Genomic DNA, 111,323 nt, shown 5'->3' with positions numbered 1-111,323 from the left:
GAAAGCTTCGGAATCTTTTATTTCTATGTTCCTTTAATGCTTGTAAGCACAACAAGGCTTGCAAGGAAGTTTATGAGCGAATAGTGAATAAAGGAAAGAGTAAGAAGCTTGCATTGATTGCTGTAGCTAACAAACTACTCAAACAGTCTTTTGCTATTGCAAAATCTGGAAGACCATATGATGAAACTTACGTTTCAATATTGCCTAGATAAATAGAAGATAGATCGAATAAAAAAAGCTCAAAGAATCAAGTTATTGAATCTATGAGCCTGGAATAGTATTGTCTCAGATTAAGGAAGAATTTACTTGTTTTTTACCTCAGTTCTTTGTTATGCGCTTTACTTTTTAAATACGATGGTATTCGGATAAAAATTATTCCAAGCCCAATCATAAACAATTGTACTAGGAATCATACCTCCTTTTTTGTCCTCTGCCCAAGCAGTTAATCCTGAAGAATCAAAATGTACATAAACTTCTTCATTCTTTTGCTTGTAAATTAAAGGTGAATTCCCTTCAAATAGCGTTTCTAGTGGAAAGAATATAGCTAAACTACCTAGGTCTATGCCTAATCCCAAGTTTTGAATTTGGTGTTCGGAGTTATTTGGACGTTTCTTCCCTGGCATCCAAGTATTGTAATATCGTTTTTGAAGTACCTCTTCCGGAAAAGCCGCATTAGAGGTATCTTTATTAATAGCTACTTTAGTAGTAGGATACTTTGCCTTCCAAAAGCCCCATGTGCTCTGAATTGATGCGACTGGGGATAAATGCTTACCCTTTAACTTCCCTTCAATAGCTTTACCTGATAGTTGATTCCATACTGACTTTGTTTCCCTGTCGATTATCAACAAATTATTGTCTTTAAGTCCTCTGCCAAAATCAAAACCTGATTTAGTTCCATTAATTTTACCATTGAAAACTCGTGCAGAACCTACAAGAGGACAGTAAGTTAATAGAAAGTTATCATCACCTATAACAAGATTAGCCACTTCAAAACCTGATAAATACTTAATTGGAACAGCAATGTGAGAATTCGCTAATGATATACCAAGAACTAATTCATTACTGTCTAATTCTTCATTCCCAGAATCCGTTAACTCTAAATTATCTAGTCCTTTGTCAATTGGCATATTAAAAACGAAAGGTTGTCCGCTAGGTCTATCCTGAGCGAATAAACGTACGTAGTCACCTTCTGCTTTTGAAGTATCATTGTTAGTTTTATTTTGTTTACATGATGCAAATGCTACCACAAAAAGCATCATTAAAAAAATCAGTTTCAATTTTTTCACTGTAGTCATTATTTTATTGCGCATAACACATATATATGTGTAATTTTTCACCAAGATACAAAAACGGCAAAAATCCTAGGAGCCTTTAATAATAAAGGATGTAGAACAGATATTAGTAGTAGGTATTTTGTATATCATTATTTATATTTACAATGTTTTGATATACAAGATGTATTATAAAATTATGGAGTATAGATTCAAAGCAATTTGTTAAAACACACGCTATTTTCCATTTTCTCATAAGGCGGGTAGTTAGGTATAATTGTATACCCATTCTTTTTATAAAGAGCAATAGCTTCGGGTTGGCGAAGTCCAGTTTCTAGCACACTAGAGTAATAGTTCAATTCTTTGGCCCATAGCTCTAGTTCATTTAAAACTTTAGAGGCTATACTTTTTCCACGATGGCTTGGTAGAATAAACATCCGTTTTACTTCAATGGTAGTTTCATTAAAAGGTTTGAAAGCGCCACAGCCTACAGGTAGGTTATCTATGTAGTAAACCACACAATATTTGAGGTGTACGATACCATTAAACTGAGCGTAAAACGCATTATCATCACCATCACGCTCTGCTAAATCTGCATCAAGCAAAGTAACCATAGATTTAAAATTACTATCGGTACTTGTGGTTCTTTTTAGTTGCTCCATATTTTGGTCTAAAATTTAGACTTTAATAGTATAACCAGTAGCAGCATTGCCTGTATTGTCGAAGTAAAAATCGATTCTACCTAAATTTACTCCAAAACAACCTACTTGGTTTACCAAAACTTCACGGCCAGTGGCATTAGTAACCACTGTTGGTTTTTCTAAAAATGTATGTGTGTGACCGCCAATAATTAAATCGGTGTATTTGGTTTTCTTGGCTAGTTTTAAATCGTCTGGTTTTTCAGGAAAATCATATTCGTATCCTAAATGGGAAAGGCAAATAACCAAGTCGCATTTTTCTACCTCTTTTAACTTGGTTTCCATATCTGTCGCCATTTCGAAAGGGTCAAGGTATAGGGTTTCTTTATAGAGCTTTTTTGTGACCAATCCGTCTAATTGAATACCTAAACCATAAACGCCAATTTTCAAACTATTTCGTTCATATATCTTATAGGGTTGTGTAAAACCATTTAAATCTGTATTAGTAAAATCATAGTTAGCACTTAAGAAATTAAATTTAGCGTAAGGCATTTGGGCTAAGAGTCCGTCAACGCCATTGTCAAAATCATGATTACCAATAGTGGTCGCATCATAATTGAGCATACTCATCAATTTAAATTCGAGTTCACCACCATAAAAATTGAAATACGGAGTACCCTGAAAAATATCACCGGCATCGAAGAGTAGGGTATGGGGGTTTTCTTTTCGAATACTATCAACCAAACCAGCTCTTCTAGCCAAACCTCCTAAACCAGGGAAATCGGCATGATCATTTGGGAAAGCATCTATATGACTGTGTACATCATTGGTGTGTAAAATGGTAATATGCTTCTTTGTCTGCGTGCTACACGAATTAAGACTTAATCCGCCAAGAGTTAATAAACTTGAAGAAGCTGCGGTATTTCGTATAAATTTTCTTCTTTCCATATTACTTTAGTTGATAATATCTTAGGTCTACTTTAGGTGATAGCGTATCTACTTTAGAAAAGAAATCTATCATTGCATTTCGTATTTTATAATCGGTCTCTGTTTTAGAAACCGCCTCTTTAAAAAAGTCCATATTATCGCCACCGGTCACCAAATAATCTGAAGTAGCTACAAAATAGGTTCTATTCATATTTATCGGCTTGCCGCCGATAGTAAAAGTGTTTACGGTATTGTCTTTATTTAAGATTAATTGAATACCGGCTACAGGGTGTGCTCGCTTTGCCTTTATAAGATATTCAACCATTTTTAAAAGAGACTCCGCTTTTAACTCTACCACCACGACTGAATTTTCAAAAGGCATAACCTCGTAGGCGGTTCTTGCGGTAACATTTCCTTTAGATATGATAGAACGTATACCACCGTGGTTAAGTAATACAAAGTCAATCGAATTTCCTGTTCGTTTTTGAAATATAGTATTCGTTTCACTCATGACAATATCGGCCATAAGGTTGCCCGCCGTTGTATTGAATTTACCATCTGTTTTTGAGATCGTAAATGGAGCGTACGCTATGGTACTATCAAGAACCTGTTCTACCCGATTATGATAAGGAGTAATAAAATCTTGAATACTATCGACAAGAATATTACTGCTATCGATGGCTATTTGCCTACCAGTCAATTCGGTAAGGTGTTTTGTTTCCTTCTTACAGGATCCTAAAACTAATAATGTTATAAATATAACAAAATGTTTTATTTTTAAAATACCAAAGTGTTTTAACTTCGCCATAGAGTTGCAGGGATATTATTTACATTTGTGTAAATGTAAAAATACATGTTTTTAAAAGGAATTAAGGACAAGTTTAAACGAAAATCTGGCCGTAAGTCATTGAATAAATTGGTGGCAACGCCAGTTCCTGTAACGCGTGAGAGTAAGGGCATACGTTCATTAGGTTGTATTGTTGATTTGGATAAATTCGAAAAGTCAGATCTGTTTTATCAGTTTCAAGACGAATTTTCGTTGCAACCAAATGCAGTAAAGATTATAGGATATAAGCGTTTTTATGATAAGAATTCGCCCTATGCAACACCTGTATTTTCAGATAAGGATTTAGGGTGGAACGGTGAAATAGAAAATAGTTATGCTCTTGAATTTTTAGGCAGAGAATACGACCTATTAGTAAACTATTACGACGAGGATAGTCTTTTGTTAAATTTAATGTCAGCAAAGACCAAAGCCCGTATAAAAGTAGGTTTTAAAGAAGTTGATCCTGCTTATAACGATTTAATATTAGATACGCCGTTAAAGGACTTTCAGTTGTTTAAAAAAGAATTGAAGAAGTACTTAGGCATTTTTAAAGAGATTTAATTATGAAAGAATTACAGGGTGCAGGAGTTGCGTTAATTACGCCTTTTAAAGAAGACGGTTCGGTAGATGTTCTTGCCCTTAAAAAGGTGGTATCCCATAATATAGAAGGTGGCATCGATTATTTGGTAGTGCTAGGTACAACTGCAGAATCTGTAACGCTTACAAAAGCTGAAAAACTATTGGTAATGCGTACGGTTGAGGAAGCGAATGCAGATGTTTTGCCATTGGTAATAGGCGTAGGGGGTAATAATACGTTGGGTCTTGTAGAGGAATTACAGACGTTAGATTTATCTGCCTATACCGCAATTTTATCAGTATCTCCTTATTATAATAGACCTACACAAGAAGGGATTTTTCAGCACTTTAAAGCACTTTCGCTAGTATCGCCATTACCTATCATAGTATATAATGTACCAGGCCGAACAGGTAGTAATATGCTACCTGAAACAGTAGTACGTTTGGCAAAGAGTTTCGAGAATATTGTTGCAGTTAAAGAAGCATGTGGTGATATGCAACAGGTTTTAGAGCTTATTTCTAAAAGGCCAGAGGGTTTTTTAATTCTCTCTGGTGATGACATTACTGCATTACCAACCATAGTTGCTGGTGGTGACGGCGTAATTTCGGTAATAGGCCAAGGATTGCCCGTAGAATTTTCTAAAATGGTTCATGAAGGATTAAATGGAAATACCGATGAGGCCTACAAGTATCATTATAAGTTGCAAGAAGGTATGAAGCTTATTTTCGAGGAAGGCAACCCAGCAGGTATTAAAGTTATATTTGAATATTTAGGTATAGCCAAGCCTTTTGTTCGACTTCCACTTATGTCTGCGACCGATTCATTGAAACATAGAATTGTTTCATTTATGGAATCGGTGATTCGTATACCTGCATAAATTTCGTTAAAACTTCCCCAAAAGGTAGTTTTGTGCCGCATAAAGCCTGTATTTTTATTGGTTTAAAATGTTTTTTAAATCCATTGATAATCACTAATTTTGCAAAATGTTTTTTAAAATGAGGCGAATATTCCCGATTCTATTGATTGCCATTGCTTTACAATCTTGTAGCGAGTACCAAAAGGTGCTTAAGAACGATGATGTAAAAGCTAAATATGATTTGGCTGAAAAATACTATGAAGAAGGAGATTTCAAAAGGGCTAACCGTTTGTATGAGCAGATAGCACCGAAATATGTTGGTAAGCCACAAGGTGAACGTGTAATGTTCTTTTTATCCAATAGTTATTTTAACCGTGGCGATTTTAATATGGCCGGCTATCAATTTGAACGTTTCATAAAATCGTATCCTAAAAGTGATAAGGTTGTTGAAGCATCATTCTTAGGGGCAAAAAGTTATTATGAGTTATCACCTGAATATTCTTTAGATCAGACTGAAACAGATAAAGCGCTATTGAAGTTGCAAAACTTCATAAATACGTATTCTGAATCTGAATATTTTGTAGAAGCAAATGCGATGGCGCAAGAGCTTACTGCTAAGAAAGAAGAGAAAGCTTTTCGAATAGTGAAGCAATACAATAAGTTAGGTGAGTTTAACTACGATATGCTTAAATCTGCTGTTGCCGCAAGTGATAACTTTGTTTCGGATAATCCTGGTTCAAAATATAGGGAAGACGCAATGTTCATTAAATTAGAGGCTTTGACTCATATGGCTATGAACAGTTTTGAGAGCTTAAAAGAAGAGCGTTTAAAATCAGCAAAAGCTGCCTACAACACACTTAAGAAGCAATTTCCAGAATCAAAATTCGATAAAGAGGCTAATACTATTATCGAGAAAATAAATAAAGAATTACAACGTTTGGAACCACAGACCGTTGAATCAAAATAAATAATTTAATTATGAATATGAACGATTTAAAAAACTCAAAAGCAGCGGTATCTACTGTTACTATTAACCGTAACGAGTTCGATAAGCCAACTGGAAATATTTACGAGGCTATTTCAATTACTGCAAAACGTGCTGTTCAGATTAATTCTGAAATTAAAAAAGAACTTTTAGAGAAATTAGAAGAGTTTGCTACCTATAGCGATAGTTTAGAGGAAGTTTTTGAAAATAAAGAGCAGATTGAAGTTTCTAAATTTTACGAAAAATTACCTAAGCCTCATGCTATGGCGGTAGAGGAGTGGTTGATGGATAAAATCTACCATAGAAATACAGAAAAAGACGCTTAAGAAATATGTTGAACGGCAAAAACATTCTTTTAGGAATTACCGGAGGAATTGCTGCTTATAAAACAACATTCTTAGTTCGTTTATTTATAAAAGCTGGCGCTAACGTTAAGGTTATACTTACCGATAGCGCCAGCTCTTTTGTTTCGCCACTTACCTTGGCTACTTTGTCTAAGAACGCTGTAGTTACAGATTTTGTAAAATCTGAAGGGAATACTGTAGAATGGAATAATCATGTAGAATTAGGTCTGTGGGCAGATCTTATGATTATTGCCCCAGCTACAGCTAATACGATGTCTAAAATGGCATTGGGTACATGTGATAATCTATTATTGGCCACGTACTTATCTGCGAAGTGTCCGGTATTTGTTGCTCCTGCAATGGATTTAGATATGTATAAGCACCCGAGTACAAAAAGCTCAATGGATGCGCTCATGTCATTTGGTAATGTGGTTATACCTGCAACCAGTGGTGAGCTCGCGAGCGGCCTACATGGTGAGGGTAGAATGGCCGAGCCAGAGGCTATTGTTGATTTTATTAAAAATCATCTTTCCCAAGGATTGCCTTTGACAGGAAAAAAAGTATTGATTACGGCAGGGCCAACCTATGAAGCTATTGATCCTGTACGTTTTATAGGAAATCACTCCTCAGGGTTAATGGGGTTTGAGCTTGCTAGAACAGCTGCTAATTTAGGTGCCGAAGTTTATTTGGTAACAGGCCCTACACATTTATCGATAGCGCATGATAATATTCATGTGGTAAAAGTTGTTTCTGCCGAAGATATGTATCACAGCGCACAGATGTATTATGACAATTCAGACATCGTAATTTGTGCTGCAGCAGTAGCCGACTATAGGCCTAAGTCTGTAGCTGAGCAGAAAATTAAAAAGTCTGACGAAAACTTTACTATAGAATTGGTCAAGAATAAAGATATTCTAAAAACGTTCGGTGAACACAAGAAAAATCAATACTTGGTTGGTTTTGCCCTAGAGACCGAAAATGAGGTAGAGAATGCATTGGGTAAGCTTAAGCGTAAGAATTTAGATGCAATAGTATTGAATTCAATGAGAGATAAAGGTGCAGGTTTTGGTGGTGCTACCAATAAAATTACTTTTATAGATACCAATTCTACCATAACTACGTTTGAACTAAAGACCAAGGCAGACGTTGCCGTGGACATCTTTAATGAAATTATTAAAAGACGTTATGCGTAAGATTTTTTTTCTACTACTGTTGTGTCTAGTAAGTTTAACCGCTAAGGCACAAGAATTAACCTGTACCGTTACGGTTAATTCTGACCAGTTATCGCAAGGCGATCTTCAGGTATTTAAGACATTAGAGCGTTCGTTGAATGATTTTGTGAACAAGTCAAAATGGACGAACCGGGTTTATAAAGAAAATGAACGTATAAATGCTCAAATGTTCATTACGATTACGGAATATGAATCGAACCGATTTAAAGGCAATATTCAAATACAATCTTCAAGACCTGTATACAATACATCATATTCTACACCTGTTTTTAATTATAAAGACAATCAGTTTAGTTTTCAATACATAGAATTTCAGCCGTTAATATTCAACGATAATCAGTTCGAATCTAATTTGGTAAGTGTACTGTCTTACTATGCGTATATTATGCTAGGTCTTGATGCAGATACCTTTTCTTTAGAAGGTGGTACTGATTTTTATAGAAAGGCACAGAATATTGTGACTATGGCGCAAGGAAGTAATTTTGCTGGATGGAGCCAATCTGCAGACTCTAATAGAAGTAGGTTTGAGTTGGTAGATAATCTGTTATCAAACACGTATAGAGAATATCGTATTGCAATGTATAATTACCATAGAAAAGGGTTAGATATAATGTCTGATAATAATAGTACCGGAAAACAGGTAATAGCGGGTACCATGAATCTTTTTCAAACGATGATTAATAGAAGACCTAATGCGTTTTTGATTTCTACTTTCTTTGATGCTAAATCTGAAGAGATTCAAAATATTTTTTCTGACGGACCAAAGGTAGATATTGTTAAGTTGAAGGAAACCTTAAATAAAATCGCCCCTCTTTACGCTACTACTTGGAACGATATTAAATATTGAACCTTTTTTCAAAACGGAATATAGATTACCTTTGTTAATCTAAAATTCTGAAACGTGCTTTCAACCCTTTCCATTACTAATTATGCATTAATTGATAGTCTTGAAGTAGACTTCGATAAAGGTTTTACCGTAATTACAGGTGAGACAGGTGCAGGTAAATCAATACTACTTGGTGGTTTATCTCTTGTGCTTGGTAAACGGGCAGATTTATCTTCTTTACGAGTTAAAGATGAGAAATGTATTATTGAAGGTATTTTCAAAATTGATACTTACGGACTTCAGAATTTTTTTGAAGAGAATGATTTAGATTATGACGTTAGTACAGTCATTAGAAGAGAGATTTTGCCTAGTGGTAAGTCACGAGCTTTTATAAATGATACTCCGGTAACTTTAGATGTGCTTACTAAACTTGGTGAAAATTTAATTGATATTCACTCTCAGCATCAGACCATGCAGCTTACCGAAAATGACTTTCAATTGAAATTGGTCGATGCATTGGCCGACAATCAGAAAAGACTATTAACATACGCCAAAGGATTAAAGACGTACCGTAAGGCACAAAAAGAGCTTCAGGGTTTAATTGATGTACAGAGCACGGCCAATAAAGAACAAGATTATAATTCATTTTTGTTGACTGAGCTAGAGAAAGCACCTTTGAAAATTGGTGTTGTCGAAGAGCTAGAGGAAGATTACGAGCAATTAAACAATGTGGAGTTAATCATGGAGCAATTGTCTAAAGGAGATCAATTGTTTAATGATGAGCAAATTGGTGTATTGTCTTTGGTAACCGAAATGAGGCAATCCCTTTCGAAATTAGTTGATTTTGGAACTAACTATAAAGAGTTGTGTCAACGTGTGCAATCAGTATGTATAGAATTAGACGATGTAAGCTCAGAATTACAACGGTTACAAGAGGGTGTTGAGGCAGATCCCAAAAGGCTTGAAGAAGTAAATGGAAAATTACAGCTTCTTTATAACTTGTTGAAAAAGCATAATGTAAGTGAGATTTCAGAGTTGATTACCATAAAAAATGACCTCGCTGATAAAGTATTTGAGACGGCTCATTTAGATGAAAAAATTTCATTGAAGACCCTCGAGTTACAGGATATGGAATCTGCATTAGAGGAACAGTCTGTTGTATTGCGTGAAAAACGAAATGCTGTTATACCAAAATTAAAATCGAAGTTAGAAGCAGATTTGGCGCTATTGGGAATGCCAAGCGCATCTTTTGAAATTTCTTTAAGTGCAACCGATACCTTCACGGCAACAGGAATGGACGAGCTTTCTTTTCTTTTTACAGCGAATAGAGGCGGTAGTTATGGTGAGTTGAAAAAAGTTGCATCTGGAGGAGAATTATCTAGAATAATGTTGGTTATAAAGGCGATTCTTGCTAAATATGAAAAACTACCCACAATAATGTTTGATGAAATCGATACAGGGGTATCTGGAGAAATTTCAAACAGAATGGCAGATATCATGAAAGATATGAGTGCTGATTTACAAGTGTTTTCAATAACACACTTACCACAAGTCGCTTCAAAAGGAAATAATCATTTTAAAGTGTTTAAAACTGAAGGAGCTGAACGCACAATGACCAACATGAAAAAATTGAACACTGATGAAAGGGTTGTCGAATTGGCGCATATGTTAGGTGGTAAAGACCTGTCAGACTCGGCATTGGCTCATGCAAGGCAATTATTGAGCCCATCATTAAAAGTTTGATTTAGTTTCATTTATCTTGACTGTTGCAATTTTTTGTTTTGTAATGGTTTAGAGGGCCCTAGACTTTATGTATTGGATAAGGGTATTTACTGCACACTTCAATTCGGTTTTAACATATTTTAGATATCTTTGAATTATAACTTTAACTATACAATCAACTATCATGGGATATAACTTATTAAAAGGAAAAAGGGGAATTATTTTTGGAGCACTAGATGAGAATTCTATTGCATGGAAAACAGCACAAACTGTACACGATGAAGGTGGTACTTTTGTTTTGACAAACGCCCCAATTGCAATGAGAATGGGTCAGATTGATGAGTTGGCTAAAAAAACAGGTTCTCAGATTATTCCAGCAGATGCTACAAGTGTTGAAGATTTAGATAATTTAGTAGCTAAGGCAGTTGAGATTTTAGGAGGTAAGATTGATTTTGTATTGCATTCTATCGGTATGTCTGTAAATGTTCGTAAAGGGCGCGCTTACACCGATGAAAAATATGATTTCACTTTAAAAGGATGGGATGTTTCAGCCCTTTCTTTTCACAAGGTAATGCAATCATTATATAAGGCCGATGCCATGAATGAGTGGGGTAGTATTGTTGCATTGACCTATATGGCTGCACAACGAACGTTCCCAGACTATAATGATATGGCAGATAACAAAGCATATTTAGAATCTATTGCACGTAGTTTTGGTTATTTCTTCGGAAAAGAAAAGAAAGTTAGAGTGAATACGATTTCACAATCACCTACCGCAACTACTGCTGGGCAAGGTGTTAAAGGTTTTGGTGGCTTTATTAGTTATGCGGAAAAAATGTCTCCACTAGGAAATGCAACGGCCCAAGATTGTGCTGAATATACGGTGACATTGTTCTCAGACTACACTAAAAAGGTAACCATGCAGAATTTGTTTCATGATGGTGGTTTCTCTAATACAGGTGTTAGTCAAGAAGTTATAGAGAAATTTTAATCAGGTTTTCAATCATCTAATCTTTTTGGAACCTATTTATTAGAGGAAAGTAATAATGGACTTATCGTTTTCTTTTATCATTCCCGTATACAATAGACCCAACGAAATTAAGGAGCTGTTGAACAGTCTGCGGTTACAAACCTATGAGAAAACTTTTGAGGTGGTCATTGTCGAAGATGGCTCTACTATCTCGTCAGAAGAAGTTATAGGTGAGTATCTAGATTCGGTTTCCATATCTTATTTTAAAAAACCAAATTCAGGCCCAGGAGATTCCCGTAATTACGGTATGGGTAGAGCTAAGGGTAATTATTTTATTGTACTGGACTCTGATTGTATTCTTCCACCTGCGTACTTAAAAGTAGTAGAGGAGAGTTTAAAAGAAGATTTTGTACACTGCTATGGTGGTCCAGATGCGGCACACGAATCTTTTACAGTGGTTCAAAAAGCGATTAATTATGCCATGACCTCATTTTTGACCACTGGTGGAATTCGTGGAGGTAAAAAAGCGGTAGATAAATTTCAGCCCAGAAGCTTTAATATGGGTATTTCAAAAGAAGCTTTTGAAAATGTGGGCGGTTATGGAAATATTCATCCAGGGGAAGACCCAGACCTCACCATACGCATCTGGAACAAAGGATATAGAACCAAATTGATTTCAGCAGCCTTTGTGTTTCATAAAAGACGTATAGATTGGAACAAGTTTTATATACAGGTAAATAAGTTTGGTATGGTAAGGCCTATTTTAAATTTATGGCATCCAGCTACTAAAAAAATAACCTATTGGTTTCCTACAGTATTCTGTATAGGTCTATTAATTTCTATCTTATTGGCCTTAGTCGGTTTTAAAATTTTATTGTATTTCTATGCAATTTATTTTTTAGTTTTATTCATAGATGCGCTACGTGTAACTGGAAATTTGAATGTTGCCTTCTTGTCCTTAATGGCAACAGTGATACAATTTTTCGGATATGGATACGGATTTTTAAAATCAACCCTGTATATTAATTTAAGTAATAAAAAACCAGAGGAAATTTTTCCTAAATTATTTTTTAGAGTTAATTGATGGTACGGCTAATAGAATGGATACGAACAGGATTGAAAAAAAGAAAGGTGAAAGTCTTTCTTCTATTTCTATTGTGCGCATCACTTGCTTGGTTTATTAATAAACTTTCACAAACCTACACGAGCAATACCACCTTTACTATAACGTATACAAATATTCCATCAGAATTTTTGTTGGCAAATACACCTAAGAAAGAACTTCAAGTGCGACTAAAAGCAGCTGGATTTCAATTTTTAGGATATCACTTGAAGCCAAAAGAGATTCAATTAGATGTGAGTAAAGTAATGCATAAAGACGATAGTTATTACTTAACATCAGATCAGATTAGAATACAGTTAGAAGCTCAACTTAATAATTACAGTACGTTAACCGATTTCGATAGTGATGTTATTTATTTCGATTTCACCTCGTTGAAAACCAAGAAAGTTCCTGTTAGAGCAAATGTAGAATTGACATTCGCCGCAAATCATATTTTAGAGGGACAAATACTTTCACAGCCTGATTCTATTCAAATATCAGGTCCTAAAAGTCAGATAGACACCATTAATGTTATAGAAACTGAGCTACTTAAAATTGATGATTTAAATAATTCATTTTCAAACGAGGTTGCTTTGAAGTTGCCTAAGCAATTGAATGGAACTACATTCTCGAATAATTTTGTTCGTATTATTGGTAATGTGGTTAAATTTTCTGAGCTAGTTATTGAAGTACCAGTAACGGTGATAAATTTACCGCCAGATGTAAAGGTGAGAACCTTTCCTGAAATTGTAGAAGTACGTTGCCAAGGAACATTAGAGCGTTTAAAAGAATTAGAGGCTAAAGATTTTGAGGTTGTAGCAGATTATTCATATGTCTCTTCAGAAACAGGGAATCGTTTATCGGTTAGACTAACACAATACCCTAAGACCTTGAACAATGCAATGATAGACACTAATGAGATTGAATTTATTTTAAGAAGGGAATGATTGTAGTAGGGTTAACAGGCGGAATAGGAAGTGGTAAATCTACCATAGCAGCAATGTTTCGTGAGCTTGGTGTGCCCGTGTATAATTCAGATGAGCGAGCTAAGCACTTAATGAATACTTCTAAAAAAATAAGGAAACAGCTAGTTGAACTTTTAGGTAAAAAAACATATCTAGATGATAAATTGAATAGGACCTTTATCGCAAAAAAGGTTTTCAATGATACTGATTTATTAGAGCAGCTTAATCATATAGTACATCCTATAGTGCGAAAAGACTTTATTAAATGGGCAAAAAAGCAAAATAGCCCATACGTGATTCAAGAAACAGCTTTGTTATTTGAAAATAATGCCCAAAAATTATATGATGCTGTAATTCTTATAACCGCACCGAAAGAATTAAGAATAGCGAGAGTTTTATCGCGAGATGAATCTACAAAAGAGCAGATTGTCGCCAGAATGAATAATCAACTTGATGATGAAAATAAGTTAGAATTAGCCGATTTTGTCATAGAAAATATTGACCTAAAAAGTACAGCGTTAAAAGTTTTGAACATACATGAGCGCATCCTTGCTGAATGTTAGTAGTTTGGCAATTTTAACATTTTTGTTAAGGTTAGGTTAAACGTACTATTGTCTAACTGTTAAATCTTTAATTTTATCCACTAATGAACAAAAAGTTATTTGTGCTCTTAGTAGTTTTAATGAGCCTTTCACTTATTGGTCTGATTTTCGTTCAAAGCTTCTGGATTAAAAAGTCTATTGAAAGCAGTGAAGAGCAATTCTCTAGTAGTGTTTCTGAAGCGTTGAACAGTGTCACCAATAAAATTTCTGAAAGAGAAACTAAGAACTACTTCGATAGATATTTAAATGCTAAAGATAGTATAGGTGAACTTAAAGGTGCACAGCTAACAAATTTTTTCTTTATTGATAGGGATGTCAACTCTAACGAAATTTTACTGTATGAACACGGTATTTTGGAAGAAGATTATGGTATTTCGTCCACGTTCTTTGATAGTACTGATGGTGCAGATACAACCATTATTAAAAATTTTACCAGCAAACGAACAACCTCTATTTTTAAGGAGGATTTTGATTTAGAAGGAAATGCTTTTCGTTTAAACCCGATTCAACGTATTGAAAAAATCGGAGGACTTAATAAAATGGAAAAGGCCGCCATGGAAGAGATGTTTATGGTGCACGCTAAACGAACAGCTATTCACATGAGGGTTTCTAAGCAGGAAATTGAATTGTTATTGCAGCGTGAATTGGAGAATAGAGGTGTTGACATCGCTTTTGAGTATGGTATTTATAGCAATGGTTTACCAACAAAGGTAAAATCGTCTAAATTCAAATATGCTGAAACTAATATTTATAAATCTCCCATGTTTGTAGATTTTGAGGGAGTTTCGAATTTCGATTTGTTAATATCGTTTCCTAAGAAAAAACGTTTCTTGGTTCAGTCAATACTGGGTTTAGCAATGCTTTCTTTACTATTTACTATAATTATTGTGGTGGCATATTCTGGTGCAATTTATCAATTGATTCGTCAGAAACAGATATCTGAAATAAAAACAGATTTCATTAACAACATGACTCATGAATTTAAAACACCAATAGCGACTATAAACTTAGCGGTTGAAGCTATTAAAAACCCAAAAATTATTGGGGATCAAGAAAAGGTGTTGCGGTACTTGCAGATGATACGTGATGAGAATAAAAGAATGCATGCCCAAGTAGAAAATGTATTACGGATATCTAAGTTAGAGAGAAATCAACTTGATATCAGTAAGGATAGGGTTAATGTACACGAAATAATAGAAGACGCTATTACCCATGTAGAGCTAATTGTAGATGATAGAGGAGGTTATATACATACACATTTAGATGCTGAACGATCAGAAATATTGGCCAACGAAATGCATTTTACCAATGTATTAGTAAACATTCTCGATAATGCCATTAAATATTCTGAAGAAGCACCGAAAATAGATGTGTTTACAGAAAAAGCAAAGAATAATATCATAATTAAGGTTCAAGACCAAGGTACCGGTATGAGCAAAGCTGTTGTCAAGAAAGTTTTTGAAAAATTCTATAGAGAACACACAGGAGATATACACAACGTTAAGGGGCATGGTTTAGGATTGTCCTACGTTAAAAAAATAGTCGAAGATCACCAAGGTGAAGTATACGCCGAAAGTGAAAAAGGAAAAGGAAGTACATTTTACATAAAACTGCCGTTAATATAAATATTATGGAAACAATAAATAAGAAGATACTTTTAGTTGAGGACGATCCGAATTTTGGTATCGTATTGAAAGATTATTTGTCAATGAATGACTTCGATGTCACATTGGCTAAAAATGGAATGGAAGGTTTTGAAAAGTTCAAAAAAGATAATTTTGATATCTGTATTTTGGATGTAATGATGCCTTATAAAGACGGTTTTACCTTGGCAAAAGAGATTCGTGAAAAGAACGAGAACGTTCCTATTGTTTTTCTAACGGCAAAGACGATGAAGGAAGATGTTCTAAAAGGATATAAAGCTGGTGCAGATGATTATCTGAATAAGCCTTTTGATTCTGAAGTATTGTTGATGAAATTGAAAGCTATTCTTCAAAGAAAGGCTTCTAATGGTCTAGCTGATAGTAAGAAATTTGAGTTTACAATCGGTGGCTTCCACTTAAATTCTAAACTAAGATTCTTAAAATATAAGGATACTGAATCCATTAAATTATCTCCGAAAGAGAATGAATTGCTTCGTTTATTAGCATTGCATGAGAACGACTTAATGCCACGTGAATTAGCATTGACCAAGATTTGGAGAGATGATAATTACTTTACTTCACGTAGTATGGATGTTTATATCGCCAAATTACGTAAGTATTTAAAAGTTGATGATACGGTTGAAATATTAAATATTCACGGAGAAGGTTTCCGTTTGGTTATCAAGACTGAAGGTGAATAAAATTCAATAAAATTTATATTAAAAAAAGCATCCCATTTGGGATGCTTTTCGGTTTTAAAGCTTTTTAGTTATTTCGGTTACAATTTCGCTGGGTGTTTGGTCAATTGAAATGGTAAGTGCCTCGGTAGGCACTTCTAAGGTGTCAAATTGAGATTGTAAGAGACCTTTTGGCATATAGTGATTCTTACGTTCATTCAAACGCTTGTTGATTAGTTCAAAGCTTCCGTTTAAATAAATGATTTTATATTGACCTTCTAAATTATGTCCCAAAATAGTCCTATACTTTTCTTTAAGCGCTGAACAAACAATTACTGCGCCAGTTGAGATGTTATTTAGAGCAACCTCATTAAGACGCTCTAACCAACCTTGACGATCATCATCATTCAAAGGTTTTCCTTCACTCATTTTCTTGACATTTGCCTCTGGATGAAAACTATCTCCATCAAAGAAAGGAATATTCAACTTGTCAGCCAATAGTTGACCAATAGTTGATTTTCCACTACCAGAAACTCCCATGACAAATAAAATTTGTGATTCAACCATTCTTTAGTTTTAAAACTTCAGTATTTATTTCGTTTAATATATGGTTCTGTTCATAATCATAATCAAACCATATGGTATTTTCATTTTTAAGAAACCATGTAAGTTGTCTTTTAGCAAATCTTCTGGTATATTTCTTAATTTCTGAAATAGCGAATTCTAATGTCCACTGGTCATCAAAGAAATTGAAAAGTTCTTTGTAGCCAACTGTTTGCAATGCATTATAATTTCTATATGGTAATACCTCTTTGGCTTCTTCAAGAAGGCCTGCCGTTAACATTAAATCAACTCTATGGTTAATACGGTCATAGATTATTGCTCTATCTGCTTTAATGCCTACAGTTATTACTCTAAAGCCTCTTTCTGCTTTTGGTTTGTCTATAAATGAAGAATAAGGCTTTCCACTACCAATAGTTACTTCAAGAGCTCTAATTACACGTTGCGGATTATGAATATCTACCTTATTAAAATATACAGGGTCTAACCTTTCTAATTTTTGCTGTAAATATTTAATACCATGCTCCTTGAGTTCAAAATTCAATGCTTCTCTAACATCAGCCTTAATTGTTGGAAAGTAATTTAATCCGTCGGTAACGGCGTTGACATAAAGTCCGCTACCACCTACCATAATTACAACTTCATTTGTTTTAAATAGGTAAGATAATTTTTCAATAGCATCACGCTCAAAATCTCCAACCGAATAGGGTTCGCTTATATTTTTATGTTGAATAAAATGATGCTTAGCTTGGTTTAACTCTTCATTTGTTGGAACCGCTGTACCAATATTCATTTCTTTAAAAAACTGCCTAGAATCCGCAGAAATTATTTCAGTATCGTAATACTGAGCCAACAAAATAGCCAGTTTAGTTTTGCCAATAGCGGTAGGACCTACAACAGAAATAAGAATTTTATTCATTCAAAAGTGCTCCGCAGTTATAACAATGGGTTGCATCATCTCTATGACCTTCTTTACTACACGTAGGGCAACTTTGGGTGTTGACGTGAACATACCTTCCTGGCTCTCCATCATTAGATTTGTCTTTGTTTTGTCTGCCAAATTCAGCAGTTACTATTCCCGTTGGCACTGCTATAATACCATACCCCAATAACATAATAACTGTTGCAATAAATTGCCCTTGAGGTGTAATTGGGGCAATATCACCATAACCAACTGTTGTAAGGGTAACTATGGTCCAATAGATACTAGTAGGAATACTAGTAAACCCTGCTTCATCACCTTCTACCCAATACATTAAGGTGCCCAATATTACCGATGCAATTAACACAGAAAAAAGGAATACGATTATTTTAGCACGACTTGCTTTCAATGCACTTTTTAAATGTGAGGCTTCGCCTAAAAACTGAACCAATTTTAAAATCCGAAATACCCTTAGTAATCTCAATGCACGAACTGCCAAAAATACTTGGGATCCAACAAAAATATAGGATAAGTATAAGGGTATTGTAGAGAGAAAGTCGATTATTCCATAAAAACTAAAAATATAATTTTTAGGCTTTTTGATACAAACAATTCGGGCAATATATTCGATGGTAAAGAAAATGGTAACAATCCACTCTAGAGTCAATAAAACGTAATGATACTCAGCATCGATACTTTTTACACTTTCAAGCATTATGAGAATTACACTGAAAATGATAATGAAAAATAAAATTAAATCGAACAATTTACCCATGGGGGTATCTGCTTCATAAATAATTTCATGAAGTTTATTTTTCCAAGGTGATAATTTGTCTTCCTCTTTCAAATTAAACGTTTAATTCTACAATTTTATGTACTCTTTTTTTTCTGAGATAAGATTCTATTAGAAAATTAGCGTCTCGCGTACCATTCATAGGGGTGATTAAAGTTTCCAAGATATGAATATTATTTATTTGATAGTTAAGGTCGTAAAAACCAAAACCTACAAGCGAGCCATTTTTAATTAAAATTGCACTTTGTTCGCCAATCTCACGCCCTTTATCAAGCAATATGATATTTGCATCTTTACGAATACTATTCTTTAATATTGCGGCAACTACACGTTCGTTATAATCCTTTTGATCTTCCTTGCTAATACAGGCACCTTTACAAGTACCATTTTCATATCCAGAACAATTGTTTCGAGCTTCACTTATACCATTAACTTTTTCACATAGCTCTAACTCTTTAGTGATTTTATATAAGTAATTTTTAGCACTGAATACTCCATTGAACAGGGCTAAAGGTTCTTTACATTCACGATAAGCTTTAATTTCTAAAACAAAGTATCCGTTTTCATTTTCAGTTTTACACAACGTATGACTAAACATTCTCTTTCTAGGAATACTGCTATATTTAGGCTTAAGTTTTAATAGCTCTTCGTGTTCTTTAAGAATTGCTACAAGTTCATTGCCTGTTAGCTCATAAGTTACTTTTTTAGTATCCTTGGCTAGTTTTCTAGATTTGTCGCCGCTTTTAGTAAAGAGTTGGTTTACCTTTTTCTTGATATCTGTGCTTTTACTAAGGTAAATGATATCACCATCTTTATTATGCATATAAAAGATACCTGTTTTATTAGGTAGTTCTCTAACAATATCTAATTGTTTTTCAGAAAGTTCGCCTTGGGTTTCTTTTCTAATAGTATCCTTTATGATTATTTTTTCAGAATCTTTTGCCAGCAAAAGCTTGAATAACTTTATTGTTGCTAATGCGTCTCCATTTGCTCTATGGCGATCACTTACAGGTATGCCTAATGACCTAACTAACTTGCCGAGGCTATATGAATCAGCATCAGGTAATAATAGTTTTGAAAGGTCAACGGTGCATAGGGTCTTTCGTTCAAAATTATAGCCCAAACGTCTAAATTCTGTCCGTAATATCCGGTAATCGAATTGGGCATTGTGAGCAACTAAAACGGTGTCTTCAGTAATTTCAATAATTCGTTTGGCTACCTCGTAAAATTTAGGTGCGGTTTGTAACATTTTACTGTTAATACCGGTAAGTTTAACAACAAAGGGTTGAATTTCCTTTTCAGGATTTACTAAACTGATAAATTTGTCAACTACCTTTTGACCATCAAACTTATGAATAGCAATTTCGGTGATACCTTCTTCATTAAATTTTCCGCCTGTGGTTTCAATATCTAAAATCGCGTACATCTAGTAAAATCTGATTTATTTAAGTAGTAGAAATCGTTTGGGTTATTTTCGCGTTCCAAAGATACTACTTCCAATACGTACCATAGTGCTTCCTTCTTCTAGGGCAATTTTATAATCTCCACTCATACCCATAGATAGTATAGTGAAATTTGGATAGGTGTTTTCTAATTTAGTGTATAATGATTTAAGGCTCTTAAATTCTCTTCGTACCTGATTCATGTCATCAGTAAATGTGGCCATACCCATTAAACCAACAATTTTCACATGTTTATATGCCTTAAATTCTTCATTCTCTACTAAAGCAAGTAATTCATCTTCATCAAAACCAAACTTTGTATCTTCTTCTGCTATGTGCACTTGTAAAAGACATGAGATGGTTCTATTGTATTTCTCAGCCTGTTTATTTATTTCAGCCAATAATCTAGGACTATCAACACCATGTACTAAAGAAACATATTCAGCCATGTATTTGACCTTATTTCGTTGTAGATGACCTATCATATGCCATTCGATATCTTTCGGCATATTTTCCCATTTTTCTGTCATTTCTTGAACCCTATTTTCTCCAAATATGCGTTGGCCTTCATCATAAACTTGTTGAAGGTCTGATATAGGTTTAGTCTTTGAAACGGCAACTAAGGTTACAGATTCGGGCAGGGTACTTAAAATGGAGGAAAGATTTTCCTTTATGGACATAGTATATTCTGTTATGTAAAAATTTTAATTTTCGAATTGACTTGATACTTTTTCTGCTTTTCTACTTTCGGAATAATTATAAAATCCTTCTCCGGATTTAACACCTTTTTTTCCAGCCATAACCATATTGACCAAAAGGGGTGAAGGTGCATATTTTGCATTTTTAAATCCGTCATGCATTACATTTAAAATAGAAAGACAAACATCTAGACCTATGAAATCTGCCAATTGTAATGGTCCCATGGGGTGAGCCATGCCCAGTTTCATTACGGTATCTATTTCTTGAACACCGGCAACCCCATGATGTAAGGTTTCTATCGCCTCATTAATCATAGGCATTAATATTCTATTTGCAACAAAACCTGGGTAATCGTTAACCTCGGTAGGAGTTTTTCCTAATTTTTTAGAAAGCTCCATTATCGTTTTGGTCGTAGCGTCTGATGTGCTGTAACCACGTATAATTTCAACTAAGGTCATTATAGGCACTGGGTTCATGAAATGCATACCGATGACCTTATCCGGTCTGTTGGTGGACGCTGCTATTTGCGTTATAGAAATTGATGACGTATTGGAGGCTAAAATTGTATTTGAATCACATATGGCGTCCAAATCTTTAAAAATACTCAGTTTAATAGCTAAATTTTCAGTGGCAGCTTCAATCACTAAACCTGTACCAGAAATACCCGATTTTAAATCAGTAAACTGTGTAATGTTCGAAAGTGTATTATCCCTATCTAAGCTTGAAATTTTCTCCTTAGACAACATCCGATTCAAATTATTGGCAATGGTGGCAACTCCCTTATCAAGTGCATCTTGAGAAACATCAATTAAATGTACTTGAAATCCGTTTTGGGCGAAGACATGGGCAATACCATTACCCATAGTACCAGAACCTATTACACCAATTTTTTTCATATTTTCTTTGGATTAAATGCAGCAATAATTTGTAAAGCTACTTTAAGGGCTTGAGTACCTTGTGTTAAACTGACAATTGGTGTTGTATTATTGTTTATGGCGTCTGCAAACGATTCAAGCTCATCTAAAATAGCGTTATTAGTTTCAATCGACGGATTTTCAAAGTAAATCTGTTTTTTGATTCCTTCGGCATTTTGTAGAATCATATCAAAATCACCAGGTTCTTTTGGTGCATCTTTCATTTTAACGACTTCTACTTTCTTCTCAAGAAAATCAACAGAGATATAAGCATCTTTTTGAAAAAAACGAGATTTCCTCATATTTTTCAATGAAATTCTGCTAGCCGTTAAATTCGCAACACAACCATTTTCAAATTCTAACCTAGCGTTTGCAATATCTGGCGATTGGCTAATTACCGATACACCACTTGCATTTATTTGTTTTACTTCAGAATTTACAACACTTAAAATTGCATCGATATCATGAATCATTAAATCCAAAACCACAGGCACATCGGTACCTCTTGGATTAAACTCAGCTAAACGATGACTTTCAATGAACATGGGCTGTTTTATGGCATTTTTTACTGCGGTAAATGCAGGATTGAATCGTTCCACATGTCCAACCTGACCTTTTACACCATATTTAGTCTCTAAGGCTAATAGTGAATTGGCTTCTTCTAGAGTATGGGTAATCGGTTTTTCAATGAAAATATGCTTTCCTTTTTCAATAGATTTTTTCGCACATTCATAATGAGAAAGAGTAGGGGTTACAATGTCTATAACATCTACAGCATCTATTAAATCATCAAGATTTTTAAAATAGGTGTACCCGAAATCGGCGCTTACCTTTTCTCCATTAGAGTTATCTGCATCATGGAACCCAATTAGTTCATACTTTTTAGATTCATTTAGAAGTCTAAGGTGGATTTTACCAAGATGACCAGCTCCTAAAACACCAACTTTTAGCATTTGTTTCGTTTTGTTCAAAAATACACATAGTTAGGTAGTTTTATCCTATGGACTATTTCAATTTTATCATTTATTGACTTAAGTTTTAAACAGGTTCTTCTGTTGTTAGAAGATCTTTGCTAACTTTGAAAGTCAAACCAACTACCATTGAAAGATACCTTTAAGCATAGAGGCATGCGCAACCATTTAGCGCAATTATTAGAAGAAAAAGGAATAACCGATAAAAAGGTACTCGATGCCGTTCGTGAAATTCCGCGGCATTTATTTATGGATAGTAGCTTTGAGGGCCATGCTTACCAAAATAAAGCATTTCCTATAGCTGCTAATCAAACAATATCGCATCCATTTACTGTTGCTTTTCAAACTGAATTGCTGCAATTAAAAGAAGGGCAAAAAGTTTTGGAGATAGGTACAGGTAGTGGTTACCAGACTGCTATTCTTTTAAAGTTAAAAGTTAAAGTCTATACTATTGAAAGACAACTTGAGCTGTTTAAGAAAACCAATTTATTTTTTAAGAAAATGGGCTATCGACCTAAGAAACTGATTTTTGGAGACGGTTATAAGGGCTTGCCAGAGCAGGCGCCATTTGATCGTATCATTGTTACGGCAGGCGCTCCTGAAGTACCAAAAGCATTGCTTTCACAGTTAAAAGTAGGGGGTAGGTTAGTAATTCCTATAGGGTTTGAAGAACAAATTATGACCTTGTTTGTACGAACTACTGAAAAGGAATTTTCGAAGTCTGAATATGGGTCGTTTCGATTTGTACCTTTATTAGAGAATAAGAACTAACTAGTTATTAAAATTCTTTTTTACACGTGCGAGGTCACGCTTATTGTCACGATCTTTAATGGAATCTCTTTTATCATAAAGTTTTTTACCTTTTGCCAGAGCTATTTGCATTTTAGCAAGACCTCTATCATTTAAGAATACACGAAGAGGAACAATAGTTAAACCAGAAGTTTTCACCTCTTTACTCAATTTTTTAAGCTCTCTTTTTTGTAGAAGTAATTTTCGCTCAGCTTTTGGTTTGTGGTTAAAGTGAGATGCATGTGAGTATTCGTCAATCTGCATATTAATTACGAAAAGCTCATCTCTATCATTAAATTCACAAAAACTCTCAGTAATAGATGCACGACCTTCTCTAATGGCCTTAATTTCTGTACCCGCTAAAACTATGCCGGCCGTAAATTTATCCATCAGCTCATATTCGAAATGAGCTTTTTTATTCCTTATGTTGATCGTGTTTTGCATTGATGACAAAAGTAAGAACAATTGAATGAATGTCTTAACCTTTTTAAACTATTTGAAAATGGTATTAGAGGTTTTGAAAGAATAGAATGTTAATCTGGACAGTTGCAGTTGAAAATAAGTTTATTTACCGTAGGTCTTCCGTTTACAATCTGTACTATAAATAAAATTCCATTTTCGCTATCATCGATATCAGAATAACGTTCTTCATCAATCAATTTGTTTACAAACTCTGGCGTAGTATTGCTATGCCCAACTATTAAAACATTTTTATTTAGATTGTTGGTTTTAAATTGTGTGATGTCTAGAGAGCTTGGGTCGTAATACTGTACATCAATATTTTTCTTTACCGATGTTGGGGCTGCAGTCATAGAAGTTCTATTATAGTCTGTAGAATATATGGCGTCTAAATCAACATCTGCAAGAATTTCTGCCCAATGCATGGCTCTACCTAATCCTTTTTGATTAAGTTCAGGGTCAGAATCATCAGGATTGCTTCTAACCTTTTCTGCATGTCTAATTAAGTAAAATGTTGAAACGGATGTTTGATCTTGCGAAGTATCTATAACAACCTCATCTTTACAAGAAAGACTGATTAATAGGCATGTAAAAAGAAGAAATTTTATGGCTTTCATGAAAATTTGTTTGATGTATTAATTTAATAACTAAAATTACTTCAAAATAGTACTATAAATAGTCTATTTTTTGTTTTTTTGCATATGAAAAATTTTTGTGGGGCACTTCTTATTGGTTTTGTAGTTCTAGGTCTTAAGGCTCAAGAAGTTGTACTGCCTAGTGATTTTAGGCAGCTAAATCTTACAGAGTATAATGGGAGTCTCATAAACCCTGCATATAGTTTAGATCGCAATAATCCATCATCTGTTGCTTTATGGGCAAGATGGCAATGGCAAGCATACGATGCCGACCCAACTTCATTATTCTTAAATTACACTACGCGATTAAATGAAGTTTCTGCTGCAGGTGCAGGTTTTTTTCAGCATAATACTGGTATTTTTTTAAATACAGGGGCAGTTTTAAACTATGCATATAACATTGAGTTAAGTGAAAAGGTGTTTTTAGGTGTCGGACTTAATTTATTTGCATTTCAACAAAAGCTTGCTGATGAACGTTTTTTTGTTCCAAACCCCATTCAAACTTCAATTACGAATGATTTTATTGTGCAAATGGCGCCTGGTATAAATTTGAGCATAGATAGATTTAACATTGGTTTGGTTTCAGAAAATTTATTTGATTATAACTTCAGTAAAAACGAACGAAATTCTAGTCCCGATGAACGTATGTTTTTAGCATTGGCTAGTTATGATTTTCCACTTTCAATCCTAAGTACAGATAATAGTTCCATTTTAAGACCATCAATATATTATAAGACCATTCCTGGATTGGATAATCAAGTTGGTTTAACATCATTACTAACTACTAATAAATATTGGGCCCAAGCGGGTTACAATAGTTTTTATGGATTTTCAGGAGGATTAGGTGGACGTTTTTTTAAACGATTATCTATAGGAGCATTGATTGAAGTGGGTACTAGTGCTGACATAAAAGGGCAGGATCCTTCTTTTGAATTTGTAACCTCATACAAGTTAGGAACAATAGAGACGCCTGAAGAAAAGCTTGAAGAACAATTAATAGCGGAAGAGGAAAAAAGAAAAGAAGAAAGCTTAATTGTTAAACCAGACCTAGAGGAAGGTGTAGTATCTCAAGAATTAACTAAAGAAGAAGAAATGGCCATTAAACGTGAGGCCAAAAAACAAGAACGTTTAGCGCTTATAGAATCTAACAGGATAAATGATTCTATAGTTGAAGCATCAAGACAAACAGACCTTGCTGTAAAAGAGTCTAAAAGAGATATTAGAAGAAAACGAGATTCTATTACTAATGCAAAAGCAGAGCAAGCTTTGGCGGCTTCTAGAGCTTTACAGCAACAAAGAAAACAAGATTCAATAGCTATAGTAATTAGGAAGGAAGAAGAAGCAGTTGCACTTGTTCAAAAACAAAGACAAGACTCTATTGCTCAGAGTGAGGTGCTATTGGCTGAAGCTGAGAAGCAGAAAGCAGAATTTGCTGCAAGAAATGAGATTGTTAAGCCTAAAGCTGGGGAAAAGTATGAAGAGGTTACTAAAGAAGGGTCTTTATCACCAGGGTATTATTTGATAGCCAATGTCTTTGGAACGAAAAAGTACTTAGATGCATTTTTGGTGGATATGAAGAAAAAAGGTATTGAAGCAAAATCTTTTTATAGAGAATTGAATAAATACAATTATGTATACCTTGCTAAATACAATTCTATAAAAGAAGCTAGAGAGGCCAGAGATTCTAACCTAGGTGGAAAATACAAAGAGAAGATTTGGATATTTAGAGTAACTGGTGAGTAATAATAGATTAATCACAATTATTTCATTAATCTATTATAGTTAAATAGATAGGCGTAAGTTTATTTGAGTTCTCTTTTAATAAGAACATCTAAATAGGTAACCGTATTTAAAAGATATTTTCGGTCTTTTGTTAGGGTAGCCATGGCAATAGAACCTTGTATTATTGTAAATAATTGTTTTGAGAATTGTAATGGCGTGACCGGAAGTTTAAACTCACCATTATTGATACCGCTTTCGAAAATCAAGGCGATTTTACCTTCAATCTCTTTTATAGTTTCTTTAGCCGCTGCGGCTAACAATCTATTGTTATGTTGGGCATCTATGCCAACATTTAAAATAGGGCAGCCACCCATGGTCAATGTGAATATGTCGTATTTCTTATAAAACTCAATAAGATTTTCAATCTTTTTCATCGCTTTTCCTTCTACGGACAAATGTTCATCAATAGCTGTTAATAGGAGATTGCGATTATATTCGAAAGCAGATAAAGCAAGAGCCTCTTTATTTTCAAAATTACCATAAAGCGCACCCTTGGTTAAATTGGTCGCTTCTGTTAAATCGCTCATGCTTGTGCCTACGTAGCCGTGCTTATTGAAAACAGGTGCAACAGTCTCAATAATATAAGCGGTAGTTCTTTCGGCTTTAGTTGACATTTTGCGACTGTTTTATGCGAATATAAAAAATCTATACTGTATGGTATATATTGTTGATAAAAAAAAGCGTCCTTATTAAAAATAAGAACGCTTTTTTACATTTTTAAGTGATTAAACCATGATATCTTCTTGATTTCTAAAAACCAAAGCATTGTCAAAGGCATCTAGCAATACAACACTATCAGCTTTTATCTCGCCACTTAAAAGTGATTTAGACATATTATTCAAAACTTCTTTTTGTATTGTTCGTTTTACGGGTCTTGCCCCAAATTGAGGGTCAAAACCTTTTTCGGCCAAATAAGCTATAGCTTCTTCGGTAGCCTCTAAGGTAATCTGTTGCTTCATCAACATTTTCTTTAGCGATTCTAATTGAAGTCTTACGATTTCCTTAATATTCTTTTTGGTTAAGGGAGTAAACATAACAATGTCATCAATTCTATTGATAAATTCTGGGCGTACAGTATTCTTCAATAAACCAAGAACTTCTTCTCTTGCAGTTTCAGTAGCACTAGGGATATCTTTTGAGTTTTCAAATGTATCCTGTATAATTTGGCTACCCATGTTGCTCGTCATAATAATGATGGTATTCTTAAAGTCCGCAACTCTACCTTTATTATCAGTCAGTCTACCTTCGTCTAGAACCTGCAACAAAATATTGAATGTGTCAGGATGCGCCTTTTCTATTTCGTCTAAGAGTACCACAGAATATGGTCTTCTTCTCACGGCTTCAGTCAATTGACCACCCTCATCGTAACCAATGTATCCTGGAGGAGCACCAACCAATCTGCTCACTGCATGTCTCTCTTGATATTCGCTCATATCTATACGTGTCATGGCGTTTTCATCATCAAAAAGATAGGATGCAAGCGTTTTTGCTAGTTCAGTTTTACCAACTCCGGTAGTACCAAGAAACAAGAAGGAGCCTATTGGTTTTTTTGCATCCTGTAATCCGGCTCGACTTCTTCGAATAGCGTCAGAAACTGCTTGAATAGCTTCTTCCTGACCAACCACCCGTCTGTGCAATACTTCCTCAAGTTTCAACAATTTCTCCCGCTCACTTTGTAACATTTTATTCACAGGAATTCCTGTCCATTTTGCTACTACCTCTGCAATGTCCTCGCTAGTAACTTCTTCTTTAATTAGGGTTCCAGAGTGTTGCTGTGCTGCTAAATCATCTTGTAATTTTGTCAGATTTTCCTGCGCCTCTTTAATTTTTCCATATCTAATTTCAGCTACCTTACCATAGTCGCCATTACGTTCAGCCCTTTCTGCTTCTGCTTTAAAATTTTCAATATCTAACTTAGTTTGTTGAATATTATCTACAACTGTTTTTTCACTTTCCCATTGAGCGTAAATCTCATTACGCTCTTCTTTCACATTAGCTAGATCTAAGTTTAAGATTTTAAGTTTTTGCTTATCATCTTCCCTTTTAATTGCTTCAATTTCAATTTCCAATTGCATTATCTTTCGGTCAAGAACGTCTAACTCCTCTGGTTTGGAGTTGATTTCCATTCTAAGTTTAGATGCAGCCTCATCCATTAGGTCAATTGCCTTATCGGGTAAAAACCTATTTGTAATATACCGTTGAGATAACTCTACAGCAGCAATTACAGCTTCATCTTTGATGCGTACCTTGTGATGAGCTTCATACTTTTCTTTAATACCTCTTAGAATAGATATTGCACTTTCGGTATCTGGTTGGTCAACTATAACTTTTTGGAATCTTCTTTCCAATGCCTTATCCTTCTCAAAATACTTTTGGTATTCATCTAAAGTTGTAGCCCCAATAGATCTTAATTCTCCTCTAGCTAATGCTGGTTTTAGAATATTAGCGGCATCCATAGCACCTTGACCACCACCGGCACCAATTAACGTATGAATTTCGTCAATAAACAGAATGATGTTGCCATCTGCACTAACAACCTCTTTAATTACGGATTTTAATCTTTCCTCAAATTCACCCTTGTATTTAGCGCCAGCAATTAGAGCACCCATATCTAAAGAGTAAATAACTTTATCTTTAAGGTTCTCGGGTATATCGCCTTGAATAATTCTATGGGCAAGACCTTCAACGATTGCAGTTTTACCTACACCTGGTTCACCAACTAAAATTGGATTATTTTTAGTTCTTCTTGATAATATCTGAAGTATTCTTCTTATTTCTTCATCGCGACCAATTACGGGGTCCAATTTACCGCTATCGGCTAGTTCATTTAGATTTTTCGCATATTTCTGTAGAGAATTGTACGTTTCTTCAGCACTTTGTGAAGTAACCTTATCTCCTTTTCGCAATTCTTCTATAGCTGCTTTAAGATGTTTTTCTGTGACCCCTTGGTCTTTTAATATTTGAGCTATTTTGCTTTTAGATTTTAATACAGCCAAGAATAAATGCTCTAGAGAAACAAACTCATCACCCATATCTTTGGCAATTATGCTAGCTTCATTGAGAGTTTTGCCCGCTTCTCTTGAAAATTGCAATTCACCACCTTCCACTTTTGGAAAACTAGTAAGTTCCTTTTCCAATATTTGTTGTACCAGATTAAAATTGACGCCTAATTTTTTAAGTAAAAAAGGCATTACATTTTCTTCTACTTCGGTAAGTGCTTTAAAAACATGTTCATTTTCTATTTGTTGATGACCCATTTCTTGGGCAATCAACTGGGCTTTTTGAATTGCCTCCTGTGATTTTATAGTGAAATTATTTATATTCATTTTCTCTAGTTTTAGTTATTTGTAATACTTTTGAAAGGTAATGTTCAAGAATCTTACCAAATACAATGGCAAGACAAAATGACTTGAATTAGAGCGAATTGAATGACAATTAGTCAGATAGCGGTTTGCTTAATGGCAATATTAAATTAATGAATTTATGGGAATATTTAGTGGAATATTTGGAGAATCTAAGGACGGTGATGGAAAGGATGTTTCTGAAATTCCGTGGAAGCCTTTAATTACAATAGCACAGTTAGAGGAGATTAAGAACCAATCAAGCGCAAGGCCTCAGGTTATTTTTAAACATTCTACTTCTTGTGGTATTAGTAGAATGGTACTAAATATGTTTAAAAGTAGCTATGGATTAGACGAAGGTCAGATGGATTTCTATTTTTTAGATTTACTGGCTAATAGAAATGTTTCACATGAAGTGGCCTCGTTATTTGGGGTGGTTCACCAATCGCCCCAATTATTGATAATTAAAAACGGGGTAGTGGTAGTACATGATTCTCACGGATCAATTTCGGATATTAAATTAGAACAGTACGTATAAAAAAAGCCCCGTTTTTACGGGGCTTTTTGTTAGTTGAAACTTTGATTATTCAAAATATTCTTAAGGTTGTTCTTTAAATCTTCTCCGGCATCATATACCATCTGTTCATTGCTGGGGAATGGAACCCTTGCTAATTGTAGAAGAGAAACCAAATCATTATCTAGAGCTCTTTTATCGCCATTATAGTTGGCATAAATATGCTCAAATACAAATTGACTCGATAATGGATATTGATTTATTTTCTGTTGTTTTTTTAAATCTATAAAATTTACCACTCCTGTAACTTGAGCACTCTTAAATTGAGTGAACTGATAGAAATCACATTTTACAGTTTTAAACTTGTCAACTTTTATGCTATTTCCTAAACTATCGGAAACTACATTGCCATTTTGGTCCTCAACAAAACTATAGCCATCCTTAATCTGACACTCTTTACTTATCTGCTTCTCGCTAATTTGTTCAGGAGAAATGTTGATGTCTTGAAAAGAAACCTCCATTTGGTAATCATAGATTTGATTTTGAATTCTATTGGTATGGTATTCTGTCCAATGATTATTTAATCCATAGGTATTCAAATTTAATAGTTCATCCTCTAATCTTCTTGGGATTACCTTATCGGTGTTGTTGGTCATTTCTACAATAACATAATCTAAACCTTTCTGGTATGCTTCATCAATTTTAGCAACAACGTTTTTATAATTAGGGTTTAGCTCCTGTAAATATTTTAAATCACTAAAAGCAATTCTATAATCAGTTTTATAATTAGCATTGTCTAATAAAGTCGTTGCCTTGTTATAAAGGAATTCAGATAAATTTAGCTTGGCGGCAATTAATTCGTCGTCATAATTCTTAAAGTTGAATTGTGCCTTTCTATTTTCATCTTGAATATATAAAGGTAACAACGGCCGAATACTTTCTTGAACCAATTTAAGTCGGTCGTAAGTATTGAAAATTTCTTCGAAATTTGCAGGGTTACCATCTTTTTTAAGAAATTTAATATGCTGAAGCTCCCTTTCGGTATGCTTACGATAACCTTCTTCAAGAAGTACAATGTACGTCTGATTGCTTTTTTTTGTCTTATTTTCTGCAATATTTACAACAGCTTTGTTAATAGCAGCCATGTAATTACCAGAATTTAGAGCCTCCTGTGTTTTCTTAACCCCGCTACATGATAGTAGTAGGCCTATAAAACCAACTAGTAGAAATTTTTTCATGTCTAATATTTTTAGAATTTAATTAAGCTATTTCAACAGCCGTGCCATAAAAGGCTTTTATCATAACGTATAGGGTTAAGGAATAGTATATTTTCGGTAAGATGCACAATTGATTACTGAAAAATTTTCATGAATAGGGTTGTAGTTATTAACTTATTTTAATAAATAAGTTATGTGTTTGTTCATTTTTTTATTTCATTAAGTACTCTTATTTGTATTTTTGCATCTTATTTAAAAGAAATAGCAACATGCAACGCGACACCACGATTTTTAATCTTATTGAAGAAGAGAGACAACGTCAGATTAACGGAATTGAATTAATCGCTTCTGAAAATTTTACAAGTCCGCAGGTAATGGAAGCGCAGGGTTCTGTACTTACCAATAAATATGCTGAAGGCTACCCAGGTAAGCGTTATTATGGTGGTTGCGAAGTGGTTGATAAAGTTGAACAATTGGCTATTGATAGAGCTAAGGAACTTTTCGGTGCTGCCTATGCAAATGTTCAGCCGCATTCTGGTTCGCAAGCTAATGCTGCGGTGTATCATGCATGTTTACAGCCTGGAGATAAGATCTTAGGTTTTGATTTGTCTCATGGTGGACACTTAACTCATGGTTCTCCGGTAAATTTTTCTGGAAGATTATATAATCCTGTGTTTTATGGTGTAGACCAAGAAACAGGTAGATTAGATTATGATAAGATTCAAGAAATAGCGACTAATGAACAGCCTAAGTTGATAATTGCCGGGGCCTCTGCATATTCGCGAGATATGGATTTTGAACGTTTTCGTAAAATTGCCGATAGTGTAAATGCTATTCTACTTGCTGACATTTCTCACCCAGCAGGTTTAATTGCAAAAGGCCTAATGAACAATCCAATTCCTCATTGTCATATTGTAACAACAACAACACATAAAACATTAAGAGGCCCGAGAGGTGGTTTAATATTGATGGGGACTGATTTCGAGAACCCATTTGGTATTAAATTGAAAAATGGAAATCTAAGAAAAATGTCAGCTTTATTAGATTTAGCTGTTTTTCCAGGAAATCAAGGAGGTCCTTTAGAGCATGTTATAGCAGGTAAGGCAATTGCTTTTGGTGAAGCGTTAACAGACTCTTACGGCTCATATATATTACAAGTGAAAAAGAATGCTGATGCTATGGCAAAAGCATTTGTAAAAAGAGGATATGATATTATATCTGGCGGTACTGATAATCATATGATGCTTATTGACCTAAGAAATAAAGATATTTCAGGTAAAGATGCTGAGAAAGCATTGGTGCTTGCTGATATTACTGCAAATAAGAATATGGTGCCTTTTGATGATAAATCTCCGTTTGTAACTTCGGGCATACGTTTTGGAACCGCTGCTATTACTACTAGAGGACTGGTTGAAAGTGATATGGAAAAAGTAGTTGAGTTTATTGATCAGGTTATAACTAACCCAGAAAATGACATTGTTATCTCCGAAGTGAAGGGTAAAGTGAATGAAATGATGAATACTAGGCCAATTTTTAACGCCTAGTATTTATTTAAGGTTTTATTCAGATAAAAATTCTAGATTACCTGTAACGTAGGTATTTCTTTGTACATCAAAAATAGAAGCTTCATCTTCTTTGTCTAAGTAAATGCCCCAATATTCACTGTAAGATTTCGGAAGTATATTCGACTGATTATCGTCAAACTCAAGGTTATCTATACTATCCTCAAATATGGGAATAAAAATTTCATAAGGTTTTTGCGTAAGACCCTTTGTTAAGAAGATATAGTTGCAAGCAATTTGCTTTAATATGTCATTGAATTGTGATGCTATACTATTATCGTAAATACGTTTTATTACAATGCTGGTATCATTCAAGAATATGGTGAGCTCTTCGATATCAATATTACAGTTATTTCTCGAATTTAAGATTTCTAAATTACACAGTAGTGGCGAACCATTTTTACTACTTGTGCCCCATCTACCAGTATTGAAATTAGTGAATAATTCTAACAATTCTATATTGCAGTTCACTTCTAATACTAGGTGTACGGAATTGAGCGTGCAGCTTTTGCGTTTTAATTTTATGTTAGAAAAATAATGAAACTCTAACGATTTTAGAAATTCATCTATTCCAGTAATCTCTTTAGTGTAGTCTAAATTTATTAATGATTTTTTAATAAAATCGTCGATATTAAAATGCATGCAAGGCTGGTATTAAAAATTTTCTTTTGATAAAGATACTTTTAACCATATTTATTTCACCTTAGGAAAACCTTATAAATTTGGAGGATATTATTATAAAACAATAGAAATATTTTTAACTAACTGATATTCAATTAATTATAATATTAGTAGGTTTTAAAGGAATCCACGGGTTTTAGCCTCATTAATTAGGGCTAAATCATTTCCATTTTTAATATCGAAAAGTGCTTTTAGTTGTCTTTTTCTTGCCTCAACAGTTGTGTTGGCTGAGCCTATTAATGGTGCAATGTCTCTAGTATGAATACCTTGTGAAAGATGATACAGAATCTTTTGATCTTGCTCATCAATAACAATATCACTAGCCATTCTACGTCTAATAGCAGCTAAGGCACTTGCGGTATAGTACGGAGATTTGTTCATGATGGTTTCTACCATGGTTTTTAGAGACATTTCATCTATCTCAGATTTAACCATATATCCATCAGGATTTACTGTTTTAAAAATATTATTAATTCTATAATTATCGCTGTAAGAAGACATGAAAACAACCTTAGAGTTAGGTACTTCATTTCTAGCAACAATACCTAAATCGATACCTGTTCTTGGGTCTTTAGATTCTGGTGAAAATAACTGAATATCTAAAAGAATGATGTCATAAGGTATGGCTCGCTTTGATAGTTCAATCTTACTTTTACCTTTTTCAAAACTTTTGGCTATTTCAACTTTCACGTTAAAATCAGTAAAATCAGAATCCTCAAGAATATATTTATATCCCAAAGTGGTCATTTCATGATCATCTACCGCTAAAATTCGTACAGTATTCATTTCTATATTTAGATTCTATTGTAATTTACTAAACGTATTTAAGATGCGTATTATTATCAGAAGAATTAATCAAATTCTTTTTAACCGGTATTTGTAACGAAATTGTTGTGCCTTTACCTTCTACTGATTCTACGTGATACGTACCATTCAGTTTGTTTATCCTAGAAGTTATGTTTCTGATACCGATACCTTTTTTTCCTTTATTTATATTAAAACCACGACCATTATCATTCATTATTACGTTAAAGACGTCGTCAGTTCTGTAGAATGTAATCTCGAAAATAGTACAATTCGCGTGTTTTATGGCATTTTGAAATGTCTCTTGAATAATACGATACACATTAATTTTGATAGTACCTTCTAAACTATCCCAGCTTTCGTCTTCATTGTAATTAAATATGGTTTTAATATTTTTATTTCCGCCAGATAATAATGATTCGATTGAGTCAGTGAAATTATTGATTTTTTGATATGCACTGTGGCTTAACTCATGCGAAATGGATCGTATTTCGTGTTCTATTTCTTGTAAAGAACCAAGGGCCTTTGACTTTTCTTGAATAGCTTCCTCTGTAGCTCTTTTATTTAGGCCGGTCAAAACCATACGTGCGCCTAACATTTTACCTAAAACACCGTCGTGCAGTTCTTCTGATATTCTTTTCTGTTCTAAACGTTTAACCTCTTCAACTTTTTGTTTTTGCATCAACATTAAATTGAAAATTTCTTGATTATTGGCTTGCTGTTGTTGGTCAAAACGAAGCTTTTGATTTTTAGCGCGTTGATTAATAATAATATAGATAGAGAGCCCCAATAAAAAGAAACCGGCTGCGATACCAATCCAAATTTGTTTTTGTTTAGAGAGTATTTCTTTCTCGCCCTCTAGTTCTACATTTTCAGCGATAAATTCATCAGTTTCAAAACGAATACGTGCAAATTTATCTTGTAATTTTCGTTCTTCTTTTTGAAGACTGTCACTAAGTTTAATATATTTTTGAAAGTACTTAGCTGCTTCTTTTTTCTCTAATTTCGCTAAAAATTCCCAAGCCATAAGTAATCTTTCATTATTTTGACTTTTTTCAGATAGCTCTTCAGCTATTTCTGCATTGCCAATTGCGGTCAATGTATCGTTGGCATATGCTTTGTATTCAGCATAGCTTAAATATGATGACGCCAAGCTAGCGGTCATGTTTTCTCTGCTTTTTATTTCTATAGCATCTAAAAGTAGCTTATTGACTCCTAAAGTATCATTATCGTGCAATTTGCTTGATGCCAAATTGCTCAAAGCTTTGGCATAGAGATCTGGGTTTTTTAATTCTAAACTATCCGTTTCTAAAACAGTCTTAAAATTTTGTATTGCTTTTTTGTATTGTTTATTTTCTCTAAAGACCACACCAATATTATTTATAATCGTTGCTTCTAGTTTTTTGTCATAAGGTTCTTGTTTTAAATAATATAACGCTTGGTTGTAATAGGTTTGAGATTTCTCAACTTCACCCAAACCGCCTAAAGTGATACCTAGAACATTATAACTAAGATATAGATAGAAATTATCATTTAAGGGTTTAAAGCGTTCAATTGCCTTGGTTATGGTAGTTTCGCTACCCACATAATCTTTAATGTCTGTTTGTATTTTGGCCATGTTCCAATACATTCTACCAGAAAGTTGTTTCTCATTAATGGTCTCAAATACTTTTTGTGCTTCCGAATAGGAAGAGTAGGCACTATCCTTTACTGAATATCTATTAAAAAAAAGTGCTAAATCCCAATACCTATTTCCTATTGATAACGAATCGTTTTCTTTTAGGTTCAGGGAAATCGCTTGTTTATTGATTTTTCGAAATAAAGCACTATCAGCCGTTGCGTATAAATTTTCTGAAAGGGTTGAAAAATATTGTGCTTTTAAGGAGTCGGAGGGGCTATTTAATGCAAATTGATAGGCTTTATTTAAAACCGATAATTTTTGTAACTCTGTAGATTGGGGGTTTTTACTCTCTTTGATATATATACGAATACTATCAGTTGAAATTGCAATAGATGAATCAACTTGTGTAGGTTCAGTATCTGAACAACTACAGCATAATTGTACTAGAATTAAAAATGAAAAATATCGTTTAATCAAAAAATTATTTTTTTAAATTTCATAAAAACCAAGATATAAAAAAAGCCTTCAACATGATAGTTAAAGGCCTTTTTTATATAAGATTAATTTAATCTAGCTTATTAGCGTTTTCCCATGTCTTGGTGGTACATCAGAAGAACAATCATCACAAGCTAAGGCTTTAGAGATATCATTCATGAAATCAAACTCACTAGCAGTGTTTTCTATTACGAAAGTTGCCATACCTAATGCCATTACTGCTACTGCTAAAATACTTGTTACTTTTTTCATATTCTGTGTGTTTTAGGGGTTTTTGGTTTATTATACTGCCAAAGTACTATGGTTACATGAGTAGATAAAGGAAATAGTTATCCCTTAAGTAAGTGACTTAGTTCTGCTAGTATATGAACCAATTGTGAGAGAATTCTTTAATTTTGTGAAGAAAATGTATTCTTTGAGAGGATATTTTTAAGACTATCCATGTTTTCTCGGTATGTTTTTGAAAATGGAATGTGTTCATTTACCATTTTTAAAGCACATATCGATTTGCCGAAATTTATTCTAGAGACATAAGTAGTATTTACAATATAACTTTGGTGTATACGCATAAAATTGCCAGGTAGCGCATTTTCAAAAGTCTTTAGAGTTTTAAAGGCATTTGTAATTGTACCGTCTTTCATATAGAATTCGGTAGTATTATTATCTGCCTTCAAGTATAGAATATCATTGGTATTCAGGTATTGGAAGTCGTTGTACGATTTTAAGCAAAGCGTAACAGGTGCTTTTTCTTTTGGCATTCTTTTTTTAAGCTTTAATAATGACTTACGTATATCGAACTCATTGTAAGGCTGAAGCCAGTAATCAAAAAAACCATTTTTAATAGCATCATAGGCATAATCTTTAGTAGAAGCGATGCCAATTAATATAGGAAGTTGGTTCGTGTATTGATGAATCTCCATCACCATTAGAAAAATGGCTGAATAGTCATTATTAAGATTTATAAAAACAATATCTGGAGTGTATTTCAGAATATCGTTTAAACCATCAGAAGGATTGGTCGTTGTGTTTATGCAATCAAAGTCACCATATTCATCCAAAAAAGCATGTAACTGCAAATTTGAAACTGCATCAGAATCAATTATGGTGTACGTATAATCCAAAAGATATAGTGTCTACTACGAATTTAGATATAGAGCAAACAACTCACGTCAAGAATGTCCTTATAAAAACGGAGGAGTTTGTTATAAAATGCCTATTCACGGGCCATTTGAAGGAAAAGTCTGTCAAATAACAACTCGAAATTGGCATTATTCTTTTTCTATAGCTTGAAAGGCACCTAAATCGGGGGCAGGTATTCTTTGTGTTCCTAGGATATCTAGAGGGCTATAATTAGCAGCATCTAAATCTCCCTTATCGATAATATCTGAGTCTAAACCAATTCTAAAATCATTCTTTGTTGTTAGAAAATAATCTACTTCGCCATTCAATATGATGTCAGAATATAATTCTGATTTTGTAAAATCATATAGATTATTCAATGGTGAAGACGAATCGTTTTGTGAGTATTTAATAAAACAGTTTAAAAAATTAAAATTGAAGCTATTCTGATTATCTGATATTAAGCTTATCTCATTTTGGCGCTTACCATCAATAATACAATTCTTGAAGTCAGCTTTAACAAGGTCAAAACCAATTTCTTGGCTGTCATTCTTTATTTCTAATGCGGTATTATACCTAAACCCACTATTCCAATAGTTTGCAATCGTTGAGTGTATAAAAGTATAATTACCCCCATTTTCTATCAATAAGGATGAGCTACCTGCACCACCTAAAACTAGATTTGAAGCCTCTAATTTGGCATTTTTTGCCCATAAATTATATCTAGTATTATTATAAATCTGGCTATTTTCAATGATTAACGTAGATTCAATGTCGTTTGATAATCCTTCAACAAATAAACCTATTTCCCCATTTTTAATGGTTAGATGGTTAATAGCGTTATTTGTACTTCCGGCAGTAATCCATAAAGCTCCCCACTGGCCTGGGGTTTCTGCAAATTCAGGCTCAAGTCGGTCACCTTCAAAAATGACCTCACCTTCTAATGCTACACTATCTTTACTTAATGTACCATTTACTATTAATTTAGCGCCATCTTTCACATATATACCTGAATTTTTATGAAAGTGAATTCGTGCTCCAGCTTCAATTATCAATTCTTTTTCATCAGGTATTATTGCATAACCGTATATAACAAAGGGTTTATTATTGGTAAAGTATAGCTCTTCATCTTTAAGTTCGAAACCAGATATATCGATAGGGTTTCCTGCTTCATCCCTATATAGATTTATGGTTTCAGATTCAATTTCAGAATTATCTTTTGGGTAAAGGAAAATAGCATCTTTGGCCAGCGTAACCAACTCTACCGATTGCTGAAATGGCTCTTTGTCAAATTGAATAGCATCGGTATATAGTAGTTCTTTTATAGAACCATCAATGATACTTATGGTTGTTTCAATTAAAATAAATAGACTGTCCTGGGCATAAATTGGAATATCATTAAATTGTTTACCGGCAACACCATCAACATTTAGTCTATAAAAGCTTTCAGGGCCATTTTTAAGGGATATATTGGGGATTATGATATCATCTTTGGTGTCATTAAATACTTTAAGTGTATAGGTGCTACTACCTATACTAGCGAACACAGTGTCTAAATAAACCGTGTCTTTTGAAAAAGACAAATTACCATTGCTAGGTGCGTATTCGAAATCTTTTCTACACGAAGTACTCCATAAGATACAGAGTAGAATTGAGAAGGCGATTAGTATTCGATTTCGCACGTATAGGTTGTTTAAATAAAATCAATTAAAGAAATATTTCTTTGATTTCTTCTGGTATTCGAACTGGTCTATAGCTTTCGCTATTAAGAAGAACCCATTCGGTACTAGCGTGCACTAATAGTTTTTTTGAAATACCATGATGCATTTCAACAATTCTAACTGATTTTGCCCCAGAACTTGATTCAATAAAAGTACTTATTATGATTGGGTCATTTAGTACTGCTGCATTTTTATATTCTATATGATGACTAAGAACAACCCAAATTACTTCCTCTTGCATTTGCGAAGAAGCTTTAGCTTGCCAATGTTCTTTAGAAATATCTTGAATCCATTGTACGTAACGTACATTATTAACATGGTTTAAATCATCAAGATCGTCTGCAGAAACTATAATTTCTTTCTTAAATCCGTTCATTTTATTTTTTCTGGATTTGTACTTCAAACATTTTATTCCAAAATTTTCCTGTCACAAAAAATGTCTGACTCTTTTTATTATAGGCAATACCGTTTAAAACGTAATTTAACTCATCCCAATTTTCTGTTTTGGTAATTAAATTGCTTAATCCACTGAAATTAATAACTCCTTCAATTGCCCCAGTTTTACTGTCAATTATCATTGCACTTGGCTTTTGGTACACATTAGCATATAATTTTCCATCTACAAATTCAAGTTCATTTGCCGAATTAAATACAGAAGAGTTGGTAACGGTTTCAATGTAACCTTCCTCCATCATGGTATCCGGATTTAAAAACCATATTTTTTCAGTGCCATCACTTTTAAATATTTTTTTACCGTCATTAGTTAATCCCCATCCTTCACGACTTTTACCATATTGAAAGTTATCTAATTTTTTAAAGGTATCTAAGTCATAAATAAAGCCCAATCCGCTTTTCCACGTAAGCTGGTAAATTCTATTGTTTAGAATGGTAATACCTTCGCCAAAATAGCTTTTGTCTAAATCTATCTGTTTGTATACCTCCCCGGTTTTATAATTTAATTTTCTTAAAAAGGATTGTCCATTTTTTCCAGTGCTTTCATATAATGTATCATTATGAAATTCTAAACCTTGTGTATAGGCTTCAGTATCATGAGGATATTCATTAATAATCTTGTAGGTATATATTTCTGGAGCTTTCTCTGATAAAACCTTTAGGTTCTTGTTAATTTCAACTGTTTCGCCTTCAAACGTAATTTTAGCAGTTAAAACTTTATTGCCCAATGTTGGTACGTTAATAATTAGTTTATTATTGTTTAGTGGAATTTCTACACCATCTATACTATAAATTACACGTTCAATCTCTTTTTGTTTTTTATTATTGATGCTAATACCTACTTCTTTATTTTGATTTACCTGCTTTGCATTTTCAGCTAAATTTATTTCAAAGAGGGAGGAAGCTTTTTGATTTCCACTACCACAAGCAATGAAAAGACTGGGAATTAGAACAATACAAATTAATTTAACTATTCTCATTAAGAAAAAGGTATTTAAGATTATGTGTTGATTATTAACAAGAAGTATTCATGGTTCTTGACAGGCAATTTAATTCATAAAAATTAGAAAGTAAAAGGATTGGGAAAGATTTAAAAGATTGTATATTTGCAACTGGCAAGTCCTACACGACCAGCTCCTGTAGAATCCCCCAGGGCGGGAACGCAGCAAGGGTATATGGTCGTAGCGGTGCGATGTAGGTAGCTTGCCTTTTTTTGTGCCTTAAATTGAAATTATCTAAATAAAGGTAACACATTCATAACCAATTCAATGTATAGTTTAGCATCGCTTATTTTTCTTTAAAATGAAAACAAAAGTAGTTCTAATTACAGGTGGGTCTTCGGGTATTGGAAAAGCAATAGGCTTACATCTTAAAGAAAAAGGGTATAAAGTTTATGGTACTACACGTAGTACCTTGAAATATCCTTCATTTTCAGACTTTCCACTTTTAGAAATGGATGTTCGTAATGTAGAGACCATAAAATCTTGTGTAGCCTCATTGCTTGAAAAAGAATCTCGAATAGATGTTCTTGTGAACAATGCTGGTATTGGCATTACTGGGCCAATGGAAGAAACTCCACATGAAGAAGTACTTAAAGCATTTGCTACTAATTTTAATGGACCATTAAGTGTAATAAACGAAGTATTGCCTATCATGCGAAAGCAAAAAGAAGGGTTGATAATTAATATTACTTCTATAGCCGGTTATATGGGATTACCTTATAGAGGAATTTATTCAGCTTCGAAAGCTGCCCTTGAATTAGTGACAGAGAGTTATCGGATGGAAACCAAAACATTTGGTGTAAAGTTCACTACGTTGGCACCTGGTGATTTTGCAACGAATATTGCGTCTGGTAGGTATCACACTCCAGTTTATGAGAATTCTCCTTATAAGAAAATGTACAAAAACACGCTAGATGCTATTGATTCAGATGTTGACGGTGGAGGAGACCCAATAGAAGTAGGTAAAAAAATAGCAAAGATTATTGAAACTAAAAACCCAAAACCTCACTATCAGGTTGGTTCTTTCATTCAGAAATTTTCGTTAACACTTAAGAGTATATTGCCAGGTCTCTGGTTTGAAAAGATGTTAGAAAATCACAGTTCTTAATACATATTGCATTTAAAAAAATGCAAATCTTAGTTTTATCAATTGTAATAGATATTAGAGAAGCCATCTACGATAATACCATTATCTGTGATTATCGCTTTATTCATTGGGTATAATACAAGTTTCTCTGTTAATTCTTTAAAATTATTGCTTTGATACTGCAGAGAAGTATCTACTTGAAGGGTTTTTAGTATTACTTTCCAATCATTGTAATCGGTCTTTATATTAATACCGATTAGTTCATGGTCTGGTCTTTTTTCTTTTAATTCAGCTACCCTTTTAAAAATTTCTTGATACTGCTTCTTGTTAGAACCTGACCAAAAGTAAAATAGTACTTTTTTACCTTTCGCAATCTCGTTCAATGTTTTGTTTTCATTGTCAAATGATACAACAGTTAAGTTCGGTATCATTTTAGAAGGCTGAAGATTTGCGATACCTAGATAAAGGTTTTCTATTTCTTCAATATGCATATTGTTTTTAGAAACATTCTTAAACTCTTTTAAGAAAATTTCTGTGTTTTCTTGTGCGTCTTTTCTCTTGAGTAAATAATCGAAGGCAACATTTCTAAATAAATTGTCCCTCAATTCTTTGTCGATTACCAAACTATCAATTAAATGTAATTTATGCTTATTAAAATGCAAATGTTTGCCAGTACCTGAGTTTCCATCGTTACAATCATTTACACAAGACATGTATGATAAATTTCCAAAATGGGCCTTCATAAAATCATAGTATGGTCTTAAGTAGGTAAGGTGCTGATTATTATAATTTAACTCACTTCGGTAAGAATAAAAATTCTTTGGTAAATCATGTAAATTTTCTTCTGTAGTTTTTCTCTTATGTTGAAAAGGATATATCTCTTTATATCGGTTATACGTATAGTCAATACTGCCTTTTAATAATTCATAACCACCATCAGACATTGTGGTTTCTGATTTCATTTCATTTAAATGACTGAGCTTATCGTCTCTAAGCGATTTTATTTTATCTAAAAAATAATTTGGTTCTAACTCATAATATTCAGTATACATGGCAGAATCTTCCTCTTCGGCAGCTAAAAATAATTCTAGTAAAAAATTATTTATTTCCTCGTTACTTCCAGAAAAAACTAACGACTCATCAAAATAGCTGGTATTAAGCCTAACCATTAAACTATCTCCTTTTTCTAAATAAACATATTGATATTCTGGAGATAAATTAAAATGATAAAGACCATTTTCAATAGTAGGTAAATCGAACTTAAATCTGTTTTTCTCATCAAGTTGTGCAGAATCAATTTTTTGTCTGCCTTTCATCAAGATAACTTGAGTACTTGTAGGATTAACAATTTCACCGGCAAAAAGCACCGTATCTGAATCTTTTTTGGCCGTTGAGCAACCTACTATGAGTACTATGAATGTTGAGAGTAGAATTCTTGTCATATAGAATTAGAGACTGGATACCTTTCAAAAATAACAAACCTTATCACCAGTTGTTGTTAATAGCTAGTTAAATGTTATAGAGCATACTCTTAAAAATCATTGTGTGAAATTGATGGCAAACAAGGCAGTAAAAGCTAATAAATTCAGTATTTTTGCACGGATTTTTAAAATTTTGTTACTATGTTATCTGTATCTAATCTATCTGTTCAATTTGGAAAAAGAATTTTATTCGATGAAGTGAATGTTGCTTTCACACAGGGCAATTGTTATGGTATTATTGGTGCCAATGGTGCTGGTAAATCTACGTTCTTGAAAATACTTGCTGGTCAAATAGACCCAACTTCTGGTCATGTTCATTTAGAGCCGGGTAAAAGGATGTCCATATTAGAGCAAAATCATAATTCTGCAGATACTTTTACCGTACTTGAAACGGTAGTAATGGGTAATAAACCTCTTTATGAGATTAAAAAGGAAATAGATGCCCTTTATGCAGATTATGACGATAAGAATGCAGATAGAATAGGGGAGTTGCAAGTAAAATTCGAAGAAATGAATGGTTGGAATGCAGATAGTAGTGCTGCAGCCTTGCTTTCTAATCTTGGTATTAGTGCAGACTTGCATTTTACACTTATGTCTGAAGTTGATTCTAAATTAAAAGTACGTGTGCTACTAGCTCAAGCGTTATTCGGTAACCCTGATGTTTTGATTATGGATGAACCTACCAACGATTTGGATTATGAAACAATAAGTTGGTTAGAAAACTTCTTAGCAGATTATGAAAACACGGTTATTGTTGTAAGTCATGACCGTCACTTTTTAGATACCGTATGTACAGATATAGGTGACATCGACTTTGGCAAACTGAATCTATATTCTGGTAATTATACGTTTTGGTATGAAAGTAGCCAGTTGGCTGCCCGCCAACGCGCACAACAGAATAAGAAGTCAGAAGAGAAAGCAAAAGAATTGCAAGAGTTTATTGCACGTTTTAGTGCTAACGTTGCAAAAAGTAAGCAGGCAACTTCTCGTAAAAAAATGCTTTCTAAATTAAAGGTTGATGATATTAAACCTTCTAGCCGTAGATATCCTGCAATTATCTTCGACAGAGATCGTGAGGCAGGTGATCAGATATTAAATGTAGAGGGACTTTCTGCTTCGACTGATGATGGAGAGGTTCTTTTTGATAATGTTAATATCAATTTAGCTAAAGGAGATAAAATCGCTATGATTTCTAGAGATTCTAGAGCGACTTCAGCTTTTTATGAAATCATCAACGGTAATAGAAAAGCTGATAAAGGTACTTTTCAATGGGGTGTAACCACAACACAATCTTATTTACCTGCAGATAACTCTGATTTCTTTACCGATAATATCAACTTGGTAGACTGGTTGCGTCAATATGCAAAAACAGAAGAAGAGCGAGAAGAGGTATACATTAGAGGATTTTTAGGTAAAATGCTTTTTAGTGGCGAAGAGGCACTTAAAAAGTGTACGGTACTTTCCGGAGGCGAAAAAGTTCGATGTATGTTAAGTAGAATGATGTTAATGCGTGCGAACGTTTTAATGTTAGATGAGCCAACGAACCATTTAGACCTTGAAAGTATTACAGCATTCAACAATTCTCTTAAGAATTTTAAAGGAACTTTACTGCTAACAACACATGATCACGAGTTTGCACAGACGGTGGCAAATAGAATCATAGAATTAACTCCTAAAGGCAACATTGACAGGTATTCAACGTTTGATGAGTATATGTCTGACAAGACATTAAAAGAGCAGCGTAATAAGATGTACGCTGAAAAAGCATAGAATAGATTAACCCAAATCGATGTTTTATGAAAACCTACAATATTGTGGCCTATTTTATTATGGCCCTTAGTTTCGTTGCATGCGAAAAATCATCAGAAGAAAGTACTGAAGAAATCGCTATTGAAGCACCTACAAATTATACCGTCTTTTTAAGTAGTAGTAATAATTTGAACGCAGTTGTTCTTGGTACACCGAATGATGAATTAATTGTGAAAAATTCAGTTGCCTCTTTCTCCGAGATTCCTTCTGAATATGTAAAATTTCGTGATTCAGATGAAATCAGCTTTTATTATACCAGTAACTGTCAAGCTAACATAGAATTATATAATGCTGCGAATTATACAACTAACTCGTTTCAAGTTTTTCAGGATTTAGACCCATGTGCAATAGAAGTTACTGCAATTACCCATACGGCAGAGTTAATTTTTATAGCGTACGAAAGAGAGCTTCTGGGGAAAGATATGCAAAATGTAGTAAGGATTATCTCATTAAATAACAGTGGCGAAAACCATATAGATATTTCACTAGATAAAAAGCCGGTCGACTTGATTACTTCTTCAAACAGATTATTTGTTCTAACCTTAAATGAATTTGTTACAGATGAGTATCATCTTTCGGTATTTGATTTAAATACTACTCAACAAATTGTAGAGTTAGATTTAGGGTATAATGCCTTAAAGCTATTTAAGAATAATTCTGAACAAGTATTAATAAGCTACCCAGAATTGCATACTACTTTAGACCCAATTTCTTTAGATAAAACATATACTACTTATAGCGAAAATACAGCGCCAGATTTTATAACCACTAAAGATTCATTTTTAGATTCTAGTGGTAAAATGTATTTTCAAAAGGCAATGCTAAATACTGAGATAGATATGGTTCCGGCTATTTATGACTTCCAAACAAATAATACAGTTGTTTATTTATTTGAGAATTTTCTAACCGAATCTGATATAAATGTAAAATATAGAATTGCTACTACAACCTCTATTGGTTACGATGAGCAAAATAATTATATGCTCATTGGTTATCAAAAGAAAGGCGAAGTGAACAAAGGTGGAATCTTAAGAATAACACCTGCGCCAGATTTCAAAATAATCGACAATATAGATTTAGATGGGGTTCCACAGACTATTTTCGTGAATTGATAGAATAAAGTTGTTTAACTATTAAAATACTTACTGTTCCAAATAGCCGGATTAAAGTTTTTGCCTAATGCAAAGCCGTAAAATATTACCACTGAAGCAATACACTTGAACATAAAGAAATTAATAATCCAGAACTCTGTTGTAGAATTAGATTTAGAAAAGAGGCCATCAGGTATTAAAAGTGTAACTAAGAAACTAAGCAATAAGACTAAGATAGTTAAGTTTACCATGCCTTTAAATGGCCACATAATTATTTTTCTTAATGGATGTAGATCATTTCCCCACTGGTGAATTAGGTAGTGGTATCCATTCCCGATTGGGGCAAAAAGTAAAGGGTCATCTTTATCTTCTAGCTTAAAAAGCTTAGATGGTGCTATTATTTTAAAACCTTTTATTTTTAAATCATGTTCTTTTTCTAAGGCTTTAACTTTTGATAATGCCTCGACTGGTATATCTCCTTTAAAATATTTAGAATCTAAAAAACGTAGGCGGTAATCAATACAAATTTTTTTAATGTCGTTTATATGATATATTCTAGAACTCTCTAATAAATCAAAATTAAAGCTGTTGTTTGGTGTACCATTGCTCATGGTGATGTTTTCTGCGATACGTTCTAACTCATTATCTAAGTTTCATAAAATGGTATAGACCTCTTTAAGTCTATCCTTTTCTGAAATATCACTCGATAATTTCGCCTTCGCTAGTTTTTTTTCAATGTTTGTTTTAGGTAGAAACATGTTCTTTTTTTTAGCAATACACTCAAAGTTAGCTATTTAAAGAATTTGATTAATTCTTGTTTAACTTAATTAAAAGTTAATAAAATGTTAAAATTTATTTATTAACTAATCCAGTATAGTTGTATATTACTTCAAATTGTATCTTGACGATGAAATCGAACCGTTTGTCGATTATTAGAACATTTACCCCTTTAGAAATTACTATATGAAAAAATGGACATCCCTCGTGTTCCTGTGTGCCCTGTTTTTAGGGGTTTTATCTAATGCACAGAATAATAAAGTAACCCAAATAAAGAATACAGTTTCACAATTTTCAACATCAGAAAAATCGATAATAGAAAGAACTGCGTCATTTGAAAGTCATTCCACTCTTATGAGGGTATTGAAAGCAGCAAATTTAGATAAGGTTCTGGGTTATAATGGTGAGTTTACTGTTTTTGCACCATCAAACCTTGCGTTCGAGAAGCTTTCAAAAATTACAATTGATAAGCTAAACGACCCAAAGAACAAGAAAGCATTAAGAGATATCCTAGCCTATCATATAATTGCAGACAAACTTTCTGCCTCCACCATTTTAAAGGCGATGTGCCGAGGTAATGGTACAGCGAAGTTCACTACTATACAAGGGGACAAGATAACTGCAACGATGAACGGTATTGACATCGTATTAACTGACAAATCTGGTAACCGAGCTGTTATTGTTACTGCAGATTCAAACCAATCTAATGGTGTAATCCATGAAATTGACACTGTTTTTATGCCTGTAACAATTTTTTAACTACCGCAGAGAAGCCCCGAGTTGAGTTTCGTATGTCGTTTGTAACTTAGACATTATCTTTTCTATTTGCTTTTCTGTCAACGTGCTTTTATCATCTTGTAAGGTGAAACTAACAGCATATGATTTTTTACCTTCAGTCAGGTTTTTACCTTCATACACATCAAAAAGTGTCATATCCTTCAAGAACTTACGTTCTGCGCTATAGGCCAAATTAAACAGTTCTCTATAAGTAGATTTTTCGTCCAATAATAATGCAAAATCCCTTTTTACTTCAGGGTATTTCGGAATCTCTTTAAATAGGATTGGAGTGTTCTTAAGTTGTTTCAAAATTACATCCCAATTGAAATCGGCATATAAAATATCTTGTTTAATATCGAATTTTTTCAGGATTGATTTTTTTATCAGTCCGAAAGACACCAAATTGTTTTTTTGATAAGTAAAGCTCAAACCTTCTGAAAACAGGGTGGAAGTAGTAGGTTCACTTTTTAAGTTATCTAAACCTAATCGAATTAGAATTGTTTTTACTATTGATTTTAGCTCAAAGAAATTAGTCGTTACCGCTTTATTTGTCCAACTATCTTGAATAGTATCACCTGATAATAAAATGCTTAAGTATTTAGGTTCTATTCTTTTACCATCTTTAGCATGATATGTTTTTCCGAATTCAAATAATTTAAGATTCGCTCTTTTTCTATTTATATTATAACTCGCTGTTTCTAAAGCAGAAAACAATGAAGCTCTACGCAATACAGATAAATCTCCACTTAATGGATTTATAATTTCAATCGATTTATTCTCGTCTTCTTCAGATCCTAAAAGTTTACTATAATCAGGATTCGTAAGACTATTGGTTAATATTTCATAGTAGCCTTTCGCTGCTAGAATATTTCCAATAGTTGATTGAATTTTATGGTCTTCAGTAGCTGCAGTTGTAGATACAGAAGCATTTAATTTTTCGCTAAAGGCAATATTGTTGTACCCATAAACTCGCAAAATTTCTTCAATTACATCGACTTGTCTTTGCACATCAACACGATAAGAAGGCACTTCAAGGCCCATACCCGCTTCAGTTACATTTTTAACTTTAATATCTAGTGAAGTCAATATCGATTTAATAGTATCTTGAGGAATCTCTTGACCGATGAGCTTATTTATCTTCTCAAAACCTAAAAACACTTCAAAATTTGATGTTTTATTTGGGTACAGGTCTATAATATCTGAAGTAATTTCACCGCCAGCAATCTCTTTAATCAATAAGGCAGCACGTTTTAGGCTATACTCAACATTTTCAATATCGATACCACGCTCAAACCTAAAAGAGGCATCGGTGTTCAACGCATGTCTTTTGGCTGATTTTCTTATCGAAACCGGATTAAAATAAGCGCTTTCTAAAAATATTGAAGTAGTCTCCTCTGTCACTCCTGAGCTAAGCCCGCCAAATACTCCTGCTAAACACAAAGGTTTTTCGGTATCACAAATCATTAAATCATCTTCATGCAATGTTCTTTCAACACCATCTAGAGTTACAAACTTTGTTCCTTTTGGTAATGTTTGAACAACAATTTTATTTCCTTTTATTTTAGCTGCATCGAATGCATGTAAAGGTTGACCTAATTCGTGTAACACATAATTAGTGGCATCAACAACATTGTTCTTTGGAGTTATACCAATTGCTTTAAGCCTATTTTTAAGCCAGGTAGGAGAGGGTTGTATGATTAAATCACTAAGTGTTACACCACAATAACGAGGTGCCAAAGCAGTATTTATAACGTCTACATCTATTTTTAACGAACGGTCATTAATGTTAAAATGACTGGTTGAAGGAGTAATCAACTCCTTTGAAATTTCTTTTTGTTTTAGTCCGGCTTTTAAATCTCTTGCCACACCAAAATGACTCATGGCATCTGCTCTGTTAGGAGTAAGTCCAATTTCAAAAACTTCATCCTCTTCAATATCAAAAATCTCAGCACAAGGTGTACCTACAGCTAAATCGTTGTCTAACACCATTATTCCATCATGGCTGCTTCCAAGACCAAGTTCATCTTCTGCGCAAATCATTCCATGGCTTTCTTCACCTCGAATTTTACCTTTTTTAATCTTCCAAGCTTCGCCTTCTGCCGTATAAAGCGTGGTACCAATTGTGGCAACAGGAACTTTTTGACCTGCTGCTACGTTTTTAGCTCCACAAACAATCTGAAGCGGAGTACCAGAACCTATATCTACTGTGGTAACATTCAATTTATCAGCGTTGGTATGTTTTTCACAAGTTAAAACATGCCCAACAACAATTCCTTTCAATCCGCCTTTTACAGATTCAAATTTTTCAACACCTTCTACTTCTAATCCTAAATCAGTTAATAGTTCACCTGTTTTTTTGGAATCCCAATCTATTTGTATGAACTGTTTTAACCAGTTATATGATATTTTCATTCAAATCTTTTATAGGGCGCAAAGATAAAACAATGCCTGTATACATTCAATAAGCTACGATGTGTTTATTTAAATTTTTAATTGTAATATTTAAATCGTTTATTGAAAATTAAACTCTAAATGAATATGAGATTAGGTATTGCAGTACTAACCATTTTTATGCTTATAGTTGGTTGTAAAGAAAAAAATCAAAATTCAAATTTGAAAGAAGGTATATGGCGTGTTGAACTTGATGTGATGGATAATCAGGTATTACCTTTTAATCTCAAGGTTAATAAAGAGGTTAATGGTATCTATACCATGCAAATTATAAATGCAGAAGAAGTTATAGTGATTGATGAAATAGTGATTCATGGAGATTCGATTATACTACAAACACCCGTATTTGAAGGGTATTTGGCAGGTACGTTTACCGATACAGAAATAAAAGGACAGTTTATAAAGGAAAGTTTAGATAGAATTGTACCCTTTACAGCAATTTATGGAATTGAAGAAAGATTTGATTCTGAAACTAAAATTGCGAACAAAGATGTATCAGGAATATGGGAAACCTATTTTAGTCCAGATTCTGATGAAGAATATGTAGGTAAGGGAATTTTTCTTCAAGAAGATAACCGTGTAACAGGAACATTTAGAACAACTACCGGTGATTATCGCTATTTAGATGGTGTTATGGATGGTGATTCGTTGAAATTATCTGCATTCGACGGCGCACACGCTTTTTTATTCACGGCAAAAGTTACAGATTCAAGTATGATCGGAATTTTTTATTCAGGCAATCATTTTAAAGAACCATTTGTGTCGACTAGAAATGATGGATACGAATTGCCAGATCCTGATTCATTAACATTTATAAATGAAGGTTACGATAAGTTAGCCTTTATATTCCCAGATTCTGATGGAAATATGGTTTCGTTAGATGATGATGAATATCAAAACAAAGTAGTAATTGTTCAGTTAATGGGTACTTGGTGTCCTAATTGTTTAGATGAAAGTAATTTTCTGGTGGATTATTTGAAAGATAATGAGAATCTAAAAGTCATTGGTTTGGCATTTGAATCTGCAAAAACAGAAGAAAAGGCATTTAAAGGAATTGAACGTTTAAAAGATAGAACAGGACTTTCATATCCAATTTTATTAGCCCAATTTGGTTCAGTGGATAAAGTAGAAGCACAGCAAAAACTTCCGATGTTAAACCATATTTTATCGTATCCTACCACCATATTTATTGATAAAAAAGGTGAGGTGAGAAAAATTCATACCGGCTTTAACGGTCCGGCGACAGGTGATAAATTTGTTGAGTTTAAAAAGAATTTTAATCAGGTGGTTACAGAATTATTAAATGAAAAATAAGCATCTTAAATTATAGTAGACTTTCCTAAACCAATGTTTTCATCATTCATAGTAAAGGTGCCATCCAATTCCATAATATTATCTGCGATAAAATCACCAACGTAATTAGTTCCATATTTAGAACTTCCTAAAATATCTGGGGTAACTATTTTTTTTGCAAATGATTTTAAGACTGCGGCTACAACGGCATCAGATTCTTCATTCATTTTAAAATGTTGCAATAGCATGGCCATGCTCAATATAGAAGCTACAGGATTCGCAATATTTTTCCCTTTTGCATCTGGGTAAGAACCATGTATAGGTTCAAACATCGCATGCTCAAGACCGACAGAAGCAGATGGGAGTAATCCTATAGAGCCAGCAATTACACTGCCTTGGTCAGATAGGATATCACCGAACATATTGTCTGTTAAAATAACATCGAATTGAGAAGGGTTTAAAATCATCTGTACGGCTGCATTATCTATGAAAAGGCATTCCAATACAACGTCTGGATAACTCTCTGAAATGGATCGTACAACACGTCGCCATAGTCGTGATGTTTCAAGAACATTTGCTTTGTCAACTAGCGTAACCTTCTTTTTTCTAGAACGGGCCGACTTAAAAGCTAAATGCGTAATTCTGCTTATTTCCGCTTCAGTATATGTACATGTATCGGTAGCGGAGCTTTGGTCTTCACTAATAGATTTATCACCATAATATATACCACCAGACAATTCTCTGAAAATCACCAAATCTGTATTTTGAACACTAGCTTTAGGTAAAGGAGATTGCTTTACTAATGATGGAAAGACTTTTACGGGCCTAATATTAGCAAATAGCCCTAGCTCTTTTCGTAATCTTAATAATCCTTGTTCAGGCCAAACCTTAGCCTTAGGGTTGTCATCATATTCAGGTAATCCTAAAGCACCAAAAAGTGTTGCGTCAGCTTTTTTGCAAAGATCTAAGGTTTCTTTAGGAAGGGGGTTTCCGGTTTTTTTAATTGCTGAAGCGCCAATTAAGCCTTTTTTGAAGGTAAAACTATGACCAAAAGTTTCTTCCACAGAACGAAGGCACTTAATAGATTGTGCAACAACTTCTGGGCCGATTCCGTCTCCTTCTAAAACAGCAATGTTTAAATGCATAATTTAATTAGCTAATACTTTGTATATCGATTTTCGATGCTTCAATAATTTGGTGAATATCATCATCCTTCACTTCTTTTCTAGAATCCGCATACTTTAAAAATTCCTCATAAACCAAATCTAATTGAGTTTTGGTAAGTTCATAACCAACAATTTTAGCACGGTAGGCTAATGCAGCTCTTCCGCTTCGTGCTGTCAATACAATAGATGATTCGGTCACACCAACATCAGCTGGATCAATAATTTCGTATGTTTCTCTATTTTTTATAACACCATCTTGATGTATGCCTGAACTATGTGCGAAGGCATTTGCGCCAACAATTGCTTTATTGGGCTGTACCACCATGCCCATTTTACGAGATACCATTAAACTAGTATCATAAAGTAATTTGCTATTAATGGTTGTATCTAGGTTTAAGTTTGGGTGTTGGCGTAAAATCATAACCACTTCTTCAAGAGAAGTATTTCCTGCACGTTCGCCAATTCCATTTATAGTACATTCTATTTGTCTTGCACCATTTAAAACACCTGCAATAGAATTTGCTGTTGCTAATCCTAAATCATTGTGGCAATGACATGAAAGTATAGCTTTATCAATTCCTTTTACATTTTCACGTAAATACTTCATTTTTGCTCCGTACTCATCTGGTAGGCAGTATCCTGTAGTATCTGGAATATTTAATACTGTAGCCCCAGCCTTAATGACCGCCTCGCATACACGAGCCAAAAACTCATTATCTGTACGGCCAGCATCCTCAGCGTAAAATTCAACATCTTCCACAAAGGTTTTAGCATAACTAACTGCAGCAACTGCTCGTTCAATTATGGCATCTCTGTTAGAATTGAATTTATACTTTATATGAGAGTCAGAAGTACCAATACCTGTATGTATTCTAGGCATCTTAGCAAATTTCAAAGCTTCAGCAGCAACTTCTATATCTTTACGTACCGCACGGGTTAAACCACATACAGTTGCATTTTTAACAAGTTTAGCAATGGCTTCGACAGATTTAAAATCACCCGGACTAGAAACAGGGAAACCAGCTTCAATGATATTTACACCCAGCAGATCTAGACGTTCAGCAATTACTAATTTTTGTTCCATGTCTAATTTACATCCAGGAACTTGCTCTCCGTCTCTTAAGGTCGTATCAAATATTTGTACTATATCACTCATTATATTTGCGTAGTTTTACTCGTCAAACGAATATATTACCTAATTAACACTATTCATAAATTTCGTAGTGCCATTTACAACGTTAAGACACTTTTTTAGGTATATATAACATTGATTTACAATTATTTAAACTCTTTTTTTTACGATGACAAATACGCATAAAGATGCTTTATTCGTTTTGGTTAAATCACTATCGAAATCTGAGAAACGGCAATTTAAGCTTTATGTTGGCAGATTAGGGGTGAATACCGATGCTAAATTTTTAGCCCTTTTCAATTTATTGGATAAAATTAAGCATTATGATGAGAAAATAATACTAGAAAGTGGGATAGTTAAGAAAGCTCAACTTTCTAATCTAAAAGCACACCTATATAAACAGATTTTAGTGAGTTTACGTCTTAACCCTGTAAACCAAAATATTCGTGTTCAAATTAGGGAACAATTAGATTTTGCAACAATTCTTTATCAGAAAGGTTTGTATAAGCAAAGTTTGAAAATTCTTGATAAGGTAAAAGCTACCGCCATTGAGAATGAAGAGAAGAATATAGCCTATGAAATTGTTGAGCTAGAGAAGATAATTGAAACACAATATATTACACGTAGTATACCCGATCGCGCAAATGAACTTGCATTGCAGGCAAAAGAGCTTTCAGGCCATAATGTAATGACGAGTAAGCTATCTAATCTATCTTTGCAGCTCTATGGAATGATGCTTAAAGTAGGTTACGTTCGTAGCGATGAAGATTATCAAAAAGTTAAAACTTACTTCAATGACCATTTGCCACTCTACAACATTGAAGATTTAGGCTTCCGTGAAAAACTATGGTTATATAAAGCATATTTGTGGTACAGTTTTCTAACCCAAGACTTTCTGTCTTGTTATAAATATGCCAGTAAATGGGTAGACCTTTTTTATGAACATAAGGATATGATATACCTTAATCCTGTGTTCTTTTTAAAAGGAAATCATTACCTATTGGAATCTTTATTCTATGTGCAATATAGTTCTCAATTTAAGGAAGTATTAGAGCGATTAGAAAATACTATTAAGGAGAAAGAGTTTCCTAGTAACGACAATATCAATTCTTTGGTCTTTATGTATATCAATGCAAATAAACTGAATTTGCATTTTCTAGAAGGAACTTTTGAAAAGGGATTGTATTTGGTGAAAATCATCGAATACGGTATAAATAAACATCGCGATAGAATTGATATACACCACGTTATGGTGCTATACTATAAGATAGCATGTCTTTATTTTGGCATAGGCGATAATAAAACATGTATTCAATATCTAAAGAAAATTATAGAGAATAAGAATTTGAAAATGCGCGAAGACTTGATGTGTTTTGCACGCGTTTTAAGTCTTGTAGCCCATTATGAGGCAGGTATGGACTATCACTTAGAAGTTCAATTGAAAAGCACCTATAAGTTTCTTTTGAAAATGAACGATATGCATGCTGTGCAAAAAGAAATGATTAAGTTTTTAAGAAGTCTTGGAGGAATTTATCCAAATCAATTAAAGGCGGAGTTTCAAAAGTTGTATACTGAATTGAAGAAATATGAAGATCATCCTTATGAGAAAAGAGCATTTTTGTATTTAGATATTATTTCTTGGTTAGAGAGTCATTTACAAAACAAACCAGTATCTCAGATTATGAGGGAAAAAGCTTTAGCAAAATCACGTTAGAGAAAGCTCTTTTTAATGAAAAACAATCATTTTCAACATTTATTAGAAATCAATTTGGCTATGCTTTTTATAGCCACATCTGGTGCATTAGGTAGATATGTACAGCTACCTGTAACGGTAACCATAGGCACAAGAGCTATTCTAGCTTTTATAGTTTTGTTTATATTTTGTAAATGGAAAGGTTTTTCATTTAAAATTTACAAAAATGATGTTCTGGCAATTTTAGTTAGCGGTGTATTAATGGGTATACATTGGATTACTTATTTCTATGCCTTAAAACTATCAAATGTGGCTATTGGAATGTTATCCATTTTTACATATCCTGTTATTACAGCCTTCCTAGAACCAATACTTTTAAAGACTAAGTTTCAACTTGTTCATTTACTTCTTGCTTTTTTAGTACTTGCTGGCATGTATTTTTTAAGCCCGTCATTAGATTTGGAAAATACATATACTATTGCAATAGGATTTGGAGTCTTTTCGGCCTTAGCCTATGCGTTACGGAATATTCTCTTAAAACGAAAAGTTGCAAAGTATAATGGGTCTATACTAATGGCATATCAGACAGCCATTGTAGGCGTTATGTTATTACCATTTTTATTTACCATAGAACCTGTTCAAATATTAAGTCAATGGCAAGCATTGGTGGCCTTGGCAGTGTTAACTACTGCTATTGGGCATACCCTATTTTTAATGACTTTTAAACATTTCAATATTACTACAGTTAGTATATTGAGTAGTGTTCAGCCAGTTTATGGTATTTTGATAGGAACAATATTTCTTTCTGAAATACCAAAAGGAACGACAATTTTAGGAGGAATTCTAATTTTGAGTTCGGTAGTTATAGAAAGTGTTCGCTCGAAAAAACAGCCTAAATTATCTTAGTTATTAATCACCTGTGTACTTGAACCAAATTGCGAAATAATGTTACTACCAAATTTCGTGAACTGTTCATTTTTGGCCATTTCACGAACCTTTACAGGGTCGAAATCGCCATTAAAATATAAAAATGAACCTGTTTGGTTGTCATTATTGTAAATCAATATTTCCTTAACGGAATTCTTTTTCTCGCGAACAGAAACCACATTTCGTTTTAATTCGTCATTTTTTCTAAAAACTTCAATGAATGAATTTCCGGTTATATCATTCATCTGTTGGTTCAGAAATTGAGTTCTACTAGCAGTTGCACTTGGAAACTGCATGTATCTTAAATCTTTAGTAGTACCAACCAAAGCCTGCATTTCAGGTGAAATCTCACTTATCATATTTAGCATAAATTGGGGTACCCTCACAGCAGTAACTTGATTGTCATTTTTATGAGCATTATAAAATGTATCGATAGAATTGTAACTGCTACAAGAGCTAAATACTAGTAAAAGGGATAAGGCAATAATATATCGGATCATGGTCATAGTGTTTTATGTGTTTAAAATAAGAAAATTAAAGACATGCGTTCCAGATAGGGTCATTTGGTAAAGGAGCAATAATCTCAAGCAATTCTTTTTTTACAGGGTGCATCAATTTTAATTTACGGGCATGTAAATGAATACTGCCATTTTCGTTGCTTCTATTGAATCCGTATTTGAGATCACCCTTAATAGGGCAGCCTATTGCGGTTAATTGAGAGCGTATTTGATGATGTCTACCAGTCTCTAGGTCTATTTCTAAAAGGTAATAATTATCAAGTTTCTTAATTAGTTTGTAGCTTAAGATAGCTTGTTTACTTTCGTTTACTTCTTTATTATTTGCGTAAGACTTATTTTGTTTGGTATTGCGCTTCATCCAATGTACAAGTCTTTTCTCTGGCTCATTGGGTCTATTTTTTACAACGGCCCAGTACGTTTTTTTAGCATCTTTTTCGGCAAACATTTTATTTAATCTAGGCAATGCTTTAGAGGTCTTTGCAAATACTACAATACCAGAGGTAGGGCGGTCTAGACGATGTACAACTCCTAAATAGACATTGCCTGGTTTGTTGTATTTCTTCTTTAAATAAGACTTAACAGTATCGCTAAGTGGTTCATCACCGGTTTTGTCGCCCTGTACTATATCTCCCGGCCTTTTATTGATGACTATCAAATGATTGTCCTCAAAAAGTACCTGTAAATTATCTACTGTAGAATGCTCTTTATTTGACAATATATATTCGGGTTATTTGATTGTTGAATAAATTGAATATTTCTAGAATGCTAACTTTTTTCCTCTTCCTATTTGTAAAAGAAGAATAAAAACTCCATTTGTTACCGCTACATCAGCAATATTAAAAATTCCTGTTTGAAAGAAACCTAATCTAATTTGAAAAAAATCTGTTACAGAACCATGTACTATCCGGTCTATTAGATTTCCTATACCACCACCAATAATCAATGCGAAGCCTTTAGGCAATATTAGATTCAAATTGGGTTTTGTTAAATTCTAAATAATAGTACAAGTAATACTAGCAATGGTAATCCTTGTAAAAATAATCGTTTTACAATAGGCGGGAAGTGCTGGCCAAAGCCTAACATTGCGCCAGTATTTTCTACATTGGTTAACATAAAATGTTCCCCAATTACAGAAATATATTCTCTAAGCTCAACTTTTATTCGTGTTAATTCTTTCGAAACTTGGTCACAACCTACGGTTAGTAAAATAATTATTAAAATCCAAAATTTAGAAAAGTTTCTAGTGCCTTTCATGAATTTAGTGATTAGTACTGCTCTTCATCATTAGGAAAATCTTGACTCTTTACATCACTTACGTAATTTGAAATAGCATTTCCCATTTCCTCATATAAGTTCATGTATCTACGTAAAAAACGTGGGTTAAATTCATGAGTCATCCCTAAAAGGTCATGAACCACTAATACTTGGCCATCAGCATGTTTTCCGCCACCGATACCAATTGTTGGTATGGTTAGACTTTCAGAAACTTTTTTAGTCAATTCTGCAGGTATTTTTTCTAATACCAAACCAAAACAGCCTAATTTCTCAAGTAATAGGGCATCTTCCATCAATTGTTTAGCTTCTTCATCTTCTTTCGCCCTAACCGTATATGTTCCGAATTTATAAATAGACTGTGGTGTTAATCCTAAATGACCCATCACTGGTATACCTGCAGCTAAAATTCTTTTAACCGATTCTTTTATTTCTGCACCACCTTCTAACTTTACTGCATGTGCACCACTTTCTTTCATAATTCGAATAGCAGAGCGCAAGGCTTCTTTGGGGTCACTTTGGTAACTTCCGAAAGGTAAGTCAACCACAACCAATGCACGTTCTACCGCTCTTATGACAGAAGAGGCATGGTATATCATTTGGTCTAAAGTGATTGGCAATGTCGTTTCATGACCTGCCATTACATTACTCGCAGAATCACCTACTAAGATGACATCTACTTTAGCAGCATCTACAATTTTGGCCATAGAGTAGTCGTATGAAGTAAGCATAGAGATTTTTTCTCCGTTCTTCTTCATATCTACCAATGATTTTACCGTAACTCTTTTATATTCTTTTTTAGCTGTAGACATAGTTGTTTTTTCGTTTAAGCGCCATAAAAGTAAGGAGTTTTAATGAGATTATAGATGAAATACCTATAACGGTTTAAGCTAGTTTATGATCAAATTATATTAAATTACGTATGTTTTAAAAACTATTACCATGAAACTACCATTGTTTTTCATTTTTGGATTAATGAATTTGGTTGCTTTAGCTCAGACTGAAGAGGAAATACAGGTGAAGCAAAACATCATTGAATTTTTTGATGCATTTCATGCAAAAGATTCTATTGCCATGAAGAAAACGGTTTACCCATCAATACTACTACAAACAATTGGAGTTAACAATGAAGGGAAATCTGTTTTAAAAACTGAAAATTTTAATGACCTAGTGAAATCTATTATTAGTATACCCGATTCTACAAACTTTCAAGAACGAATAAAGAGTTATTCTATTCAAACTGATGGAAATATGGCAAATGCCTGGACACCCTACGAATTTTGGATTAACAACGAATTCCATCATTGCGGAGTAAACTCCTTTCAACTTTTTAGGGAAGAAAATAAATGGAAAATAATTTACTTAATTGATACCCGTAGAAAAAGTGATTGTTCAGCTTTATCAGAATAGAATTTCACTTATTTTATTTCCACGCTCTTGTTGTAGTACTATCGGCAGTTGGAAAATCTTCTGGTATTTCTTGGGTTACAGCACCTGTAGCTGCCCATTCAGCCCCACGTTGCAATGTGGTTATAAATCCTGCACACTCCATCGAATAATCAAAATGCCCTAAGGTTGAATGAAAGACACGGCCTTTACCATAGTTGATGGCCATTAGTTGTGCAACATTTTGACCTAGACCTTTAATTGTTGGGTCCCATGGCGGTGCATTCTTCTCTACATCTGCAAAGGCGGTTGCCAAAATTGTTGCATTTTCAAAAGGACCTCTCATGCGCTCATACAATTCATCTGGTGTATGCAACCATTTGCTCGGTAAACCTTTCATAATTGGGTGTTCTGGTGCTCTTGTAGTTAATTGAAATTCATATTCAGGACCGTGAGAACCACAAACTCCTTCGGTAGCATCTTTTACAATTTCACCAGCTTCGTTATAATAAACATAAGGGCCTGATTTTTCGTCGCGACCACCCCATGCTCCTAAGCCAATCATTTTATTGAATTCTTCCCATTCTCCCCATGCATTATTAGCAGCATGAATGACAACTAAACCACCACCATTAGCCATATAAGATTCAAAATCTTTTCTAGTTTTTTCTGGCCAAAGAGTAGATTCAGCCCCTAAATTTGAAATAATGACATCGTAATCATTAAAGTCAAAGGAAAAATTAGAAGTTTTTATTGGGCTGTCAGATATGTTATAGGTTTTATCTTTTAATGGATACGTCTCTATAAAAGAGGTGTAGGACTCTGGTCTTGTTTGATTATACTTAATACCCAACCATACAGAATCCATTCGATGAATATCAACTGTGAAGAGATTTGTTTCTTCTAAATAATCTTTCATCATCATAGTCGTCTTAGGCCAAACGTAATGATTATTTTGACCATCGATAATCAATGCTTTAAGCTTAGTTGGTGGTTGTTCTACAACTTCCTTTTTTTTCTCTCCACAAGAAATTAGTACTAAACAAAATATTGAAAATGCCATTAGTTTTTTCATGAGGATAATTTTATAGTTGAAAAGGATTAAATCAATTCTTGACTTTAAATGTACATGAAGTAAATAAGATGGCAAAACCTTTACTGCTTGATAATTCATCAATGAATAATCACAAAACTTTTTGCGGATGATTATAGTTGGATATAAATTAGCAACTTATTTAATAATGAAAACTATGAAAGTATTAGGAATAGGGTCAAGAATTTTACATGCAGATTTCGGCAAGGGTGTGGTTACCAATGTGTCTTCAATTCAATATTGGGTTACTTTTATGGATAAAGGTTTAGAAACTATTGAAATAGATGCTGATTTTGAGGTTATAGAAGCAATAAACAATGAGGTTGATACGGTTAGTTTTTTTGATGTAGAAAGTTCTTTGGTTGCAATTCTTCAAAAATGGAGCGATGCTACACAACGAGTTGCAATTGCTGATAAGTGGAAAGGTGGTAATCTTGTTTTAGAACCAGGTGAAGCTGGAATAAGTAATAAGGAAATTCCTATTAATACTTTTTTTCATAAAATAGTGATGGTAAGAGACCGTATTCGAGTTATGGAACAAAAAATAAATGCTAGTAAGAATTTAGATGACCAAGAAAAGGTTGATTTACAACAGTATATAACTCGAATTTATGGCAGCTTAACAACCTTTAATGTACTTTTTAAAAATAAAAGTGACCATTTTGTAGGGGAGAAGAGTTAGATGTAAATAAATGGCTAAGGGTTAAAAAAAGCTATGTTATTTTTGAACCCGAAGAGATTTTATCACTTCGTATTGTTTATTTACAATAGATTGGTTAAAACCATGAGCAGCATCTGAAACCAGAAAATACTCTTTTCTAGGAGCCTTTATTCTTTCAAAATAAGGTTTGTTTAGGTTCTTAGAAGTTAGAATATCATGCGAACCTTGTATGAAGTAAATTGGTAAATGAAAAACCATACCGGTTTTTTCAAAGTTGATGTCATTTACCATCGACTTAACGCCGATGTTTTTATCACCAACCAAATTTAAAAATGAATAATCATCACCGTTATATCTATCATTATTGTCTTTAATGTTATCATAAAGTGGGGCTATTTTCCACCATGAAGTAGGGGCGGGAGTTGAATTTTCTTTCTCAAATTGCTTCACAATACGTAACAGCTGACCATAATTTTTAGCCTTATTATATGGTGGTGGTCCTAAGGTTTCTAATTTTTCAATGGCTATTGGTTCTTTTCTATCACTTGCCATTTTATAAACCGCTATATAAGCATTCGTTATACTGTTAGAAAAATTCACAAACTGTGCATGACCTACATAGGCATGAAATAAATCTGGTTGTTTTAAAACCATTTTAGTTGCCAAAATAGAACCCCAAGAAGTGCCAACAATAATTACTTTTCTTTTATTTAAATATTTAAGAAGGTATTTAGTAAGATCAATACCATCGTTGGTCATTTCTTCAACACTTAAAGGATTGCTTACATAAAACTCATCAGTTATTTCTTTTGGAACGTTATTGCCAAAGGTTTTTCCAGCTCCCCTTTGATCCCAGTGAACTAATGTGAACTCCTTAGTCCAACTACCATATATATCATCTTTATACTGACTCATGGTACTACCGGGTCCGCCATGAATAAAAAGAATGACAGGGTTTGTAATATCCTCACCTTTAATGGTAATCCATTGTTCAATATCACCTATAGGCAAAAAACGTTCTTCCAAGATTTTGCTTTGGCCAAATGACATAAATATGGTCAAAATAAAATATATAAAAAAAAGAGGGTTAGCCTTCATGTGTCTAAAATGGATTCTATTACCTAATTCGATGAATGAATAATTTACAAAGATATTTATCTATTTTAATTCAGTTGGCAACTTAAGCTATGTTAACATGAGTTTGTATAATTGACAAACTTATAACAACCTATCAGCATCTTAATTTAACTAACAAATGATGTAAGATTGAAAGCTTGTTATTAAAGAATTAAATTCAGAAATAGTTACGATTTGTTTAATGTCTTCTTTGATTATACCTTCTTTTAACCTTAATAATTTTATATTTAAAATCATCATAAAATAAACTAGCTAATAAAATTAAAGAAGCAATAGTCAATGTGTTCAGTTTTAAGTTAAGACGTGAATAAAGTAGTCCTCCAATAATTCCCCCGAGAAAAAAGAAACAAATTATATATATACGTAATTTAATAGTCTCTTTTATTTTTTCAGTTTTAAGATAAGATTTATGAAATAATAATTGAGATAGTTCAATTCCTAAATCTGTAAATAGTCCTGTTAAATGAGTTGTTCTGACAACTGCATTTGAAATTTTTGTAACGAAAGAGTTTTGTAGTCCCATTGCATAAAGAAGTAAACAAATAATTACATCAGGATATTTTATTAAAGCAGGACTCCCCAAAAAACCAACAGAAGCTAGAATGAAACATTCTATTAGTGTAGGTAAAACAAATACGTTTAGTTTTTTGTTTTTTCTAAAGGTCTCTATTAAAAAGCTTGAGGAAAAAGAACCAAAGAGAAATGAAAAAATATAGAGTAAATAAATTGTTCCATTCCAAAACTCAAAATTAGCAACATCACTTATGAATAATGCAAAGTGACCAGTTACATTAGTTGTTAATTGAGAAAACGCTAAAAACCCTGTAATATTTACAATACCAGCCACAAAAGACAAAACAGTGGCAATTTTCAGGTTGTGTTTTAAAGTCCTGCTTTTGCCTTGATGTCTAAACATATATTTTTTAGTTTGAACAATGTTTAAATGTAGACTAATGACCTGGTTTAGCCAAGGAATGCAAGATGATTACTTTTTATCAAAACTAATATAACCTTTGTGGAAAATCATAGTAAGAATAAAGCTGATTTCAATAATAACATTTATCTCGGTTCCTTTTTAAAAGCTATTTTTAACTAGGGAAAGCTAGTTTTTTTAGACAATTAATAGATTATTCTTAATATTTTTTTAAGGTAAAATGATTGAAAATTAGTACATTCTAAATTACATTTATAACCTTAATAAAATCTATAAACATGGCACTAAAAAAACAAATAAAAGACAAAGGCTCAAATACTTTAGTAACCTTTACAATTGGAGAAAATGAAGCCCCAAGCTCATCAAATGTTTTGTTGTTGGGTGATTTTAATAATTGGCAAAGTAATGACCGTACTTTTCAAATGGAAAAGAAAGGTAATACATATGTGAAAAGTATAAAGCTTGAAAATGGAAAACGGTATGAGTTTCGTTATTTAAGTGATGATAAAGGATGGTTTAATGACCACGCAGCTGATGATTATGTGCCTTCACCTTATTCAGGTATTCAAAATAGTGTTGTCGATTTAAGCGTAATACCACAAAAAGAGAAGCCGATTAAGAAAACTGTAACGAAAACAGTTAAGAAAACAGCTTCAAAAGCCGCTACGAAAACTATTCAGAAGGCTAAAAAGGACGATTTAAAAAAGATTGAAGGAATTGGCCCTAAAATCGCCTCTATTTTAACTGAAAAAGGAATTGGAACTTTTGAAAAACTAAGTAAAGCATCTGTGAAGGTATTGGAGGGTATTCTTAAAGAAGCTGGTCCTCGTTATGCAATGCATAAACCAGGGTCTTGGCCAAAACAGGCTAAATTAGCCAGTACAGGTAAATGGGATGAATTAAAAAAACTGCAAGATAAATTAGATGGGGGTAAGTAATTACCTAAAGGGGTAAAAACTGGAAGTATCAAATTATATAAACCCATTAACCTACTATTATTTTATATGTAGGATATTCTTTTATGGAATTGTATTAGAGCTATTGAAAATTTTAATGGGTAAAAATTATACTATAATTCTCGGTAATTTAAGTCAAACTATGTTTTAAAGTATGTAGTTTTTAATTCACCAAATAAAAAACAGTATTAGTTAATTACGCAGATATTACATTGATAGCTTAGAACATACCCCATTATTTATTATCATAATTTTAGAATTGGAAATGTGACATATCAGGGTTGAATAAAATTATAGGTTATTATACAGCCTCTTTTTTCTCTGAAAGATATTTCCAGTATCTTTTTGGTACATGTTGTACATGCAGCTTTGTATTAATTCGAGATTTTATTGTCGTACTTTGAAAGTAATTGTTCCAAAGGTCTTGGTATTTATATTCGGTATCAGTAAAAACAGCGCTTTTTTCAATTCGATTAGTGTGAATATCAGTTAGGTCTAAAGAAATAATTTCGATACTTCGCAAATCATAAAATAAACCATACTTGCGCTTTACGTCATAAATAATCCATTGTTGGTCCGCATAACGGTTTCTAAAATGTTTAGATATTAAAGGCAGAACATCAAAATCTGGTTCAATATTTGAAAAATAAACTTCGTCTTTGGTTAATTGAAAGCGAACAAAAGCTTCCATACGGTGTTTTTCTCTACCTACTTTATGAGCTAGTTGATTAATTTTTAAAATACAATCATCTCCAAAGTCGGTTTCGCCATTATATTTACTTCCCATTAATTTTTGAATATAATGGTAGAGTAGGGCTTCTATATTATTCTGTTCGCTTAAGAAAGCGAAGTAAACATTTTTTATAGCAGTATTACTTTTATTACGTATACCGTTCCAAACCCGTTGTGCTTTTTCAACATTAGTAAAGATTATTTCTGTTTCGGTAAATAGACCACTTTGTATTTGTCCTTGCCGTTGAATATCGGCATGAGTTATTTTTTGTTCGAATCCGATAAAAACGGCAGTTAGAAAACCATTAAAACTACCATCATAAATTAAGGTTTTTGTAGTATTCATTAGAATAGTTTTAGAAGTTGAATAATAAGGCGCTGACAAAAAATTTAAGTTGTTTTTTAAGTTTGCTTTTAAACATAACAACTTGATAGCCTATAGCTAAAATTTGAACCTGACTTCGTTCTAAAATAGAACTATAACTATTATATTTAGGTGCATGTAGAGCAGTATTTAGGTTTTCCATGAGATTAATTTTTAATAAAGTATAACTTTAGTTAAATAATGATAATTGATTGATATAGTTATTTTTAAATTTACCATTCTGTGATTGTAATATCATCCCTTTTATTTTTGCTGCATCTAAGTCCCTTCTTTCCCATTCGTTAGAATTACAAATGATAAAATACTTAGCTCTATTAAGAGCAACACCCATTTTCTTTAAATGGTCCCAACTTAAGTTTCTATATTTTCTACTATTTATAATTTTATGAACAGAGCCCATACCAATGCCTGGTATGCGGGCTAACATGCGACTATCTGCTTTATTTATATCTATAGGGAAATAATTTAAGTTTCGTAAGGCCCACATTAATTTTGGGTCAATATCCATTTCAAGATTTGGATTGTCGGCATCTAATATTTCATTGACACTAAAACCATAGAAGCGGAGAAGCCAATCGGTCTGGTATAATCTATTTTCACGTAACATTGGAACCTCGGAGCCTAAAGATGGTAATCGGCTATCTGTAGAAATAGGAACATAACCAGAATAGTATACTCGCTTCATGTTATAATTCTTGTAAAAATGGGTGGCAGAATACATAATGTCTTTATCACTTTCCCCGGTTGCACCTATAATCATTTGGGTGCTTTGACCTGCAGGAGCGTATTTAGCAGTGCTTCGTATTATTTTTCGTTCTTCATTATATCGTATTATTTCATTTTTAACCTTAAGCATTGGTTTTATGAAATCTTCATGTTTTTTATCTGGAGCCAATAATTTAAGGCCGGAGATTGTGGGGATTTCTATATTGACAGATAATCGGTCTGCATATAATCCGGCCTCATACATTAATTCATCACTGGCACCAGGTATAGATTTTAAATGAATGTATCCGTTAAAATTCTCTTCTTCACGCAGTTTCTTTGCAACAGCAATTAAACGCTCCATTGTATAATCTGCACTCTTAAAAATTCCAGAACTCAAAAAAAGCCCTTCTATATAATTTCTTCTATAAAAATTTATGGTTAAATCTACAACCTCTTGAATTTTAAAAGCGGCTCTTTTTATATCATTGCTTTTGCGGGTTACACAATATGCACTATCAAATATGCAATGATTGGTTAGTAGAATTTTTAAAAGTGAAACACAACGGCCATCTTCAGTATAGGTATGACATATGCCATTACCGGTATCACCTAGACCACTATCCTTGTTTTTGCGATTACTACCGCTACTCGAGCACGATACATCGTACTTGGCTGCATCTGCCAAAATGTTTAGTTTTTCTTTAATTCGATTAAAATCCATAGAAATTTGTAATTAATCCAAAAATATGGATATATTCCTAATTATGGAAATAATCCAAATTATATTTTGGAAATAATCCATAATGACTATATTTGATGAAGATTGAGATATGGATTATCTCTTTAGAATATTTCGAGGCCATGGAAAACGAACTGACTTTAAAACGATTTATAGATTTACGGAGAGAACTGGGATATACACAAGCAGATTTTGCGGCACTTATAGGTGTCTCTAATACAACTGCTGACATAGAACGAGGGCGAACTAAACTTTCTGGTAAAGTGGTCTTAGAATTATTAAAACAGTTTAAAATTAATCCGCTTTGGCTTTTTGGAGAAAGTGAAGAACAGTATTTAGAAACTTCGAGAACTAGTGTAATCCCAAAAGTTGTTACGGTTGATTCTGCCAATAGAGACAACATGGTTCTGGTTAATGCAAAAGCTGCTGCAGGGTACCCTCAAAATATTTCAGATACGAGTTGGTATCAGCAATTGCCTGCATTTGATTTACCCATTCCAGAATTCAGAAATGCGACTTATCGTGGATTTCAGGTAGAAGGTGATAGTATGTTGCCTAATCTACACCCTGGTGAATGGGTGTTGGCAAGAGCAATTGAGCATGTCGATTACATAAGTGCTAATAAAATGTATGTAGTTGTTTTACAAGATTCCATCATGGTTAAGAAAATTGAGAAGCGACCTAATTCAAATGACGTTACTTTAATTTCTTTAAATGAAACTTATCCGCCTTATGATATTAAACCTTTTCAAATACAGGAAATTTGGGAAGTTAGTAGTAAAATTACGTTTAATGTAGACGCAACTACAGATAGCGGTTTACTTCGACAATTACAAGAGTCTATGGATGAGTTAAAGAATCAATTACAGCATGTTAAGAAAGTTAATTAAAGTATTACTTAAGGTATTTTTTAATATATAACCCACTATCTTTTAGCTTGAATCCTAGGCTTTTATAAAGTGCAATTGCTGCAGTTCTATGGTGCCCACTAAACAAGAGTACGTCGTTCAAATTTTCTTTTTCAGCCTGTTCTAAAAGCTTTTCCATTAGCTTTCTTCCTATTCCCTTTCCACGATAATCAGTTGAAACAACCACATCTTCTATCATGCCTTTGTGGCCCGAAATTACTTTATATTTTGCCATCATTGCTATTCCTGCTAAAATATCACCATCCATGCAGATAACCACATCGGTTGTGTTGTGATCAGATAAAATCGTCGTCAAATTTAACTGAGTTAAATCGGCATTAAGTTGTTTGTATAGTTCAGTTAGTTGAGTTTGTAGATGTATTGTTAATTCTTTCTCTTTAATTAGTTCAATAATCATAAGCAGTATATCTGGTTTGGTTAAAATTACTTCATTTCGTTCGTTTAACGTAAAAAATAGATGCTTTCTAAAATGATTATATTAAAGGAATGAAATTTTAAACACCAATAAAAAACCTAGTATTAGCAATTGTATTAGTTATGTCTTTCAATAAAAATAGGCAATCAGAGAGGAGTATGTTGTTAATTGGTTTTACTTCAGCGCCACCATTTATTATTGAAAACCGTGAAAATTTGGAAGGTTTAAGTGTATGGTTATGGAAACGTGTTGCGAATGATTTAAACAAATACCGATGGAATTTTCTGCGATGCTAGATTCTATTTATTATTGAAGTATTGATTTAAGTATTGATACATTAACATCTACTAAACAGTTTAGTGAATAAATTTAATTTACACATTCATTTACGCATCAAACGTTACAATTGCCATATTGGAAGTATCTTCATTTATTAGCGGTTTTTTTATTTTGAATTTCTCGGAGGCTTAATGATTTTATTATTTATTATTTTTCTATTTGGTATTTCAGGATGGATGTTTGAACGTAAGATGAATCCAGAATTATTTCGACTTGGCAAAAGAGGTTTATGGGATGGTGTTTGGGGGTCTGCCGTAACATTAACGACTGTGGGTTATGGAGATAAAGCGCCGGTTGCAAAATTAGGAAAAGCAACTGCGCTTATACTGATGTTTGGTGGACTTTTGTTTATATCAGGATTAACGGCGAGTATAGCGTCTAGTTTAACCTTAAATCAACTAACAAACAATCCTGATGGTTTTAATGAGTTTAAAGATAGGGCATTGGGTGCTATTGATAAATCTGGAACTGAAAATTATTTATTAAAACATTTTTTTAAAAATATTAAAACATATTCAAATGTTAGTCTTGGATTAGAAGAATTAGATAAAGGTGAAATTGAGGCGTTTCTTTACGATGACCAATTTTAAAATATGCCATACAGAAAGACTCAGCTTTCAAAAAGATTGCGTTATTGCCTGTAAAGTTCGATATTCAATTTTATGCATTCTGACTACCAAAAACCTAAATAAATCTTGAACAACTTATATCTCAAAGAATTCTTGAGATTATAGAAACGGAAGAGTGGAATATTGTTTTAAATGAATAAGGCTGGCTGAGTTTTAACCTTTGCGTCTTTCTAGTAAAACCATCATCATTAATCCTAGAATGATGATGTCATCATCGTTTTCATTCATTTTTTTTAATTCACTAACCTTAAAACGACGCCCAACCAAAGATTTTTCTTTTGCAAGTCTAACCACGGTTTCATTGTTGCCGTTAATTACAATATAGGCAGGGTTTAGAAAGAGTCCGGTAAACAAATTAATTAAAGGTATTTGCCCAACTAGGCCATCTAGAACTTTAACCCAAGCATTTTCTTCTCGTATTGTGTACTTTAATTGCTTGTTCTTATCGAAAATCTCATAGTGTGCTTTCCATAATGAAGCCCAACCTTTACGGCCTATTTTGCCGAATTCTTGCCCCGTTGGGTCTGAAAACGAATAACATGCTGAGAAATCAATCCAACGATCTGCTTTAATATTATAAAGTAGCTTTGTTTTGCTTTCATTTTCATAAACACCAACATCTTCTTTAAACTTAAAAAGCTTTTGTTTTACATAGGCCACTGTTTTTTTATCAGCATCAACAGCCGTAAAGTCATTGGATAACGTACCTATGTGAAAAGTAAAATCTAATGGAAATTTATAGTCTTGCATGAATGGTTAGTTTGATTGTTGTTTGTATAACTCGATGTTCATTTATTTTTTTTTAATAATGAATGTCAAGCTTGAACCAATATCTGAAATAGAAAATGATAAGGATTTTATTCTAAGTTAATTTCGGAAATTTTGACAAAAAGAAGAGAAGCTATGTTATTAATTAGATGCTTTCACTTCTCCCATAGAAATTGACATTGGTCCAAATTTGTGATTAGTTGGTAAGAAAGCACCACTTTCAGTTTCTATCCAGTCCTCCCAACTAGCTTCTAAACCACCAATAGGTATGATTTTTGTCCATAACTTAAAACTCTTCGGCATGCCACTAGGTTCTATAATCCACAAATAGGAATCTCCAGGCGTATCACCACCTTGTGTGTAAGTAACCAAAAGAGCTTCCGAACCGTCTTCCATATCTACTAAATAGCGTTCTACACCTCGGTCAAAAACTTTATAAGGTGCAACAAGCCAAAAAGAATCATTATTAAAGTAACTCTGTGCATCTTCAATAAGGTTTTGGCTAGTTTCATAGGAAACAGTTTCATTATTAACATATGCCTTGCTTGAGTGTGGGGTTATTAAATCTAGTTCAACAACATTGTCTTTCCATGAAACCTTTACAATAGCTTTTTCTCTATTCCATTTATAGGAGTGATTTCCTCTAAAAGACCACTCAATAATCTTTGTGTTATTAAAGTTTTTATAGCTTAAGGCATCAAGCATTCTATATGCTAAAGCATCAGCTTCTGGTCCTGATTCACCAGTCGGTAATGGCTTGTTATAGAGGTAATACAGTATGCCAAAACCTATGGCTATGAACAAAATTAAAAACACTAAAATCTTAAATAATTTCTTTAACATAAGGTATTTAAATATTTCATTTACAAATTACTAGTCTAAAATGTGAAAAAGTAAATTTAAAAGTTTAGACTCATCTAAAACCCAACAGCAGCATCATCACCACGCTTATCTGCACCACCTTCCAATTTACCGTTTGATAAAACCCGAATTGCATCAACCTTACCTATTATGGGAGTTCGTTCTTCATTGATGAGATAGCCCTTAGATTTTAAATCTTCGATTAATGTTGGTGAAAATCCGTCCGGTTCAAAGATGACCATATCGGGCAACCATTGGTGATGAAAACGCGGAGCATTTACCGCGTCTTGCATACTCATTTTAAATTCATATCCATTTAAAATGGTTTGTGCTACAGCGGTAATAATAGTGGATCCCCCTGGTGTACCAACAACCATCCAAAGTTTGCCATCGCGCTCAACAATAGTAGGTGTCATACTACTTAGCATTCTTTTTTCAGCTTCAATACTATTTGCTTCTGCACCAACAAGGCCGAACATATTAGGCACACCAGCTTTGGAACTGAAATCATCCATTTCATTGTTTAAAAAGAAACCAAGTTCATCAGAATATAGTTTAGAGCCAAAATTGCCATTTAAGGTCGTGGTTACTGAAACTGCATTTCCATCTGCATCAACAATAGAGTAGTGGGTTGTTTCCATGCTTTCTAGAATTGCTACCTCACCGTGAGAAACATCCTCTGACTTTGTAGCTTTCTCAAATGAAAAATCAGACATTCTTGTTTTCATGTAGTTATCTTCAAGTAATATATCTAAAGGAATTTCAACAAAATCAGGATCACCTAAATAGAAATTTCTGTCAGCATAAGCACGTCGTGAAGCTTCTGTAAATAATTGAATGGTTTTCTCGGAATTATGCCCGAATGAGCCGATATCATAAGGCTCAATCATTTTAAAAATCTGATTCATGGTAGCGCCACCGCTACTTGGCGGACCCATAGAAATGATGTTTAAATCTCTATATTTAAATGTAATTGGTTTTCTCCAAACAGCTTGGTAACTCGCTAAGTCTTCTTCGGTTACAAATCCACCATTTGCCTGTATAAAATTTGCAAGTTTTTGAGCCACTTCACCTTTGTAAAATCCATCTCTTCCCTTTTCAGCTATCGTTCGCAGTGTTTGTGCGAGTTTAGGGTATTTAATAAGATCCCCCTCTTTATAAACTGAAGCAAATTTTGTACTATCACCATTCACTTTAATGAAAACTTCTCTATAATTATCAAGTATTTCGGCTTGCTTAGCCGTAACTATTACTCCATTTTCTGCCATAGCAATTACAGGCTCGAAAATATCTTTTAAAGGTAGTTTTCCAAATTTTTTATGTACTTCTATTATTCCGGCGACCGAACCAGGTACGCCAACAGACGTAGCCCCTAATGTGCTCATATTAGGTATTACATTGCCTAAAGAATCTAAATACATATCTCTATGGGCCGATTTTGGTGCTTTTTCCCTAAAATCTAAAGAACCTATTTCACCATTTGCATTTCTGTAAACCATGAATCCGCCACCGCTAATATTCCCTGCTCTTGGGTATGCTACAGCAAGTGCTAATTGTGTGCCAACCATAGCATCAAAGGCATTTCCTCCTTTTTGCATGATATCACTACCTATTTTTGAGGCTTCTTCACGTGCAGAAACGACCATGGCTTTCTCGGTAACAGTACCTGTTGGACTTACCGGGTTTTCTTTACAGCTAATGAAACATATTAGTGTTGCAAACACTAAAGCTATTTTTACTTGGTTCATAAATACTTAATTTAATGGTTTAGTTAATTAATCTTAATAACTTGCTTTATAGTAGTATAGTTTATTTTTTTTCTAAAAGTGAAATGAATTTTTGCTTCGAAAATAAAATTAATTGTTCGAAGAATTCTGTGAATTCTTCTTCAAAGGCATCATAATGCTCTTCTAGGTCTAAAATAGCAAAATTCATTTTAGACTTATTTTTAGTTCTGCGATTCATGCCATTAAGCACACGAGCAATACCTTCCATTTTAGAGTAATTGTAAATCCAATTATCGGTAATCATATAAGGCATCATTCTTCTTACACCATCAGGTAGAATTTCATAATTGTCTTCTAAAAGATCGTAGAAGCTATCTACAAAAACATCCAAAGGTGTATCTGAATATTTAGACCAATTTTTTGCTAAATAGTGGTCATAATAAATATCTACAATTACCCTACTGTAATGACTATAATTTGCGTGTAGTCGTTTGCTACTAATCTTGGGTATTTCGTGGGTGTCGGTATATGTGTCAATAAAACGATGCAGTTTTATTCCTTTTTGAACATTTTTTGGTAAATGGTCAAATTTATTACCACGAATACTGTCGGCGATAAAATTGCCTATTGTAATTTCTTTATCATTAAAAGATAGATATATATGCGCTAAAAAGTTCATTCGCCTAATTTATACTTCGTAAATCGAATTTACAAAGAAGGACCATAGTGGTAAGTACTAACCCTTTATATTTGCAAAAACTTATTAAGAATATATGACACTAATAAAATCTATTTCAGGAATACGAGGAACAATTGGCGGAAAGCCAGGGGATAATCTTACCCCTATAGATGCAGTTAAGTTTGCAGCATCTTATGGTATTTGGCTAAAGGACTATTCTAAAAAGGATAAATTAAAAGTGGTTATAGGCCGTGATGCAAGATTATCTGGAGAAATGATTCAGAATCTTGTGGTATCTACCTTGGTAGGTTTGGGTATCGATGTTATTGATTTAGATCTTTCTACCACACCAACAGTAGAAATAGCAGTGCCTATGGAGAAAGCTGATGGTGGTATAATATTGACAGCGAGTCATAATCCAAAACAATGGAATGCCCTTAAGTTATTAAACGAAAAAGGAGAATTCTTAGATGCGGCGCAAGGTGCAAAAATCTTAGAGATTGCAGAAAAGGAAGATTTTGATTTTTCTGATGTTGACGATTTAGGAGAAATTACTAGGAACGATAGCTATATTGATATTCATATTGATGAAGTTTTAAACCTTTCATTGGTTGATGCTGAAGTAGTGAAAAAAGCTAAATTCAAAGTTGTTGTAGATGGTGTTAACTCCACTGGAGGAATCGCTATTCCTAAACTGTTAAAAGAATTTGGAGTAGAAGTGGTGGAATTGTATTGTAAACCAACAGGACATTTTCCTCATAACCCAGAACCCTTAAAAGAACATTTAACCGATATAAGTAAATTGGTGGTAAAAGAGAAAGCTGATTTCGGAATTGTAGTTGATCCAGATGTTGACCGTTTAGCTTTTATATGTAATGATGGTGAGATGTTCGGCGAAGAATACACCTTGGTAGCTTGTGCAGACTATGTACTTGGTAAAACTAAAGGTAATACGGTTTCTAACCTTTCTTCTTCACGTGCATTACGTGATATTACTCAAAAACATGGTGGTACGTACGAAGCTGCGGCAGTTGGTGAAGTAAATGTGGTGACTACAATGAAAGCTAATAAGGCTATAATTGGTGGTGAGGGTAACGGAGGTATCATTTACCCAGAAAGTCATTATGGTCGTGATTCTTTAGTAGGTACAGCATTATTTTTAATGTTGATGGCAGAAAAAGGTGGTACGGTTGCAGAACTTAGAGCAAGTTACCCTAGTTACTTTATGAGTAAGAAGAAAATTGAATTGACACCAGGTTTAGATGTAGACGGTATTTTGAAATCAATGGCTGAAAAATATGCCAAAGAGGAATTGTCTACCATTGATGGTGTAAAAATAGATTTTGCTGAGAATTGGGTTCATCTTCGAAAGTCGAACACAGAACCAATCATTAGAATATATACCGAAGCTAAGAGCCAAACTGAGGCAGATGGTTTAGCTAATAGGATAATTGGAGAGATTAAGGAGATTGCAGGTATCTAAGGTAATTTATTCTCTAAATAGGTTGTTCTAACAATTTTAGAAGTTTTGTGCACCCCTGTATGGTTCCATCCAGGGGGCATAAAAACATAGGATAATTTGTTTTTTAATCCAGGAGCTTGGGCAATATCCTTAGCCAGAGCAATTACTTCACCGAAGTAAACATCGAAAAAATTTCCGCTATTTACTTTTCGTGTAATACCATATTCCGGTTTAATTTCTGTTTGTTCTTCTTGGTAGGTGTGAAATACTCTATCCCATATATTTAATAAATTACAGAAATTAGTATCTAAATAAAGTGGATTTTTAGCGTGGTGTACTCTGTGGTGAGAGGGTGTAAGCATTATTTTATTCAAAAATCCAAACCGTGCATCCTTAATCATATTTTCTCCTACATGAATAAATGCACCATAAGTACCATCAATAAACATTATTAAAAAGAGCATTATAGGTTCTACGCCTAAAAGTAGGCATACTGTTGTCCTAATAATATCTGCATATGGTGCTTCTAGAAAAAAGTGTGCATACGTCACAGATAAATTCATGTCCTCGGGAGCATGATGTGTAGAATGCAAGCACCAAAACAACCGAACTTTGTGGCCTAGATAATGATAAATAAAATGGCCTAGCTCCCAAACTATATAGCCGTAAATAAACCAATACCAATTAGATTCTGTATTAATTAGCGCATAAGGTTCTAGCCAGCCAATTAATAGCGTGACCATTGCAATGGCAATAAATCGACCAACAAATCTATTGAAAACATAAATTAAGAAGTTAACCTTGTAAACTTTTGTTTGTGGTTTTTTATAGGCTAAACCAAGTATAAGTTCTAATAATACCAATAAAGGAATAAGAGGATAAATTAGACTTTTGATTCCATCATAGGTCCTAAAAGCACTATAATCTCCACTTTTAATTATCTCCCATGCCTGCGAAATACCTAAGAAACCAAAAACTTCATTATAAATAGTATCTAAAACCTCCATGCCCTATGTATTTGCCTAATTAAATGTAGAAATGAATTCTAAAAATACAGAAATAGATGCAATTTGGTGTTTAGGGATACATATTGAATTTACCTTCAGGTTTTAGCGAAAGCAGCAGGTTTTTTATTTCTGTGTTTCCAACGTTTATGTGTCCATAAATAGTATTCAGGCTTTTCTCGTATTTGTGCTTCTGTCAATTGTAGGAACTTATTCGTTATTTCGTTTTCTTTAGTTTCTTTTCCATTTAGGGCTATAGGTATAAGCTCTGCTTTATAATGACCTCGTTTTACCTTACTAACTTTCAAGAAAACTGTTGCAAGGCCTGTTTTGCGAGCCAAGGCTTCACCACCATTAAATATGGGAACTTTTATACCCATAAAGTTGGTCCAGTAGTGTGCTCTATGTGCTTGTGGTGATTGGTCGCTCACCATGCCGTAGGTAGCGCGAACATTATTTCTAAAATTTTGAATGACTGTCTTTGCTGTTTGACCTTGCGTAATTAAGGTAGTATTCCATCGAGCTCTGGTTTTTCTAATGAATTTATCAAAATAAGAATTGTTCACTTGTTGGTAAACGGCGTACCCTTTAGAGTTGACATAATTATTGATGCTTACATTCCATTCCCAATTGGCATAATGTGCACAAAGAATTATAATACTTCGTTCTTTTTCAATTTCAAGTAAAACTTCAGGATTAACAACTCGGTATTTTTTAGCTACGGCCTTCTTACTAAGGTTCATGGTTTTTACCATTTCTAAAAAGGTATCGCAAAGATGTTTATAAAACTCTTTTTCAATCCTATTTATTTCTTCCTCCGGCTTGTTTGGGAATACCAAATTTAGGTTGTTTTGAACAACTTTACGTCGATATCCAAACACATGGTAAACGAAGAAAAAAGCAATATCAGAAAAGCCGTAAAATAATCGATGTGGCAAAATGGAAATAACCCATAAAAATGGGTAGATTAAAACAAAGGCCAATAGTTGCATTCTCAAATAAATTATGGTCAAATATAGTTATATTTGACGCCAAATAAATGGTAGATAATGTACAACATTGATATAGCGACGATAGCAATAATTGCGGCAAACGTATTGGTTTCATTAAAAGGGTTTAACGATACCTCTTTTTTTGAGCGCTATAAATTCAGCATTGGGGCTATAAAAGCAGGGCAGAAAGAACGCATGGTAACTTCTGGTTTTTTACATGTAGATATTTCACATTTATTATTTAACATGCTTACACTTTATTTCTTTGCAGGTGTGGTAATTAATTGGTTTGGTCCTATTCAATTTTTTATTATTTATGCGGTAAGTCTTCTGGCGGGTAGTTTATTGGCGCTAAGCTTTCATAAAAACGAGCCCTACTATTCTGCAGTTGGTGCAAGTGGTGCGGTTACAGGTATTTTGTATGCGGCAATACTTTTGCAACCAACGATGCAACTAGGTATAATGTTCATTCCTATTCCCGTGCCAGCGTATGTAGTTGGTATAGGGTATTTGCTTTATTCTATCTACGGAATGAAAAAACGTTTGGGCAATATTGGTCATACAGCACATTTCGGTGGTGCAATTGGGGGCTACGCTTGTACGTTATTGTTTATGCCAAGCTTGTTACACACTGAAACTCTAATGGTTGGCTTGTTGGCGCTCCCAATTATCTTGCTTTTTGCTCTTGAGAAGATGGGTAAGATTTAAGAGATTTTACATTTTATGTGTTCCGTTTGATTATTTGAACTAATAATGGGTGCATTTCATCGGATTTCCCTATATAAATACAACAATCGGGTACTACCAGTCGTTATTGAAAAAACCCGAATTAAAAATGAATTCAACATTATCTATTAGAAAAATATGGCTAATAGCCATATCTGCTACTTTTTTAGTAGCAAGTTGTAGTGATGAAACTACAATTTTTGAAAACCCCGAAGATAATTTAGTAAAGGAAACCAATCAGTTAAAATTGGACAATAGTGTGAGTTTCGACCGTGCTGGTGTTCTAGATATTTATGAGGATCCTATTTCAAGTGCAAAAAGATACAATGCGACTGGTAAGGCAGAACAAGCTGGAGATTACCCGCTTACTTTGGTAGCACAAATTGCACCTCCTACATTTGAAAATGGAGAAAATTTAGCAGCTACTCATGTAGCATTAAATGGTGATTATGGCTACGTATCCTATAATACTATTGGACAGGATTATGTAGGTGCTGTCGATGTTATCGATATTAGTGATCCTAATAATCCAAGAGTTACATCTAGAGTATATTTTACAAATGCAGACCTAAATTCAATAGCTTATGATGCAGGTTATGTTTATGTAGCTGGTGGTGTAGATTCTGAAAAATCTGTAACTGCTACCTCGAATTCAGTAGTGGCTAAAATAGCAGTAAGTGGGGGTAGACTAAATACCTCTGACATTACTTTCGGATTTCAAGAAGGTTTTAATGCTACAGATGTTAGTATTATGAACAATAATGTAATCGCAACAAGTGGTCAAGACGGTTTCGTTGTTATTTATGATAAGAATGACATGAGTATTTTGAATGAGGCTGCCTTTGCCGATTTACGTTCTGTAGCTTATAATGGAAGTGAAATAGCTGTTTTAGATGCAGCCCAAGGTGTTAGTTTTCTAGATCAAAGTCTTAATGTGACTAGAAGTATAAATATTGAATCTGATTTTGGAATCGATGCTAAGCGTACCTTAGATTTTTCTAATAATAACATTGTTGTTGCAGAAGGTTCTAAAGGGGCCGGTATATATAATGCAACTTCTGGTAGCTTTATTGAGTATTTACCTATTCTTTTAAGTCCAGATAACGCTGAACAAGGTGATATTGTAACGAATGGTGTTGCGGTGAATGAGGATGTTTTACTAATGGCAAACGGAGCAGGTGGACTTAGTCTTAATGAAAATAAAAGCGATAATACTGTAGGTTTTGGCGTTATAGCCCTTACCGGTTCTATAAATTATGTAGCATCTAAAGGAGATTATATTTTTGCCGCTTCAGGTAAATCAGGATTTCAAATCATTAAGTTGAACAGACCTACCCAGAGTTTGGTAAGTAGTTGTGAAAATTTGGCTTCATTCAATGGTAATTCAAGATATACAGTTCCAGCTGGTGAAGATCAAGCCTATTCGGGATCAAAACGTTTCAATTCATTAACTGTTGATGGTACTCTATTGCTTTGTGGTTCATGGACAGTTAGAGATGATATTACTATTAATGAGAATGCTGTTTTTGAAATGAACGGAACCATTGTGGTTGGTAGAACAAATAGATCGCGAGATATAGTGGTAAAAGCCGGAGCTACGCTTCGTATCGAAGGTAGTGTGTCAATTTATGGCGATTTAATACTTGAAGATGGTGCTACTGTAGAATTCTTGGGAGAAAGTACCATAGCTGTAGTTTGGGGTAGTGTTGTCAGAGCGGGAAGTGCTACTGTAACAGGTACGTTTAATGATTATTTCAGTAAGTTTTAATAGAATAAACTATAAATAAAAAAGCCCCAAGGTGAAAACCTTGGGGCTTTTGCTTTTTAAATGAGGGTGCTAATTTAAAAGTTCAGCAACTTTTTCTTCAAGTGCCGGACCTCTTAAGTTTTTAGCGACTATTACTCCGTTTTCATCTAATAAGAATGCTGCAGGAATCGCCACTACATTATAAAGTTTAGCGATTTGATCGTCGAAATAAGCTATGTTAGAAATATGGTTCCATTCTAAGCCATCTTCTTCAATTGCTTTTTTCCAAGCTTCATCTGTTCTATCTAAAGAAACACCTAAAACGTTTAATCCCTTGTCATGGTATTTATTATATACCGCTACAATGTTAGGGTTTTCAGCTCTACATGGTCTGCACCATCCTGCCCAAAAATCAATTAAAGTTACTTTTCCCATTACATCTTTTAAAGCTATTACTTCTCCTTCGGGGTTTGGTCCTGAAAAATCAGGAGCTACTGCGCCGATACTTGAGTTTTTTTCAGCTTCTTCAGATTTTTTCAGTTTTTCAATACCCTCTAATATTTTTTTACCAGATGGTGAATTTTTAATTTCCTCAGACATGGTATCGTAAATACCTTCAATTTCAGATAAAGAAACTGCTTTTGTTGCAATTGCTCTATCTAGAACAAGTGCTGATATTAGTGCTTTTGGGTTAGCTTTTACATAGTCCAACTCAAAATTCTTATACTCTTCTTGTAATTCTTTGAACTCATCTTGCAAGGCTAATGCAGCTTCACCTGTGGCAGCTTGCATATCTTGTTGTATAGATTGAGCCTGCATTGAAATTTCTCTTGATTGCTCCATATAATCAGCAAAAGCATCATTTTGAAAGGTCCCGCTTATCTCAGCAAAGCCCATGCTATCTCTTTCAGCATTGAATTGAATATCTCCGTTTTCTAATATCACAGCAGTATAGCCTGGCAATTGTTCAACAAAAAGATAATGTAGTTCAGGTATATCAGCTTTTCCGGTAAATTTAAAATCACCATTGGTAGTTATTGCTGTGTCAACCTCTATAGGTTGATTGTTTTCACTTATTTTTTTAAGGAATACTTTTGTGCCATCAGGTATTTCACCTCTTAATTTTCCATTTAGGGTGAAGCCTTCTGGATTGGTGTTGCAACTGAACATTAAAATTCCAGTTAGTAAAATTACAATGCTATTTTTCATAAAATTCACTTAGTTTAAGTTGCAAATGTACTTATATATGAGATATAAAAAAAGACCCCTAACGCAATGGTCAGAGGTCTTTAAATTAGTTTTAATCTAGTAATTAGAACTGGTAACGAATACCAAGCCCTATATCAAAATCGAAATTATCTGAAAATCCGTCATAACCAACAACGCCTAATTCAGGTCTAAAATCCAATGAAAGAATTAAAGGAATGTCAAAATTATATTCGATTCCTATATCACCAGCGGCAAAAACAAATAAGCCGCCATCGTTATTTCTGTTTGGATTATTAGGGAAATCTACACTGCCTAAGCCACCTCCAACACCATAGTACCATTGAAAATCACCTTCAATAGGTCTTACCCATTGGTATAGGCCTGCAATTTTAAAAGCATTGAAATTTCTGCTATCTCGCCATCCTAAGTCAAATTCTAACCTATTACTTTGGCTAAGTGATTTTTGGTAACTGATTTCAGCGCCAAATCCGTCACTATCCCCTAAACGTAATCCTAATGCATGATCAGCTATTTCCTGCGCTGATAGAGAGCAGGTAGCCATAAATAATAATAATGAAATACCTTTTAAAATCTTCATATAGTTCATAATTTTTGTGATGAAAAATGAGCTTATTTGTAATGTAGCTCACACAATAAAACTTAATTTAGCGATTAAAATTGTGCTACTTTGAAAAATAATTTACTGTCAAAATTACAACAAGATTTAGAAGGGGATTTACAATATGATGATTTGATAAAGGGACTCTACGCTACAGACGCTTCCGTTTATCGAAAAATACCCGTTGGTGTGGCTTTTCCTAAAACAGTATCTGATATAAAAAAAATTGTTCTATTTGCTAAAGAGCACAAACTAGGACTAATACCAAGAACGGCTGGCACTTCATTAGCAGGACAATGTGTTGGCGATGGTTTGGTAGTTGATGTTTCTAAGCACTTTACTGAAATTGTAAGTTTAGATGAAGTAAAGAAACAAGTAACCGTGCAGCCAGGTGTTATTAGAGATGAATTAAATCAATATTTAAAACCTTTCGGATTGTTTTTTGGTCCTAATACATCAACTTCAAATAGATGTATGATTGGAGGTATGGTGGGTAACAACTCTTCTGGTACTACATCAATACAATACGGAGTAACAAGAGATAAAGTAATTTCCCTAAAAACAATTTTGGCAGATGGCAGTGAGGCCGAGTTCGGGCGTGTTTCCGAAGCACAATTCTATCAAAAACAGCAGAGTAATACATTTGAAGCATCACTTTATAATAGTATTCATAAAGAATTAATTAATAAAGAGATAGCTGAAGAAATTATCAATAATTTTCCAAAGCCAGAAATTCATAGAAGAAATACAGGTTATGCGGTTGATGAATTGTTGAAGGCTGATGTATTTGGTGGGCAACAACCATATTTTAACATGGCTGAATTGCTGTGTGGTAGTGAAGGGACTTTGGCATTCACCACAGAAATCACCATACAATTAGATGAGTTGCCACCTTCTTATTCGGCAATGGTAGTAACACATTATACTTCGTTAGAAGATTGCTTGATGGATGTCGTTCCTGTAATGAAACATCCTTTGCAATTGTGTGAAATGATGGATAAGGTAATTCTAGATTGCACCAAAAATAATAGGGCGCAAATGGCAAATCGGTTTTTCGTAGAAGGCGATCCAGAGGCTTTACTAATGTTACAGATTAACGCACATACCGAGGAGGAATTAGAAAAGGCAATTGCTTCATTAATAAAAACAGTCGAAGATTCAGGTTTAAGCTATGCGAATGCAACTTTGGTTGGTGATAACATTGCCAAAGCAATTGAGCTGCGTAAAGCAGGATTAGGACTTTTGGGTAATATTGTTGGAGACATGAAAGCGGTGGCATGTATAGAGGATACTGCTGTGGCATTGACAGATTTAAAGGAGTTTATCGGTGAGTTCACCTTAATTATGAAAGGGTATGACCAAAAGGCAGTGTATTATGCGCATGCTGGTGCTGGTGAATTACATTTGAGGCCTATACTTAATCTAAAAAAATCTTCAGATGTTGCTTTATTTAGAAACATCACCACAGATGTGGCTAAACTCACAAAAAAATATAGAGGCTCTTTTAGTGGTGAGCATGGTGATGGTATTGTTCGGGCAGAGTTTATTCCATTAATGATAGGGGATAAAAACTATGAACTTCTAAGAAGGATTAAATCTTACTTTGATCCGCAAGGTATTTTCAATCCAGGTAAAATCGTAGATGCTTACCCGATGGATAAATCGTTTCGATATGAAGTTGACCGTGTAGAGCCTGAGATTAAAACACTTTTAGATTTTTCTGATAGTGAAGGAATTTTAAAAGCCGCTGAAAAGTGTAATGGTAGTGGCGATTGTAGAAAAACACACCATATGAGTGGTGGTATGTGCCCGAGTTACCATGCCACAAAAAACGAAAAAGATACCACACGTGGTCGAGCTAATGCATTACGAGAATTTTTAACGAACCCAAAAAGCATCTCTAAAAATGGGTTTGATAGTCCAGAAATAAAGGAGGCATTTGATTTATGCCTAAGCTGTAAAGCGTGTGCTAGTGAATGCCCTAGTAATGTAGATATATCAACCTTAAAAGCTGAATTTTTATATCAATACCAAGAAACAAATGGGTATCCATTACGAGGTAAATTGTTTGCTTATAACACCAAGCTAAATAGATTAGGCAGTAAAGTTGCTGGTTTAACTAACGCGGTTTATGAGTCTAAATTATTGGGAGGTTTGCTTAAGAAAACAAGCGGAGTAGCTAAAGAAAGGAGCTTACCAAAAGTTTACAGTTTTAATTTTAATAAGTATCTTCAACGTATTGTTGGTCAAAATACTACGACAAAAAATAAAGTTATTCTATTTATTGATGAATTTACTAGGTACTTAGATGTAGAAGTTGGTAAAGATGCAATAGAACTACTAGTTCGTTTGGGATATGATGTGGAATTATATTTCGCTGAAAGTGGACGAACATTTCTTTCTAAAGGATTTTTAAAACAAGCACAAAAATTGGCCGTAAAAAATACAAAGGAGTTAAAGAAATTTGCCGACTTAGGATTGCCAATTTTAGGTTTAGAGCCTTCAGCGATACTTTCGTTTAGGGATGAATACAAACGTATGACAGCCGATAAAGAGATAGCTCAAAAAATTGCAGACCATTCATTCTTAATTGAAGAGTTTTTGGCAAAAGAAATTTCAGATGGACGATTGAAGGTTACCGATTTTACTGAGGAGGCTAAGGATGTTAAAATTCATAATCACTGCCATCAAAAAGCATTAAGTAACCAAAAAGTAACTTTCGATGTTTTAAATCTTCCTATAAATTATAAAGTAACCATAATTTCGTCTGGGTGCTGTGGTATGGCTGGTTCTTTTGGTTATGAAGAAGAGCATTATGAAACGAGTATGAAAATCGGCGGATTAAAACTCTTTCCTGCAGTTAACAAATCTGCACTAGGTACAATCATCGCAGCAAACGGTACCAGTTGCAGACATCAAATATTCGACGGTACAAAAAGAATGGCAAAACATCCAGTAAGTATTTTGAAAGAGGCTTTGGTTAATTAAAAATCTCCTTCGGCCTCATTTTGTTCTTCTTTAGATTTTCGATGAGTAAGAGTAGTTATGAGCTCATTGATATCCATTGATTTAAGTTCTTCATCCATGTAAAATGAAGTGAGTTTATCATTCTCGTAACGGTATATTTTCCAACGCTTAAAGGAGTATTCTAATGCGGTCATGTGTTCTACCCAATCCCCTGAATTTAAATATAGGCATTCCCCTTTAGCAGTTTCTATAATCCGTTTGTTTGGGAAATGACTATGACCACATACCACATGATTATAATGTTGATTAATCGCCATTTTGGCTACATTCTGTTCGAATAATGAAATTTGTTCTGAATCTCGTTCACCAAGTGCACTTTCTAGATGTGAAAATGGGCTATTCTTCTTTCCTATTAATCTAAGTGAATTGGTTTTCAGCTTAGAGAGCTTGAGTAGTGAGTCAAATCCGAAACTTCCGAATTTTAATAACCAATGAGAAAGGTGAAATGAGAAATCAAAAATATCTCCATGAAAAAATAAAGTATTCTTTCCGTTTAGTTTTAAGGTAAGGCGATTAGAAACTTTTATTGCCCCCATATAAAGACCATCTATCTTTCGAAAAGTTTCATCGTGGTTACCAGTAATAAAATGGACTTCAGTGCCTTTAGACGCTAAGGAAAAAACTTTTTTAATAACCTTTAGGTGAGAGGGAGGAAAATAGTTGTTACGCATCTTCTTAGTATCTAAGATGTCACCATTTAAAATTAAAATTTTAGGGTCAATACTAGATAAATATGTAAGTAGTTCTTCTGCATGACAGGCATAAGAGCCTAAATGAACATCAGAAAGGACTGCTATTTCAAGACGGCGTTTTTTCAAAGGCGTTATTTTGATGACAAAATTAAATCTAACAAAAGATTAATCACTTATAACTTAGGTCAATAATCCATCAACATTAGGTTAATTAATTATTATCATAATTGTTTGAACGTTATCATCATATTAAGCAGTTTTAAAATTTTTCTTTCATGCATTTAACATTTACCTTTGAATTTTGCGATTAAGTAAGTATTGCAAGCAGTATCAACTAATTTAGAAAGTACATATTATGGCCGGTAATACCTTTGGAACCATATTTAGGGTAAGCACTTTTGGAGAATCACACGGAAAAGCAATAGGCGGAGTTATTGATGGGTGTCCGTCTGGAATTGAATTGGATTTAGAAGCTATTCAATACGATCTAGATCGTCGTAAACCAGGCCAATCTGCCATAGTTACGCAACGAAAGGAGCCTGATGAAGTGGAGTTTTTCTCCGGAATTTTTGAAGGTAAAACAACTGGCACTCCTATTGGTTTCGCCATACATAATACTAATCAAAAATCTAAGGATTACGGTCATATTAAGGATTCTTATAGACCATCTCATGCCGATTATGTTTATGATAAGAAGTATGGTTTTAGAGATTATCGTGGTGGTGGTAGAAGCTCAGCAAGAGAAACAGCTAGTAGGGTAGTGGCTGGTGCCATTGCAAAGCAGTTTTTAAAAGGTATCGAAATACAAGCCTATGTATCTCAAGTTGGAGATATGAAGCTAGATAAAGACTATAAGGATTTAGATTTAAGCTTAACGGAATCAAATGCAGTACGGTGTCCTGACCCAGAAATGGCGATGAAGATGGAGGAATATATTAAGTCTATCAAAAAAGCAGGTGATACCATAGGCGGAATTATTACGTGTGTCGCTAAAAATGTACCGATTGGTTTAGGAGAGCCTGTATTCGACAAACTTCATGCAGAACTGGGTAAAGCAATGCTATCCATAAATGCCGTCAAGGGTTTTGAATATGGCAGTGGCTTTGAAGGAGTGAAAATGAAAGGCAGCGACCATAATGACCAATTTAATAGCGATGGTTCTACCATAACCAACTATAGCGGAGGTATACAAGGTGGTATAAGTAATGGAATGGATATCTATTTTAATGTTGCTTTCAAACCAGTTGCCACTGTAATACAAGGCTATGAAACAATAGATAAAGAAGGTAATAAAGTTCAAGCCCAAGGTAAGGGTAGGCATGACCCATGTGTTGTACCAAGAGCTGTGCCTATTGTAGAAGCAATGACTGCTATGGTTTTGGCAGATTACGCCTTATTGAATAGAACTATTAAATTATAGGTTTCCTTTTTAGCACTTTTCCTATCAAAATACTATCTTACTTCCCTAAACCAAATTATATATGAGGAAGCTAGAGTTGCATTGGCAAATTCTATTGGGAATGTTGGCGGGTGTTATATTCGCCTTTGCTATGGTTCAATTAGAATGGGGACCTAAATTTATTTCTGATTGGATAAAGCCTTTTGGAAACATTTTCATTAATTCTCTAAAACTCATTGCCGTTCCTTTGATATTAGCCTCTTTAATAAAGGGTGTATCTGATTTAAAGGATATTTCAAAACTTTCTAAAATGGGTGGGCGAACTATAGCTATCTATATCCTTACTACTGTTATAGCAGTTACTATTGGTTTGGGAGTGGTTAATATTGTAAAGCCAGGTGCTTCAATAAGTGAAGAAACAAGAACAGAATTAGTAGAAAACTATAAAGGCGATGCCGAAGCAATAAAATCTAAAGCAGATAAACAAAAAGAGTCCGGTCCTTTACAGGCGTTGGAAGATTTGGTGCCTAGTAATATTTTTCAAGCAGCTTCTGATAATGGAAATATGCTGCAGGTTATTTTCTTTGCTATATTTTTTGGTATTGGTCTAATTCTCATACCGGAAGAACAATCCTCCCCGGTAAAGAAATTTTTTGATGGTTTTAATGAAGTTATTCTAAAACTCATTGACCTTATAATGTTAGCGGCTCCTTTTGGTGTTTTTGCTTTATTAGCTGCATTGGTGGTAGAATCTCCTAGTTTAGATTTATTTAAAGCGTTGGCATGGTATGCTTTCTGCGTAGTTCTTGGCTTGACTTTAATGTTAGGTGTTTATCTGCTATTGGTTTGGGTAGTTACAAAAACCTCTCCAAGTACATTTATGAAGGGAATGTCACCTGCTCAATTATTGGCTTTTTCAACAAGTTCGAGTGCGGCTACTTTACCTGTAACTATGGAAAGGGTAGAAGAGCATTTAGGAGTAGATGAAGAAGTAACAAGTTTTGTGCTTCCTATTGGTGCTACAATCAATATGGATGGTACCAGCTTATACCAAGCGGTAGCAGCGGTTTTTATAGCACAAGCTTTTGGAATGGATTTAAGTTTATCTGCTCAATTAGGGATAATTGTAACGGCAACTTTAGCATCTATTGGTAGTGCTGCAGTACCAGGTGCTGGAATGGTTATGTTGGTAATAGTTTTGGCACAGGCAGGAATACCGGAAGCAGGTTTGGCGCTTATATTTGCGGTTGATAGACCATTAGATATGTGTCGTACTGTAATTAATGTCTCAGGTGACGCAACAGTTTCTATGATGGTGGCAAAATCGGTTGGTAAATTAGGGAAACCCAAAGTAAAAAATTGGGATGATAATTACGATAAAACTGCTAAGTAGTGAATAGAAATTTGGGGAGTTTAAAGATTACTTATGCAAATTTATAACAATCAATACTACATCACCTTTCCCTTATAGGCTTGTAAAAAAGTCTTTTGTACTGATTGGATTTTCTAAAGAAATTTTTCCTTTAGTTTAGGTGTAGGAATCATGCAGGATTCTTTTTTCCCGTACCATTTATAGCGATTCTTCGCTACAATATCGTATACGATATTTCTAAAAGACTCTGGTAACCATAGTAAAATAGAGGAAAGTGTTCGTAGTCCTTTTAGATTTTTTCCAATTTCTAGCGCAGCGGTAGATTTTGTATAATAAGCCACGTTGGGCTCTATAAGAATGATGGAATCAATATCTTCTGTATCTATATTTCTTTCAGCCAGTAACTTTCTACCAGTTTCACTTTGTAAAGCTGCAAAGCGAAACATATCAATATGATCTCTTTTTATGATAAACTGTACTGCACCATTGCAAAGATTGCAAACGCCATCAAAAAGGATTATTTTCTTATAGTTTTCCACGGATTAAAGATACAATGGGTATGAATTAAAACGTGCAACTTTATAATGTATTTAAGAAAGTAGTCAAATCGGTATTCTTATCGAGATTTAGTTTCTTTTTCAACCGATATTTGGATTTTAAAATACTATTAGGCAAGACATTCAATGTGGCGGCAATCTCTTTAGCGGTGAGATTCATTCGCAGAAATGCTGCCGACCGAATTTCCTTTTCCGTAATATCGGCATAAATGGCCTTTAATTTGTTATCAAAATCATAATGTTCAACAGCAAAATAATTTTTAAAGATTTCCCAATCTTTATCTTCAGCATGTTGTTTTTTAAATAACAGGAACCCAACCTAGCGATACAGAGTTACACGGAAATCTAAGAATGCGAATGAAAATTGCAGGGGGGTATTTGGACATAAATGAAAACGATATTGATGATGAACCATCATGGAATAGGTCAGAGGATAATTTTGTTGATGTTCAAAATGATAAAACTCATACTATAAACGATGATAACATCCTTAAGCCTTACCGCCCAAATATGGCTGTTGATTTTATAGAATATTATGGACAACTATATGATTATATTGGCTTTGGAAATAGTGCTAATTTGGGGAATAAATCGGGTAATGTAAAACTTGAAGATTTACTTTTGAACGAAGAGCAAAAATTCAAGTTAGACTTTAATGCCAGTATAACTGCTCATTTTAAAGTTGTAAGAATACAATAGTAAAAAATGCAGCTGGCCGCTCAGGTTGGATTCAATAACTTGATCCCGGCTGCCTTTTTTCACAATAACGAATATCGTTTTTTATATTTCATAGAATCAGAAATTGCCAAAATAATCAAATCAACACCTTTGAACCTTTAAAGAGTATTCCACGTCATTAGATGGCACTTTGCAAAGTCGCTTACTTCGCTTTATATGGCCGTCTTACTCTTTTAATATCGTATACGATTTAATTCAACTATCTGATAATCAATTTATGATGTGTTATTTCATTCGTTCAACCAACTCTAACTGGTCCACACTGACATTTGTGGTGAACATTCCATAATTTACTGTTGCCTTGCCTTTTTCAAGCTTGTCGATACTACCAACAGCTTTACCATCTGTCATACGAACCCTGTCTCCGATATTAAAAACAGGTCTTGGTTTGTTCTTTTCTTTATGAATAGCTTTTTTCTTTTCGACCTTCTTCTTTTCTCGAATAACTTCTACTTCTTTTTGTACTTCTTCGGCAACTTGTACTTTTTTGACACGTTCGGCTTTCGCTTGGTTGGCCGTTTTCTTTTTACGCTTGCTATTCTCCGTTTCTACGATGCGTAATAGCTCAGAAACCAAAGGGCGTTTCTTATTGTCTTGAAAATATTTGTCTGCCGCTGTGTTTACTTTGTTCCCTAATTGAATCATGCGTTGGTCGTGGTCGTACAATTCTTGATAGTTCTCTAGTTTTGACTTGACCTTGGCATTCAATTTTTCTAATCGCTCGTTTTCTTCACGGGCTTTGTTTTCCTCTTCTTTCAATCTAGAGCCAGTTTCAGCCATTTTGCTACGCTCTTTTTGTAATTTAGCTATGGTAGCATCAAAACGTACTTTACCACGCTCAATCTTCTTCTTAGCCTTATTTATAAGCGAGTAGGGTATACCATTTTTCTGGGCAACCTCAAATGTAAACGAACTACCGGCTTGCCCTAAAATTAATTGAAAGGTAGGTTCAAGGGTTTTTCCATCAAAAAGCATATTTGCATTAGTCACATGAGGTAACTCATTGGCAAGCGCTTTTAGATTCGCATAGTGGGTCGTGATTACGCCAAAAGAACCACGTTCATAGAATACTTCTAAAAACGCTTCGGCCAATGCACCCCCCAGTTCGGGATCACTACCGGTACCAAACTCATCAATTAAGAATAAAGTTTGATTATCACATCGTTTCAAAAATTGGTTCATGTTCTTCAAGCGATAACTATATGTACTTAAATGATTTTCAATACTTTGGTTGTCGCCAATATCCGTTAATATCCTTTTGAAAAAACATACTTCGCTACGTTCGTGAACGGGAATCAAAAGCCCACTTTGCAGCATGACCTGTAGTAAACCTATGGTTTTTAGCGTAATACTTTTACCTCCTGCATTTGGTCCGGAAATAACAATAATGCGATTTTCATTGTGTAGTTCTATAGTCTGGGGAAATGTCTTTTCACCTTTGCGTTTATTATTTAAAAAAAGCAATGGATGAAATGCATCTCGAAGATATAAGCGATTATTGGTGTTTATTCTGGGTAATAAAGCATCTATATCTTCCGCGTATTTAGCTTTTGCCGCAGTTACATCTACTTGGGTTAAATATTCCTGATAATCTCTTAAAAGGGTTCTAAAGGGTCTAATTTGGCTTGTGAGTTGCTTGAGAATGCGTTGAACTTCTTCCTTCTCATCAAATTCTAGATTATTGAGTTCGCGACTATATTTCAAGGCCGCTTCTGGTTCGATATATACAATGCTACCGGTTTTGGAGGTGCCCATTACAGCTCCTTTCACTTTTTTACGGTGCATTGCTTTAACCGCTAAAACCCTTCTATTTTCTACGACGGACTCTCGAATTTCGTCCAAATAGTCGGATGCTTGGTACGTATTTAGAGCCGAGGCAAAACTTTGTGTGATTTTGCCACGTACCTGATTTATTTGTCTTCGGATGCTAAACAGTGAATCAGAAGCATTGTCTTTAACCTCTCCGAAACGATCAATTACGTTATGGATTAAATCTGGTATTTGCGTATTGGGTTCTAATCTAAAAACGAAATCATTGAAAAGCGGATAATAATCTTTGAATTTTTTAAAGAACTTATGGTGCAGGGCTAACGTAGTACAAATACTTGCAATGCGTTTAAACCCTTGTAATTCTAAAGTGGTGTTCTCTATTTTTAGAAGTCTAAGGTCTGAATTAATACTATCGAAACCATGGTTGGGAATACGATTTTCACTAATTAGCGAAGAAAGGTATTCTGCTGTTTTCCCTAGTTCTAATTTAATAACTTCATCTGTAGTAAATGGCGCAATTTCTAATGCAGCTTCTTTACCCAATTCAGTATGGCAGCGAGCAGATACTTGCTTTAATACAGATGGAAATTCAAGGTCTTGTAATGTTTTCGAATGTATGTTCGCCACGTTTTATTTTAATAAGCGGCAAAGGTACGGATTGGCTGCGATATGTGGAAAACGAGATTGCCGACTATATATCATTGCAATGTCATAAAAAGATATTTCTATTTGCAATAGAAACAATTATTTTCCAAAGTAGGTTTAGTATGAACAAATAGTATAGTAATTGGTAGTTTTGTGATGTTCAACGTAAAGCATCGTTATTATGACCACATACATTCATCCTAGCTGGAAGCAACATTTACAGGAAGAATTTGATAAGCCATATTTTAAGAAACTAACTGAGTTTGTAAACCAAGAATATGCACAGCATACGTGTTACCCAAAATATTCAAATATTTTTTCAGCTTTTAACCATAGCCCTTTTGATAAAACAAAGGTGGTCATAATAGGACAGGACCCATACCATGGTCCTAACCAAGCGAATGGATTATGTTTTTCGGTTAAAGATGGTATAAAACATCCACCTTCATTGGTGAATATTTTTAAAGAAATTGAAATAGATTTAGGAGCGATTTATCCTGAAAGTGGAAATTTACAAAGATGGGCTGACCAAGGTGTACTATTGCTAAATGCTACACTTACTGTTAGAGAGCATGAGCCAGGAAGTCATCAAAAAAAAGGATGGGAAAAATTCACAGATGTAGTAATATCAAAATTGTCAGATGAAAGGTCTGATATTGTGTTTATGCTTTGGGGAGGTTTCGCTAAGAAAAAGACCAAATTAATAGATTCCAATAAGCATCATATTCTAACATCAGGGCATCCGTCTCCTTTAAGCGCTAACCGCGGGTATTGGTTTGGAAACAAACATTTTTCAATATGTAATAATATATTGAATGATTTAGGCAATAAATCTCTTATTTGGTAAGTTATTTATTTAGATTTTTCTAAATTTAAGAAAGATTTTTTTTTGGAAATTAATATACACTCATACTAACAAAAAACAAATGAGCAATTTAGGTAGATTGAATTCGATATTATTAGTAGATGACGATGAAGCAAGTAATTTTTTGCATTCAATTTTCATTAATAAATTAGACTTAGATGTAGAAATTAATTCTGCACTCAACGGTCAAGAAGCTCTTGATTTTATTTTAGGTAAAGGACAAAGCGAATTAGAATTACCGTGTATGGTTATGCTCGATTTGAGAATGCCGATTATGGACGGCTGGCAATTCATGAAATCGTACGAAGAGTTGGTTCCAAAAAAATTAAAAGAACAAATCACGATAGTTTTAGTTACAATCAGTGATAATCAAGAAGATAAGGATAGAGCGGTAACTAATGAATTCATTGCCGATTTCTCTCAAAAGCCTTTATCTGATGATACGTTCAAGCAATTGATTCAAAAACATTTTAGTTTAGCTACCACTTAAAATTAATATAAAATTTTTGATAGGGGGATAGATTTGTCAATTAAATCTAGCGCCTTCAAGGTGTCTTGAATTTTTATCAAGGTGCTTTCTGATAGTTGCTTCTGACTCCATTCGGTTATTTGTAACCATTCTTGAATATCCTCTAGTTTTTGTTGATAGCGATTTGATAAGGTGGAGTCAATTCGAGGTATTTGTTTAAATTCTACGGTATATATATTTATAATTTCTTGAATATGTTTAACCAAACTCTTATTTTTTGATAGAAATTCATCGGTTCCTACCAAAACGAAACATGGCCAAGGAGTAGGACAATTACCTAAATGTCTAAAAATTCCGCTATCCACCAGTGGTTTGGTTGTAAAACGTTCCCACATAAAATAGTCAGCTTGAGAAGTGGTTAGACTTTCTACTGCACCGCTAAGGTTGTTTACTAAATTGAATTTCAACTTTTCCGTTTCCCAGCCCATTTGTTTGGCCTGTACGTAAGCCATAAGGTGGCTTCCACTACCAAAACGACTTATGGCAGCTATAGTATCCTTTAATTCTTCAAGCGACTTATAATTGCTATTGGCATCTACATGAATACCCCAAAGCAGGGGAGAGGCAATATATTCCTGTATAATTTTAACCTTGTTTCCCTCGGTAATACTTTTTACAATTCCTTCAGTAAGAATAATCGCTAAATCGGTTTCTTGATTTGTTAATAGCTCACACATTCTACCGGTTCCTTCAGGTATATCTGTCCAAGTTAAATCAATGCCTCTTTCTTCAAAAGCACCTTCTTCGATGGCTAAATGCCAAGGTAAATTGAAATGTTCGGGGACCCCTATAATTTTAACGGTTTTCATTTAGTATTTTTAATGTTTTATATGTGGCATATTGATATCGAATCAGAGTGGTTTCCTTATTGAATTTTAAGATGCTATTTGATTAATTAAAATCTAACACTCTTTTTTTAATGGTCTTTCGGTAAAAATAAGAAGTACAACACTAAGATTGTTCTAAATGTATGTTAAGCCAACCGTTCTAGGCAGAACTTAATTAGTTCGTCGACTGACTTTGCAGGATTAGTAGAAAATTCACCGGTTGATCTATTGGCTAAAATGCAATTCATCGAAACCGCCTCATGACCTAATAACTGAGATAGGGCATATATACCTGAAGTTTCCATCTCTAAATTGGTTAAAGAGAGTCCTTCATAGCTAAAAGATGATAGTTTTTCCATCAGTTCCATTTGACTTGGTTTTAGTCTCAGTTGGCGCTGTTGTGGTCCGTAGAAGCCTGTATTTGTTACGGTGAATCCTAATCGTATACGATTATTTTTAAAGACATCTCCTAGTTTTTTTGAATAATTAAGCACATATGGCCTTGCTTTGTTCTTATCCCAAGAGGTATATGCAATAAAGGCATCTTCAATTTGAACATGACTAATATTCTCGTGCTCATAGAAATGCAATAGACCGTCGAAACCCATGGCATACTCACTCATTAAAAACGAATCTACTGGAATATCATTTTGTATTGCGCCACTCGTACCAATTCGAACAATTTTTAGAGAGGTATGATTCTTTTTTAATGTTCTGGTTTTGAAATCAATATTTACCAGGGCATCAAGTTCATTTAAAACGATATCGATATTATCTGTACCAATGCCAGTAGAAATAACCGAAATTCTTTTCCCGTTTTTATGTCCGGTATGGGTCACAAATTCTCGTTTTCCTTTTTTTACTTCAACACTGTCAAAATGACCAGAAACCTGGCTAACCCTATCGGGGTCACCTACGGTGATTATAGTAGTAGCTAAATCTTCTGGGAGTAAATTAAGATGATATATACTTCCATCTTCATTTATGATAAGCTCTGCAGGCCTTAATTGCATGCTATAGCTTTAAAATTCTGTTAGAATCGGTGTTGTAAAGAAAATTGTATTTTAATGCACCTCCTAAATACACGTCATTATCTTGAATACAGGAATAATAACTTGTTTTGCCTTCTAATATTTCTTTTCCTTTTTTAGACAAACGAACAGGGTTTAAGCTTGTTATTAAAGGTTTTAGGCGGGTTATTGCTCTATCGTATTGTGTGTCAGCAAAACCTAAGTTTCCTTGATTTTTAAGGATAACCTGCATGAACTCTGACTTTGACTTAGGCTTTTCGTTAAGAGCTAAACGTAATATGGTGTTTTCCATTTCATTTAATCCGTTAGCAATACTTGGAAACCTTTTTAAGTGTGTCTTAACGGCATCACCTAAATAATCGAACTGATAATCTTTAAAGTCAGTTAAATTCTCTAAACGTATAGGATTATTGCTGCAGTATAATTGCCAAACATAATCAGCATATTCCGCATCGTCTTGTGTTAATTCTTTTTTATTATTGTATAAATTCAATAGTTGCTCATCGGTAAGCTCATTCAGACTATACATTTTATCTGAATCATCTTCCTTTCCACTACAAACAAGGGAAATTTGAGCGTACTTACGATGCGTTAATAACCAACTGATTACCGCAAGCATATTAACTTGACAAAAAAGGTCGTACTCAAACCATAATATAATATGGTCTTGCTGCTTATGGCTACACAAGGATCTATATTCTTTTAAGGTCTTTTCAATAAACCAAGATTTTGAAACTTTATAGTTTTTATGAAGGAATTCGAATCTTGCTTTCCAAAATGTTTCCGTCCCAACGGTGGGTAAAGTCTTTCCTTCACATAGCATTTCGTTCCATGTGATTACATCGCCATCGAGGTTTAATTTTTGGAGACGTTGGGTAAAATTATCCCCATTGGTAATGTGTAAAAGAGAACTCATACCAGCTTGATTTAGTTTGATTGGATTAAAAATAACACTTATAACAACGTTAAAAAATAATTTAACAGAAAACAAGTAGAAGTTTACATTTAAAGGATATAAATACCTTATCCACCTACACGTTTGACTTTAAAGCCTTTATCTTTTAAAATAGTCATAATTTTATCACGATAATCTCCTTGAATGATAATTTTATCATCCTTAAAACTCCCGCCAACACTAAGTTTTGTCTTGATTTCTTTTGCCAACTTTTTAAAATCTTCATTAGCACCCGTGTATCCTTCTAAAATGGTAATGGGTTTTCCCTTACGTTTTTCATACTTACAAATTATAGGGTCCTCTTGTAACCAGATTTTATTTTCATTCTCCTTTTCGGATAGAACATCTTGCGGTTCATGATCCGGAAAAAGATTTTTTAGTTGATCTTGTAAGTCCATCACCTATTTTTTTATCAATCCTAATTCAATCAAACGCTCATGTAAAAATTCACCTGCAGTAATATCGGTATACAGCTTAGGATGCTCTTCATCAATACAATTATCTAAACAATTGAGAGGCATTTCGCTAACTGGGTGCATAAAAAATGGAACAGAATATCTAGAAGTTCCCCAAAGTTCTCTTGGCGGGTTAACTACTTGATGTATTGTAGATAATAACTTGTTATTGGTTAAACGTGAAAGCATATCGCCTACGTTAATCATTAATTGATCAGGCCTGGCAATTGCATCTACCCATTCACCTTCATGATTTTTCACTTGAAGTCCCTTGCCATGAGCACCCATTAATAAGGTAATCAGATTAATATCGCCATGAGCTGCCGCCCTAACGGCATTTTTAGGTTCTGATGTAATAGGTGGGTAGTGTATAGGGCGTAAGATTGAATTGCCATTTTTAATGAAATCATCAAAATAGAATTCATCTAATTTTAAATGTAATGCCAGTGCACGTAAAACGTATTTTGCAGTTTTCTCTAACATCTTATACGTCTCTTTACCAACTGCATTAAATTTTGGAAGCTCTTTAACGATAACATTAGCTGGGTATTCTTTTTCTAATGCGTCATTATCCTCTACATACTGTCCGAAATGCCAAAATTCTTTTAAATCCCCTTCTTTTCTTCCTTTGGCATGTTCTTTTCCAAATGAAGTATATCCACGTTGACCACCAATACCTTCTATTTGGTAGCCATCTTTTATATCTTCAGGTAAATTGAAAAATTCTTTTATTTCTGCATACAATGAATCAACCAATTGATCTGATAGAAAATGTCCGCCTAAAGCAACGAAACCGATTTCTTCAAAGGCCTTACCAATTTCATTAATAAACTTTTGTTTTCTCCTTGGATCTTCCGAAAGAAAATCTGACAAATCAACACTAGGTACTAAGCTCATGTTTTTATGGGATTTATGTAAAATTAATAATTATTGTGGATTTATAAGCAGTGTTATAAATGATACTTGATGAACGCATTTTTGTTACATTTATATTTTATTTGCAAAATATACAGTCTTTATGAATTATAAACCTTTTCAAGTAGCTGACGATATTAAGGTAAAGCTTTTTAAATCAATGCTTAAGCCACGAATGATAGAGGAGAAGATGTTAATTCTTTTACGTCAGGGTAAAGTCTCTAAATGGTTTAGTGGTATTGGGCAAGAAGCTATTTCGGTAGGGGTTACTAGCGCATTGAATAGTGATGAGTATATTTTGCCAATGCATAGAAATTTAGGGGTGTTTACCACAAGAGAAATACCATTATACCGACTTTTTACACAATGGCAAGGTAAGGCTAGCGGTTTCACTCAAGGTCGTGACCGAAGTTTTCATTTTGGTACCCAAGAATTTAAAATAATAGGAATGATTTCTCATCTTGGACCACAATTAGGTGTAGCTGATGGTATTGCTCTTGCTCATAAATTACGAAATGAAAAAAGAGTAACCGCTGTATTTACAGGTGAAGGTGCAACCAGTGAAGGTGACTTTCATGAAGCACTAAATGTTGCTGCTGTATGGGAATTACCTGTTTTGTTTTGTATTGAAAATAATGGATATGGATTATCGACACCTACCAACGAGCAATTTAGATGTGAAAACCTAGCCGATAAAGGAATTGGCTACGGTATGGAATCTCATATTATCGATGGTAATAACATTTTAGAAGTATATATCAAAGTATCGGAATTGGTTGAGGATATGAGAATTAATCCACGACCAGTTTTACTGGAATTTAAAACTTTTCGTATGCGTGGGCATGAAGAAGCTAGTGGTACAAAATATGTTCCGCAAGATCTTTTAGATACGTGGGCTGAGAAAGATCCGTTAGAGAACTTCACCTCTTTTTTAAAGAAAGAAAAAATACTAACAGATGATATTATAGATAGCATTAGAGCTGAATTTCAAGCCGAAATCGATGAACATTTACAAAGAGCATACGCTGAAGAATCGATAACTCCTAATGAAAGTAAAGAATTAAGTGAGGTATACCAAAAATTTGAATTTAAAGATATTACACCTAGTATACATACCAAAAACATACGTTTAATTGATGCGATTTCTGATGGATTAAGAGCATCGATGAAAAAGTTCGACAACCTTGTTATCATGGGGCAAGATGTTGCTGAATATGGAGGTGTGTTTAAAATAACAGATGGCTTTGTTGAAGATTTTGGAAAGGAACGTGTACGAAATACTCCAATTTGTGAATCGGCAATAGTATCAGCTGCTATGGGGTTGTCAATTAATGGTATAAAAGCGGTAATGGAAATGCAATTTGCCGACTTTGCTAGTACCGGCTTCAATCCTATTGTAAATTATTTAGCCAAGAGTTTTTATCGATGGGGAGAAAAGGCTGATGTTGTTATACGTATGCCCTGTGGAGGGGGAGTAGCGGCTGGTCCGTTTCATTCTCAAACCAATGAAGCATGGTTTACCAAGACACCAGGACTTAAAGTTGTTTATCCTGCATTTCCTTACGATGCTAAAGGTTTATTGGCAACAGCGATTGAGGACCCAAACCCTGTACTATTTTTTGAACATAAAGGCTTATATAGAAGTATGTATCAAGAAGTGCCGGTTAATTATTATACGTTACCCTTTGGTAAGGCTAGTCTTCTTAGAGAAGGTTCTTCGATTACCATAGTTACCTATGGTGCAGGAGTGCATTGGGCTTTAGAGTGTTTAGATAATAATATGGAAATTCAGGCCGACTTATTAGACCTAAGAACCTTGCAGCCTTTAGATATTAATGCTATTTATGATTCCGTTAAAAAAACGGGTAAACTTATCATACTACAAGAAGATAGTTTATTTGGAGGTATTGCAAGCGATATTTCAGCTTTAGTAATGGAGAATTGTTTTGAGTATTTAGATGGACCAATACGAAGAGTTGGTAGTTTGGAGACTCCAATTCCATTTGACGCAAAATTAGAACAACAATATCTTGCCAAATCTAGATTTGAATCTGCTTTATTAGAACTCATTGCTTATTAAGCATATACGTTAACATTATTCTTAAAAGAGCCAAAGTGTCATATACTTTAGGTGGATATTTGCGTTATATGTTGGATTATAATGGATAGTAATCCATCCAAAAAGTAAGAATTAACGTATATAGAATCAAACCTAATAAATTTACTTATGAAAAAAATGATTTGGCTATTTAGTATTGTTCTTTTAGTATCCTCTTGCTCTGTATCAAAAGATGCACGTGGAAAAAGAAACTTATTAAGCGGAACTTGGACATTGAACAATGTTGCTTTTGAAGGCAATACTGGAAACGTAAAAGCAGTCTTATTTAACGACGTAGAAGATATATGTCTTGAAGGCAGCGAGTGGTTCTTTCGTGACAATAACAGTACTGGTAGATATACTATTAATCAGTCAACCCTTTGTACTGGTGGAGACCGTTACATTAGATGGTCTGTTGTAGAGCGTGAAGAAAATTACACTAGTCAGTTACAGTTTAAATTTATTAATGAAAAAAATCAGGATATTTCTGGTGGAGCGGGCTACCGTTTAAATATTGAAACTTTAACTGAATATGCAATGATTTTGAAATCTAACGTTATGGTAGACGGTACTGCGGTAAACGTAGTATATGAGTTTACTAAAAAATAATAACCTACTTTAAAATTAAATTTAAGTTTATGAAAACAATGATAATACGTAAAACTAGTTACATAATCGCTCTTGCTATGGTAATGAGCTGTAGTACGGTTAAAAACGCAAATAAAACTCAAAAAGGTGCTGTTATAGGTGCTGCAGGTGGTGCAGTAATCGGTGGTGTTTTGGGTAATAATGTTGGTAGTGGTAATAATACTGCTCTTGGCGCAATTTTAGGTGCTGCCATTGGTGGTGCTGCAGGTGGTTATATCGGTAATAGAATGGACCGACAAGCGGAACGTATCGAAGAAGAGATTCCGGGTGCAGAAGTAAAAAGAGTTGGTGAAGGTATTAATGTAACTTTTAATGAAGAAGCAGGTGTTTACTTCGCAACTAATAAATCGAACATTCAAGGTACTTCGGCTACTACATTAGATAAGTTAGCAGGTATTTTCAAAGAATACCCTAATTCTAATGTTTTGGTTGAAGGACATACTGATAGTGCAGGTGCTGATGAATATAATATGAATTTATCAAAACAAAGAGCAGAGTCGGTTTCTAATTACCTAATTAGTAAAGGAATTGATGCAAGTCGTTTCGATACAAAATGGTACGGTGAAACTCAACCAGTAGGCGATAATACAACTACAGAAGGTAAAGCAAAAAATAGAAGAGTTGAATTAGCAATTGTTGCTAGCGAATCTTTAAAGCAAGAAGCAAAAACACAAACCAATTAAGAGAAACTTATTTTGGTATTGAGTTAAAATAAAAGCCCTGCATTTGCAGGGCTTTTTGTTTTTGGTGTAACTTCCCAATGGTGAAAGAACACGATATACTTATTGTAGGGGGCGGTCTTGCAGGGCTTACTGCGGCTATTCATTTGGCTTTAGAAGGGAAGCATGTTGGTGTTTTTGAAATGAATATATACCCGCATCATAAGGTATGTGGTGAATACGTATCTAAAGAGATATTGCCTTATTTTAATAGGCTAGGTCTTTTTCCTAGTTCGGTCGGGGCTGTTGATATCACACAGTTTCAAATTTCAACTCACAAAGGATTTTTGGTAGAAACAGAATTACCACTCGGTGGTTTTGGGATAAGTAGATATGCTTTAGATCATTTGCTGTACCAACGAGCCAAGGAACTGGGGGTAATATTTTATTTTGAAAAAGTAAATGGTACCGCTTTTAAGAACGATGTTTTTACAATTACTACAACAACTAATACATATACTTCCAAAATTGTAGTAGGTGCCTATGGCAAGCGTTCGGTATTAGATAAAAATAAGGAAAGGGAATTCAGTCTCAAAAAGAACTCTTGGCTCGCGGTTAAAGCTCATTATCAATCACCTGATTTTCCTAATGAACTAGTTGGTTTGCATAATTTTGATGGAGGATACGGCGGACTCTCTAAAACGGAATCGGGGGCGGTCAACTTCTGTTACCTTGCACATTATGAAACCTTTAAAAAATATAAAGACATCACCGCTTTTAATAATGAAGTTGTGGCGAAAAACCCTTTTCTGAATTCATTTTTATCAAGCGCAAAACCATTATTCAATCAACCCATGACCATTGCCCAGATTTCCTTTGATAAAAAAGATGCAGTGGTGGACCATATGCTCATGTGTGGTGATACAGCAGGATTAATACATCCACTTTGTGGAAATGGAATGGCAATGGCAATACATAGTGCTAAACTTGCATCTGAATTGGTATTGCGATTTTTTGAGGATTCAAACTATGAACGACATCAGTTAGAGAATGATTATAAAAAAGTATGGTCCAATACATTTAGCAAACGTTTATGGTTCGGTAGAAAATTACAGCGTATCTTAATGAACAAATCAATGGTTTCAATGGGGATTCGTACGGTTGGAAAATCGAAAACCTTGTTAAAATATATTATAACGAAGACACACGGAGAATTGATAACCTAATGGTAGATTTTACACGGCGAAGTACTGAAATTGAGATTATGGATACCTATTCTGGTACTACCAAAGAACTGGATACGATACTACAGGATATAAATAAGGTAAATAGGCTACTAGGTGGTTATAGTATTACTTTAAGTGCTGTTTTTAAGCTTCTTGCATTAAAAAATAAGGAATCGTATACGATTTTAGATATGGGTTGTGCGGAAGGAACCATGCTTAGAAAGCTGGCTTTGGAAGCTAGAAAGCGAAATATTCACCTCAAGTTAATAGGAGTAGACTTAAATAAACAAGGGCTAGAATTAGCAACCTATTATTCCACAGAATATCCTGAGATTACTTATTTAGAAGCCGATATTTTAACTGCTGATTTCTCAGCATATAGTATAGATGTGGTAATGACTACGTTGACCCTTCATCATTTCACAGATAAAGGCGTGGTTCAATTTGTAAATCAGTTTAATTCCCTCGCTTCTATAGGGGTCGTTATCAATGATTTAGAGCGTAATCCTATAGCTTATTATTTATTCAAGGCGTTTAGCTTCTTTTTTATTAAAACAGAAATAGCCAAAAAAGATGGGCTGCTATCGATACGAAGAGCGTTTAAAAAGAAAGATTTAATGGGGTATGCAGCTCAAGTAAAAAATGCATCTCACCAAATTGAATGGAAATGGGCCTTTCGATATGTATGGGTTTTAAAAAAGAAGTAGTAGATTGAAGACTAAGAACAACTATGAATCAAACAAGAATTGTTAGTGTTACCAAAGAATTACCTGAGTATTTTAGATATACAAAGGATATACTGCCATTAGTTGAATTTTGGTTAAGCGGTCAGGAAGAGCGCTTTACACGTAAGGTCATTAAGATTTTTGAAGGTGCCGCCGTAGACAAGCGATATTCCATAATGCCCCCAGAAGAGGTATTTGTAGCCACCACTTTTGAAGATAAAAATAAAATTTATGTTAGGGAGGCGAAACGTATGGGAGCAAATGTGCTGCGAAACGCTCTTCAAAAGAGTAGCTGGCAAGCTGATTCTATCGATTATATCATAACGGTAAGTTGTACGGGTATTATGATACCTTCCTTAGATGCTTATTTAATCAATGAACTCGGTATGCGTCAAGATATTGTTAGGCTGCCTGTGACTGAGATGGGTTGTGCTGCTGGGGTGTCAGGTCTCATCTACGCACATAATTTCCTTAAATCTAATCCAGGTAAGCGAATTGCTTTGGTCTCAGTTGAGAGTCCGACCGCAACCTTCCAATTCAATGATTATTCTATGGCCAATATGGTAAGTGCTGCAATCTTTGGCGATGGTGCGGCTTGTGTACTTTTATCTTCTGAAGAAGATGCTGTTGGCCCTAAAATTATTGGTGAGGAAATGTACCACTTTAAAGATGCTACCCAAATGATGGGTTTCGATTTGACTAATCATGGATTAAAGATGATTCTAGATCCAGCGGTGCCAGAAACAATATCAAATCATTTTTCGGACATTGTTCACCCATTCTTGGAAAAATATGGAAGTGATATTCATAAAGTCGACCATCTAATTTTTCATCCTGGAGGAAAAAAAATAGTACAAACCGTAGAATCATTATTTGGTGCTTTAGGAAAGAATATTGACGATACCCGCGAAGTTTTAAGACTGTATGGTAATATGAGCAGTGCTACTGTTCTTTACGTTTTAGAACGTTTTTTAGAAAAAGAGATACCAACAGGTGAACAAGGACTCATTTTAAGTTTTGGTCCTGGTTTTTCGGCACAGCGAGTTCTAATCGAATGGTAGTTTATAAAAGTAATTAGAAGAATGAAAACTAATTTTTGGGCATTGATTTTAGGCGGTAGTAGCGGACTTGGTTTGGCTACAGCAAAGAAATTAGCAAGTCATGGTTATCACATCATAATCGTTCATCGAGATAGACGTTCTGATATGGATACTATTGAAAATGCCTTTGACGAGATTCGTGCATTTGGTAATCAACTGATAACATTGAATGCCGATGCCTTAAATGCAGAAAAGCGTCCAGTTATCATCTCCGATATAGAACACCAATTACCAAAAGGGCATCAAATTAAAGTTTTGGTACATAGTGTTGCAAAGGGAGCATTGAAGCCAATGTATTCCGAAAGTAATTCAACCCTTACCGATACTGATTTCAGAATAACATTCGATGCAATGGCATTGAGTTTATATGATTGGACAAAGGCATTAGTCGCTACAAAGTTATTTGCCTCAGATACTAGAATAATTTCGTTTACAAGTGAGGGTAATACCAAAGCTTTACCAAATTATAGCGCCGTTTCTGTAGCTAAAGTGGCTTTAGAGGCATTGACACGAAGTATTGCTCTGGAATTTGCACCAATCGGTATAAAAGCGAATTGTATACAAGCAGGTATTACGATGACCAAATCTTTATCTATGATTCCGGGTTATGAGCAGATTAAAGCAAATGCATTGAAAAGAAATCCTAATAATCGATTAACAACTCCTAATGATGTGGCAAATGCGGTTTATATGCTAACCACCGATGAAGCAAAGTGGATTACTGGTACCGTAATCAAAGTAGATGGTGGGGAAAGTTTAATTTAAGATATAATCGATGATAAGAAAACCATTTCAGTGGATAGTGAATAGATTACCCTACTCGGAGCCTTTTCTGTTTGTTGATGAGATTTTAAAGGTAGATGAGAAAAGTGCAGAAGGAACGTATACGTTTAAACCTGATGCTACATTTTATGATGGTCATTTTAAGAATAATCCAGTAACGCCAGGAGTAATATTAACCGAGTGCTGTGCGCAAATTGGTCTTGTCAGTTTGGGGCTTTATCTTTTGGGGGAAGAAAATAACATAGAAGACCTAAAAATAGGAATGAGTAGTTCTCAAATGGAATTTTTACTACCAGTTTTTCCCGGAGAACGTGTTCGGGTTACCTCAGAACTTATTTACTTTAGGTTTCATAAATTAAAGTGCAATGTTAAAATGTTTAATGAAGAAGATAAACTGGTCTGTAAAGGTATATTGGCAGGCATGATGGGTGTACATAATGAGTAGACGAGTAGTGATTACAGGGTTGGGAGTATGTGCGCCAAATGGAGTGGGGCTTACCGATTTCACCCAATCTCTTTTAGAGGGTAAAAGTGGCATTCGGCATCAACCTATTTTAGAAAAATTAGGGTTCGGCTGTCAGATAGCTGGTGAACCCTTGGTGAAAGATAATCTTATTGATAATTATTTTACACCGCTTGAAAGACGGGGGCTGAATGCTACAGGAATCGTATACGGTGTAATAGCGGGGGTAGATGCATGGAAAGATGCTGGTTTAAAAAAGAACGAGACAAAAGAGCCTAGCTGGGACCGAGGTATACTTTTCGGGACAGGTATTTTGGGTGTAGATAAATTTAGAGAAGCCATTCACCTTATTGATGAAGGTAACGTTCGAAGATTGGGCAGTACTTCTGTCATACAAACGATGGCCAGCGGAATTAGTGCTTATATAGGCGGATTGTTGGGTTGCGGTAACCAAGTAACAACCAATTCTGCTGCATGCACGACAGGTACAGAAGGTATTATTATGGCATACGACCGTATTAGTCAAGGGAAAGCCGAGATTATGCTAACGGGAAGCTGTAGTGATAGTGGCCCGTATGTATGGGGCGGATTTGATGCTATGCGTATTTTACCTAGAGCATATAACGATAATCCCTCCCAAGCCAGTAGACCCATGAGTGCATCTGCTAGCGGGTTTGTTCCTGGAAGTGGGGCAGGAGCTCTAATTTTAGAATCCCTAGAAAGCGCACAGAAAAGAGGTGCACATATATATGCTGAAGTATTGGGCGGAGAAATTAATAGTGGCGGTCAATTAGGAGAAGGTTCTATGACAGCACCAAACAGTATAGCGGTACAGCGTTGTATTCGTAATGCTATTTTCAATTCGGGCATAAAAGCATCTGAAGTCGATGTGATAAACGGTCATTTAACTGCTACGGCCAAAGATGCTTTAGAAATTGAAAATTGGAGCATGGCTTTGAATCGGTCAGGAAAAGATTTCCCATTTGTTAATTCTTTTAAAGGGTCTATAGGTCACTGCTTGGCAGCAGCTGGTAGTATAGAGAGTGTAGCGACTATTTTACAATTTCAAGAAAATGTGGTGTTTAAGAATGTAAATTGTGATGATATACATACTCAAATACAATCATTAATTTCAGAAGATTGTATTCCAAGAAAGACAATAAGTTATACGCCCAGAATAATTGCTAAAGCAAGTTTTGGTTTTGGAGATGTTAACGCATGTGTTATTTTTAAAGCCTATTCCGATTGAATTCTTTAGGAGCTCAATTAAAAAAACATTAAAACATACCTTTTGGTATAAAAATATAAAAAGATGCTAGAAGAAATTAAATATCAAAAATTAAAGGATATTATTAAAATATACCTTCCTGAAGATGTGACTGTTGCAGATGTTGAGCAGAATAGTCATTTCATGAATGATTTAAATATCAATTCCGCTAACCTAGTAGACATTGTTCTAGATGTAGAGGATGCTTTTGATATTCGATTAGAAAACGATGATATGGACCAAATGCAAACGGTAAACGATGCCATGGCAATTATAGATACAAAACTGAAAAGTAAATAACAGCTTCCTTAGTCTCTTTCTTTAATAAACATCGAAGATAACACCCCTGATGCTAAAGCAACAGAAATTACCACTATAGAAACCCACTCTGGTAATTCTAAATAATGTGAGAAAAGCATCTTTAATCCTACAAAAGCTAGTATCACAACTAGGCTATAGTTGATGTATCTAAATTTCTCCAACATTCGTGAGATTAAGAAATACATTGATCGTAAACCTAAAATCGCCAAAATATTGGAGGTAAATACGATAAAAGGGTCTGTGGTAATTGCTAATATGGCTGGTATACTATCTAAGGCAAATAGAATATCGGTTAGTTCTATTACTATAAGCGCTATGAATAGGGGAGTAGCGGCATTGACACCTATTTTTTTTACGAAAAAATCATGACCATGGATGGAGGTTGTTATCGGATATATCTTTTTAATTTGTTTAAATACAAATGAGTTTTTAGGGTCAAAATCATTTTCGTCACCCTTCAACATTTTAAATGCGGTGTAAAGGAGGAAAATTCCGAAAATATAAATTATCCACTCAAATTTGGTAATCAAAGCAACTCCGAAGAAAATCATTAACGCTCTAAAAACAATTGCTCCTAAAATTCCCCAGAATAACACCCTATGCTGATATAAAGGAGGAATCTTGAATGAACTGAAGATAACTGCGATTACAAAAATATTGTCTACACTTAAAGAAAGTTCTATTAAATACCCTGTAATATATTTTAAAACAGCGTTGTTAGGTGTTAGTCCGGTTGGGTTATCAATCAATCCAGAATTAAACAACCAATAAATAACACCACTAAAGCTAAAAGCAATAGTAACCCAAATTGCAGTCCAAATACCTGCTTCTTTAGATTTTATAACATGGTCGTTTTTATGGAACACGCCAAGGTCTAAAGCAAGAAAAATAAGTACAAAGACAATAAAAACAATCCAGACTATCATATCATTTTTTTGGAAGTGCAAAGGTATTAAATTTTGACATTTAGAGTTTTATTTTATCAAAATGTTTACTGCTTGATAATCAAAATTTTAACCTTGCAATCATCTATCGAATTACTCCTATAGTTTTGCAATAGATTATAACTTTTACATTTATTAGGGCTCCTATTAAATTAAATACTACATCGTTAGCCTGTCATAGTGGTAAGTAGGATTAGTGTATTAAGGGTATAGAGATAAAGCGTTTTTACAACAGATTATAAGTCCGATTTTATGGGGATAGATTTCACAAAAGCTATAATTAATTCAAAGGATAAACTGTTTAGTTCTATCGATTAATAGCATCTTGCATTAGTATATGTTGGTGTTCGAAAATATAGTATTACATTTCTAGAAGAACAACTATTGAAATGAAAAAACTAACCTTATTGGGTGGTGTTTTCATATACCTACTTTTAGGTGTGAACACTACTTTCGCACAAGATGCTGATACGATTAATGCTAAAATAAACAAGAGAACTCTTCTTAAGAAATTTGAGGCTGATTATGTATTGTCTGTTTCTGAACGTATTGCGTTAAAGCAAAGCAGAATTGCATTTCAATATCGAACTAAAGAGATATTGGATTCACTTGATATATCTGATAAAAAAAGAAAGCGCCTAATTGAAGAATTAAAGCGCAATCCGTTTTCTGAAAAAATTCAAAATGTTATCGCAAGTAAAACTAAATCCGAGGATAATTTTGAAGATTAAATCGTATTAAAATTAAGTCTAATGCGATTGCATTTTAGCTTTTCGTTTTTCTAACTGTCTCTGTAAATCTTCTACCGAAGAAGCTATAGATGCTTCGAAACTTCCTGTAGAAGATTGAGCAAATAAGCGAGGTCCAGGCGCGCTCAAACGTATATTACATACCATACCTGTATCAGGTGATGATGTATTTTCAGTCTTGAAAAAAACATCGGATCTTACTATAAAATCAAACTTATCCAATAATTTTTCTAATTTTTGGGCAGCCATAATTTCCAATCGGTTGCTGGCTTTCACATCGTCGTATTCAAAATTGATATTCATAGGTTCAAAGTTTAGATTAAGATACTCATTTCAAATCTTCTTAACAACTAAAAAAAGATTTAATAAATAGCTTATTTGAGTTATCAATTGCTAATCGTTTTGTTTCTAAATCGTTAACGAAAGTGTTGAAATTTTAAAGTTTAGTTAAACTATAACAATCATAGTTCATATTCAAACTTCTTACCTTAATTTGAAATATATTTCCCACATTTTCATTTTAAAACCTTGCCCTATGGAAAATGAACAGGATACATCTAAATGTTTAGGGGAATTGGAGCGTTGTTATAGTACGCTTCAATATTTTAGAACCCTTATAGATTCATATTTATATGAACCTTCTACTATGGCTCTTTTTGAGACTAAAGCGTATCTAAAAGATAAAATAGGGAAGCTGGCAGCTGCAAACGAAACCCTTTTAAATTATTTAAAACGTACCAATGAGCTTTTGCCAGATCAGTACCAATCTGTAAATTTTCACATTGAGGAAACTGTAGCACTAGAAAGTGATGTTATGGAGTACACTCATAAAACTAGAAAGTCTATTAAAACCCTTATTCAATAGTTGAGTTTGATAGTTGGTTCACCAATTATTATTAATATATACTGCTTCTTATTCTATTTATAGTTTGGTATAGATTTAGCTAGTTATAAGGTGGTAAATACCACAAAACCTATGAAAACAGTTATAGCCTCTATATTCGTGTTAAGCGTATTGTTTGGTTGTTCTTCAACCAAAAACAGTATCAGTGACAATGATCCTATTCATACACTTATGGCTTCAAAATCTTTTGAGTTTACTGCTGATTGGGCAAACCCAATGGTTACTCAAAGTATGAATGCTGTAGCTAATTCAGGGCTAATACCACCAGGCAGCAATGTGGCCCGTATTAATTTGGCCGGAAATCCCAATTACTTAAAAGTTTTTGGTGATAGTGTTTCAGCTAATTTACCTTATTATGGCGAACGTCAATTTGGAGGTGGCTACGGTTCAGCAACAGGAATTGAGTTTAACGGAATTCCTGAAGATTATGTGCAAACCATTGATTCTGATAAAGGTAAATACCATATCAGTTTTAATATTAGGGACAAGTCCGACAATTATCATGTAACAATGGCCATCTTTCCAAGTAAATCTACGAGTGTATCTGTAAGCCTCAGTAATCGAAATTCTATTCGTTATGAAGGCGCAATTAAAGCGTTGGAAAACAGTACTAATCAATAGATCTATTTCTTTATCTAGTAATTATCAGTATTGGTTACGAAAGCAATTCTTTTACTATCTGGTGACCAGCTAGGCACATTTATAGTTCCTTGGCCACCATAAATATGGGCGAGTACTTTGGGTTCTCCTCCTTTAAAAGGCATAATACGTAACATACAATGCTTGTAGAATGGATGCTCACTCGGATTTATATCTTTCGGAAAGGAAATAAAAACAATCCATTTTTGATCCGGACTCACATGTGGGAACCAATTATTGTATTCGTCGAAGGTTAGTTGTTCTTGTTTTTTGCCATTTGCTTTCATTCGATAGAGCTGCATGGTACCTGACCTTACTGAATTAAAGTAAATAAACTTACCGTTCTCACTATATTCAGGTCCGTCGTCTAATGTCGGTAAATCTGTGAGCTGTTCCTCTTTTCCCGACTTAACATTGACAGAGAATATATTATAAGCACCATTTCTGTTACCTGTAAATAGCATCTCTTTATTGTTTGGCGACCAACCATGAAAGTAAGACGCACCAACCCCAGGTTTTGTCACCATTTTGGGTAGCGAATCACCCTCTGTAGGTAAATAATATAAAGCAGAAGAGCCATTATCTTTTTGATTGTGATTACTGATGCCTAATAGCTTACCGTCAAAAGTAAGTACATGGTCATTATTGTTATTCACTGCAAAACCAGTGTTTAGCGGAGTAATAGCGTTTGTTTCTAGTTCATAATTATACAGATGACCTTTAGAATTGTAAATCAATTTTTTACCATCGACTGTCCAATTGGGAGCTTGAATTGAATGAGCTGAATGATGAATAATTTTTCTGTGTCCGGTTTCTACATCCATTAATTCTAAATTACTACCTATATAATTTCGATAAGGAGTATAATCTTCACTAACCGGTTTAACGATTCGTACATTACTAAATGTGGCACTTTCTAAAACTTTAGGATTATGGGAGCAAACATATAACCCTACATATACCTCATTGTCAAGGTTTATATCGGTTAGCTCTACAGTGGTAAACTCTTCGCCAAATTTTGCAGTAGACATGATATACGTTGTACCACGTCTTTCTAATTGAATAATAGTAGGGGACTGGTCGTTAGACTTCATCTCTTCAGTGAGTCCACCTACCGTTTTTCGGTATTGTAAAGAGGTGAGTCCGTCACCATGAGTACTGGCGTTTACATGAGCAGAATTCGTGTCTAAGCTGTTTTTAATGATCCAACCTGTTTTTCGATGAGGGTCTTGGCCATCACCATTAAATTTTACGGTAGCACGAAGAATAAAATCACCTTGTAACGTCGTCCATAAGTACTGAAACTCATCGTTACCGAACCACATATTGGTTCCAGCCCCGGTTAGGGTATAGGTTTGATTTTTAGCATCATAGTTGGCTGTACCTTTTACTTTGGGGTTTCCGATGGCGGTTTCACCATCAAAAATTCCGATTTTATGTTGTGCTGGTAACGTGTTGCTAATTAGGAATAGGGAAAGGGTGAAAATTAAGGCATGTACTTTCATAAAGATCAAATATTGTTGGTTGTTGAGTTGTAGTTTAAATATACTCTTTAATTTCGTTGATAATATTAAGCTTTTTGTGATATTCTCAAAAGCGTATGTTCTCAATTTAAAAAATTCATTAAAAATTGATGTTTTTACTACCATTTCGCTCAGTTTTACGTTAAAAGAAGCCTAAAAAGGGAAGGTTTTGCGCTGTAATTCGTTTTTGGGTATTGAGAACAATACCTTTACGATTCAATTAAGTTAACTAGTAGAATTTAATAGTATGAGCAAAGTAAAAGCAGATGATTTAGTACGAGTACATTACACAGGTAAATTAAGTGATGGACAAGTGTTTGATAGTTCGGTAGATAGAGAACCTTTAGAAGTAAAATTAGGAGAAGGTAGTTTAATACCTGGTTTTGAAAAAGGATTGGTTGATATGCAACTGAACGAGAAAAAGACTATAGTTATTGCTAAGGAAGAAGCTTACGGTGAAAAGCGTAAGGAACTTTTTCAATCCGTAAAAAAATCAGATTTACCAGAAGATTTGAAAATAGAGGTCG

General features: G+C 34.1%; 111 protein-coding genes, 1 other RNA gene and 1 pseudogene (1 of these 113 only partly in view). 54 read left to right on the top strand and 59 right to left on the bottom strand.

The window, feature by feature from the left end; translation table 11 throughout:
- Positions 1 to 212 (top strand): annotated as a pseudogene (locus tag B5X55_RS19060) (IS110 family transposase); the annotation flags it as partial.
- A gap of 126 nt (positions 213 to 338) precedes the next feature.
- Here B5X55_RS19060 and B5X55_RS15765 read toward each other — a convergent pair.
- From B5X55_RS15765 to B5X55_RS15750, 4 genes are all read right to left on the bottom strand, one after another.
- On the bottom strand, positions 339 to 1,310 hold the full coding sequence (locus B5X55_RS15765) for a DUF3179 domain-containing (seleno)protein (protein WP_079513611.1): 972 nt from the start codon (positions 1,308 to 1,310) through the stop codon (positions 339 to 341).
- Between the two features lie 173 nt (positions 1,311 to 1,483).
- Positions 1,484 to 1,933, bottom strand: a complete 450-nt coding sequence (locus tag B5X55_RS15760; RefSeq protein WP_079513609.1) for a GNAT family N-acetyltransferase — start codon at positions 1,931 to 1,933, stop codon at positions 1,484 to 1,486.
- 15 nt (positions 1,934 to 1,948) lie between these two features.
- The gene (locus B5X55_RS15755; RefSeq protein ID WP_079513607.1) at positions 1,949 to 2,857 is read right to left on the bottom strand and encodes a bifunctional metallophosphatase/5'-nucleotidase; all 909 of its coding nucleotides are present in this window, start codon (positions 2,855 to 2,857) and stop codon (positions 1,949 to 1,951) included.
- Between the two features lies 1 nt (position 2,858).
- Positions 2,859 to 3,644: a 5'-nucleotidase C-terminal domain-containing protein gene (locus B5X55_RS15750; RefSeq protein WP_079513605.1), complete on the bottom strand. Its 786-nt coding sequence runs from the start codon at positions 3,642 to 3,644 to the stop codon at positions 2,859 to 2,861.
- 45 nt (positions 3,645 to 3,689) lie between these two features.
- Here B5X55_RS15750 and B5X55_RS15745 point away from each other — a divergent pair, with 45 nt between their 5' ends.
- The 13 genes from B5X55_RS15745 to B5X55_RS15685 all read left to right on the top strand — a co-directional run bounded on the left by B5X55_RS15745 (position 3,690) and on the right by B5X55_RS15685 (position 16,187).
- Positions 3,690 to 4,223 (top strand): DUF6913 domain-containing protein, encoded by a 534-nt coding sequence (locus B5X55_RS15745; protein ID WP_079513603.1) that lies wholly within the window; start codon positions 3,690 to 3,692, stop codon positions 4,221 to 4,223.
- Between the two features lie 2 nt (positions 4,224 to 4,225).
- Complete coding sequence (dapA, locus tag B5X55_RS15740; protein WP_079513601.1) at positions 4,226 to 5,116, top strand: 4-hydroxy-tetrahydrodipicolinate synthase; 891 nt, start codon at positions 4,226 to 4,228, stop codon at positions 5,114 to 5,116.
- 118 nt (positions 5,117 to 5,234) lie between these two features.
- Positions 5,235 to 6,062, top strand: a complete 828-nt coding sequence (locus B5X55_RS15735) for an outer membrane protein assembly factor BamD (RefSeq protein ID WP_234999761.1) — start codon at positions 5,235 to 5,237, stop codon at positions 6,060 to 6,062.
- Between the two features lie 11 nt (positions 6,063 to 6,073).
- Positions 6,074 to 6,406: a DNA-directed RNA polymerase subunit omega gene (locus B5X55_RS15730; protein WP_200811625.1), complete on the top strand. Its 333-nt coding sequence runs from the start codon at positions 6,074 to 6,076 to the stop codon at positions 6,404 to 6,406.
- Between the two features lie 5 nt (positions 6,407 to 6,411).
- Positions 6,412 to 7,617 carry a bifunctional phosphopantothenoylcysteine decarboxylase/phosphopantothenate--cysteine ligase CoaBC gene (gene coaBC / locus B5X55_RS15725; protein ID WP_079513597.1) on the top strand — a complete coding sequence of 402 codons (1,206 nt, stop codon included), beginning with the start codon at positions 6,412 to 6,414 and terminating at the stop codon, positions 7,615 to 7,617.
- Positions 7,610 to 8,503, top strand: coding sequence for a type IX secretion system protein PorD (porD, locus tag B5X55_RS15720; RefSeq protein ID WP_079513645.1), 894 nt, complete (start codon positions 7,610 to 7,612; stop codon positions 8,501 to 8,503). The genes coaBC and porD overlap by 8 nt, the downstream gene beginning before the upstream one ends.
- A gap of 54 nt (positions 8,504 to 8,557) precedes the next feature.
- The gene (gene recN / locus B5X55_RS15715) at positions 8,558 to 10,225 is read left to right on the top strand and encodes a DNA repair protein RecN (protein WP_079513595.1); all 1,668 of its coding nucleotides are present in this window, start codon (positions 8,558 to 8,560) and stop codon (positions 10,223 to 10,225) included.
- 163 nt (positions 10,226 to 10,388) lie between these two features.
- A complete protein-coding gene (locus tag B5X55_RS15710; RefSeq protein WP_079513593.1) occupies positions 10,389 to 11,195 on the top strand; it encodes an enoyl-ACP reductase FabI in 807 nt (268 codons plus the stop codon).
- 55 nt (positions 11,196 to 11,250) lie between these two features.
- Positions 11,251 to 12,258, top strand: coding sequence for a glycosyltransferase family 2 protein (locus tag B5X55_RS15705; protein ID WP_079513591.1), 1,008 nt, complete (start codon positions 11,251 to 11,253; stop codon positions 12,256 to 12,258).
- Positions 12,258 to 13,223 (top strand): CdaR family protein, encoded by a 966-nt coding sequence (locus tag B5X55_RS15700; protein WP_079513589.1) that lies wholly within the window; start codon positions 12,258 to 12,260, stop codon positions 13,221 to 13,223. The genes B5X55_RS15705 and B5X55_RS15700 overlap by 1 nt, the downstream gene beginning before the upstream one ends.
- Complete coding sequence (gene coaE / locus B5X55_RS15695; RefSeq protein ID WP_079513587.1) at positions 13,220 to 13,804, top strand: dephospho-CoA kinase; 585 nt, start codon at positions 13,220 to 13,222, stop codon at positions 13,802 to 13,804. The genes B5X55_RS15700 and coaE overlap by 4 nt, the downstream gene beginning before the upstream one ends.
- Positions 13,805 to 13,887: 83 nt before the next feature.
- Positions 13,888 to 15,468: a sensor histidine kinase gene (locus tag B5X55_RS15690; protein WP_079513586.1), complete on the top strand. Its 1,581-nt coding sequence runs from the start codon at positions 13,888 to 13,890 to the stop codon at positions 15,466 to 15,468.
- 5 nt (positions 15,469 to 15,473) lie between these two features.
- Positions 15,474 to 16,187, top strand: coding sequence for a response regulator transcription factor (locus B5X55_RS15685; protein ID WP_079513584.1), 714 nt, complete (start codon positions 15,474 to 15,476; stop codon positions 16,185 to 16,187).
- Positions 16,188 to 16,241: 54 nt separating this feature from the next.
- Here the strand turns inward: B5X55_RS15685 and B5X55_RS15680 are convergent, their stop codons facing one another.
- From B5X55_RS15680 to B5X55_RS15650, 7 genes are read right to left on the bottom strand one after another with little or no spacing between them, the layout of a single operon-like run.
- Positions 16,242 to 16,730, bottom strand: a complete 489-nt coding sequence (locus B5X55_RS15680) for a gluconokinase (protein WP_079513582.1) — start codon at positions 16,728 to 16,730, stop codon at positions 16,242 to 16,244.
- The gene (miaA, locus tag B5X55_RS15675) at positions 16,723 to 17,643 is read right to left on the bottom strand and encodes a tRNA (adenosine(37)-N6)-dimethylallyltransferase MiaA (protein WP_079513580.1); all 921 of its coding nucleotides are present in this window, start codon (positions 17,641 to 17,643) and stop codon (positions 16,723 to 16,725) included. The genes B5X55_RS15680 and miaA overlap by 8 nt, the downstream gene beginning before the upstream one ends.
- Positions 17,636 to 18,493, bottom strand: coding sequence for an ion transporter (locus tag B5X55_RS15670; RefSeq protein WP_079513578.1), 858 nt, complete (start codon positions 18,491 to 18,493; stop codon positions 17,636 to 17,638). Before B5X55_RS15670 ends, miaA begins: the two co-directional genes overlap by 8 nt.
- Position 18,494: 1 nt before the next feature.
- The gene (locus B5X55_RS15665) at positions 18,495 to 19,865 is read right to left on the bottom strand and encodes a 3'-5' exonuclease family protein (RefSeq protein ID WP_079513576.1); all 1,371 of its coding nucleotides are present in this window, start codon (positions 19,863 to 19,865) and stop codon (positions 18,495 to 18,497) included.
- Positions 19,866 to 19,907: 42 nt separating this feature from the next.
- Positions 19,908 to 20,561 carry a YggS family pyridoxal phosphate-dependent enzyme gene (locus tag B5X55_RS15660; RefSeq protein WP_079513574.1) on the bottom strand — a complete coding sequence of 218 codons (654 nt, stop codon included), beginning with the start codon at positions 20,559 to 20,561 and terminating at the stop codon, positions 19,908 to 19,910.
- Between the two features lie 24 nt (positions 20,562 to 20,585).
- Positions 20,586 to 21,476, bottom strand: coding sequence for a 3-hydroxyacyl-CoA dehydrogenase family protein (locus tag B5X55_RS15655; protein WP_079513572.1), 891 nt, complete (start codon positions 21,474 to 21,476; stop codon positions 20,586 to 20,588).
- Positions 21,473 to 22,447 (bottom strand): Gfo/Idh/MocA family protein, encoded by a 975-nt coding sequence (locus B5X55_RS15650; RefSeq protein WP_079513570.1) that lies wholly within the window; start codon positions 22,445 to 22,447, stop codon positions 21,473 to 21,475. The genes B5X55_RS15655 and B5X55_RS15650 overlap by 4 nt, the downstream gene beginning before the upstream one ends.
- A 147-nt stretch (positions 22,448 to 22,594) precedes the next feature.
- On the opposite strand from B5X55_RS15650, the gene B5X55_RS15645 reads away from it, so the two are divergent.
- The gene (locus B5X55_RS15645; protein ID WP_079513568.1) at positions 22,595 to 23,236 is read left to right on the top strand and encodes a protein-L-isoaspartate(D-aspartate) O-methyltransferase; all 642 of its coding nucleotides are present in this window, start codon (positions 22,595 to 22,597) and stop codon (positions 23,234 to 23,236) included.
- Here the strand turns inward: B5X55_RS15645 and smpB are convergent, their stop codons facing one another.
- Positions 23,237 to 23,698 carry an SsrA-binding protein SmpB gene (gene smpB, locus B5X55_RS15640; RefSeq protein WP_079513566.1) on the bottom strand — a complete coding sequence of 154 codons (462 nt, stop codon included), beginning with the start codon at positions 23,696 to 23,698 and terminating at the stop codon, positions 23,237 to 23,239.
- A gap of 89 nt (positions 23,699 to 23,787) precedes the next feature.
- The gene (locus tag B5X55_RS15635; protein WP_079513564.1) at positions 23,788 to 24,330 is read right to left on the bottom strand and encodes a SixA phosphatase family protein; all 543 of its coding nucleotides are present in this window, start codon (positions 24,328 to 24,330) and stop codon (positions 23,788 to 23,790) included.
- A gap of 84 nt (positions 24,331 to 24,414) precedes the next feature.
- On the opposite strand from B5X55_RS15635, the gene B5X55_RS15630 reads away from it, so the two are divergent.
- The gene (locus B5X55_RS15630; RefSeq protein ID WP_079513562.1) at positions 24,415 to 26,091 is read left to right on the top strand and encodes a PorP/SprF family type IX secretion system membrane protein; all 1,677 of its coding nucleotides are present in this window, start codon (positions 24,415 to 24,417) and stop codon (positions 26,089 to 26,091) included.
- A gap of 59 nt (positions 26,092 to 26,150) precedes the next feature.
- Here B5X55_RS15630 and B5X55_RS15625 read toward each other — a convergent pair whose 3' ends face one another.
- Together B5X55_RS15625 and clpB are read right to left on the bottom strand one after the other, a co-directional pair.
- On the bottom strand, positions 26,151 to 26,744 hold the full coding sequence (locus B5X55_RS15625; RefSeq protein ID WP_079513560.1) for a TetR/AcrR family transcriptional regulator: 594 nt from the start codon (positions 26,742 to 26,744) through the stop codon (positions 26,151 to 26,153).
- 111 nt (positions 26,745 to 26,855) lie between these two features.
- Entirely contained in the window at positions 26,856 to 29,456 is a 2,601-nt protein-coding gene (gene clpB / locus B5X55_RS15620; RefSeq protein WP_079513558.1) for an ATP-dependent chaperone ClpB, read from the bottom strand.
- A gap of 157 nt (positions 29,457 to 29,613) precedes the next feature.
- On the opposite strand from clpB, the gene ytxJ reads away from it, so the two are divergent.
- Positions 29,614 to 30,009, top strand: coding sequence for a bacillithiol system redox-active protein YtxJ (gene ytxJ / locus B5X55_RS15615; RefSeq protein ID WP_079513556.1), 396 nt, complete (start codon positions 29,614 to 29,616; stop codon positions 30,007 to 30,009).
- Positions 30,010 to 30,038: 29 nt separating this feature from the next.
- Here ytxJ and B5X55_RS15610 read toward each other — a convergent pair whose 3' ends face one another.
- Entirely contained in the window at positions 30,039 to 31,223 is a 1,185-nt protein-coding gene (locus tag B5X55_RS15610) for a hypothetical protein (RefSeq protein ID WP_079513555.1), read from the bottom strand.
- A 248-nt stretch (positions 31,224 to 31,471) separates the two neighbouring features.
- Between B5X55_RS15610 and glyA the strand changes: the two genes are divergently transcribed.
- Complete coding sequence (glyA, locus tag B5X55_RS15605) at positions 31,472 to 32,746, top strand: serine hydroxymethyltransferase (RefSeq protein ID WP_079513554.1); 1,275 nt, start codon at positions 31,472 to 31,474, stop codon at positions 32,744 to 32,746.
- Positions 32,747 to 32,761: 15 nt separating this feature from the next.
- Here the strand turns inward: glyA and B5X55_RS15600 are convergent, their stop codons facing one another.
- From B5X55_RS15600 to B5X55_RS15570, 8 genes are all read right to left on the bottom strand, one after another.
- Positions 32,762 to 33,406: a hypothetical protein gene (locus B5X55_RS15600; protein ID WP_079513553.1), complete on the bottom strand. Its 645-nt coding sequence runs from the start codon at positions 33,404 to 33,406 to the stop codon at positions 32,762 to 32,764.
- 156 nt (positions 33,407 to 33,562) lie between these two features.
- On the bottom strand, positions 33,563 to 34,231 hold the full coding sequence (locus B5X55_RS15595) for a response regulator (protein ID WP_079513552.1): 669 nt from the start codon (positions 34,229 to 34,231) through the stop codon (positions 33,563 to 33,565).
- 28 nt (positions 34,232 to 34,259) lie between these two features.
- Positions 34,260 to 36,347 (bottom strand): tetratricopeptide repeat-containing sensor histidine kinase, encoded by a 2,088-nt coding sequence (locus B5X55_RS15590; protein ID WP_079513551.1) that lies wholly within the window; start codon positions 36,345 to 36,347, stop codon positions 34,260 to 34,262.
- A gap of 93 nt (positions 36,348 to 36,440) precedes the next feature.
- Complete coding sequence (locus tag B5X55_RS18820) at positions 36,441 to 36,617, bottom strand: hypothetical protein (RefSeq protein ID WP_159447559.1); 177 nt, start codon at positions 36,615 to 36,617, stop codon at positions 36,441 to 36,443.
- Between the two features lie 137 nt (positions 36,618 to 36,754).
- On the bottom strand, positions 36,755 to 37,486 hold the full coding sequence (locus tag B5X55_RS15585; RefSeq protein ID WP_079513550.1) for a LytR/AlgR family response regulator transcription factor: 732 nt from the start codon (positions 37,484 to 37,486) through the stop codon (positions 36,755 to 36,757).
- A gap of 147 nt (positions 37,487 to 37,633) precedes the next feature.
- The gene (locus tag B5X55_RS15580) at positions 37,634 to 39,166 is read right to left on the bottom strand and encodes a hypothetical protein (protein WP_079513549.1); all 1,533 of its coding nucleotides are present in this window, start codon (positions 39,164 to 39,166) and stop codon (positions 37,634 to 37,636) included.
- A gap of 25 nt (positions 39,167 to 39,191) precedes the next feature.
- Positions 39,192 to 39,581 (bottom strand): acyl-CoA thioesterase, encoded by a 390-nt coding sequence (locus B5X55_RS15575; protein WP_079513643.1) that lies wholly within the window; start codon positions 39,579 to 39,581, stop codon positions 39,192 to 39,194.
- Position 39,582: 1 nt separating this feature from the next.
- Positions 39,583 to 40,638: a glutaminyl-peptide cyclotransferase gene (locus B5X55_RS15570; protein ID WP_079513548.1), complete on the bottom strand. Its 1,056-nt coding sequence runs from the start codon at positions 40,636 to 40,638 to the stop codon at positions 39,583 to 39,585.
- A 133-nt stretch (positions 40,639 to 40,771) separates the two neighbouring features.
- Between B5X55_RS15570 and ffs the strand changes: the two genes are divergently transcribed.
- Together ffs and B5X55_RS15560 are read left to right on the top strand one after the other, a co-directional pair.
- Positions 40,772 to 40,870: signal recognition particle sRNA small type (gene ffs, locus B5X55_RS15565), an RNA gene on the top strand.
- A gap of 90 nt (positions 40,871 to 40,960) precedes the next feature.
- Entirely contained in the window at positions 40,961 to 41,767 is an 807-nt protein-coding gene (locus B5X55_RS15560) for an SDR family oxidoreductase (protein WP_079513547.1), read from the top strand.
- Positions 41,768 to 41,805: 38 nt separating this feature from the next.
- Here B5X55_RS15560 and B5X55_RS15555 read toward each other — a convergent pair whose 3' ends face one another.
- Positions 41,806 to 43,188, bottom strand: a complete 1,383-nt coding sequence (locus B5X55_RS15555) for a TlpA family protein disulfide reductase (RefSeq protein ID WP_079513546.1) — start codon at positions 43,186 to 43,188, stop codon at positions 41,806 to 41,808.
- A 180-nt stretch (positions 43,189 to 43,368) separates the two neighbouring features.
- Between B5X55_RS15555 and B5X55_RS15550 the strand changes: the two genes are divergently transcribed.
- Both B5X55_RS15550 and B5X55_RS15545 read left to right on the top strand, forming a co-directional pair.
- Positions 43,369 to 44,997, top strand: coding sequence for an ABC-F family ATP-binding cassette domain-containing protein (locus B5X55_RS15550; RefSeq protein ID WP_079513545.1), 1,629 nt, complete (start codon positions 43,369 to 43,371; stop codon positions 44,995 to 44,997).
- A 26-nt stretch (positions 44,998 to 45,023) separates the two neighbouring features.
- Positions 45,024 to 46,148 carry a hypothetical protein gene (locus tag B5X55_RS15545; protein ID WP_079513544.1) on the top strand — a complete coding sequence of 375 codons (1,125 nt, stop codon included), beginning with the start codon at positions 45,024 to 45,026 and terminating at the stop codon, positions 46,146 to 46,148.
- A 14-nt stretch (positions 46,149 to 46,162) separates the two neighbouring features.
- On the opposite strand, the gene B5X55_RS15540 is transcribed toward B5X55_RS15545, so the two are convergent.
- The gene (locus B5X55_RS15540) at positions 46,163 to 46,738 is read right to left on the bottom strand and encodes a hypothetical protein (protein WP_317042728.1); all 576 of its coding nucleotides are present in this window, start codon (positions 46,736 to 46,738) and stop codon (positions 46,163 to 46,165) included.
- 352 nt (positions 46,739 to 47,090) lie between these two features.
- Between B5X55_RS15540 and B5X55_RS15535 the strand changes: the two genes are divergently transcribed.
- Positions 47,091 to 47,663 carry a fasciclin domain-containing protein gene (locus tag B5X55_RS15535; RefSeq protein WP_079513543.1) on the top strand — a complete coding sequence of 191 codons (573 nt, stop codon included), beginning with the start codon at positions 47,091 to 47,093 and terminating at the stop codon, positions 47,661 to 47,663.
- Here B5X55_RS15535 and pheT read toward each other — a convergent pair whose 3' ends face one another.
- A complete protein-coding gene (gene pheT, locus B5X55_RS15530; protein WP_079513542.1) occupies positions 47,664 to 50,093 on the bottom strand; it encodes a phenylalanine--tRNA ligase subunit beta in 2,430 nt (809 codons plus the stop codon). It lies immediately after the preceding gene.
- Positions 50,094 to 50,219: 126 nt separating this feature from the next.
- On the opposite strand from pheT, the gene B5X55_RS15525 reads away from it, so the two are divergent.
- Complete coding sequence (locus tag B5X55_RS15525; protein ID WP_079513541.1) at positions 50,220 to 51,446, top strand: peroxiredoxin family protein; 1,227 nt, start codon at positions 50,220 to 50,222, stop codon at positions 51,444 to 51,446.
- Positions 51,447 to 51,451: 5 nt separating this feature from the next.
- Here B5X55_RS15525 and leuB read toward each other — a convergent pair whose 3' ends face one another.
- Both leuB and B5X55_RS15515 read right to left on the bottom strand, forming a co-directional pair.
- Positions 51,452 to 52,570, bottom strand: coding sequence for a 3-isopropylmalate dehydrogenase (leuB, locus tag B5X55_RS15520; RefSeq protein WP_079513540.1), 1,119 nt, complete (start codon positions 52,568 to 52,570; stop codon positions 51,452 to 51,454).
- Between the two features lie 7 nt (positions 52,571 to 52,577).
- A complete protein-coding gene (locus tag B5X55_RS15515) occupies positions 52,578 to 53,747 on the bottom strand; it encodes a 2-isopropylmalate synthase (protein WP_079513539.1) in 1,170 nt (389 codons plus the stop codon).
- A gap of 145 nt (positions 53,748 to 53,892) precedes the next feature.
- Between B5X55_RS15515 and B5X55_RS15510 the strand changes: the two genes are divergently transcribed.
- Both B5X55_RS15510 and B5X55_RS15505 read left to right on the top strand, forming a co-directional pair.
- Positions 53,893 to 55,437, top strand: a complete 1,545-nt coding sequence (locus B5X55_RS15510) for a hypothetical protein (RefSeq protein WP_079513538.1) — start codon at positions 53,893 to 53,895, stop codon at positions 55,435 to 55,437.
- A gap of 15 nt (positions 55,438 to 55,452) precedes the next feature.
- Entirely contained in the window at positions 55,453 to 56,322 is an 870-nt protein-coding gene (locus B5X55_RS15505; RefSeq protein WP_234999759.1) for a DMT family transporter, read from the top strand.
- On the opposite strand, the gene B5X55_RS15500 is transcribed toward B5X55_RS15505, so the two are convergent.
- From B5X55_RS15500 to panB, 5 genes are read right to left on the bottom strand one after another with little or no spacing between them, the layout of a single operon-like run.
- Positions 56,319 to 56,843 (bottom strand): DUF4252 domain-containing protein, encoded by a 525-nt coding sequence (locus B5X55_RS15500; protein WP_079513639.1) that lies wholly within the window; start codon positions 56,841 to 56,843, stop codon positions 56,319 to 56,321. The two genes, B5X55_RS15505 and B5X55_RS15500, sit on opposite strands and share 4 nt — an antisense overlap.
- A gap of 34 nt (positions 56,844 to 56,877) precedes the next feature.
- Positions 56,878 to 57,576 carry an RluA family pseudouridine synthase gene (locus B5X55_RS15495; protein ID WP_079513537.1) on the bottom strand — a complete coding sequence of 233 codons (699 nt, stop codon included), beginning with the start codon at positions 57,574 to 57,576 and terminating at the stop codon, positions 56,878 to 56,880.
- 42 nt (positions 57,577 to 57,618) lie between these two features.
- On the bottom strand, positions 57,619 to 57,834 hold the full coding sequence (locus B5X55_RS19160; protein ID WP_262494165.1) for a signal peptidase II: 216 nt from the start codon (positions 57,832 to 57,834) through the stop codon (positions 57,619 to 57,621).
- 11 nt (positions 57,835 to 57,845) lie between these two features.
- Entirely contained in the window at positions 57,846 to 58,115 is a 270-nt protein-coding gene (locus tag B5X55_RS19155) for a signal peptidase II (protein WP_262494164.1), read from the bottom strand.
- Positions 58,116 to 58,126: 11 nt separating this feature from the next.
- Positions 58,127 to 58,945: a 3-methyl-2-oxobutanoate hydroxymethyltransferase gene (gene panB, locus B5X55_RS15485; RefSeq protein ID WP_079513536.1), complete on the bottom strand. Its 819-nt coding sequence runs from the start codon at positions 58,943 to 58,945 to the stop codon at positions 58,127 to 58,129.
- Between the two features lie 130 nt (positions 58,946 to 59,075).
- On the opposite strand from panB, the gene B5X55_RS15480 reads away from it, so the two are divergent.
- Entirely contained in the window at positions 59,076 to 59,543 is a 468-nt protein-coding gene (locus B5X55_RS15480; RefSeq protein WP_079513535.1) for a 3-methyl-2-oxobutanoate hydroxymethyltransferase, read from the top strand.
- Positions 59,544 to 59,556: 13 nt separating this feature from the next.
- Here B5X55_RS15480 and B5X55_RS15475 read toward each other — a convergent pair whose 3' ends face one another.
- Entirely contained in the window at positions 59,557 to 60,594 is a 1,038-nt protein-coding gene (locus tag B5X55_RS15475) for a ThuA domain-containing protein (RefSeq protein ID WP_079513637.1), read from the bottom strand.
- A gap of 175 nt (positions 60,595 to 60,769) precedes the next feature.
- Here B5X55_RS15475 and B5X55_RS15470 point away from each other — a divergent pair, with 175 nt between their 5' ends.
- Positions 60,770 to 61,294, top strand: a complete 525-nt coding sequence (locus B5X55_RS15470) for a DUF8685 domain-containing protein (protein WP_079513635.1) — start codon at positions 60,770 to 60,772, stop codon at positions 61,292 to 61,294.
- A gap of 36 nt (positions 61,295 to 61,330) precedes the next feature.
- On the opposite strand, the gene B5X55_RS15465 is transcribed toward B5X55_RS15470, so the two are convergent.
- Both B5X55_RS15465 and B5X55_RS15460 read right to left on the bottom strand, forming a co-directional pair.
- Complete coding sequence (locus B5X55_RS15465) at positions 61,331 to 62,323, bottom strand: alpha/beta fold hydrolase (protein ID WP_234999757.1); 993 nt, start codon at positions 62,321 to 62,323, stop codon at positions 61,331 to 61,333.
- Positions 62,324 to 62,588: 265 nt separating this feature from the next.
- Entirely contained in the window at positions 62,589 to 63,326 is a 738-nt protein-coding gene (locus B5X55_RS15460) for a YoaK family protein (RefSeq protein WP_079513533.1), read from the bottom strand.
- Positions 63,327 to 63,622: 296 nt separating this feature from the next.
- Between B5X55_RS15460 and B5X55_RS15455 the strand changes: the two genes are divergently transcribed.
- Entirely contained in the window at positions 63,623 to 64,282 is a 660-nt protein-coding gene (locus tag B5X55_RS15455; protein ID WP_079513532.1) for a helix-hairpin-helix domain-containing protein, read from the top strand.
- Positions 64,283 to 64,601: 319 nt separating this feature from the next.
- Here the strand turns inward: B5X55_RS15455 and B5X55_RS15450 are convergent, their stop codons facing one another.
- Both B5X55_RS15450 and B5X55_RS15445 read right to left on the bottom strand, forming a co-directional pair.
- Entirely contained in the window at positions 64,602 to 65,378 is a 777-nt protein-coding gene (locus tag B5X55_RS15450; protein ID WP_079513531.1) for a TIGR03915 family putative DNA repair protein, read from the bottom strand.
- Between the two features lie 208 nt (positions 65,379 to 65,586).
- Positions 65,587 to 66,846, bottom strand: a complete 1,260-nt coding sequence (locus B5X55_RS15445) for a putative DNA modification/repair radical SAM protein (RefSeq protein ID WP_079513530.1) — start codon at positions 66,844 to 66,846, stop codon at positions 65,587 to 65,589.
- A gap of 140 nt (positions 66,847 to 66,986) precedes the next feature.
- On the opposite strand from B5X55_RS15445, the gene B5X55_RS15440 reads away from it, so the two are divergent.
- Positions 66,987 to 67,754, top strand: coding sequence for an XRE family transcriptional regulator (locus tag B5X55_RS15440; protein WP_079513633.1), 768 nt, complete (start codon positions 66,987 to 66,989; stop codon positions 67,752 to 67,754).
- Positions 67,755 to 67,758: 4 nt separating this feature from the next.
- On the opposite strand, the gene B5X55_RS15435 is transcribed toward B5X55_RS15440, so the two are convergent.
- Complete coding sequence (locus tag B5X55_RS15435) at positions 67,759 to 68,190, bottom strand: GNAT family N-acetyltransferase (RefSeq protein ID WP_079513529.1); 432 nt, start codon at positions 68,188 to 68,190, stop codon at positions 67,759 to 67,761.
- Positions 68,191 to 68,678: 488 nt separating this feature from the next.
- Here B5X55_RS15435 and B5X55_RS15430 point away from each other — a divergent pair, with 488 nt between their 5' ends.
- Entirely contained in the window at positions 68,679 to 69,137 is a 459-nt protein-coding gene (locus B5X55_RS15430; RefSeq protein WP_079513528.1) for an ion channel, read from the top strand.
- Between the two features lie 192 nt (positions 69,138 to 69,329).
- Here B5X55_RS15430 and B5X55_RS15425 read toward each other — a convergent pair whose 3' ends face one another.
- From B5X55_RS15425 to B5X55_RS15410, 4 genes are all read right to left on the bottom strand, one after another.
- Positions 69,330 to 69,926 (bottom strand): LURP-one-related family protein, encoded by a 597-nt coding sequence (locus tag B5X55_RS15425; RefSeq protein WP_079513527.1) that lies wholly within the window; start codon positions 69,924 to 69,926, stop codon positions 69,330 to 69,332.
- A 159-nt stretch (positions 69,927 to 70,085) separates the two neighbouring features.
- A complete protein-coding gene (locus B5X55_RS15420) occupies positions 70,086 to 70,787 on the bottom strand; it encodes a hypothetical protein (protein ID WP_079513526.1) in 702 nt (233 codons plus the stop codon).
- A 74-nt stretch (positions 70,788 to 70,861) separates the two neighbouring features.
- Positions 70,862 to 72,553 carry a gamma-glutamyltransferase gene (gene ggt / locus B5X55_RS15415; RefSeq protein WP_079513525.1) on the bottom strand — a complete coding sequence of 564 codons (1,692 nt, stop codon included), beginning with the start codon at positions 72,551 to 72,553 and terminating at the stop codon, positions 70,862 to 70,864.
- Between the two features lie 61 nt (positions 72,554 to 72,614).
- Positions 72,615 to 73,211, bottom strand: a complete 597-nt coding sequence (locus B5X55_RS15410) for an acyl carrier protein phosphodiesterase (protein ID WP_079513524.1) — start codon at positions 73,209 to 73,211, stop codon at positions 72,615 to 72,617.
- 94 nt (positions 73,212 to 73,305) lie between these two features.
- Between B5X55_RS15410 and glmM the strand changes: the two genes are divergently transcribed.
- A complete protein-coding gene (gene glmM / locus B5X55_RS15405; protein ID WP_079513523.1) occupies positions 73,306 to 74,694 on the top strand; it encodes a phosphoglucosamine mutase in 1,389 nt (462 codons plus the stop codon).
- Here the strand turns inward: glmM and B5X55_RS15400 are convergent.
- Positions 74,691 to 75,680, bottom strand: a complete 990-nt coding sequence (locus tag B5X55_RS15400) for a sterol desaturase family protein (RefSeq protein WP_079513522.1) — start codon at positions 75,678 to 75,680, stop codon at positions 74,691 to 74,693. The genes glmM and B5X55_RS15400 overlap by 4 nt on opposite strands.
- A gap of 95 nt (positions 75,681 to 75,775) precedes the next feature.
- Positions 75,776 to 76,690 carry a lysophospholipid acyltransferase family protein gene (locus B5X55_RS15395; protein WP_317042727.1) on the bottom strand — a complete coding sequence of 305 codons (915 nt, stop codon included), beginning with the start codon at positions 76,688 to 76,690 and terminating at the stop codon, positions 75,776 to 75,778.
- A gap of 36 nt (positions 76,691 to 76,726) precedes the next feature.
- Here B5X55_RS15395 and B5X55_RS15390 point away from each other — a divergent pair, with 36 nt between their 5' ends.
- Positions 76,727 to 77,377, top strand: coding sequence for a rhomboid family intramembrane serine protease (locus tag B5X55_RS15390; protein ID WP_079513520.1), 651 nt, complete (start codon positions 76,727 to 76,729; stop codon positions 77,375 to 77,377).
- Positions 77,378 to 77,504: 127 nt separating this feature from the next.
- The gene (locus B5X55_RS15385) at positions 77,505 to 79,163 is read left to right on the top strand and encodes an LVIVD repeat-containing protein (RefSeq protein WP_079513519.1); all 1,659 of its coding nucleotides are present in this window, start codon (positions 77,505 to 77,507) and stop codon (positions 79,161 to 79,163) included.
- A gap of 69 nt (positions 79,164 to 79,232) precedes the next feature.
- Here the strand turns inward: B5X55_RS15385 and B5X55_RS15380 are convergent, their stop codons facing one another.
- Together B5X55_RS15380 and B5X55_RS15375 are read right to left on the bottom strand one after the other, a co-directional pair.
- Entirely contained in the window at positions 79,233 to 80,351 is a 1,119-nt protein-coding gene (locus B5X55_RS15380) for a TlpA disulfide reductase family protein (RefSeq protein ID WP_079513518.1), read from the bottom strand.
- 103 nt (positions 80,352 to 80,454) lie between these two features.
- The gene (locus tag B5X55_RS15375) at positions 80,455 to 80,949 is read right to left on the bottom strand and encodes a hypothetical protein (protein WP_079513517.1); all 495 of its coding nucleotides are present in this window, start codon (positions 80,947 to 80,949) and stop codon (positions 80,455 to 80,457) included.
- 90 nt (positions 80,950 to 81,039) lie between these two features.
- On the opposite strand from B5X55_RS15375, the gene B5X55_RS15370 reads away from it, so the two are divergent.
- A complete protein-coding gene (locus B5X55_RS15370; protein WP_079513516.1) occupies positions 81,040 to 83,958 on the top strand; it encodes an FAD-binding and (Fe-S)-binding domain-containing protein in 2,919 nt (972 codons plus the stop codon).
- Here B5X55_RS15370 and B5X55_RS15365 read toward each other — a convergent pair.
- Positions 83,955 to 84,815: a UDP-2,3-diacylglucosamine diphosphatase gene (locus tag B5X55_RS15365; protein WP_079513515.1), complete on the bottom strand. Its 861-nt coding sequence runs from the start codon at positions 84,813 to 84,815 to the stop codon at positions 83,955 to 83,957. The two genes, B5X55_RS15370 and B5X55_RS15365, sit on opposite strands and share 4 nt — an antisense overlap.
- Positions 84,816 to 85,044: 229 nt before the next feature.
- Between B5X55_RS15365 and aroC the strand changes: the two genes are divergently transcribed.
- Positions 85,045 to 86,109: a chorismate synthase gene (gene aroC / locus B5X55_RS15360; RefSeq protein ID WP_079513514.1), complete on the top strand. Its 1,065-nt coding sequence runs from the start codon at positions 85,045 to 85,047 to the stop codon at positions 86,107 to 86,109.
- Between the two features lie 61 nt (positions 86,110 to 86,170).
- Positions 86,171 to 87,481 carry a dicarboxylate/amino acid:cation symporter gene (locus B5X55_RS15355; protein WP_079513513.1) on the top strand — a complete coding sequence of 437 codons (1,311 nt, stop codon included), beginning with the start codon at positions 86,171 to 86,173 and terminating at the stop codon, positions 87,479 to 87,481.
- A gap of 113 nt (positions 87,482 to 87,594) precedes the next feature.
- Here B5X55_RS15355 and B5X55_RS15350 read toward each other — a convergent pair whose 3' ends face one another.
- Positions 87,595 to 87,999, bottom strand: coding sequence for a thiol-disulfide oxidoreductase DCC family protein (locus tag B5X55_RS15350; protein WP_079513512.1), 405 nt, complete (start codon positions 87,997 to 87,999; stop codon positions 87,595 to 87,597).
- A 375-nt stretch (positions 88,000 to 88,374) separates the two neighbouring features.
- On the opposite strand from B5X55_RS15350, the gene B5X55_RS15340 reads away from it, so the two are divergent.
- Positions 88,375 to 88,716, top strand: coding sequence for a hypothetical protein (locus tag B5X55_RS15340; RefSeq protein ID WP_079513511.1), 342 nt, complete (start codon positions 88,375 to 88,377; stop codon positions 88,714 to 88,716).
- 264 nt (positions 88,717 to 88,980) lie between these two features.
- Here the strand turns inward: B5X55_RS15340 and B5X55_RS15335 are convergent, their stop codons facing one another.
- The gene (locus B5X55_RS15335) at positions 88,981 to 91,152 is read right to left on the bottom strand and encodes an endonuclease MutS2 (RefSeq protein WP_079513510.1); all 2,172 of its coding nucleotides are present in this window, start codon (positions 91,150 to 91,152) and stop codon (positions 88,981 to 88,983) included.
- A gap of 199 nt (positions 91,153 to 91,351) precedes the next feature.
- On the opposite strand from B5X55_RS15335, the gene B5X55_RS15330 reads away from it, so the two are divergent.
- A complete protein-coding gene (locus tag B5X55_RS15330) occupies positions 91,352 to 92,017 on the top strand; it encodes a uracil-DNA glycosylase (RefSeq protein ID WP_079513509.1) in 666 nt (221 codons plus the stop codon).
- A gap of 79 nt (positions 92,018 to 92,096) precedes the next feature.
- Positions 92,097 to 92,525 carry a response regulator gene (locus B5X55_RS15325; RefSeq protein WP_079513508.1) on the top strand — a complete coding sequence of 143 codons (429 nt, stop codon included), beginning with the start codon at positions 92,097 to 92,099 and terminating at the stop codon, positions 92,523 to 92,525.
- A 2-nt stretch (positions 92,526 to 92,527) separates the two neighbouring features.
- Here the strand turns inward: B5X55_RS15325 and B5X55_RS15320 are convergent, their stop codons facing one another.
- From B5X55_RS15320 to B5X55_RS15300, 5 genes are all read right to left on the bottom strand, one after another.
- The gene (locus B5X55_RS15320; protein ID WP_079513507.1) at positions 92,528 to 93,373 is read right to left on the bottom strand and encodes a substrate-binding domain-containing protein; all 846 of its coding nucleotides are present in this window, start codon (positions 93,371 to 93,373) and stop codon (positions 92,528 to 92,530) included.
- 164 nt (positions 93,374 to 93,537) lie between these two features.
- Positions 93,538 to 94,404: a nucleoside phosphorylase gene (locus tag B5X55_RS15315; protein WP_079513506.1), complete on the bottom strand. Its 867-nt coding sequence runs from the start codon at positions 94,402 to 94,404 to the stop codon at positions 93,538 to 93,540.
- Between the two features lies 1 nt (position 94,405).
- Positions 94,406 to 95,338 (bottom strand): DUF1835 domain-containing protein, encoded by a 933-nt coding sequence (locus B5X55_RS15310; RefSeq protein ID WP_079513631.1) that lies wholly within the window; start codon positions 95,336 to 95,338, stop codon positions 94,406 to 94,408.
- 107 nt (positions 95,339 to 95,445) lie between these two features.
- Positions 95,446 to 95,775 carry a translation initiation factor gene (locus tag B5X55_RS15305; protein WP_079513505.1) on the bottom strand — a complete coding sequence of 110 codons (330 nt, stop codon included), beginning with the start codon at positions 95,773 to 95,775 and terminating at the stop codon, positions 95,446 to 95,448.
- 3 nt (positions 95,776 to 95,778) lie between these two features.
- On the bottom strand, positions 95,779 to 96,729 hold the full coding sequence (locus B5X55_RS15300; RefSeq protein ID WP_079513504.1) for an isopenicillin N synthase family dioxygenase: 951 nt from the start codon (positions 96,727 to 96,729) through the stop codon (positions 95,779 to 95,781).
- Positions 96,730 to 96,850: 121 nt separating this feature from the next.
- Between B5X55_RS15300 and B5X55_RS15295 the strand changes: the two genes are divergently transcribed.
- From B5X55_RS15295 to B5X55_RS15250, 10 genes are all read left to right on the top strand, one after another.
- On the top strand, positions 96,851 to 98,827 hold the full coding sequence (locus B5X55_RS15295; protein WP_079513503.1) for an alpha-ketoacid dehydrogenase subunit alpha/beta: 1,977 nt from the start codon (positions 96,851 to 96,853) through the stop codon (positions 98,825 to 98,827).
- 147 nt (positions 98,828 to 98,974) lie between these two features.
- Positions 98,975 to 99,454, top strand: coding sequence for a lipocalin family protein (locus tag B5X55_RS15290; protein WP_079513502.1), 480 nt, complete (start codon positions 98,975 to 98,977; stop codon positions 99,452 to 99,454).
- A gap of 38 nt (positions 99,455 to 99,492) precedes the next feature.
- Positions 99,493 to 100,176, top strand: coding sequence for a YiaD family glycine zipper/OmpA-like lipoprotein (locus B5X55_RS15285; protein WP_394332853.1), 684 nt, complete (start codon positions 99,493 to 99,495; stop codon positions 100,174 to 100,176).
- A 77-nt stretch (positions 100,177 to 100,253) separates the two neighbouring features.
- On the top strand, positions 100,254 to 101,378 hold the full coding sequence (locus B5X55_RS15280; RefSeq protein WP_317042726.1) for an NAD(P)/FAD-dependent oxidoreductase: 1,125 nt from the start codon (positions 100,254 to 100,256) through the stop codon (positions 101,376 to 101,378).
- Positions 101,378 to 102,085 carry a methyltransferase domain-containing protein gene (locus B5X55_RS15275; protein ID WP_079513500.1) on the top strand — a complete coding sequence of 236 codons (708 nt, stop codon included), beginning with the start codon at positions 101,378 to 101,380 and terminating at the stop codon, positions 102,083 to 102,085. The genes B5X55_RS15280 and B5X55_RS15275 overlap by 1 nt, the downstream gene beginning before the upstream one ends.
- Before the next feature lie 23 nt (positions 102,086 to 102,108).
- Positions 102,109 to 103,164: a type III polyketide synthase gene (locus B5X55_RS15270; RefSeq protein WP_079513499.1), complete on the top strand. Its 1,056-nt coding sequence runs from the start codon at positions 102,109 to 102,111 to the stop codon at positions 103,162 to 103,164.
- A 21-nt stretch (positions 103,165 to 103,185) separates the two neighbouring features.
- A complete protein-coding gene (locus tag B5X55_RS15265) occupies positions 103,186 to 103,968 on the top strand; it encodes an SDR family oxidoreductase (protein WP_079513498.1) in 783 nt (260 codons plus the stop codon).
- A 10-nt stretch (positions 103,969 to 103,978) separates the two neighbouring features.
- The gene (locus B5X55_RS15260) at positions 103,979 to 104,431 is read left to right on the top strand and encodes a 3-hydroxyacyl-ACP dehydratase FabZ family protein (RefSeq protein WP_079513497.1); all 453 of its coding nucleotides are present in this window, start codon (positions 103,979 to 103,981) and stop codon (positions 104,429 to 104,431) included.
- The gene (locus B5X55_RS15255; RefSeq protein ID WP_079513496.1) at positions 104,424 to 105,698 is read left to right on the top strand and encodes a beta-ketoacyl-[acyl-carrier-protein] synthase family protein; all 1,275 of its coding nucleotides are present in this window, start codon (positions 104,424 to 104,426) and stop codon (positions 105,696 to 105,698) included. The genes B5X55_RS15260 and B5X55_RS15255 overlap by 8 nt, the downstream gene beginning before the upstream one ends.
- 63 nt (positions 105,699 to 105,761) lie before the next feature.
- Positions 105,762 to 106,016, top strand: coding sequence for an acyl carrier protein (locus B5X55_RS15250; RefSeq protein WP_079513495.1), 255 nt, complete (start codon positions 105,762 to 105,764; stop codon positions 106,014 to 106,016).
- A gap of 8 nt (positions 106,017 to 106,024) precedes the next feature.
- On the opposite strand, the gene B5X55_RS15245 is transcribed toward B5X55_RS15250, so the two are convergent.
- Positions 106,025 to 106,963, bottom strand: coding sequence for a TerC family protein (locus B5X55_RS15245; RefSeq protein ID WP_079513494.1), 939 nt, complete (start codon positions 106,961 to 106,963; stop codon positions 106,025 to 106,027).
- Between the two features lie 407 nt (positions 106,964 to 107,370).
- Here B5X55_RS15245 and B5X55_RS15240 point away from each other — a divergent pair, with 407 nt between their 5' ends.
- Positions 107,371 to 107,712 carry a hypothetical protein gene (locus B5X55_RS15240; RefSeq protein ID WP_079513493.1) on the top strand — a complete coding sequence of 114 codons (342 nt, stop codon included), beginning with the start codon at positions 107,371 to 107,373 and terminating at the stop codon, positions 107,710 to 107,712.
- Positions 107,713 to 107,730: 18 nt separating this feature from the next.
- On the opposite strand, the gene B5X55_RS15235 is transcribed toward B5X55_RS15240, so the two are convergent.
- The gene (locus tag B5X55_RS15235) at positions 107,731 to 108,033 is read right to left on the bottom strand and encodes an HPF/RaiA family ribosome-associated protein (protein ID WP_079513492.1); all 303 of its coding nucleotides are present in this window, start codon (positions 108,031 to 108,033) and stop codon (positions 107,731 to 107,733) included.
- Positions 108,034 to 108,265: 232 nt separating this feature from the next.
- On the opposite strand from B5X55_RS15235, the gene B5X55_RS15230 reads away from it, so the two are divergent.
- Together B5X55_RS15230 and B5X55_RS15225 are read left to right on the top strand one after the other, a co-directional pair.
- Positions 108,266 to 108,595, top strand: coding sequence for a hypothetical protein (locus tag B5X55_RS15230; protein WP_079513491.1), 330 nt, complete (start codon positions 108,266 to 108,268; stop codon positions 108,593 to 108,595).
- Between the two features lie 111 nt (positions 108,596 to 108,706).
- Positions 108,707 to 109,255, top strand: coding sequence for a DUF4251 domain-containing protein (locus B5X55_RS15225; RefSeq protein WP_079513490.1), 549 nt, complete (start codon positions 108,707 to 108,709; stop codon positions 109,253 to 109,255).
- Between the two features lie 14 nt (positions 109,256 to 109,269).
- Here the strand turns inward: B5X55_RS15225 and B5X55_RS15220 are convergent, their stop codons facing one another.
- A complete protein-coding gene (locus B5X55_RS15220; protein ID WP_079513627.1) occupies positions 109,270 to 110,778 on the bottom strand; it encodes a TolB family protein in 1,509 nt (502 codons plus the stop codon).
- A gap of 265 nt (positions 110,779 to 111,043) precedes the next feature.
- Between B5X55_RS15220 and B5X55_RS15215 the strand changes: the two genes are divergently transcribed.
- On the top strand, positions 111,044 to 111,323 hold the 5' portion of the coding sequence (locus B5X55_RS15215; RefSeq protein WP_079513489.1) for an FKBP-type peptidyl-prolyl cis-trans isomerase. 149 nt of this gene lie beyond the right edge of the window; 280 of the gene's 429 nt are visible here — the first part of the coding sequence; it begins with the start codon at positions 111,044 to 111,046; the stop codon falls past the right edge of the window.

Origin of the sequence: Maribacter arcticus (genome assembly GCF_900167935.1) — a bacterium.
Lineage (GTDB): Bacteria > Bacteroidota > Bacteroidia > Flavobacteriales > Flavobacteriaceae > Maribacter > Maribacter arcticus.
Note: the sequence above shows the minus strand (reverse complement) of the source record. Positions and strands in the feature narration are given on the sequence as shown.

Excerpts from the sequence above, each read along its gene's own strand:
- B5X55_RS15705 (WP_079513591.1), top strand. The coding sequence starts at position 11,251 with ATGGACTTATCGTTTTCTTTTATCATTCCCGTATACAATAGACCCAAC.
- B5X55_RS15235 (WP_079513492.1), bottom strand. The coding sequence starts at position 108,033 with ATGAATATCAATTTTGAATACGACGATGTGAAAGCCAGCAACCGATTG.
- B5X55_RS15315 (WP_079513506.1), bottom strand. The coding sequence starts at position 94,404 with ATGCAATTAAGGCCTGCAGAGCTTATCATAAATGAAGATGGAAGTATA.
- B5X55_RS15440 (WP_079513633.1), top strand. The coding sequence starts at position 66,987 with ATGGAAAACGAACTGACTTTAAAACGATTTATAGATTTACGGAGAGAA.
- ytxJ (WP_079513556.1), top strand. The coding sequence starts at position 29,614 with ATGGGAATATTTAGTGGAATATTTGGAGAATCTAAGGACGGTGATGGA.
- pheT (WP_079513542.1), bottom strand. The coding sequence starts at position 50,093 with ATGAAAATATCATATAACTGGTTAAAACAGTTCATACAAATAGATTGG.
- B5X55_RS15735 (WP_234999761.1), top strand. The coding sequence starts at position 5,235 with ATGAGGCGAATATTCCCGATTCTATTGATTGCCATTGCTTTACAATCT.
- miaA (WP_079513580.1), bottom strand. The coding sequence starts at position 17,643 with ATGAATAAAATTCTTATTTCTGTTGTAGGTCCTACCGCTATTGGCAAA.
- B5X55_RS15550 (WP_079513545.1), top strand. The coding sequence starts at position 43,369 with ATGTTATCTGTATCTAATCTATCTGTTCAATTTGGAAAAAGAATTTTA.
- B5X55_RS15685 (WP_079513584.1), top strand. The coding sequence starts at position 15,474 with ATGGAAACAATAAATAAGAAGATACTTTTAGTTGAGGACGATCCGAAT.
- B5X55_RS15340 (WP_079513511.1), top strand. The coding sequence starts at position 88,375 with ATGAAAATTGCAGGGGGGTATTTGGACATAAATGAAAACGATATTGAT.
- B5X55_RS15760 (WP_079513609.1), bottom strand. The coding sequence starts at position 1,933 with ATGGAGCAACTAAAAAGAACCACAAGTACCGATAGTAATTTTAAATCT.
- B5X55_RS15525 (WP_079513541.1), top strand. The coding sequence starts at position 50,220 with ATGAGATTAGGTATTGCAGTACTAACCATTTTTATGCTTATAGTTGGT.
- B5X55_RS15305 (WP_079513505.1), bottom strand. The coding sequence starts at position 95,775 with ATGGACTTACAAGATCAACTAAAAAATCTTTTTCCGGATCATGAACCG.
- B5X55_RS15445 (WP_079513530.1), bottom strand. The coding sequence starts at position 66,846 with ATGGATTTTAATCGAATTAAAGAAAAACTAAACATTTTGGCAGATGCA.
- B5X55_RS15250 (WP_079513495.1), top strand. The coding sequence starts at position 105,762 with ATGCTAGAAGAAATTAAATATCAAAAATTAAAGGATATTATTAAAATA.
- B5X55_RS15355 (WP_079513513.1), top strand. The coding sequence starts at position 86,171 with ATGAGGAAGCTAGAGTTGCATTGGCAAATTCTATTGGGAATGTTGGCG.
- B5X55_RS15535 (WP_079513543.1), top strand. The coding sequence starts at position 47,091 with ATGAAAAAATGGACATCCCTCGTGTTCCTGTGTGCCCTGTTTTTAGGG.
- porD (WP_079513645.1), top strand. The coding sequence starts at position 7,610 with ATGCGTAAGATTTTTTTTCTACTACTGTTGTGTCTAGTAAGTTTAACC.
- B5X55_RS15765 (WP_079513611.1), bottom strand. The coding sequence starts at position 1,310 with ATGCGCAATAAAATAATGACTACAGTGAAAAAATTGAAACTGATTTTT.
- B5X55_RS15470 (WP_079513635.1), top strand. The coding sequence starts at position 60,770 with ATGAAAGTATTAGGAATAGGGTCAAGAATTTTACATGCAGATTTCGGC.
- B5X55_RS15380 (WP_079513518.1), bottom strand. The coding sequence starts at position 80,351 with ATGAAAAATAGCATTGTAATTTTACTAACTGGAATTTTAATGTTCAGT.
- B5X55_RS15510 (WP_079513538.1), top strand. The coding sequence starts at position 53,893 with ATGACAAATACGCATAAAGATGCTTTATTCGTTTTGGTTAAATCACTA.
- coaBC (WP_079513597.1), top strand. The coding sequence starts at position 6,412 with ATGTTGAACGGCAAAAACATTCTTTTAGGAATTACCGGAGGAATTGCT.
- B5X55_RS15375 (WP_079513517.1), bottom strand. The coding sequence starts at position 80,949 with ATGAAGATTTTAAAAGGTATTTCATTATTATTATTTATGGCTACCTGC.
- B5X55_RS15600 (WP_079513553.1), bottom strand. The coding sequence starts at position 33,406 with ATGCATTTTAATATCGACGATTTTATTAAAAAATCATTAATAAATTTA.
- B5X55_RS15540 (WP_317042728.1), bottom strand. The coding sequence starts at position 46,738 with ATGAGCAATGGTACACCAAACAACAGCTTTAATTTTGATTTATTAGAG.
- B5X55_RS15245 (WP_079513494.1), bottom strand. The coding sequence starts at position 106,963 with ATGATAGTCTGGATTGTTTTTATTGTCTTTGTACTTATTTTTCTTGCT.
- B5X55_RS15280 (WP_317042726.1), top strand. The coding sequence starts at position 100,254 with ATGGTGAAAGAACACGATATACTTATTGTAGGGGGCGGTCTTGCAGGG.
- B5X55_RS15730 (WP_200811625.1), top strand. The coding sequence starts at position 6,074 with ATGAATATGAACGATTTAAAAAACTCAAAAGCAGCGGTATCTACTGTT.
- B5X55_RS15290 (WP_079513502.1), top strand. The coding sequence starts at position 98,975 with ATGAAAAAAATGATTTGGCTATTTAGTATTGTTCTTTTAGTATCCTCT.
- B5X55_RS15465 (WP_234999757.1), bottom strand. The coding sequence starts at position 62,323 with ATGTCATTTGGCCAAAGCAAAATCTTGGAAGAACGTTTTTTGCCTATA.
- coaE (WP_079513587.1), top strand. The coding sequence starts at position 13,220 with ATGATTGTAGTAGGGTTAACAGGCGGAATAGGAAGTGGTAAATCTACC.
- leuB (WP_079513540.1), bottom strand. The coding sequence starts at position 52,570 with ATGCATTTAAACATTGCTGTTTTAGAAGGAGACGGAATCGGCCCAGAA.
- B5X55_RS15755 (WP_079513607.1), bottom strand. The coding sequence starts at position 2,857 with ATGGAAAGAAGAAAATTTATACGAAATACCGCAGCTTCTTCAAGTTTA.
- B5X55_RS15425 (WP_079513527.1), bottom strand. The coding sequence starts at position 69,926 with ATGCAAGACTATAAATTTCCATTAGATTTTACTTTTCACATAGGTACG.
- B5X55_RS15625 (WP_079513560.1), bottom strand. The coding sequence starts at position 26,744 with ATGTCAACTAAAGCCGAAAGAACTACCGCTTATATTATTGAGACTGTT.
- glmM (WP_079513523.1), top strand. The coding sequence starts at position 73,306 with ATGACACTAATAAAATCTATTTCAGGAATACGAGGAACAATTGGCGGA.
- glyA (WP_079513554.1), top strand. The coding sequence starts at position 31,472 with ATGCAACGCGACACCACGATTTTTAATCTTATTGAAGAAGAGAGACAA.
- B5X55_RS15650 (WP_079513570.1), bottom strand. The coding sequence starts at position 22,447 with ATGCTAAAAGTTGGTGTTTTAGGAGCTGGTCATCTTGGTAAAATCCAC.
- B5X55_RS15500 (WP_079513639.1), bottom strand. The coding sequence starts at position 56,843 with ATGATCCGATATATTATTGCCTTATCCCTTTTACTAGTATTTAGCTCT.
- B5X55_RS15630 (WP_079513562.1), top strand. The coding sequence starts at position 24,415 with ATGAAAAATTTTTGTGGGGCACTTCTTATTGGTTTTGTAGTTCTAGGT.
- B5X55_RS15310 (WP_079513631.1), bottom strand. The coding sequence starts at position 95,338 with ATGAGTTCTCTTTTACACATTACCAATGGGGATAATTTTACCCAACGT.
- B5X55_RS15750 (WP_079513605.1), bottom strand. The coding sequence starts at position 3,644 with ATGGCGAAGTTAAAACACTTTGGTATTTTAAAAATAAAACATTTTGTT.
- B5X55_RS15430 (WP_079513528.1), top strand. The coding sequence starts at position 68,679 with ATGATTTTATTATTTATTATTTTTCTATTTGGTATTTCAGGATGGATG.
- dapA (WP_079513601.1), top strand. The coding sequence starts at position 4,226 with ATGAAAGAATTACAGGGTGCAGGAGTTGCGTTAATTACGCCTTTTAAA.
- B5X55_RS15300 (WP_079513504.1), bottom strand. The coding sequence starts at position 96,729 with ATGAGCTTAGTACCTAGTGTTGATTTGTCAGATTTTCTTTCGGAAGAT.
- B5X55_RS15410 (WP_079513524.1), bottom strand. The coding sequence starts at position 73,211 with ATGAACTTTTTAGCGCATATATATCTATCTTTTAATGATAAAGAAATT.
- smpB (WP_079513566.1), bottom strand. The coding sequence starts at position 23,698 with ATGCAAAACACGATCAACATAAGGAATAAAAAAGCTCATTTCGAATAT.
- B5X55_RS19155 (WP_262494164.1), bottom strand. The coding sequence starts at position 58,115 with ATGAAAGGCACTAGAAACTTTTCTAAATTTTGGATTTTAATAATTATT.
- B5X55_RS15270 (WP_079513499.1), top strand. The coding sequence starts at position 102,109 with ATGAATCAAACAAGAATTGTTAGTGTTACCAAAGAATTACCTGAGTAT.
- B5X55_RS15610 (WP_079513555.1), bottom strand. The coding sequence starts at position 31,223 with ATGAAAAAATTTCTACTAGTTGGTTTTATAGGCCTACTACTATCATGT.
- B5X55_RS15220 (WP_079513627.1), bottom strand. The coding sequence starts at position 110,778 with ATGAAAGTACATGCCTTAATTTTCACCCTTTCCCTATTCCTAATTAGC.
- B5X55_RS15240 (WP_079513493.1), top strand. The coding sequence starts at position 107,371 with ATGAAAAAACTAACCTTATTGGGTGGTGTTTTCATATACCTACTTTTA.
- B5X55_RS15385 (WP_079513519.1), top strand. The coding sequence starts at position 77,505 with ATGAATTCAACATTATCTATTAGAAAAATATGGCTAATAGCCATATCT.
- B5X55_RS15225 (WP_079513490.1), top strand. The coding sequence starts at position 108,707 with ATGAAAACAGTTATAGCCTCTATATTCGTGTTAAGCGTATTGTTTGGT.
- B5X55_RS15460 (WP_079513533.1), bottom strand. The coding sequence starts at position 63,326 with ATGTTTAGACATCAAGGCAAAAGCAGGACTTTAAAACACAACCTGAAA.
- B5X55_RS15285 (WP_394332853.1), top strand. The coding sequence starts at position 99,493 with ATGATAATACGTAAAACTAGTTACATAATCGCTCTTGCTATGGTAATG.
- B5X55_RS15545 (WP_079513544.1), top strand. The coding sequence starts at position 45,024 with ATGAAAACCTACAATATTGTGGCCTATTTTATTATGGCCCTTAGTTTC.
- B5X55_RS15555 (WP_079513546.1), bottom strand. The coding sequence starts at position 43,188 with ATGACAAGAATTCTACTCTCAACATTCATAGTACTCATAGTAGGTTGC.
- B5X55_RS15420 (WP_079513526.1), bottom strand. The coding sequence starts at position 70,787 with ATGTTAAAGAAATTATTTAAGATTTTAGTGTTTTTAATTTTGTTCATA.
- B5X55_RS15450 (WP_079513531.1), bottom strand. The coding sequence starts at position 65,378 with ATGAATACTACAAAAACCTTAATTTATGATGGTAGTTTTAATGGTTTT.
- B5X55_RS15390 (WP_079513520.1), top strand. The coding sequence starts at position 76,727 with ATGTACAACATTGATATAGCGACGATAGCAATAATTGCGGCAAACGTA.
- B5X55_RS15320 (WP_079513507.1), bottom strand. The coding sequence starts at position 93,373 with ATGAAAACCGTTAAAATTATAGGGGTCCCCGAACATTTCAATTTACCT.
- B5X55_RS15265 (WP_079513498.1), top strand. The coding sequence starts at position 103,186 with ATGAAAACTAATTTTTGGGCATTGATTTTAGGCGGTAGTAGCGGACTT.
- panB (WP_079513536.1), bottom strand. The coding sequence starts at position 58,945 with ATGTCTACAGCTAAAAAAGAATATAAAAGAGTTACGGTAAAATCATTG.
- B5X55_RS15275 (WP_079513500.1), top strand. The coding sequence starts at position 101,378 with ATGGTAGATTTTACACGGCGAAGTACTGAAATTGAGATTATGGATACC.
- B5X55_RS15710 (WP_079513593.1), top strand. The coding sequence starts at position 10,389 with ATGGGATATAACTTATTAAAAGGAAAAAGGGGAATTATTTTTGGAGCA.
- B5X55_RS15505 (WP_234999759.1), top strand. The coding sequence starts at position 55,453 with ATGAAAAACAATCATTTTCAACATTTATTAGAAATCAATTTGGCTATG.
- B5X55_RS18820 (WP_159447559.1), bottom strand. The coding sequence starts at position 36,617 with ATGAAAAAAGTAACAAGTATTTTAGCAGTAGCAGTAATGGCATTAGGT.
- B5X55_RS15575 (WP_079513643.1), bottom strand. The coding sequence starts at position 39,581 with ATGAACGGATTTAAGAAAGAAATTATAGTTTCTGCAGACGATCTTGAT.
- B5X55_RS15560 (WP_079513547.1), top strand. The coding sequence starts at position 40,961 with ATGAAAACAAAAGTAGTTCTAATTACAGGTGGGTCTTCGGGTATTGGA.
- B5X55_RS15295 (WP_079513503.1), top strand. The coding sequence starts at position 96,851 with ATGAATTATAAACCTTTTCAAGTAGCTGACGATATTAAGGTAAAGCTT.
- aroC (WP_079513514.1), top strand. The coding sequence starts at position 85,045 with ATGGCCGGTAATACCTTTGGAACCATATTTAGGGTAAGCACTTTTGGA.
- B5X55_RS15515 (WP_079513539.1), bottom strand. The coding sequence starts at position 53,747 with ATGAGTGATATAGTACAAATATTTGATACGACCTTAAGAGACGGAGAG.
- B5X55_RS15745 (WP_079513603.1), top strand. The coding sequence starts at position 3,690 with ATGTTTTTAAAAGGAATTAAGGACAAGTTTAAACGAAAATCTGGCCGT.
- B5X55_RS15660 (WP_079513574.1), bottom strand. The coding sequence starts at position 20,561 with ATGTCCATAAAGGAAAATCTTTCCTCCATTTTAAGTACCCTGCCCGAA.
- B5X55_RS15690 (WP_079513586.1), top strand. The coding sequence starts at position 13,888 with ATGAACAAAAAGTTATTTGTGCTCTTAGTAGTTTTAATGAGCCTTTCA.
- B5X55_RS15255 (WP_079513496.1), top strand. The coding sequence starts at position 104,424 with ATGAGTAGACGAGTAGTGATTACAGGGTTGGGAGTATGTGCGCCAAAT.
- B5X55_RS15655 (WP_079513572.1), bottom strand. The coding sequence starts at position 21,476 with ATGAAAAAAATTGGTGTAATAGGTTCTGGTACTATGGGTAATGGTATT.
- B5X55_RS15325 (WP_079513508.1), top strand. The coding sequence starts at position 92,097 with ATGAGCAATTTAGGTAGATTGAATTCGATATTATTAGTAGATGACGAT.
- B5X55_RS15700 (WP_079513589.1), top strand. The coding sequence starts at position 12,258 with ATGGTACGGCTAATAGAATGGATACGAACAGGATTGAAAAAAAGAAAG.
- B5X55_RS15665 (WP_079513576.1), bottom strand. The coding sequence starts at position 19,865 with ATGTACGCGATTTTAGATATTGAAACCACAGGCGGAAAATTTAATGAA.
- B5X55_RS15480 (WP_079513535.1), top strand. The coding sequence starts at position 59,076 with ATGAAACTACCATTGTTTTTCATTTTTGGATTAATGAATTTGGTTGCT.
- B5X55_RS15230 (WP_079513491.1), top strand. The coding sequence starts at position 108,266 with ATGGAAAATGAACAGGATACATCTAAATGTTTAGGGGAATTGGAGCGT.
- B5X55_RS15680 (WP_079513582.1), bottom strand. The coding sequence starts at position 16,730 with ATGGTTGAATCACAAATTTTATTTGTCATGGGAGTTTCTGGTAGTGGA.
- clpB (WP_079513558.1), bottom strand. The coding sequence starts at position 29,456 with ATGAATATAAATAATTTCACTATAAAATCACAGGAGGCAATTCAAAAA.
- B5X55_RS15260 (WP_079513497.1), top strand. The coding sequence starts at position 103,979 with ATGATAAGAAAACCATTTCAGTGGATAGTGAATAGATTACCCTACTCG.
- B5X55_RS15330 (WP_079513509.1), top strand. The coding sequence starts at position 91,352 with ATGACCACATACATTCATCCTAGCTGGAAGCAACATTTACAGGAAGAA.
- B5X55_RS15455 (WP_079513532.1), top strand. The coding sequence starts at position 63,623 with ATGGCACTAAAAAAACAAATAAAAGACAAAGGCTCAAATACTTTAGTA.
- B5X55_RS15595 (WP_079513552.1), bottom strand. The coding sequence starts at position 34,231 with ATGAATACTGTACGAATTTTAGCGGTAGATGATCATGAAATGACCACT.
- B5X55_RS15570 (WP_079513548.1), bottom strand. The coding sequence starts at position 40,638 with ATGAGAATAGTTAAATTAATTTGTATTGTTCTAATTCCCAGTCTTTTC.
- B5X55_RS15635 (WP_079513564.1), bottom strand. The coding sequence starts at position 24,330 with ATGAAAGCCATAAAATTTCTTCTTTTTACATGCCTATTAATCAGTCTT.
- B5X55_RS15435 (WP_079513529.1), bottom strand. The coding sequence starts at position 68,190 with ATGATTATTGAACTAATTAAAGAGAAAGAATTAACAATACATCTACAA.
- B5X55_RS15475 (WP_079513637.1), bottom strand. The coding sequence starts at position 60,594 with ATGAAAAAACTAATGGCATTTTCAATATTTTGTTTAGTACTAATTTCT.
- ggt (WP_079513525.1), bottom strand. The coding sequence starts at position 72,553 with ATGAACCAAGTAAAAATAGCTTTAGTGTTTGCAACACTAATATGTTTC.
- B5X55_RS15400 (WP_079513522.1), bottom strand. The coding sequence starts at position 75,680 with ATGGAGGTTTTAGATACTATTTATAATGAAGTTTTTGGTTTCTTAGGT.